We start from the raw sequence: 115,343 nt of genomic DNA on the forward strand, positions 1-115,343 counted from the left end.
TGTTCTTTTTGGCGCTAAAACTCCCTGTTAAATGTTGATGAAAAAACGGTTATTTTATTACTTCACTCACAAAAATGGTTGGAACGGCATTGGTGTAGTTTGCAAAATCAGCACGTATCGCCCCTATATTTGGAGCGATGGCCGCTTGATATTCACTTAAATTTTTTACATAAAAGGTGCCAACAGCCATAAAAGGTAAAGACTGGTCAGGAGCACCACCAGAAACCCCTTTTTCAATAGTATACTTAACCAGGTTTGACCCTAAATAACCTGCTACCATGGGCATGTGCTTGGTTTCATAATACTCCATATTGAATGTTTTACCCTCTGCATAAGGATACAGGATAGATATCTTAATTAAACCTTTTTCGGATTTTTCAGGTTGTTTTTTTTGACCAAATGCAATAAAACAAGTAGCTAAAAACAAAAACGATAAAAGTAGAATGGATTTCATAGTTAATGCGTTTTAGACTACAAAATATTGAAATTGTCGTTTACTTCCATTGGTAACTGTAAATTCAATATTATTTTTTATTGAAGGCAGGCGGATACAGTGATGAAACAGATGTTGACGCAGTCGGAGCCAGGTCTGTCAATGTATAATTGTGAAGTGCTTGTTTGCTTTGAGATTTTTCGAAGCCTGGAGTATCCTCTTTATTGATTATAAAACCAATGTTGATTTAATGCCCTTTATCAAGATTGTAGAACCTGAAAACTTCCTTCGTTACCAGCATGCAGTTTTCAGCCAGTTCGGGGAGTGTACAGTATATGCTTTTGTGAAGTACGGCAAGATCATCTTTTGTTTCCATCAGGTTCATTTTAAGAAATCGTTCAGGTAAAATTCTACCCGCTAGCATTTCAAAAAGAGAATGAGTGAACTCCTGGTCATATCCCAGGTTAATTTTAGCATAACTGATCCAACCGCTGGATACCTTGAAATGCACATCGATATAAAAACGCTCTTCCATTTATCACGGGTTTGTGCCAGTCGGAAAGGTGGATCTATATACGTAATCCACCTTCCGCTGGGCTTTACATAAGATTAGATGATCTTTATAGCACTATTAATGAATGGCTATCTGACGTGGCGCCTTTTTCTTTACCTCTTCTTTTTTGGGAATTTTCAGCGATAGTAGTCCATTCTCATATCGTGCCTGTATTTTTTCTTCATCCACAACATTGGAAGGAAGTGTGATGGTACGTTTAAAGGACTGGTAACTAAATTCCTTATAGGAATATTTGCCATCACTTTGTTCCTCTTCACTAACGTTTCTTTCAGAAGAAATGGATAGGTTGTTGCCGTCGAGGTGAATTTTGAAGTCTTCCTTCTTCATACCTGGTGCAGCGAGTTCAACAAGAAAATCCTCGTCTGTTTCTTTAATATTCATCGTCGGAATGGTAGTGCCGCTGATGGAATTATTAAAGTTATCCCGGCTGAAAAGACCATGATTAAACAAGTTTTCGAACAGGGTCGGCAAATTTGTAAGTGGTTCCCTGTTGCTTCTTACAAGTGACATAGTAACCTCCTTTTTTATTATTAACAAACATTTTTTTGTGGGTAACGCTACCGTTAAAAATGGCCATCAACCTATATGCCAGACCTAAAAAAGGCAATATTTAGCTGTCATTTTTGCATTGCGTGAATTAGTGAGGCAGGGAGTAAAAAGAACAAAATGACTATTTAATTATTTGTTCTGAAATATTGACAGCTATAATCTAACTGATTTGCTATTATGAACCTGTAGCGGATCTCCACTGGCATTGCCCTGGGCACAGTCGCGATGAATTTCCCGCCGGAAGGTCCCCAGTGTACCGATTCGAAATGTAGGGTTTATAGGCCGTAGTATTTGTTAATACGCAATGTTTCACAAATGGTTATAGTACATGGGAAGAGCATTCGGATATATTTGTGTCATATTGATATTTAATTTTTTGGAACATGCCAGAGCAACAAAATGTAGAGTATAAGCAATTATGGAGAGATGAACATCTCAAATGGATTTGTGGCTTTGCGAATGCGCAAGGTGGTCGAATTTTTATAGGTATTAATGATAGCGGTTCTGTAGTAGGTATAGATGATTATAAAAAATTAATGGAAGACATTCCTAATAAAGCAGTTAGTCACCTGGGATTAGTGATCGATGTAAATTTGCATAAAAAGGAGAATAAGCATTATATTGAAATTAAGGTGCCAATAAGTAGTGTGCCTATCGCTTATCATGGGGTTTATCACTATCGTAGTGGGAGTACTAAACAAGAGCTGAAAGGTATTTCATTACAAAATTTGTTACTGAAAAAAATAGGAAAGAAGTGGGAGGATTTGCCAATTGAGGGTGTTTCGATAAGTGATCTTAGTGAAGATACAATTCAGGCGTTCCTTGCGAAAGCAGTTGAAAGAGAAAGAATCCCTCAGAACGTCACACACGAAAGATTGGAAATTCTTTTAAGAAACCTGGGGCTTGTAACAGATTCAGGCTTTTTAACTAATGCTGCAGTATTCCTTTTTGGCAAGAACCCAACGAGGTTTAATGCGACAATAAGTTTTAAAATTGGTCGCTTTGGTAAATCCAATCATGACTTGTTGTTTCATGATGTCGTTGAGACGAATATTTTTGATATGCCAGACAAAGTAATTGAAGTATTAAAGGCCAAATATCTTATCCGACCAATATCTTATAGCGGACTTGAAAGGCATGAGCCTCTGGAATATCCTGAACCAGCATTAAGGGAGGCGATATTAAATGCAATTGTGCATAAAGATTATTCAAGCACCTATACTTTTTTACGCGTTTACGATGATCATTTGCATCTTTGGAATCCGGGCTCATTGCCGGATGAACTGAGCATTGAAGAGCTAAAGGTGAATCACTCTTCTTATCCTAGAAACAAGAATATTGCGACTGTTTTTTTTAAAGCGGGATATATTGAAGCATGGGGAAGGGGTACAAATAAAATCATCGATTCCTGCATTGAAGCAGGACTGCCCGAACCTTTAATAAAGGAAGAGCAAGGAGGATTTAGTATTACCTTCCTGAAGGAGAAATATACTTACCAATTTATAATTGAGCTCAACCTGGAAAAAAGGCAGGAAAAGGCAATGATGTTTATAAAAAAATATGGAAGTATCAGTAATGCGCAGTATCAGGAGATCGCTAATGTATCTAAAAGAACGGCGACGAGAGACTTGCAGGAAATGATAGAAAGTAGATTGTTACGAAAAACCGGAACCACAGGGAAGGGAACTTTATACATCTTTGAATCTTAAAATAAAGGGGCCATAAAGGGGCCAAAGGGGCCATAAAGGGGCCAAAGGGGCCATAAAAAGTAAATTAGGTGCAATTCTTCTTTTTATAACCTCCTCTTTTTTACATTCGTTAAAGATAGCATGTCACATTTGTAAGTCACTGATGTCTTGATGTTTGAACCCAAAAATCAAAAGGACATTCATTTCGTCCGCATTTACGCAATGGAGAACCCACAGCAGCTTACAAGGCTGGACACACCACTAGTATGACCAGGTATGCCGTACATACACTTATTATGGCCTGTTTCGCAATTCCTTTACCATAAATCCTATAAATTCTTTTTGCAAACGGCTTTGATCAGGAAGCGTCACCAGGCACCAGGATCTTTTCGAGAAATCATCCTTTAATGGCAGCATTTTCAAATCACCGTTTAACAGCGGTGCAGTGAGCCATTTGGCCAACACCGTAATGCCGAGGTTTAATCTCACCATTTCCAGGATTACTTCCGTTAAAGGCATTTTTATCACCTTCTCCGGTTCCGCTTTATGGGGTTTCAGCATATTTTCAATAAGATCGTTATCCTTGTCGTCTACGTCATAGCTGATTAATGTTTGTTCCCGGAAATCCTGCGGCCGTATTACCCGCTGCTTTGACAATGGATTTTGTTTACTCATAATAACTACCAGTTCATCCTGGAAAACGGGCGTATACTTAACGGCAGTATGATGGTGTAATGGTTGCTTTGCAGGCCGGTTTACCAGTGCTACATCCAGTGTCCCGTTTCGCAAACCGGACAACGGCTCGCGGGTGGCGCCATCCCTGATTTTTACATTGACAAGCGGAAAGCGTTGTTGATATTTTTGAATGAGCCGGGGTAACCAGTTATAGGTAGTATAGCATTCCGTGCTAATGTGGATAGTGCCACTATCGCCATTTTTTAACGACTGGATGTCCTGTTCCAGTTTTTGCAGTTCCGCCAGCACTACGCCGGCACTGTCAAGCATCTTCCTGCCGATAGGGGTGAGGTGTAATTTTTTGTTTCTCCTGTCGAAAACTTTCGCGCCGATTTTCTTTTCCAGTTCCTGTATATGGTGACTCAGGGCCGATTGGGAGATGAAAAGTTTCTCTGCTGCACGGGTCATAGAGCCTTCCTTTTCAATGGCGTTGACGACTGTCAGGTGATGCAGGTTGATATTTAACATGAGTTAAATAGATTGATATAGAAAAATTTATTCATTATTTTCATAGATAAAGGTATGATAATTTTAGGGCCGGAAATGATCACCATTATCAAAATTAATCATCAATTAAACGGATATGAAAGGATACATCATCGCCCTTACCGCATTACTTTTTTCCAGCTACACCTTTGCGCAGGATATACCTGCCCGCTGGGATGAACTGGTGGCCAGCGATTTTTCTGCTGCGCTCCAAAAGTCGTCTAAGACCTGTATTTTACCAATTGGCATCCTCGAAAAACACGGCCTGCATGCACCTATTGGCACGGACCTGGTTCATGTACGGGAATGGGCGGCGCAAGCGGTAAAGTCGGAATACGCGGTTGTTTTCCCGGACTACTTTTATGGGCAAATCAACGAAGCCCGGCACCAACCAGGTACTTTTTCCCTTCCCAATAAATTGATATTGGAACTACTGGAAGCTACCTGTGATGAAATTGCCCGCAACGGTTTTGATAAGATCATCATTCTTAACGGCCATGGTGGCAACCCGGAGTTTATAGAATTTTTTATGCAGGGCTTATTGAATAAGCGGCATAACTATGCTGTTTATTTCTATCGGCCTGATGTGGATACGGAATATGTCAAAGCATATCAAAAAAGACATCTTACTGACATGCGAGGTGATTTGCATGGTGGAGAAAGTGAGACGTCTATTTTACTGCATTATCGCCCTGATTTAATGCGCCTGCAACGCGCCACTGGTGAAAATGGGATGAATCAGCAACGGTCATCTTTACCCGGCTTGTACACCCCTATCTGGTGGTATTCCTCTTATCCCAATCACTACGCCGGCGAGGCCTCCAAATCTACGGAGGCGCTGGGAAAGTTTATCGCGGATCATGAAGTAGCGCAATTTGTGAAAGCGCTAAAAGAAGTGAAAGCAGATACAAAAACACTCGAATTGCAGAAGGAATTTTTCGACAGGGTGGATCAGTTGAAGTGATGTCAGATGGTGCTGCCTGGGCTTATCCCTGCTTCTATTAACATTAGCGAAACCCTATTTTAATATTCGCAATATACTCATCGGTCAACCAAAATTAAATGGGGCAGGTCCTTAGTCGGAAACCTTGCCCCATTCTCACGCTTGCCATAATAATTTTGATTGTCATCACCCGGTTCCCTTAAGTCCGGATCTCTCTTCTCATAAAAAAGTAGTAGCTCCCGGCAAAACATAGCGTGGTGACTGCCAGTAAACCCGTCACTTGTGGCCATACAATCATGAGGCTTTCTTTAAGTGGCAGGGGAGAAGGAATTGCTCCCGCCATTTGCTCCATGCTCAATGGCCCCAGGCTTCTGATTGAGGGCATCAACAACGTGGTGGCTGCATCTGTATATAGCTGGCTGGGCGCTATTCTTAGAAACGACATAAACAGGTTGTTATATGCAATGGCCTGTTCTTCGGCTAAGGAACCCGGATCCGGCAGTAGTGCACTTGCTGCCACATTAATAATAATCTGGTAAAAGATGGTAAAGAACAACCATATACCAATAGCGGTAATAGCCGATGTGGCGGCGTGCCTGAAAACAACAGAAAGACCGATAGAGAGACTAAGCCAGCAGCCAACGTAAATAACGCTTAGCAGCGTAAATGCCAGTATGCGGAAAAATTCGGATGCTTCCATGGGCACGCCGGTGAGAAGCAATCCCGCGCCAATCATCAGGAGTACCAGGCTGAGAAAAAGCGTTCCTACAAGAAGAAGTGCTGCATAAAATTTCGCCAGCAAAAGATTATCCCGGTAAACAGGTTGTGCGAGCAGCCGGACCAGGGTGCCATTGTTCTTTTCCGAGTTGATAGCGTCAAAACCAAGTGCTATTCCCAATAGTGGTCCCAGAAAGCTGAGAAAAATATGAAAGGTGGGAAGCGCGCCATCTGAAGTGGTCAGTAGTTTCAGATAGAGGTATACATGATCCGGGTCATTTAAATTTCCAACCGACTTGCCAAGATTCGTGAGCGAGGCATACAGCGTACCGGCAAAGGTAAAGAGGATCACCAGCAGCATCACAATAAAGCGCCAGCTACGGATATGATCACCTACCTCTTTTTGAACGATGAGCCCAAATGCTCCCGCAGGACGTTGTGGCGCAAAAAAGTTATGAATGTATAGTAGTGGACTTCTCATGGGAAATTCCCTTTTTAGTATTGTTTTCAAAAAAACGATGATAGATTTCATCGAGGCCATATTCCTTTTTGTGGACGCCTGTGACATTGTAGCCTTGCTGTACAAAGAAGCGTACTATTTCCGGCGTAATGTCTTCACTGCACGATAGCTCGATGATATTGGTATCTATTTTTACGTTGTTCAGGTGGCCTATTCTCCGTAACTGCTGTTCCAGCTCAGCGGGAGGCAACAAGGGCTCACGAACGGAAACGGCTACACTAAATGAATCGCTTCCGAATAATTGTCCCGAGAGAGATTCAATATTACCTTCTGCCAACATCTTCCCTTCTACGAAGATGCCTACCCGGTCACAAATTTGTTGCATCTGGTGCAGGTGATGGGAAGACAGCATCACGGTAATTGACTGTTGCCGGCTGAGTTGCCGGATCAACTGGAGAAATTCCCTGATACCACTGGGATCTATTCCCAACGTAGGCTCATCCAGGATCATTACTTCCGGTTCCCTGATTAGCAGGTCAGCCAGACCAAGACGCTGTTTCATCCCACGGGAATAAGTGCCTGTCTTTTTATGCATTTGTGCACCCAGTCCTACCATTTCCATGGTTTGCCTGGCACGTGCGTCAATTTCCTTTTCAGGAATATTGTTCAGGCGGCCAATATATTTCAGGTTGTCCAGTGCAGTCATGTTATCATAGAATCCTGCACTGTCTGGCAAATAGCCTACGCGGCGCCTGACGCCAATCGGGTTGCGCGTGGCATTGATACCGCAAACAACGGCCTTACCGGCAGATGGCTCAGACAAGCCAAGCATCATCAGGATGGTAGTAGTTTTGCCGGCTCCGTTGGGTCCCAGCAGCCCAAAAATTTCTCCCCTGGATACCTTTAAAGAAAGATTATCTACTGCTTTTACAGTTCCATAATATTTTGTCAGGCCATCCAGTTCTACAATAAGATCTTCCATAGCCTTTATCTTCTTCCATATTTACGAATCAGGAAATATACAATGCCCAACGAAAGCAAAATGACCAGGAAGCCTATCCATCCGGCCAGCATCGAGGTTTTTACTGTCATGCGAAAAGTGGCATTGCTGTTCGCATTATTATTCCTGACGGTGAAATTAGTGATGTAATCACCTGCAATTGTTTTGTTGGGAACATTCAGGGTAGCGGTAATATTTTGTTCCTTACCCGGTTCCAGCCGGTCTATTTTGGCAGGTGCAAAAGATGCATTCCACATGGCCGGCGCCTGTGCAGAAAGCTCCAGTCCTTCTAACGGTAACGACCCTGTGTTTTTTACGGTCAGTGTGATCTCTTTACTGCGGCCTTCGGTCACATCATCACTTAACCGGCCTGTTGGCGTGGTTAATTCGATACCATAGTTGCCGGTTACTACGGCTTCCAGGTTGAGGAGGAGGGTGTCTTTTTCTGTCACGGCCATCACGGGAATAACGTATTTACCAGGTTTTGCTACAGGCGTGGCCGCAATTTCTATAGCAATATCCTGGGTTCTGCCGGAGTCCATTCTCAGGCCGGCAATCTGGCTGCCTTCGGTGCGGAAAACGGCATTCCAACCTTCCGGCAAAGTGGCCATTAACCCGTATGCCTGGGAATAGCCGCTCCCGTTATGCAAACTTGCGTTATACCGGAATGGCTCTTTGTTGGTAGCGGCGATGTTGATCAGCCTGGCAGTAAACGTGGACTTATCTTTACCGGTTGGTTTCTGCACCGGTGATGCAACTGCAAATACAGCATGAAAAAAACAAAGAAGGGAAACAGGCAAAATGCTCCGATAAATAAAAGATAGTGACATACTTAAAAATTGATAGCTAAGATTTATGTGGAATAATGGAAATAAACAGGCGATTGGAACCCCTTATTAACAGGAGTACGCAATAGTATAACCGTCAGCTATAACATAGCTGACAACGTACGTTTAAGATAGCTGGTTCACCAGCTTAAGACGAAGTATTATTAATAATAAGTGTTGGTGTTCTGAGACGCATCAGGCCCAGGATACGGCTCTTTATGGCGTCAGGAATAACGGTCTGTTGAATAGTGGTTGCTGGTTGGCGGTAGGTGTTGCAGGTACCTTGAGTTGTTTCGCTTTTACTGTTTAAAATGTGCATCATGCTAAATGAAATTGAATTGATTAAAAACAAGATCAAGTAGAAATAATATTCTCCATGTAAAATTTGCTACAGGAGATGTTAGTTAAATGATTTTCTCGGATAAGAGATGCGGATGAAAATTAAATATTAAAATGTTATAAGAATGTTAAAAGGGGGCGCATGGCGGGTTGGCAGCATACCGGATGAACGATCACTCCAACCGGGCTACTCTTGATGCCACTCATTGCCCCGTATAAAATTATTTGGCAGAATAATCAATTTATATTTGCTTTGCTGTACTTTCTGGTCAATGCTGGATATCTACAAAAATATCATCAATCGTCCTTCTTAGCAGGAACTCCTTCTGCAGACAGCCTATGCTGTCGCCTTTCTACTTATTTGTATATCGTTTTTTGCGTAGCCGGGCATAATGCCATGTACGCTGTTTCCAACCATCAATATATTTATCAAAATGATTTTTGAAAACAATCAGGCTTTTGCGCAAAGCCTCGATCGGCAGGATCCATTACATCCTCTGAGAGATGAGTTCCTGTTTCCACGGCAGCATAATGCTCCCATCATTTACTTATGTGGCAATTCGCTGGGATTGCAGCCTAAATCATCCCGCTCGTATGTGGACCAACAACTGAACAACTGGGAAAACCTGGGTGTGGAAGGGTGGTTTGAAGGAGAAACGCCGTGGATGTATTATCACAAAGCGCTGAAGGGACTCATGGCTAACATCGTTGGCGCGGGCGCTCACGAAGTATGCCCGATGAATACCCTCACGGTGAATTTACACCTGTTGATGGTCAGCTTCTATCGCCCTGCAGCGGCAAGGTTTAAGATTATTATGGAAGCCGGCGCTTTTCCGTCCGACCAATACGCGGTGGAAAGCCAGGTACGGTTTCATGGCTATGACCCGAAAGACGCTATTATAGAAGTTGCGCCCAGGGAAGGAGAGCATACGCTGAGAACAGAAGATATTTTATCAGTTATTGCAGCACACAAAGAGGAGATAGCCCTGGTACTTTTTGGAGGCATCAACTATTTTACCGGCCAATGGTTCGATATGCCTGCCATTACAAAAGCGGGGCATACTGCCGGCGCTATTGTTGGATTTGATCTGGCGCATGCTGCAGGAAATGTGCCCTTACAACTGCATGATTGGAATATTGATTTCGCCTGCTGGTGCTCTTATAAGTACCAGAATGCCGGTCCCGGTGGTATCAGCGGAATTTTTGTACACGAAAAACATTTTTCCGATACGCAGCTCCATCGCTTCGCCGGCTGGTGGGGATACCAGGAGGAACAGCGCTTTAAAATGCAAAAAGGATTTCATCCCGAAGCCGGTGCCGATGGCTGGCAGGTGAGCTGCACACAGGTGATCCCCATGTCGCTGTATTATGCGTCACTCCGGATTTTTGAGAAGGCGGGTTTCATGGAACCCCTCAGGGAAAAGAGCCTGCAGTTGACTGCCTATTTGTGCTACCTGGTGCAGGAAGTGAATAAAAGCCTCGGGTTTGAACAGTATAAGATCATTACGCCATCCACCGCTGGGGACAGGGGCGCCCAGGTATCCATTGTGGCGCAATACAACGCCAAAGAAATATTTGAGGCAATGGTAGCCAATAATGTTCTTGGCGACTGGCGCGAGCCTAACGTTATCAGGTTAAGTCCTGTACCACTCTATAATAGTTTTGAAGATGTTTTCCTGGCTGCGGAACGAATGCTGACAATCAGTAAAACACTCGTTGCACACAAAAAATAATTGACTGATGGAAATAACACCTGAAATAAAAGACAGGCTATCCCGGCTGCACGATAAGTATGCTGTGATGGGCCAGGATATTACTGCATACCTGGATGGCCTGTTGTATGCAGATTATCTGACTTATTGGGACTATATTCACCTGGATACATTGCTAAGCCTGCAACACCCGAAAACACCTTTCCCGGATGAGGAAGTGTTTATCATGTATCACCAGATCACCGAGCTGTATTTTAAACTGGCGTTGCACGAATGCCGGCAAATCACGGCTAACGTATCACTGACACGTGATTTTTTTGCCGCCAGGCTGAAAAGGATCAACGCCTACTTTACGGCCCTGGTATCTTCTTTCGATATTATGGTGGATGGAATGGACAAAGAGCAATTCCTGAAATTCAGAATGTCGCTGCTGCCGGCAAGTGGCTTCCAATCCGGGCAATATCGCATGATTGAAATCTATTCCACAGATCTCATTCAACTCGTTACCCTCGATAAGCGGGAAGAATTGAAGCATGCATCCACCGCGGAACAATTTGAATATATCTACTGGAAATACGGGGCTTCGGAACTATCAACCGGGAAACAAACATTGACGCTGCAACAATTTATCGCGAAATATGCGGGGCAACTGTTGCAACTGGCACAAAATAATATTAGCAGCAATTTCTCTGCCCTCTACAAAACGTTGCAGCAAAGAGGAGAAGATATGACTGCAGTGGAAGAAGAACTCAGGAAATTAGACCTGTTTGTAAACGTAGAATGGCCACTCTCGCATTATAAATCTGCCGTTCGTTACCTGGAGCGTGACCCGGTAGACATCGCGGCTACAGGTGGTACCAACTGGCAGAAATACCTGCCGCCGAGATTCCAGAAAAGAATTTTTTATCCCTACCTGTGGACGAGTGAACAGGTGGAGCAATGGGGTAAAAGCTGGGTGATGAATGTACTGAAATCATATAAAATATAGCAATAACCTGCTTGTCGCAACAACGCCGCTTGCATGCAAGCGGCGTTGTTGTGTTATTAAAACCCGGTGGCCACCCTTGCATGTGGTGCAAATTATTTTTATATTCGCGTTATTCATTTACAAACCACGTTATGTTTTACTACCCGCCATTAGGCCCGTAATCTGACGTGCATCCATGTAAACTTTTACAGTGAACAATAATACCAGTGCGCATTACCAGCGGCTCATTTATTGTTAATTAAAACCGAAACGATGAACCGAATTGTAAGGCTAAAAAATCTGGGGATAGCATGCGTTTGCAGCCTGTTACCTATACAGTTGTTTTCTCAATCCATCTTTATTCCTCCCTATAAAAATACCTGGACAAAACCACCCCGGGAAATTCCATCGCGTACTTCCACCGATGCACCATTGATGGGTAATGGCGACCTGCTGGCTACATTGGGTTATCAAACCGGTAAGTTGAGATACTATATTTCAAAAACTGATTTTGGAAGATGGGTATCCAGGTATGGTCATGGTGAGCAGGAGTTTAATACAGCAGGCAGCAGGCTGGTGGCCCACCTTGATATTAACTTTCATAGTGCTGAGGAGAAAGAAAGTACGCCTTTTTCAGCCAGCCAGGAGATCTGGAATGGTCAAACCGTTGTTAAAATTGGCGATAATATATCCGTTACTTCCTGGGTTTGCGCTACTCAAAACCTGATTTTCATAAAAGTGAATGCCCTGGAACGAAATGCGAAAGTATCCGTTAGCCTGGGGGCACCGGAAAATAAAATGGCAAAACTTTCCGCCGGACAATTGAAAAATGTAACCTGGCAAACGCGTTTTTTCGAAGAGGAGGTTGATATACCGGCTGCTGCGGCTATCGCGGTGAAGACCATCAACTACGATACACCGGCCGAAATGCTTGTTGAAAAAGGACGGCCATTACTCCTGGCAATAGCGGTGGAAAGTAACTTCAGCCAGAAAAATACATTGGAGTATGTCTGCAACAGCCTATCAGGCATCAACGCCCACAATGTTCCCCGGTTTTTAGAGCTGCATAATGCCTGGTGGAAACAGTACTGGCAGAAATCCAGTGTATGGCTGAATGATAGCCTAATGATGAAAAGCTACTATCAGGGCTTATATACCATGGGTGCCTGCAGCAGGAATGTAAATTTCCCCCCGGGAATTTTTGGATGGATCTCTGATGATACCCCTGCGTGGAATAACGACTACCATCTGAATTATAATTTCGAAGCGCCATTTTATGCGCTATATACTGCCAACCGGCTGGAGCAGGCATTACCTTATGACGCTCCTATACTGGCATTTATGCCGAGAGGAAAATGGTATGCGGAGCAGGTAACACATACCAGGGGGATATTGTATCCTGTGGGAATCGGACCTATGGGCACAGAGGTAACCAGGCAGGTAGATACTTTTTATTCCCATCTTCATCCAACAGGTATTGAAAAAGGGGGGATGTTCTGGCAGCAACGGTCTAATGCGGCTTACGCGTTATTAAATATGGGACAATATTGGTATAGTACCTATGATACTGCATATGCCAAAAAGATATACCCGTATGCCAAAGCAGTGGCGGAATTCTGGGAAGATTACCTGAGATCGGAAGAAGGACGTTATGTGATTTATAATGACGCCATTCATGAAGGATCTGGCAACGACATCAATCCGATCCTCTCTTTAGGCCTGGTACGATATGTTTTCAATTTAATGATTGATTTGAGCAATGATATGCACATCCAGGAAACGGACGCAGGAAAATGGAAGAATATATTGAGCCATATCAGCCCGTTTCCCACCCAAACAAGGAATGGGCGTGTTGTTTTCCGCTATACGGAGAAGGGATTAGACTGGTATCCCGGTAATGGATTGGGCGCTCAACATATCTATCCGGCTAATGCTATAACACTGGATAGCGATACAGCCTTGTTGTCTGTGTCACGAAATACCATAGAAGAAATGAGCCGGTGGAAAGATTATAATACCAGCAGTAGCTTTTTCATGGCGGCGATCCGGGTGGGCTATAATGCTGACACTATCTATAACAAACTACATGCTTTCATCGCCAATACCCGTCCCAACGGGTTTATTAATAATAATGTACATGGTATAGAAAACGCATGCGTGGTTGCTAATGCTATTGATGAAATGCTATGTATGAGCGTGGGAAACGTGATCCGTTTATTTCCTGTTCTGCCAACGGGGATAGATGCATCTTTTAGCAAGCTAAGAGCCAACGGCGCATTTTTGGTTTCTGCTAAAATAAAGTCAGGTAATATTTCTGACGTAGAATTTATGAGTGAAAAAGGGCGATCTCTGACCTTCGATAATCCCTGGAAGAAAGGGAAGATACGGGTGATCAGAGCAGGTAAGCCTGCGGAACAGCTAACCGGAGCCAGGTTTACCGTATCAACAGAGAAGGGGGAAAGAATAAGAATAGTGCGGGAGTAAAAAAGAGAAGGAAATTCAAACGGGGCGGGAAGGCCCCGTTCAGCTGGATTGCCGCCTGTTGACATCAGGCAGGTGTTGCGCACCGGTTATATTTTACCAGCCAAGGAATACCATACCTACACCACAAAGCGTTACCACGGCTCCTCCTATAGCATGAACATAACGTTCCAGTTTATCTGTTTTGATGATAGCATAACCATAGCAGCCTATCAGTACCATCGCCAGCATCGTGATAACAGTGGTGATGGCGAATACCGTGATTAATACCACTACTTCCAGCCCGGAGCGATGGGTGCCGGAATAGAAAAGCAAGGGCACCAACGGCTCACTCGGCCCCATCACGAAGATGGCAAACAATATCCAGGGCGTTACTTTCACCCGGTTTTGCGGATACACGATTTCTCCGTGTTTATGTTCGTATACATAAATATCTCCATCGCCATACACATCGAAATGTTTATGTGGCTTGTTGAGCCAGGCCTGGCGCAGGCCCCAGAGTAAATAGATTACCCCGAATCCCAGCAGGCACCATCCGGAGAGGTTGCCTCTTACATCCTGGAACCAGGTGAGCTTCGACAGTTGCCAGCCCAGTAATACGCCCAACAGCCCGATTAATACGGAGCTGAAGATATGCCCGAAGCCACAGAGCACTGTCCACAATATGGTTTTAGACAGCTTCCATTTACGGGAGCGCGATAAAACGATGAACGGCAGATAGTGATCCGGACCGGTAGCGGTATGTAAACAGCTGATGGTAACTGCCGAAAATACTAATGTTGTTAACCCTACATTCATGATGTCAATATCTTTTTTTCAGTTGTCCGGAAATAAGCCGCGATGCGTTGCAGGCAGGAAAACAGCTGCTCTCCGCCATTGCCAAGGATACGCACACCCAGCACGCACGGTGAAGGATTGCTGATACCAATGGATACTGCTTTCTCATCTCCCAATAACTCATACAATATATTCACCAGCTCCTCGTTGATTCCCGTGCGGGTATTTACATGCAGTAAAGTAGCCTGGTGGGTGTATCCTTCCATTTGCCCTATGGCCGCCATATTCACCAGGGCAGGCTGTAACAGGAGATTATCTTTTACCAGGAGACGGCCGTTATGAAAGATCTCCGTGATGTTATGGAAAGAGCTGTAACGGAATATTTCACCGGAATGTTTCCTGCCACAGGTAAGGATTTCACCAAATGTCAGCAGGCAGTTATCTGCTACCTCAATATGGTTCTTCCCTTTAAAGATGGCATTTTCATGAGGTACCACGGGATGTTGCACATAGCTGAAAACAGCTCCGGGATGCAGTTGTATGCGTTGTTGCTGGGTAGCGCCGCGTTGCATGTTGAACAGTCGCTGGTACGACTGCGACTGAAGCTGGAGGCAACTTCCTTCTTCTACCACAATATCAATGTCGTATTCGTCTCCGTCCAGCATCCCCGGTGAAGAGCTCATCACCATCAGGTACAACGCAGGATCGCTGCGATGTTCGCTGATGTCGGCCACCCGGAAAGGCGGCGTAAAGAAAGTATCTTTCAGGTAGGAGCGCTGGTTTTTAAATCCGCTCGTGATAGTTAGCCTGTTCTTCATGCTGCCTGTTTATCTCACTAAAGCTGGTTCTTCTGTTTCCTCCAGCAGTGCATATTTCTGAATCCAGCCAATCACGGTATCCAGTCCTTGTAGCGACATCAGGTTGGTAAATACAAAAGGTTTACCGTTGCGCATTTTGCGGGCATCTCTTTCCATCACCCCCAAATCAGCATGTACGTATGGCGCGAGATCAATTTTATTGATCACCAGCAGGTCAGAGCGGGTAATGCCGGGCCCACCTTTGCGCGGGATTTTATCTCCCTCTGCCACGTCAATCACGAAGATGGTGACATCCGCCAGATCAGGGCTGAAAGTGGCACTCAGGTTATCACCACCGCTTTCAATCAGGATGATTTCTATATCCGGGAAACGCGCCGCCATTTCATCCACTGCTTCCAGGTTCATGCTGGCATCCTCGCGGATGGCGGTATGCGGGCATCCGCCGGTTTCCACACCGATGATGCGCTCTTTAGGAAGCAGGCTGTTCTTCGTAAGGAATTCCGCATCTTCTTTGGTGTAAATATCGTTGGTGATCACACCAATGCTGTAACGATTCATCAGGTGGCGCGACAGCCTTTCAATCAGGGCTGTTTTACCGGAACCTACGGGACCGGCTACACCAATTTTCACATATTTTCTATCACTCATGAGTGGATCATTTTTTTAAGATTAAGACATATACAACCGGGAGTACAGGCGTTCATGCTGCATACACCGGATATCAAAGCCGGTATTACATACACCTACCAGGTCCCTGTCGAGGTGAATGGTTTTTTCTATCAGCCCCGCAATCACAGGCTGCATGCGGAACAGGATATCCTGCCCGTCCAGTTGACTGAGCGGCACCAGCTTCACGGCGTTTGTCACCATGCCGGCGGTAGCATTGTAGTAAAATGCGTACAAAGCTTCCTGCAAAGGTATCTCTAACAGGGACGCATATACGCCAAAGGCAATGGCATAGTGTCCGTCAGTTTGTTTCGTAGTAATAGCATTTTCATAGGCAGATGCGAACGCAAAAGCCTGCTGCCGGCGGAAAATTTTGATCAGTCGCAGCCCCAGCTTCTGGCTGGCATTGCGTATTTCCATGGGCAGTTTCAACGCGCTTAGCTCTGCATCCAGCAGCAGGAGGGCGGGCAGGTTATTGTCTGCCGCTGCCCGGTAAGCGAGGCATACAAAAGCGGCATCATTGAAATGCAGGTTGGCCGTCAGCATTTGCTGTACAAAATGTTCCGCTGTAGTGGTATTATGTACGATGCCTTGTTGCACATAAGTTTCCAGGCCATTGGAATGCGTATAGCCACCAATGGGGAGTGTAGGGTCACTCAGGTGTAACAGGCTGCCGAGGAAGAAGTGGTTCGTCATCATGGTTTCGATGTTAAGCCCATAATTTTGGAGAACAGTGAACTACCGCTACTACCATGACTATGCGGCTGCACATTGGCATTCAGCAGGTTGGTCAAACGGGTATGCTGCTTTTCAGTAGCGTACCCGCTGGCCAGCAGCCAGCGGAATATCGGTTCTTCGAAAGGCAGTAATACCTGGTCATTTTGTATGAATACGGGGAGATGTTTGTTCCCGATTTCGTAGCATACACTTCCCATTTCCAGCAGGTTACGGGGCGTCACCACAATCGCATCACTGGGAATAATATCCACCACTACAGCATGTTGCTCATCCATTACCAGGATATCACCCTGGCGCAGTCGCTGGCCTTCCCGCCAAAACCGGATGGCGATCTCGCGGCCGGTTGCTGTTTTTTTACGCTGGATACGTTTGGTGGTTTCAAACCATTCCAGCTGCAGCAGGTCTGTTTCCAGGTGAGCAATTGATATGTCGGCCGTATTGCCCAGCACTGATTCTATGATCATACACACACTTTTTTCTTAGAACAGGAAATAACGTTGCGCCAAAGGCACTACATCTACGGGCTCGCAGGTAATTACCTGGCCATCTACGCGCACTTCGTAGGTTTCAGGATTCACGGTGATGTCCGGCGTTTTATCGTTGTGGACCAGGTCTTTCTTACCAATGTTGCGGCAGCCTTTCACGGGCAACACTACTTTCTCCAGGCCATATTCATTCACAATACCATTGTCAAGGGAAGCCTGGGAAACGAAGGTGATGCAGGAGCGGGACAATGCTTTGCCATAGGCGCCAAACATTTTACGGAAGATCACTGGCTGCGGTGTTGGAATGCTCGCATTCGGATCACCCATTTTAGCGGCGATGATCATTCCTCCCTTAATAATCATTTCCGGTTTGGCACCAAACAGCGCTGGTTTCCACAATACCACATCTGCGAATTTGCCGGGTTCAATGGAGCCTACATGTTCCGCAATACCGTGTGCAATGGCCGGGTTGATGGTATATTTAGCGACGTAGCGTTTTGCGCGGAAGTTATCGTTGTTACCAGAGGTATCTTCCGGGAGGAAGCCGCGTTGCACTTTCATTTTATCGGCTGTTTGCCAGGTGCGGGTAACTACCTCGCCTACACGTCCCATGGCTTGTGAGTCGGAGCTCATGATGCTGAATACGCCCAGGTCGTGCAGGATATCTTCTGCTGCAATGGTTTCCGGGCGAATGCGGGAATCAGCGAAGGCCACATCTTCCGGAATGCTTTTGCTCAGGTGATGGCACACCATCAGCATGTCGAGGTGTTCATCAATCGTATTTTTGGTAAACGGGCGGGTAGGGTTGGTGGAGGCAGGCAATACATTGGGATACATCGCTGCTTTGATGATATCCGGTGCATGACCACCACCAGCGCCTTCTGTATGGAACGTATGGATAACGCGGCCATTGATGGCGTTCATAGTATCTTCCAGGAAGCCAGCTTCATTGAGCGTATCGGTATGGATGGCTACCTGTACATCGTATTTATCCGCCACTTTAAGGGAAGCGTCTATAACGGCGGGAGTAGAGCCCCAGTCTTCGTGAATTTTCACTCCCAGTGCACCTGCTTCTACCTGTTCCGCAATGGGACCTTCGGTAGCACAGTTACCTTTACCGAAGAAGCCGAGGTTCATGGGGAATGCTTCGGCGGCTTGCAGCATACGGGCAATAAACCATTTACCGGGTGTTACCGTGGTGGCGTTGGTACCATCTGCGGGGCCGGTACCGCCACCAATCATGGTTGTAACGCCGCTGTAAAGCGCGGTTTCAATCTGTTGCGGGGTGATAAAGTGAATATGTGAGTCAATGCCGCCGGCGGTGGCAATGAGCCCCTGACCGCCATGTACTTCTGTAGAGGCGCCAATGATCATATTGGGGGATACACCGTCCATGGTGTCGGGATTCCCCGCTTTACCAAAACCAACGATGCGGCCGTCTTTGATACCGAGGTCACCTTTCAGGATGCCCCAGTGATCCAGCAATATTACGTTGGTGATAACAAAGTCCAGCACGCCTTCGTTACGTAATGCGGTGCTGGATTGGGCCATCCCATCCCGCACGGTTTTGCCGCCGCCGAACTTATTTTCTTCTCCATAGATATTGAAATCTTTTTCTATTTCTATGACCAGGTTGGTATCACCGAGGCGCACTTTATCCCCAACAGTAGGACCATATAGATTTGCGTATTTGGTTTTATTTATTTGCAGGCTCATGAGGGTTGGTTTTTAAAGTTCATCGGTTCGAGTTTAGCCATGGAGGCAGCTTTTGCGGCATCTGTGGTGGTGTCGCCATTCACCAGGTTATTATGGCCGAAAGCTTTGCGGTTGCCACCGATGGTCACCAGGGTTACCTCTTTTTCTTCGCCGGGTTCGAAGCGAACGGCGGTACCTGCAGCGATGTTGAGGCGCATACCGAATGCTTTTTCGCGGTCAAAGTCCATTTTGCGGTTCACTTCAAAGAAATGAAAATGAGAGCCGACTTGCACAGGGCGATCTGCTGTATTCACCACTTTGATGGTAACAGTGGCGCGACCTTCGTTACAGGTGATATCTCCTGCCGGGATAAAGTATTCTCCGGGAATCATGTGAGATGAGTTTAGAGGTTATCTGATTGGGTTATGAACAGTGACCAGCTTGGTGCCATCCGGGAAAGTGGCTTCGATTTGTACATCGTGAATCATTTCAGGAATACCTTCCATGACATCTTCACGGGTCAGCAGGGTAGCGCCGTATTGCATGAGTTCAGCCACTGAACGCCCGTCGCGTGCTGCTTCCAGCAGGATGCTGCTGATGTAGGCGATAGATTCGGGATAATTGAGTTTCAGGCCCCTTGCTTTGCGCTTGGCAGCCAGTTCTCCGGCCAGGTGGAGCAGCAGTTTCTCTGTTTCTCTGGGAGTCAGATGCATATGAGTAAAATTTTAAAAGACAGCAATGCTGGGTCCTTTGTAAGATATATGCCTACGAAGATAATATTCCAATTACAGAAAGTATAGACCTGGTACCACGGAAATTCCACTGCATTCAGGGAACCGGTACAGTAACACTACCTGAAGCGGCAACAGGTAGCCTGTTTTGCACGATTGTTCTGGCAGGTAGCAGGGGAATCGCCAACGAATTATAAGAGGAGAGCTGCTATTAATCCAGGGAAGTAGTTTTTGAAGTTTTCATCCATTTAAGGATAATTAGCACAAATTCCCGGATCATTACAAACGCAATGACTGATATAGCGAATAAGATAAGTAGCCAGCAAATTAACAGGAATATCAGTACTCTGATATCTGTAATTCCACAGTGCATTACCAGGAATATCATTTTTGAACAGTTTCTCCTAAGATAATCATAAAAATAATACCCGCTAATCCTTATTTTTACCCCCATAACACACCATATGTCCAAAACTGTGCTGGTACTCGGTGCCAACTCCGATGTAGCAAAAGAAGCAATCCTATTATATCTCGAAAAAGGCTATGAAGTGATAGCAGCATCCCGCAGCACTGTGGAGATAGCGGCATTCATGGAAACAAGGAATGCGCCATTGAACCAGCTCACGATCTGCCACTTTGATGCCACTGCTTTTGAAACACACCGGTCATTTTACAACGGTCTGCCCGCCAAACCGCACATCGTGGTATATGCCGCGGGGTTCCAGGTCACCAATGATGAAGCACTGGTCAACTGGGAAGGCAGCTATCGCATGATGCAGGTGCATTATGCCGGAGCAGTGTCTATCATCAATCTCATTATCACGGATCCTGATAATAATCACCTGGAGCGGATCATTGGATTATCTTCCCTTTCCGGTGTAAGAGGTCGTAAAAGCAACTTTGTATATGGCAGTACAAAAGCCGCTTTCACACAATACCTGGCGGGACTACGACAGTATCTCTTTGCCCGCAAAGTAATCGTGAACGTGATTGTAGCAGGATATATCCGGAGTAAGATGACGGCCGGGCTAAACCTTCCGGAATCTTTATTAATGGAACCCGCTTTCATTGCCCGTAAAATAGTGAATGCCGGTAATGCATTTACCATTGTACCCGGTATAAAATGGAAACTGATTCACCAGGTATTAAAGTATATGCCGGAGAAAATGGCGGCCCGACTGCCCTAGAGGTTAACAAATCATTATGCCACGCAACTCCTGTTGTGCCCTTTTAAGTTTAGTAGTATATTTACTTGCGTAAGAAAAGATCAATGTCGTGTATAGTTACCCGTTAGTACCCCGGAAACATTGATTGTAGATTGTTTTATAGAGATGACCATTGCTATCTTATCACCCGTAAATAAAAACCCGAACACATGAAAAAAATCGCAAAACATCTCTCCCTGTGCCTGGCTTTATTCGCCGCTGTTACTGTAAAAGCACAATCGAATGCCGGAACCCTGGAAACGTCCCATCCAGCTGTAGCAGAAAAAAACCAGGTAGTAAGTGGTTATTATTTTGTGGCTGCCAAAAAAGATGATCAGCCGAATGATCCTTACCGTAGCGTTACATTTGTATCTAATACCTATGGTGCTGTAACACTGAGATTGAATATCCCACTCTGGCACAGTGTGAAACAACCTTATGTAACCCTGGAGAACCTGACAAGAGGCGGTTACCAGCGCTTTACCACCTGGCCAGGTGAAGCCACTTACAGAACAGAAACCGTTACATTGCAATTAGGCGATCAATACCGGTTAACCGCCAGCATTCAGCCTAATCCCAGTGATCCTAATGACGACATCGACGAAGATGTACTGGCAACATTAAGCTGGTAAGCTGTTGTAAAGAAATTATATAAAGGCAACGTTTTCATAGAAAGCGTTGCCTTTTATTTTATAAGCGCCGCGAGGCATGCGGCTAATACTCCTGCACTCAGCGTCGCCAGGCCAATGGAGGTATAAGTAAACCTTTTATCATTCTTCACCGCTTTCAGGAATGCTTTTTTGGTATCATCATGCCCGGTTACATTTTCCATGCTGCTGCGCGCCTGTTTATTACTGACAGCACTAAAGAAAATTAAATCCTTATGTTGGGGGAAATCTTCTGCCAACTGTAGAAAATACACAGGTTTTGATACCAGCATGGTATTCAGCACCTTGCTATAATACTCACTTTCACCGGCATACACCGCGGGGAGCAGTGCGAAGCTGTCTTTTAACGCGGCGTAATCTATCTCCCGGATATTTTTAATCAGGTAATCGGTTACACGGGTATATTTATCTTGTACACCTGAAATGCTGTCTGATATTGCTTTTAAACGGCTATCGGCCCATGCGGGGAACTGCTCATGATCCATTACTTTGGTGGCTGCCGGCAATGCTTCCCAGGAGGAAAACCCCTCTCTGAATGAGTGATGATGTAGTGGAAATGTTTTATTCAACTGCGTGCTCATAGCAAAATAGCGCCCGAGGTACCAGGCATGATTCAGCTGTGTATGGGCCACCTCCGGCATTATAACACTATCCAGCTTAAGTTGCCTGTTTTTCCTTGTTGTATTAACCAGGTACCATTCATTTTCCTCCCTGGTAATCCGGGATTTACTACCGGTATAACTACCATCTGCCTGTTGCTGCAGGGTATCTATGCTGATAATGGAAGGCGCTGATCCTGCCTTATCTAAATAGCGCCCCATCGTATATACAAAGGCGTTGTTACTTTTTATATCCACATAACAGAAATACGTTTTGTTCCACCCATGTAAGAGTTGCTGGCCATGAGCAGGTAAGAACGTGGCGGATACAAACAGGAGGATAAGAAGATATTTCATACCAACAGGATTAAGCTACAGGGATCTGTTATTTTAAAAATACGGTAAAATGCCGGAAATGTTGAGGTGTTTTTATCTTGACAGGTTTATCCGGGTCGCATAGAAAAGTATATTCCTGGTCGGCAATGCCCAGGTCAACAATTGAATGGCCTGGGCATTGCATCAGCGTTAAACGCCCATCAGGCGAACCTGAAGATGGTTACTCCCAGCGATGCCAGCAGCAAAAATATATTGAACGCCACAGCAGCATATTCATGGCGTTTATAGTGAATAGGCGCCGCCATGATCATAATCACCGTAAAGCCCAGTGCCGACACCGCGGTCAGTTGTGGCATAATGCCTGTTGCCAGCGGTACCACCACACTAATAGCTCCCAATATTTCCAGGATACCAATGAAACGGATCACGGGATAAGATAAATTAGCTACGCCCGTTTGGCCTATCTGCACCAGTTTATCTCTTTTCTGGGTGGATTTCATGATGCCGGAATAACCAAAAACACCGGCTAGTAAGCCTTGAATAATCCATAAAAGCGTGTTCATAACCTTGTAGTTTTGTACTACAAAGGTGAATATCACCCGCATTTTTTCCTTTGACATTTATCAAATAGTAAAATCTGCCCGGATGCGGCTGAGCGTTTCCTGTGTAATGCCGAGGTAAGAAGCCACCATCCCCAGCGGTACGCGTTGCACAATGTCAGGATGTTGTGTGATCAGCTTCCGGTAACGCTCGCGGGCAGTAGCAAAGTGAAGGTCATCAAAACGTTGCTGCATTTGCACCAGCCCGTAACTGACCAGCAGCCGGCCAAAGCGCTCAATTTCGTGGCTTTCATTGTATAACTTTTGCAGGTCGTCATGACCAATAGCCCATAGCACCGTAGGTTCCAGCAATTCAATACTGCGAATATCCGGCATACCGGTAATAAAACTGACAATAGAAGTAGCCACCGTTTTTTCAGTACTGATCCAGTCGGTCACATCTTTGCCGTCTTTCACATAATAGGTGCGTGTCAATCCTTTTTCAATGAAATATACATGCCGGCATACTGCGCCCGCATGCACCAGGTGATGTCCCTTTGGTAGCTCCCTTTTTTCAAGGATGCCCGCCATCGCCAGTTTGCTTTCAGGAGAAAGGGTGATGAAGGTTTTGATCATATCAAAAAAATCATCGAGCGATGGATCATATAATGGTGCCTGCATGGCCGTGAAATTACACAAAGAAAATGGATGTTAACAGCGGGGGAGTTGATTTTCCGGAGATGACATACGCCATGGATATGCAGAATTATACGATCTTAGCACCATGTGGAAGGAATTTCAGATTGTTTATGGAGAACAGGTGCTGAACCAGCACCAGGTACAGCTAAAATTTTTTGAAAGCGAAGAAGCGTTCATGGACATCATCGGCACAGATGGTTATTTCTATGTGCATAAAGGCGATCTTCAATTTGAAGGCGACCTGCACCTCGACAAAATGGATAATATGCCCGATGGCCGGCCTCCTTTGGGTGTAGTGGTACTTGGCCACCTGGCGGTGGATGGCGGCGTACTCAACGAAACCGGCGACTATGGTCCGGCACTATACGTAGCCGGCCACCTTAGCTGCCGCAACCTGCTCATTGGCGGATCGCCGGTGCGCGTAGAAGGAGATATCCGTGTGGAAGAAGTCATCCTGCTACACTACAACCATGGCTGGATGCAATGCGATGGCACCATTACCGCCCAGGTGATGATAGCAGATGATTATCACCTGATGCCGTTCCGGAAAAATATCAGCCGGTTTTACTACAACGACCGCGATCCTGAAAGTCCCGCTGAAAACGAATGTGGAGAAGGAGAAGACGGAGATCCCATCATCTCCCAAAACCTACAGATGTTACTCAGCAATCCTTTAACCACCAATTTTGAAGACATCATTCGTGACCTGGATGCCTGCGAAAGCGTACTGGTACCCTTCGAACGAACACCGGAATACTGGCGTACCAAAGTACGGCGCAACTGGTGCGACCTGAAACGTGTGCCCATGGAAATGCGCACCAGTAATCTTTGCCACGAAGCCATGGCCTACTACATTGGTGCATTGCAATATTTTCCCCGTGAGGCCATCACAGCAGAAGTGGCGGCTGCCGCGGCAGCAAGAGACGGTAAAGCGCTGCGTTATCTGCCGCCTGAACTGATTACCCGCGAGCTGTGCTACATTGCTGCCAAACATGGTGCAATTCTGCAGGTAGATATACCGGAGCAGTTTTATGAACATGCTTTGTTATGCACCGTCATCGCCACCAATGATTGGCAGATGGAGCGTGTTCCTACGGTATTTATCACGGAAGATATGCTGGTATTATATGTGAAGCAGGGACGTGGTGCCTGGCTGGACAGGTATTGTCAGCAGTCGGGTATTTCCAAACAGAAAGTGCTGGAACGCGTGATGCTGGATGATATCAAATACCTCGAAAATGTTTTTAACTGGCATCTGTCAGCTGCTACCTATGCCTTTGCACAGCAGCATTACAACAAGCCCCCATACACGGAAGCGTGGAAAGGACTGGGTGAACGTTTTGCCCGGAAAATAGCACGACTGGCATAACGGGTATTAGGAATACCCCGGTGAATAACGTAAATTTAGTAAGCGTTAATTTTTATATGGAGCAATACGAGAGCATCTATTTATACCAGCGTATCGTGAAGGCAAAGCTGTTTATTGACAGTCATTTTGCCGAACGGATGGACCTGGATAATATCTCCGGGCAGGCACACTTTTCCAAATTCCATTTTATCCGGTTATTTAAAAACAGCTACGGCTACACTCCTAAAAATTACCTGGTCAAAGTAAGGATAGACCAGGCTAAAATCCTGCTGGCAAAAGGAGAGTCTGTGCTGGCTACCACCATCCTGGTGGGCTTTGATAGCCCCACCGCCTTTGCAGGCGTATTTAAAAAGATGACAGGTAAAACGCCGTCAGCTTTTCAAAAGGAGCAGGAGGAAAAGAACAGCGCGATGCAGTCCAATCCTTTGCGCTTTGTCCCTAATTGCTTTGCAGAAACCGTGGGCTGGACAAAATAGCAATTTTGAAGAGGTCATACTACCACAAAATACCCACCTTTGTAAAAAGTCAATCATGATCACCAAACTTACACATACCTGCATTTATGTGCTCAACCAGGATAGCGCCTATGATTTTTATGTGAATAAGCTGGGCTTTAAGGTCCATACAGACGCACCAATGGGAGCAGGTGGCCGCTGGCTCACCGTTACACCTCCGGAGCAGCCGGAGCTGGAAATCACGCTTTTCCTGGTCACCGAAAGCCCGATGTTTGATAAGGAAACGGTACAGTCAATGACCACTTTAATCCGGAAAGGCGCCTTTGGCGCTGCTGTATTTACCTGTAAGGATATCATGACCACTTATGAAGAATTAAAGGCAAAAGGAGTGGTGTTTAAAAAGCCACCCACCAAAGAATTCTATGGTTTTGAGGCCTTATTCCTCGATGATTCCGGCAATTGGTTTTCACTGGCGCAATTACAATCCTGATGCTGAAGTCTATATTTAACGAAGAGATCCGAAAGGATGTGTTGAACAGAATTAACTCCCTGCAGCCGGAAAGCAAAGCGCAGTGGGGTAAAATGACCGTAGCGCAAATGGTAAAGCATTGCCGGCTGTGTGATGAATATTACTTTGGAAATGTACCGGTATCCCGTTCTTTTTTAGGACGAATTGTAGGCAGGCATGCTATTGGCGCGATATTGAAAAATGAGGAATCCGTAATGGGACGAAATGCGCCAACAGGGCGGCAGTTTAAAGTCAGCGATACCAATTTAAACTTTCCCGCAGAGCGGGAAAACTGGAAACAGGTCGTTACCCGGTACAGCACCTACTCACAGGATAGCTTTGTTCACTGGTTTTTTGGAAAATTAAGCCAACAGCAATTAGGGGAACTGATTTATAAACATTGCGATCATCATTTGCGGCAGTTTGGCGTATAGACGTGGACGTTGGAAATATAATTTTACCAGCAGGTTATTGTGGAGTATCGGACGCCCAGCGATAACCTGCTGCTGTGTTTAATGCAAATTTGCTTCCCGTAGTTGGTTGGTGCAGGGTTTTCTCTTTTATCTCCCTGTTATCCTGAGCATGCTGTCACAGTGTTTGTTCTTTCTCGTTGTACAGCCCATGTAACCGGCGTTTATAATTTTTTAAGAAAGGAGCCGGCAGCTCTCTTTCATTTCTTTTCACCAGGTTGAAAATATTAGCAGGTGTATGTTCCAGGATTAATTTAATGAGCCAGTGAGGTCCCTGGGGAAATAATTTTAGAATTTTTTCTGCCGGTGCCGGTGAAATAGCAAAATTAGTAAGATGTTGTTGCTACTTGTGTCTTGAAAACTTTACGTTGGATATAAGGCCTGTTCACCTTTTTGATAGCGGAATAGTGTTGGATTTACGGAGAGGGCCGTCGCCATATCAGGTATTTAACAGCCTTTTGTATATCTTTATACTCCCGTGGAGCCAGTGGGTTCCCCGTCCCTAAACCTGATATAATGCTGTACTGCAAATCGCGATATGCTTCCCTGAGAAGATCCCTGTCTGTATTCATTTTTCTTTTTGTTGTGGGTATTAGTATTGTTCGTGGTCAAGTACGTGAAGTATACCGTACTGCTGCTTACGAGGAAATCCTCAGTTATAGTTTCGGTACGCCGGCGGAGGGATATGCTACTTTTAGAGACCATAATCCGTACAATGATCACAACATGTTGGCCTATACGGGTGATAGCGGTCGCACGTTTATGCCTATTGCCGTTTCCTGGACCAATACCAATCGGAATGGAATGCCTGTTGATACCACCGCTGAAATCCGGATCTTGACAGCCACTGCGCTCAGTGCAAAGGAGGTATTGTTGACAGCAGAAATAGGCAGAGGGGATGCATTGTTATTATCAATTGACAAAGGAAAAACTTTCAGGATAGTATTCGCCATTTCTTCTTCCGTCACATTCTATGATATCCGGGTAAATCCTTTACCAGGCACGAACACAGTAGTTATTCTGGATGGATGGTCTACCCATGTTAGCACCGATAGAGGACAAACATGGAAGAAGGTGACCGATTTTGCATATCAGTCTCGTATTGGTAAGCTCTTTGCTTTTAGCGCAGTTTATGTATTTGCCTGCAATGTAGCTGGAGACAATCCAGTACTCTATAAATCGATGGCGGATAGTACATTTAGGAAAATGCCTATTCCTGCGGACTGGTCCAATGCCCAGTTTTCTATGGTATCGCCGTCAAAGGGCTGGGCCTTTGTCTCAGAGCCAGTTAATGGGGTGAACTATAACCATCTCTATGTTACGCTTGACAGCGGATACACCTGGAATAAAACGCCACAAAACGGAAGTTACATCGATTCGTTGCTTGTAGTGAACATGATAAACGATACCCTCGGTTTTGGAGCGGCCCAAAATAACAAGTTATATAAAACCATCGACGGTGGTGTGACCTGGCTGCGGATTGCCAGAACATCCACTTTCTCGGAGCGCGATTGGTGGGGGGAGGACTGTCAGTTTAAAACGATGGGAAACGACTATATGTGGGTATCGCGGAAGAGAATACTGGAGATGAGTAACAATGGTGGTGGTCCTGCTATGATGGAATGTCTGGCGGCCAGTTTTTCTCCTTTAAAGGCAAGGGCAGGAGATCCTATCATCATAAAAGGCGATAACTTCACTATAATCGACTCTGTTACCCTGGGCGGCAGTAGGGCTGCTTCCTGGCAGGTGATCAATAAAAATACGTTACGTGTAGTGGCCGGTTCAGGAACTTCCGGCGACCTGGTGATTTATACCCCCGTGAATACTGTATCCCTCAAAGGTTATCGTGCCATCCCCACCTTTTCTGACGTTTTTCCTAAAATGGGGACTACCAACACACATGTAGTGCTGCAAGGAACCTCCCTTACCAGTGTAACCCAGGTGAAAGTGGGAAATATACCCGCCAAAGCATTTAAAATATTAGGCAATGATAGTATCCAGATTTCCGTTCCCTATACAACGAATGGGATTATTCAATTGATAGGGCCGGATACTGTGATCACTACTAACCTGTTCCATTACTATCGTGGCCCTGTGATATCCGGAATAAGTCCATTGGAAGGCCCTGTTGGTACAACTGTCACTATTACGGGCGCGAACTTTGGTAGCACTCCCGATAGCAACATCGTTTACTTCGGTGGTATAAGAGGGCAGGTAATATCCGCTACTTCTACCAGTATTAAGGTGAAAGTACCAACGGGTGCCCCCTATAAAAATATCAGTGTAACTAAAGGATCACTTACTGCTACCTCGCCCTATGCCTTCAATTTGACCTTCCCGAACGGAGGAAGTATCAATCCTTTATCTTTTGGTTCCGCGCAAAGCTTTGATGCGGGCGGCCTCCTGCAGCATCCTGGAAGAACAGCCATAGCTGATTTAGACGGAGATGGAAAACCTGACCTGATCACACCGGATACCAAAACGAATCAGGTAGTTATCTCTAGAAATAATAGTAATGGCGGTATAATCAGCTTTACAGATCATGAAGTTATTACCGCAGGTCTTTCTGCACCCAATGCGCTGTTTAAGGTAGTTACCGCAGATGTCAATAATGACGGGAAAATTGACCTTTCCATTGGAAATAATGCAGACGGCAATACATACATTTACATCAACACTTCTACTCCGGGAGATATCTCCTATAAACCTATCCCAGCCATTCCAGGGATATTGTTGGAAGTAGCAGACATTAACCAGGACGGTAGACCTGATCTTGTACAAAGAATCGAAAATGACGCAGTAGTAAGAACTAATTATAGCGAATCCGGTACCACTTCATTTGAAAATTCTACCGTCACTGCTTTTACCTATTACGAGTCTTCCATATGGGATGCTTCTGCGATAACACTCTTTGGACGTCCTCAGCCAACCCTGTTGTTCTCTTTCCCTATGGTTGGAGGAGGCACTGGTATTTACAATTATAGTCTTCCTGATAGTCTTGTATTGGAGCGCGCCGGTGTGGAGGCCGACAATGACCCGGTGGCCGGAGATTACAACAAAGATGGACTATTTGATTATGGGACCGTCAATTACGGTCGTAGCGTTGCCATCGCCTCTTCCACCCCTGGCGATAATGAGAAGGTGGGAGAATTGAATATGATCGAGCTCAAAGATTTTTCTTCGGCTCCCCTGTCACAGGTACCTACCCGGGCACTCTTGCAGGATATGGATGGCGACGGAAGAGCAGATGTATTGCACGGAATAAAAGATGCTAAAAAAATGTACCTCTATCATAATATCTATGGAGAAGGTGCCGGCTATTTTGCGACCGGCACTGTGCTGAAGCTGAATAATCCGGTCGCTTACTTTACGGTTGCAGACCTGGATGGAGATAATAAAAGAGATATTCTCCTGCTGGATACTGTTGTGAATAAATTATTGCTGTATCAAAATAACTGTACGCCCAAACCTTATATCGACAACTGTTTGCCAGCGAATGGTAACAAAGGAGACACCATTACCCTAAAAGGACTGAACTTTTCGCAGGTATCTGGCCTCATGTTGGGAGATCAACCCGCACCGTATTTTAAGGTGGTAGATGCATCAACCATTGTCTTTGTGGTGGGCAATCGTTTTACCGGAAATATTCAAGTGACCAATTCCGCGGGAACAGGTACCTGGAATGGATTTAGTTTTGGTCGAGCTCCGGTCATCCAGCGGATATCGCCTCTGATGGGACCCGTAGGGACAGAAGTTACTATTACAGGTGAAAATTTTAGCGCTGTTGCCAGTGAAAATACCGTTAATTTCAGTGGTGTAACAGCGGAGGTCATCAGTGCTACAACTACTGCTCTGAAAGTAAAGGTGCCTGCTCATACCAGTACAGGGCCTATTTCCGTGACTTCCGGACAGCATGTGGGCGAGTACACCGAATTCTTTAGAGTAACCTTCCCCGGCCCTAAAAAAGGCTTTTCTACTTCTACCTTTGATCTGAATCTAAGATTACATGGCCGTGCCGGAGGGGTGTTAATGGATATGGATAATGATGGTAAGCAGGATATTATTACTCATGATTATGACAACCTCATTATTTACCGTAATACCAGTACACCGGGTAAAATGCAATTTGATGAACCATTTTTTATTCCTATCAAAGGAAAAGGTTTTTTGAATCCATTGAAGGATACCGCCGAATGGGTCATCATTATAGGGACGCCTACGCCGTTGTCTAACCCGGCGGTCATGGACTTAAATACTGATGGTAAGCCAGATATCGCTATCTATAATCCGGAAAATAGTCAGCTCTATATTTATCTCAATAACAGCACTACCGGAAGTATTCAACTCCAGTCTCCTTATACCGTAACCTCACCCAATGCGTCCTGTATCTCTATTCATGATTTCGATGGGGATGGAAAGCCGGATATCATCCATGCGTCGCCAGATGGAGTGAGGATGTTCAGAAATACCGGGGCAGGTAATACTTTCTCATTAGATGATCCTGTGGCATTCAGAGAGTTTTATTCCCACGGCCCTGACAAGATTAAGACACTGGCCTTTGCAGATATCAATAAAGATGGCAAGATAGATGTTTATGACGGTCGAACGGTTTATTATAATAATAGTATTCCTGGAAGAATAAATGTGAGTTGGAATAAGTTCGAAATAGGAGCGCGTGATGTAGTGGTGGCATTGAATGACTGGAATAATAATGATAAAGTAGACGTGGCATTGGTGGCAGCAGATAGAACCGGAAATTTTGATCTGATATTAGATTTTTGTAAAAATAACGTAGACCCCGATGGTTCAGTTTATGGACGCCCCTTTGAATACGATTCCTATGGGTTTGTACCTCTCTGGGCGAATCAGATAGCGCCGGGAGATTTTGATGGAGATGGATTACCAGACCTTTTGATGAACCACAGTGCGCTTGGCGGCAAAGGAAGTCTGATGAAGAATGTGAGCACCAGCGACTCTATCAGGTTTCTACCTTTTGTGCCTGTACGCAATGGCGTCGATGGCAGTGGTTGGGCTGCAGTGGGTGATCTGGATGGCGATTCCAAACCGGACCTGGTCCTTTTTGGAAATCGGGAATGTGGTACCTGGGTATCCAGAAACAGGTATGATGAAGTGGCCAACCTCTCACTTTGTAACGGCGTGGATACCAGTATTACCAGTAATATCAGCGGGAATAAATACCAGTGGCAGGTATTGAAAACAGGCGGCGATTTCACGGATATTTTCAACGATACGTTATATGCCAATACCACCGGTAAAACATTACAACTGAAACACGTAGGTGCTTCTATTAATGGGTTTACATATCGTTGCCTCGTGGACAACAACCCCGGTGAATATACCGGCATCCAGGTAACACCTAACACATTCCCCTTTTTAGACCTGGATTTGGCAGACATGACAGGCACCTATTGTCCTGGAACACGGGTTGTTCTTAGAACGACTGCTTATGCTGTTGGTGATGCATCAGAATACCAATGGTGGATGGATGATAGTGTACGTCTCAATAACAAGGCACCTAATTATGTAGTTGATACCTTGACAGAAAATCACCGTTTCCAGGCGAAGATCATCAGCAAAGGAGTTTGTCCGGATAAAGCGATAGCAGAGAGTCGTAAACTGGAAGTTAATGTGCTGCATCCAGAGCTGCCTCAGGTATTACTTACATCCAACGCTACTCTCACCTGCTCCGGCAACGACGCCACCCGCTATACTTTTACTGCAGTTACGCAGCACGTCGAAGCGTATAACAAACCATCTTACAAGTGGTACTACAATGGCTCCCTGGTGCCCAATGAAACCGGATTGGTGCTGACGAAGACTGGTCTGCATACAGGTGATAGCATATACACAACAATGTCTGTTGAGGAGGGTTTTTGTATTACCGGCAGGGATTACAAGAGCAATACCATCACCATGACAAAAGGCAACACTACCGCAGCCAGTGGAAAACTGGTAGATCGTTCCTCTTCAGACTGTGCAGATGAGCCCAAACAACTCGTCTTTACTTCGGCTACTATTGATGCAGGTAGTAAAATAGAATTTTATGAGACGGACGAGAAGGGAGACTCCAGGCTCCTGGAAACTATTTTATTTGTTCGTGACAGTGTGGTATATAAACCCAATGCAATATTCGACAATGCGACGCATCATTATTTTTGCAAGGTAGTACCCGCCGTTGGCAGTTGCCAGCAGACATTTATATCAAACACCATTTTACTGCGTTGGTATCAATGGATAAAACCAGTATTGCAAATTGATGGAACCGAACTGGTAGTGATAAACAGCACACCGGGTACCGTTTTCAAATGGAAGAACGTAGAACAGGATACCGCCAGTTATCCTGCTGTAAGTACAGGAACGAATAATCGTTACACGCCGGTCTTTCCTGGCAGATATAAAGTAGAAGCTATATTGGGCACCTGCTATAGCCTTTCCGATCCGGTTTATTACGGAGAAAACAGTACGATCGTATCCCAGCACCCAATCATCAGGCCCAATCCAGTAAGTGATGTATTGATTATGGATCAGATTAAACTCACAGACAACTGGACCACCCTGGAAATACTGGATAGTTATGGTACGCCTCAGTTACCACTCATCAACGTTACAGGAAAATCGAGTGTTACTGTGAATACAGCCAAACTTGGAGGTGGTATTTATTTCGCTGTATTGAAACGAAATGATAATAAAAATATCACCGTCAAGTTCGTAAAAGTGAATTAACGGCATCATTTATCAGATCTTTACGGACTACTATATAACAGTGTACTGTTGGGTGCCAAATCGCGTATCTGGTGCCTGACAGTTAATAATAGTAACAAACCCATTTACATTCCTATCTCACCAAATCACTCCTGCTACATTATTGATGGCTATATTCATTTACCTTTGAGCCAAACATTGAATCGTTTATAACATGGAACCAAAGAAGCCTTCCATATTACTATCTATCTTCAAAAGAAAAGGCGAAGAAGGCATAAAAACACGTATCATCCACGAAGGAAATAAATCCATTTATCCTCTTCAATTGAGCTTTCTCTTGGCTGCAGAGCAGCCATTGGTCTGCTTCCGGGAAGATGATGCCAATTGGGTGCTGGTAACAGGCGACCGGGTAATCGCATCAGGGAAAGGGGAGATAGTGTCACTACCTTATGGAGAATTGGTGACGGTGAATATGGCACTAGCTGAAGAGTATAAGGACCGCGTTATGATGAAAACAGATTTCACCCGTCTTGTGTTGAAAGCGCGCAACGGTGAAAGTCATCTTATCACCCTGGAGAAAGGAAAACCTTACTGGGGGATTTTTCAGTTGTTACATTTTGCTGTTGGCGCATAGCAGGAGAAGGAGTTATTTCCTTTATCTCCACAATGTGCGCTGGGAGTAGATGATGATTCGTTTTGGGCGGGCGGCGAAGATAACGGGCTTATCTCCTTTAGCAATAGCTGATGTTTTGTGTGATTAGGTTATTTATCATTTTTCCTACACCCCGTCGAAAAAAAATATAACCCAAAGAAACCAATCAGGAATAATACCAAAGAAGCGAGTACAGCAGGTAACGCATGTACATTATTAACGCTGGTATAAGCGTAGACCAGGTAAAATCAAACCATGCGCAACATGCATGGTTTACCTTTTTATATTTTCCCTATCTTCATCAACCAATAGCATCACCACCTGTAGCACTATTCCTGATTAAAACCGTTTTCACCGATGGGTCATTCCAAAGCAATCATCCCGTTCTACGACGATATCAATGAATTCTTTGCCAGCACACCATTTCCTGACAGAACCACCAACCCGGATCTCTTCTGTTTCCGGGTAAGCAAGGGAGAAGATGTGAAAAAATTCTATAAACCTCCTTTCAGAAGGTCATTTTATTTTATGGCGCTCTTGAGCGGGGTGGGGCAATCCCGCATTGTGTACGACAATATGAAGGAAATGCGCATGAATAGTTCGCTCGTTTTCCAGGCGCCTGGACTGCTTTCCAGCTTTTATCGTACGGAATATGCTTACGGCTATCTCATTTATTTTAAGAAAGCCTGCTTCTCCTTCTTTAAACCTGATTTTGAAAGGCAGTTCCCGTTTTTCGACGTGCAACAAACACATTTTTACGAATTGTCAGATGAACAATTCCGGGAGTTTTCAATATCCTTCGAAGATTTTTATGAAGCTTACGAAAAGGCAGATGATAAACATCATACGGTAGCCAGCCTGAAAATGTTAGCGACCTTATATCAGTTGAAGGGATTTATACAGCTTAGTCAGCAACAGGAGCGGATTATCCGGCCAGAGTCCGTTTTGTTTAAACAGTATATGCAACTGGTAAACGACAACTATATAGAGAAAAGGACCGTAAATGAATATGCCGCTATGCTTTCCATTACGCCTAAGTATCTCTCTGAGTATATAAAAAATACCACCGGGCAAAATGCCCTCTTCTTCATTCATCAACGTATTATAACGGAGGCGAAGTCTTTAATTCTTTATACCAGCCTGGATATCTCCGAAATCTGTTACCAATTGAATTTTTCTGACCCGGCAAATTTTAATAAGTTCTTTAAGAAAAATGTGGGCGCTACGCCACTGGAGTTCAGAAATCAGCCCAACAGGTAAATATACCATTCAAAGCGGATTATGAACAAAGTGGCGGGAAATGGACCATCTACCTTTGTATTGTATTACATCGGAAACATTTTAAAAACAGATCATGATGAAAACAACACTTAGTAAAGATGGAACAACACTGGCCTACAATGTAACAGGCAATGGCCCTGCTTTAATTTTTATTACCGGTGCCACCTGTTACCGGGAATTTAATCCCGTGCTGTACGATGTGTCCGTTTTTTCAACGGAATTCACAGTATACAATTACGATCGCCGCGGACGCGGTGATAGCGGTAATACGTTACCATACGCCGTGGAACGTGAAATAGAAGACATCGAAGCCATGATTGACGCGGCAGGAGGTCAGGCATTTTTGTATGGTCATTCTTCCGGTGCTATACTGGCGTTGAAAGCGGCGCTCACACTGGGTAATAAGGTAAGTAAGCTGGCCATGTATGATGCTGCATATTGCCCGGATGCCGCCTCCCTGGAGGAATTTAAAGCACTTAGCAGCGACTTGTACCAATTGTTGCAAGCCGGAAAAAACCAGGAAGCGATCACCGGGTTCCTGGAAGGTATCGGGATTCCGCAAGAGGCTTTCGAAAGCTTGTACCCCGACTGGCAAATAATGGTGGACCTGGCCCCTACATTAGCTTATGATACTACACTGGCCAGTGCGCTGCCACCAGTAAAGGAAGTAGCCGGCCTGACTACACCTGCCCAGATTATTGTGGGAGAAAAAAGCCCGGAATCTCTGCAGGCGGTGGCCCAACAACTACGGGAAGCTATTCCCAACGCTGTTTATACAGTGGCAAAAGGACAGGATCATTTGCCGGCGGCAGAAGTAGTACTGTCAGTGTTAACCGCTTTCTTCAAATCTTAACAAATCTACTATGGCACAGCAAGTAAATGTCAGGCTGCATACCACCCTGCAAACGGAGCCTGGTAAAGGGTCCTGGACCTATATTGTCTGGGACGGCGTAGCGGATACCTTTGGTACCCGGCGACCTGTAAAAGTACGGGGCAATATTGATGGCTATGAATTTGAAAATTCATTCTTACCCCTTAAAGATGGTACCCATCTGTTGGGCGTTAATCAGAAAGTCCGCAAAGTGATTGGTAAAAAAGCGGGAGATAAGGTAATGGTAGAAATTTATGGAAAGGTATAATACACCAAATCAGTAAGCTCCACGCCACATGTGGAGCTTACTGATGCTAATCTTTTTGTTGGATGCGTGGACCCCCCGTAGGTGGATTTAACGGCGAAATATGTATATCCTGTTGGGGGAAAGGAATGCTGATACCATGTTCCCGGAATGCGCTGGTAATGGCTGCAATCAAATCACTTTTTATATCCACCGCTTCTGCCAGGTGTCGCACCCAAAAGAATAGCTGAATGTCTATAGAGCTTTGATTAAATTCTTTAAAGATCACTTTTGGCGCCGGGTAACCAAGGATGCGTTTGTCCCCGGTGAAGAGCTCCAGCAATAACGCTTTGGCTTTTTCAAGATCTGTATCATAAGATACGCCTACGGTGATGGCCATCCGGCGTTTGTGGCCATTAGAGCTCCAGTTCAGCAGGTGCGCGGTGAGCAGGTCGCCATTGGGCATGATCAGATCGGCACCGTCAGTTGTGGCAATGGTACTGCTGCGGAAGCCGATGGATTTTACCTTTCCTGACTGGTCTTTGATGTCAATGACATCCCCTACATTAATAGGTTTTTCAAAGGCGATGATCAGGCCACTCACCAGGTTATTAACGAGCGATTGTAATCCAAAACCGATACCAACACCAATGGCGCCCATAAAGAGGGCCAGCCTGCTCATCGGAATGCCAGCTGCGGCAAATGCCAGCAATACGCCAAGCGTAATAATGCCAATACGTACCAGTAAGATCCAGCTACCAATGCCTGTTCTTTGCTTCCCTGCAGCGGTGGTGGCATATCGGTTGTTGTCGCCCGCAAAGAAAGATACGATCCGGGAGATAATCACCGATAACATCACAATTGCTATAAATATCGTGATGTTGTCAATGCTGAAGGTAAAGTCTCCGATCTGCCGTTCCGCAGAGAGGAAGGCCCTGAAAGGATCTGTCATTAATTTGAAAGCATAAAAATTACGGCCAAATAACAGGAACCATCCTACTATCAGCAATAAATAAAACAGGGGATGGGCGCGGTTGCCTATCTTCTGGAAGTTGATGTTTAAAGGTCCGGGGTCGGCTGTTGTATACACAATAGCACCCACTTCCATCGCCTCATTGATAATCCGGACGGTCCACAGAAAGAGGATGGCAATAACGGCATTGAAATAGCCGCTTGTGAGCAACGTTTTGGAAAGATTGTAACAACCCACCAGGTTAGTCACAATGGAGGCCACTTCTAATATCACCATTAAGCCAATGGCATATATGATCCATTTTTCTTTCAGTTGCGCACGGTTGGCAGGCGACCAGGCAGAAGTCCCGAGTACGATACCACACAACGCCAACACCACCATCGCCCAGCGCTCCGGCCGGGAAGCCTGCAGCACCATGTTGTCCAGGCAAGCCAGGAAAAATAGAACCAGTAACAGGACCCAGAAACGTAGCCAATACCGGCTGATATAACCCCGGAAAACAAACGTTAGCGAAATGGCCGGAAATGCCCAGCATATGGCCGTAAACAAGAAAGGCTGCGCTAAAAACAGGAATTGGAATAAGCTGAATACCACAATGATGGCTGACAATACAGGGAATTTAAATAATAACCTTTTCTCGGTTTGCGTATATTCAGATTGACTACTTACCTTCTTCAGGGATTGAATATAAAAGATGGCGCCCAGCAACACCACTAATGTCAGGAACACTTTTCCTTTGTTATTGGCCAAATAAAACCGGAGGGTGAGCAACGATTTTTCCCATGAATAATAAAGAATAGTTTTTAGTGGCCTGGCCTTTTGAAAGGGTTGCCATAATGCCGGAAAGTCACGGTCAAACGTCCTTGCATAGATAGTGAGTTGGTATTGCTCTATTTCCTCCATCTGGGAGTTGATGTCGTATAGCAGGGTATTGGTAGGGGCCAGCAACTCATCTATTTTAGCGGTAGCTTGTTTGAGTTGGTTATCCATAGGACTCAATCCACGGGCAATGTTTTTCATTTTTTGAATGTACCTGATCAGTTGCACAGAGTCGTCAGGAAACGTAAAGATAGCGGGGTCCGTAGACAGCGAGTCCAGTTGATAGGCAAAAGAATTTAGCGCTGCATGATGTTTATCCAATTGGTTTTTTATGTCCTCCACCCGTTTCTGTAGCACCAGTAGCAGGTTGTACGAATTCGTTAGATTTCTGTATGACTGGGCGCTGCCTTTATTCACAAATATGCCATCACCGGCAAGTGCCGACCACTCCTTTATTTTATCTAAAGAGTTTTTGATGTGATTGGTGTCGATACCTGTACGGAGATAATTTTTAGCGCGTTGCAGGATGATGTTGGTTTGTTCAAAAAGGATTTCCTGGCGCATCGCTATTTTCCGGGCTGCAAACTCGTCGATAGATTTTTTTGACGCCTTCTTCCCGTATTGCTGCATACTTGTTACAAAGCCGGGGCTGGTACTATCAGCTCTTTGCGGCAGACGACTACTGTCGCGCTGCTGCCCCTGGCCGCATATACCGGCCAGCAAGAGATAAAGGATAATGCCAAAAGGCCGCCAGTCAGTGAACAGAGGTAGATGTTTGCGCATATGGGATATGGTGCTCGTTGTTTGTTGATTAGGACAATACTTTAAGATAATAAAAAAATGGTAAGATGCACGTTCCCCTGTTCCCGGAAGCACCACGCGCCCAAAGGTTAAACAGGAAGTTTAACCTTTGGACGCGTAATATATGAGGAGACTTTGTTGTTATTAAAAGCCATCCGGGATCTCTGGTTCCACCAGCTTTGCCAGTTTTTCCAAAGATTCCTGCCAGCCGAGGTAGCACATTTCTGCCGGTATCATGGACGGAATATTTTCCTGTGTTATTTTTATTTCGGTTCCCGCCAGGTTCTTTTTTAATACAACAGTAGTCACCATTTCTCCCGGCATATTGGGATCATCAAAAGTATCAGAGTATTTTAATCCTTCATTGGGCTTCAGTTCCAGGTAACTGCCACCGAAGGAGTGGCTATGACCCGTACCAAAATTCTGGAATGACATCTTAAACGTGCCACCCACTTTCACATTCATTTCATGAACAGTACATAGAAAGCCATAAGGAGGCAACCAGGAAGCAATCGCTGTAGCTTCTGTAAATGCACGGTATAATTTTTCCGGAGTGGTTTTAAGAACCCTGTGTAAAGAAACGCTATTGTTTGACATAAAATACTTTTTTGGTTCCTACTCTTCTGGCTTTTCGGTTCCGCCCGTTTTTAAATGGTTGCTGCTCCATTGCCATTGATCTGACACCACAAAGATGTATCGAAATTCTGGTGGACAGGGTGGCGCGTTACGACAATTTAAAGGGTTATTTGCGACGCCTGCTACAGTTCCTGCATTAATGCTTTAGCAGCCACATGCCCTGGGTTTATTTTAAGGGCTTTTTCCAGGTAGATGCGTGCATTCACTTTATCGTTTAAAAGCAGGTAACACTTGCCTATATAGTAATCGGTTTTGCGGTAAGCAAGCCAGTGGCCATCTTCACTGACATCTTTTGCCAGGGTTACAAACTGTTTTAAACAGCTAAGGCCTTCTTTTACATTATAATCGTTGTCTGCGGCAAATACCCCCATGTCATAATATATATCTATATTTTTGTGACCATTTGTAGTACGGAGCACGCTTAACTCCCTGCTTTTTTTCAGGTATTCCCAGGCCTCCTTCTTATCACCTTGCAGCAGGTTATTAGCCAGGAAACTATAGCAGGCGGCCAGGTTGGGAGGCCCTAGCTCCGTATCCATTTCCTGTTCCCGGATTTTCGTGATGGCCTGCATGATATAGTTTTTTGATTGATCCTTCAGGCCAAGCCGGTAGCAATACATACCCAGTTGCATGATATTCCATCCTTTCATTTTATCATTCAGAAAGAAGTTAGTCACCTTTAGCAGCCCTGTTGTATCATTATTTGAAATCGCTAACTGGATAAAATGATTGTAATAAGGGAATGTTTTACCAGGTGGAATTTGATAAGCCGCTATGGTACGCTGGCAAAAGGACTGTAATTCCTCCGTCACATCCTGTGTATGGCCGGCATCTGTATTGGGATTATAAAGCTGGTAGAGATGTTCAAATGCAAAGGGTAGGCCCAGCATCACGATGTTGCTGTGATCCGCCATAGGGATACTGTCCCGTTGAAAGAAAAAACGGGAACTATCGAGCGCTTTTACTTTAAGCGCTATTTCCCTGGCATAATCCTGCCGGCGGGTCATATCACCTGCACCTACGGCAACATAATAAAATGTAGTATTATGGTTGTAAAAGTCTTTGGCCTTGTCTGGTATAGAGAAAAACGAGGGGGCTTCGTCTACTTTCTCCGGTGCCAACAATATATAACCGTTAAAAATTCCCCATTCATGCAGGAACAAATAGTTGGCATAACTGGCCGCATAGGAATGCCCAACGTAACTACGAAAGCCAGTATTATACTTCTTTTCAACAGCAGGTAGTATTTCATTTTTGAGACAGTTCACAAATTGTTTACCTGTTGCGGTGAGCTGCGCCGTGCGATAGGTAAACCCGATACGATCCATCTCAGCCTGTATATTGACTACAATCGTAGCCGGATAAGTATAATTCGCCCGGGAGAAATAATCTGCCTGTGCAGCGATCAGCTCACCGGTAACCATGCCATAGTTAAACGAATACATGACAGCTGATTTCTGCTCACCATCCCATCCTGCAGGTGTATAAACGGTGTAATAAATAGTGTCCGAAAGATACGCAGAATAGATTTTTTCGTTGATCTTTTGCTGCGTATATCCTGTAAGGGCACAGGCAATGAAGAAAAATACTAAGAGAACTGTTCTCGTGGACATAAGGGCCATTTTTGGATGTTGTGCCAATAAATTACAAATTTAGCGTGTAATATTCGCCGTATGTTGGGATAGGTGGAGACGTTTTGCCCACAGTAGCGGATACCTGGAAACAGGTATATTTGACTCCTTGTTTCCAAGTATATGTCATATATATGGAATCGACTATTTTTGGATCGTCAGAAAAACCGTCAAAACTATGCTTTCTTATTTTCGTCCATTAGCACTCATAGCTGCCGCTGTAGCCGTCTTTGCAGGTAATAGCCAGGCGCAGACGCAGTTCGACAGCAAACTGCTGAAGAATGGTAAATATACCCTTGCCTGTTATATGGTGGATGGTAGCAACGAATCACCTATAGGTACTTTTACGATCGGTATCAATACCACCAACGATAAACTGGCACTCACCACTGTTATGGCCCTCGCCGGACTGGAAGAGTGGAAAGATACTGCCGTATCTAACCTGAGTAATTTTAAACCGGTGTACCGGGCCTCCCACAGCACCCTTAAAGACATGGTGCTGCATTTCGACAATGGAGTGACCGGCTATTACGTGGATAAGAAAACAAAACAGAAAACCCAGGTGAAAGAAGCAGGGAATCAGTATTTCATCGATAGCTATACTTACCCGTTCTTATTGTCGCTGCTGCCGCTTACTTCCGGCTATAGCACCGACTTACCGGTTTATGAATATAAACCGGAGAATAAAGAAAATGTAAAGAAGGCAATTGTGGAAGAAGTGACCAACAGCACCTGGGTGAGCAAATACACCGGTAAGCACGATGTATGGGCGGTTACTGTAGTAGAGCCTTCCACCGGCGAAAAATCCATTTCTTACATCGATAAGAAAACACGTCGCCTCTGGCAGATTGATAGCTGGGCCAATGGTACACAAATCAGGATGGTAGATGCTGAAACAGATTTCAATTCCATCAAGGCTCCTTTTGATAAAGACCTGACCATGAAAATGGTGAAAGGCGGCAACTCCATCATCTATGGCCAGGTGTTTGCCCGCGACTTCAACGACAATGGTACCGTGTTTGCCAAAATGCAGGTAATGAATATCCAGGCCAAACAAGTGGCACCCAAAGGTACCCAGGTAATCCTCATCCCTTACAACGATTATTTTAAAGAATGGGTAAAAGTAAACGATGCTCAACGTAAAAAAGGCCGCGAAGGCATCGCTTTACTGGATGACGCCGCTGCCTGTATTAAAAGTACCCAGGTATACGATGATGAAGGACATTATGAGTTTGTAAACCTCATGCCCGGTGAGTACCTGTTGTATACCGAATTCGGCTATTCCCACTCTTACAGCCAAACGGAGGTAACCGGTTATACCGATCATTATATTAATGGAATGTTCCAGGGAACAACGGCTAATACGGTAAACCGGAACTATAGTACGGGCAACAGTGCAGTGGTGAAAAAAGTAGTCACCATCAGCAAACCCGGTGAAAAGGTAGAAGCTAAATTGAAGAAAACACGCGCCTGAGAAAACCTGATAAAATTGAATGAAGGGGAGCCGCCACGCCTGAGCGTGGCGGTTTTTTTTATGCCCATCCTCCGCTACGCCTGTCCTCCCAAAGGCGATATTGCGGCAAATACCACCCGCAGTGGTGGCATTACAACTGTAAGTAGCGCTATTACAACTAACAGTGGTGGCTTTTTTGATCGCCATAGACAAGAACCACGATACCTTTGAGCTATCGAAAAATTACAAAAGATAGCAGCTATGGAACCAGGTATAATTGGCGGCAAAATTGCCAAAGCACGAAAAGAGTGCAATATGTCTCAGGCGCAACTTGCCCAACGTTTATTTATCAGTCCACAGGCTGTTGGAAAATGGGAGCGTGGGGAATCCATCCCGGACATCCTTACTTTTAACCGGCTCGCGGAAATCCTGGGTGTCGACCTCAACTATTTCTCAGACAGTTTTCCTTCCGTGGTTCCTGCAGAAGTATTGCCAGCAGAAAAAGCGCCGGATAAGCCCGGCTGGAACATGTCGCGGGGCAATTGGGTAAAGGCCGACTTTTCCGGCTTGAAAGATCTGCATGAAAAGTTCAGTGGTTCCAATATGCAGTCCAGCAAGTTCGTGGGCTCGGATATGTCGGGCCTGCTCATGAAAGGGAACAGCATCGACAGCTGCGATTTCACCGGTGCCGATTTGAGCCGTAGCCGCCTGGAGGGCTCCAGTTTGCAGACAAACATCTTCACAGATTGCCTGTTGAAAGGGACGGAATTTTCCCGCTGCCACATCAGGAACTGCAACTTCATGGGGGCTAACTTTAGCGGGGCAGTCTTCCGGTCGTGCTCCCTGGAAAAAAATACGTTCACCAATGCGTTGTTACATCGCACTTCCTTTAATGCCACATATATAGCAGATGTGGTGTTTGAAGGCATCGTGGAGGATTGCAGCTTTGAAGACAGCTCCTTCGCCAACGTCATCTTTCGAAACACAAAACTCACCAATACTTTCTTTAAAGGCAGGAATCTGAAGAAAATCCGGTTTGTGGATTGTGAAGCAGACCGGCTTACCTACGAATTCCTGAAAAATGGGAAAGCAAATTTGACAGGTATCATATTGTTAACAGCATAAGGAAATAAGACATGTCGCAACATGAAATCGCTATTTCAGTACATGGATTGAGAAAATCCTATAAAGATCTCCCTGTGTTGGCAGGCGTAGATTTCCAGGTGGAGAAGGGCAGTATTTTCGCCCTGCTTGGCCCCAACGGTTCCGGTAAAACCACTATTGTTAAAATCCTCACTACGCTGTTGAAGCCAGACAGCGGGCAGGTGTGGGTGAATGGATTTGATGTGACAGCATCACCCGACCACGTACGGCAGTCCATTAGTCTCACCGGGCAATTTGCAGCCGTAGATGAAATCCTCACCGGGCGGGAAAACCTGGTCCTGATCGCACGGCTGCGTCACCTTCAGGGGCCGCAGCAGATCGCGGACGACCTGCTGCATCGCTTCGGTTTAACGGAGGCCGCCAACCGCAAGGTGTCCACTTATTCCGGCGGAATGCGCCGTCGCCTTGATATTGCCATGAGCCTGGTGGGCGACTCGCAACTGATTTTCCTGGATGAACCCACTACCGGCCTCGATCCTGAAGCCCGTATTGAAGTATGGAAAATCGTGAAAGAACTGGCTGATAGCGGTAAAACCGTATTCCTCACCACACAATACCTCGATGAAGCCGAGCAGCTGGCCAATAGAATTGCCATTCTCCAGGAAGGTAAAATTATCGTCAGCGGTACACTGGAAGAACTGAAGAAGTTATTCCCACCTGCTAAAGTAGAATACATTGAAAAACAACTGACGTTGGAAGAAATATTCCTGTCCCTCGTTGGAAAAAAAGCAAACAATTAAAATGGAAACGATACCTTCTTATTTTTTTACAGACCTGCGCGTGATGTTAGGTCGTTCTATGCGCCATGTGTTTCGCAGCATGGATACCATTATCACCGTTACTATTATGCCCATTGCGCTGATGCTGTTGTTCGTGTATGTACTGGGCGGCGCTATCCAGAGCGGGGCCGATAACTATGTCAATTACCTGTTGCCCGGCATCATGCTGATGGCCATTGCTAACAGTATGGGATATACGTCGTACCGGTTATTCCTGGATATGCAACGAGGCATATTTGAGCGGTTTCACTCCATGCCTATTGCCCGTTCCGCGGCACTTTGGGGACATGTACTCACCTCGCTGGTATCTAACTCCCTGTCTGTGATCGTGATCATTCTCATTGCGTTGTTGATGGGCTTCCGGTCATCCGCAGGCATATTCTCCTGGTTAGCCGTAGCGGGCATACTGGCCTTGTTTACGCTGACATTAACCTGGATCGCTGCCATCGCCGGGCTATCGGCTAAAACCGTGGATGGTGCTGCCGCTATCGCTTATCCGATTCACTTTTTGCCGCTGATCAGCTCTGCATTTGTGCCCACTAAAACGATGCCCCGCGGTGTACGGATATTCGCTGAAAATCAACCCGTCACTTCTATTGTGGATACTATCCGTTCCCTGCTTTCCAATCAACCGGTAGGCAATGATATCTGGATTGCAATGGCCTGGTGTGTGGGCATTATGGCAGTAGGATATTTCTTTGCGATGCGGGTGTATAAGCGGAGGGCGTAAAAATATGTTTGTTTTGTGTGCTTGACCTTGTAGACGAGTGCTACAAGGTTTTTGCATGAGGGGAAACTCAATGAATGGTGTTTATATCACGGCTTCTTTTAAGCTGCCATTTTCCTGTTAATTCCTGTGGCATATCTTTATAATCAGACCAGTAAATTTCGCCGGAGGGAATATCAATAATTTTAAGATGGTCCTGGAAATCACTTTTCTGTAATCCCAAATCATCGCATTGTTGCTTATCTGCATACAGATAAGTTCCCCAATCTTTAGGAGCCGCTTGTTTGAATTTTTCCGGAATTGCAGGATCTATATAATTGACTGGATTAGCGTAAATGCTCAGCCTATCTATACTTGCCGGTAAGTTTTCTACCCGGCGAATGTGGTTGTCGCCGATGTTGAGATTTTTTAAATGCGGAATGTTTTTAAGTGCTGCGGGTATGTATTCCAGTTCATTTGAAAAGACTTCCAGGGAAGTAATGTTACTGCAAAGGCCAATGCTTTGCGGTAAATATTTAATCTTATTCATCCCAAGCTGCAGATAGCCCATTTTTTTTAACTGGCCAAGAGATGTGGGCATATAGGTCAGCTCATTGTGAAACAGGTTGAGCGTATCCAGTTGTTGTAATCGCCCCAGCTGATCTGAGATAGTGGTTAGTTTATTGTACGCCAGCAACAGCGTATTAAGTGATGATAACTCACACAGTGCCGGCGGCAGGGTTCGGATAAGGTTGCCATTTGCATATAAGCGTCTTAAATGTATAAGGCGATCTATATCGTCTGGTATGGAAGTAATCTTGTTATTACTGATATGTAATATTTCCAGTGAAGGCAAGGCGGATAGTATATCGATATTATCCAATTGGTTATTGCCCAGATATAATACTTTCAGGTGGCGCATTTCCACAAACCACTCCGGGATTTCCGCAAGCTGATTATTTTCCAGGTTTAAGTTGGTTATATGTTTGTTGTCCAGCAGACTCGCCGGAAAGGTAGTTAGTTGCTGACCTTTGTAACTCAGTAAGGATGATTGCATAGGGATTCAAAAGTAGTAAAATAGTGGTCGTATTGTTTCCTGTCTTGCTAAAATATTTGCATTGAAAATACTATATTCGGTAGGTATAGTGATAACCCGCTGGCCTCGATCAACCAATAATACATTGTATTATGACTATTAAAGAAATCATTATTTTTTCTTTTTGCTGTATCCTGACAACTACCTGTTGGGGGCAGCAGTCGCTTTCACCTGCTATAGAGCGACTGTTCAATAAAATTGAGAAAGATATTTTGACAACCGCAGAAGCCATGCCGGAAAGCAGGTATAATTTTACACCTGAAAAACTAGATATAAAAGATAGTGATTTTAAAGGGGCGCGAACATTCGCCGGGCAAATCATGCATCTTGCCACGGATAATATCCTCATATGGAGCGCCATTACAGGCGATTCCGTACGGGCAGATATCGAAGATGTAAATGGTCCCAAAAGCATTAAAACGAAGAAAGACATCATTGAATATCTTAAGTTTTCGTTTATGACCGGCCGTAAAGCGATTTCAACATTGACGAGCCAGAATGCCATGGATATGGTTGATTTCAGGTGGAGAAAACTGCCAAAGCTTGACCTGGCGTTTTATGCACTTACCCACGCCAATGAACACTATGGACAGATGGCTATTTATCTTAGAATGTGTGGAATTATTCCACCCCCAACCATTAACGATAAGTAACGAAGCGTAATGTGATATCGCGCAGGCTCAGGCAGAACATAAGAAGGATAACTAACGGCAGTGGCTGTATGAAATGGGCACGGTTTTGTCGCAATATTAAGCGGACTAAAACTGAATGCCATGTCTGACGAAAGAAAAACGGATAAAGAAAAACTGGACGAAAAAGCCGCAGCAGAACAGCAAAAACATCATGCCGGGGTGAAGCCGGACCCGGAAACCATGGGGCCTGAGCCGCAGGAGAAAATGACGGGGCCTGTTTCTTCAGTTATCAGGAAAATAGCGGAGGCAGGAGATGAGGAAGATATTCCATCTGGCGAGCAGGAAAAGGATGCCATTGACCGGGAAGACGAAGAACGGGAAAAGAAGAAAGAGTGAGATATTTCCACGGGTTGGCCTGATTATTCCTCAGCAATCACTATTAAATGTTAAGTGAAGATGAAAGCAACAGATATTACTGTTTACATAGATAATAAGCCTTACCGGTTTCATGTGGATGTAAATTATGAGAATGAAACTACCACTTACCAGGTATCTTCCGCGAATGAGAAACAGGAGGTGCCGGGGTATGGAACGATGCACCTGCAGTTTAACGAAGATGGACATGTGTCGGTGGAGCAAAATATCGAAACCGTAGAACAGGAGCAGTTAGCGCGCCTGATATGGCAGGAGATACTTAACAATATGAAACCCTGAATAAACGGGCGATTAAAAAAATAAGGGCGTGATACTGGTATCATGCCCTTGTTTTTAGAAAGCTGGCTGTTTTATTTGTCAGCACAACGCTCCAGTACAAAATTTCTCACGGCTTCTCCAATGGCGGCAGGAGAGTCTTCCTGTACGTAGTGGATGCCCGCTACGGTTACTTCCTGCTGATTTCGCCAGGTACGGCAAAATTCCAATGCCCTGCCCACCAGCAATGCGCCTGGTTCTGCGGAGATTAATAACTTAGGTAAGTCGTTTTTCGCCATCCATTGTCCATAGGCTTCTACGATAGCAGCAATGTCTGCCGGTTTACCGTCGATGGGAAGGGATCTGGGGAAGATGAGCGTAGGCAGGCGGTCTTCTTCGTGGCGGAAGGGAGCGCGGTAAGCTTCCATTTCGGTATCATCCAGTTTCCGGATAATACTTTTCGGTAATACCGTTTCTATAAAGAAGTTATCTTTCATAATCATTTCTTCTCCTTTGTCCGACAGTAATGCGCGGAATATGGCATCTCTGCCGGGAGGAAAATCTTCCCATCTCCTGGGTTGTACAATGGCTTCCATGTAAGCAATGCCCTGTATTTGCTCCGGGTAACGAAAGGCGCGGTGAAAGCCTAATGCAGAGCCCCAGTCATGCAATACCAACACGATATTTTTTTTCAGTCCTACTGCCTCGAACCAGGCATCGAGATAGGCCACGTGATCGGTAAACTGGTAGCGCTGATCGGGTGATTTACCGGATTGTCCCATGCCTGCCAGGTCAGGAGCCAGGCAGCGGCGGTGTTTACTGAGCCAGGGAATAATGTTACGCCATAAAAAAGAAGAGGTAGGATTGCCATGCAAAAAAACTACCGGATCTCCGGCGCCGGTATCAATGTAACTGATCTCTGTGTCCAGCGCCCTCACGCGTTTGCGTGGTAATGTATCGGTATTGCTGATAGTTGGCTTAGTTATGATGTCGGAAGTAGTTGTTTTCATCTTTACTTGATTTGTGAAACAAAACTACATTCCGCAATGATAGGTGATTAAGTCCATTTACATCATTCGGATAAGACCACTTTCGGATTAGCGGGCAGCCAACTGGAAACAGCCGGATAATTTTTCGATACCTGTTTTTAACTTATAGGAAGAGTAAGCCGTGAAGCCCAGTAAAATGGCGGGTGGCAGCTGATGCGTAGTAGTGAACCAATCCAGGAATACGGCGGATAACTGCGCGGCTTTAATGGCCTGTTTTAAAGTATCAATATCAACTTCCGGTTTTACCCAGCATAATAAATGCATACCAGCCGGCACTTCATGCACGGTAACATAGGCATTTAACCGGGTTTTAAGGAGCGTTATCAGCGTTTGCTGACGTTCGGCATATAGCAGCCTCATTTTACGGATATGCCGCTGGAAATGGCCTCCTTCAATGAATTGATATAACAGGTATTGTTCCATAGCAGGCGATTGCCGGTCCATGTTATCCTTCATCACTTTAAAGCGTTCTATCAGCGCAGAAGAAGGAAGTACCAGGTAGGCCAGCCGCAGCCCCGGAAAAAGTACTTTGCTGAAAGTACCTGCATAAATTACCCGGCCATGGGTATCCTCGCTTTGCAAACAGGGCAGGGGCATGCCTTCGTAGCGGTACTCACTATCATAATCATCTTCCAGTATCCAGCTGTTGCTGGCCGCAGCCCAATCCAGCAGTTGTTTTCTTTTGGCAGCAGAAAGCGTATAGCCCGTAGGAAATTGGTGGGAGGGAGTTACATAAGCTAGTTTGGCGTTGGGATAATGGGTCATTGCATAGGATACATCCAAACCATCCGGTTGTATTGGCACCGGGCATTCCTTGATGCCGGCATGCAAAAATGCGCGGCGTGCACCATGGTAGCCCGGATCTTCCATCCATACCTCGTCTCCCGGCTGCAGCAGGCCCTGGGCCACAAGATTGAGGCTTTGCTGTGAACCTGTTACTACCATCACCCGTGTGGCATCACAGGTAACGCCCCTGGCTAACCGAAGGTATGTGGCAATAGCGGTGCGGAGCTCCCATAAACCCAGCGTATCTTCATAACCCAAATGGTATCGCTTCAAATCCCGCAACACATTGTTGCCTATTTTCTGCCAGATATGATAAGGGAAGCGGTCCAGCGATGGCATGCCCATCTGGAAAGGCAGTGCTGTAATACGATCGCCTGGTTTTTTTTCAACGGAAGGAGGTAATACTTTTTTAGGAAGAGGAGATCTTTTTTCTGCAGAAGGATGCACCTGTAATAACTGTTCCGGCTGTACGGCGGCAACGAAAGTACCGGCGCCGGTTTTACCTTCCAGGTAGCCTTCTAAAATGAGGTATTCGAAACACTGACTCACAATCACCCTGGATACACCCAGTTCTGCAGCAAGTTCCCTGCTGGACGGTATGCGGTTGCCCGGCTGGAGTTGCCCGGCGTTAATTAAAGCTTTGATCTGTTGGTATAACTGCATGTATAAGGGAACGTTGGAATCCCTTGAAAGCCGTATGCCTGCCGGCATGATCACAGACGATGCTTTGGCCATAAGCTGCCTTTATTTATCACAAGATACCCCGAATTTTTGCTTCCGCGTTATTTGTAAAAACAACTTTTAACGATCCCATTGCTCCAGTATACCTTGCCGCAATATCCGGATACTGTTTTGCGCCTCCGCCAGCGTGAAGTGCCCGAAACCCAGCCGCATAGCGGTAAGCGCCTTGTGCTGGTACAACAACGTTTTAGGAATGAACAGGTTGTTTTTTGCACAGGCTTTACTCAATTGCATCAGGTTAATGGGTTGTTTCCAGCGGGTCCACACAGCCAGCCCGCCGGCAGGTTTTTTAAAGTCGATGAATTCAGGTAGTTGCTCTTCCAGTATGGTTACAATATGATCGCGTCGTTCCTGGTATATTTTCAGCGATTTTTTCAGGTAGCGGTGTATTTCTCCTGCTTCAATCATCTCACCTAAAACCTGCTCCATCAATACATCTCCCTGCCTGTCAATGATGCCGAGATGCTTGCGCATTTCCGTCATCAGGTTTTCCGGCGCTACAATGAAACCTGTTCTAAAGCCCGGTGCGAGCGACTTTCCAAAGGCGCCGATATATACTACCATACCGTGACTGTCGGCGCTGGCCAGTGGGAGTACGGGACTATTGTCGTAATGGAAATCATAATCATAATCATCTTCCAAAATAATAAAACCAAATTCACTGGCTAAATGCAGGAGTTCAATGCGCCGGGAAGCGCTGAGGGTAACGGTAGTGGGGTAGTGGTGGTGTGGGGTGATGTATAGCATCCTGATTTTATACCGCCGGCAAATGTCCCGCACGGCGTCTACATCAATTCCTTCTTCATCAATCGGTACCGGCATAATGCTGGCGCCGGATTTCTGAAAAATCATGTTCACGGAAAAGTAGCTGAGCGCGCCCACCAGTACAATGTCTCCGGGCGATAATAATATTTCAGACGTGATGAACACACTCATTTCCGTGCTGCGGGTGATAAGGATGTTGTCTTTCGAAATATGCAGTCCGCGGGATTGATTCAGGTAGTTCGATAAATGTTGTTTAAAAAACTCGCTGCCGTCGTGGTTGTAGTAGCCTAGCTTTTTGTGATTGCTTTTTCTTTTCAGGTTAGCGCTGTACAGGCTGGATAAGTGGCTGATCTGTGTCAGCCGTATATCAGGGGTGCCGTCGTTGAACACATACTCACAGGAGGAATGTTCAAATGGGTTGTCCAGCAAATTGGATTTGGTAAAAGAGAAGCCGGTTTTTTTAGGATAATGCGCCAGTTGGTGTTCGGCAGTATTCCTTATTTTTTGCGGGCGGGGATCTATTTTACCGATGATAAAGGTGCCTTTGTTGGGGCGTGTTTCTACCCATCCCTGGGCATCCAGTTCTTCATATACGGCTACCATGGTGTTCCGGTTTACGTCCAGCAGCTCGCAGAAATAGCGGGTGCCTGGCAGCCGTGTACCGGTCACGAGGTAGCCACGCTGTATGGCATTGATCAGCTGGTGGGCAATTTGCAAATAGATGGCCGTACCCGATTGCCGGTCTATCTGCACAAAACTTTTATAAGGAACCTGGCCCGGACTACTCATATTGTTATCAGAATGATAGTAAAATAGTCCGGCAAGGTATTTTATTTAGGGCATACCTCATCTGTATAAATTTTTTTATTATATATAAAGCCGGTAGTTTTTATAATATCGGGAGATAAGAACCGCCGTCATGGCCCATATTTGGCGGTTAATGGCCGGGTGAAAATTGACCGGACCAGCTATAATGTGAAAACTGGCCTAGGTAGATCATCCGGTAACTGGCTACTTTTGGCCGGAAATCGTTGAATATGCAAGACTTACTGCAACAGATTGTTGGTCGCGATACCCTTCATGCGCGTTGGTTAAATACTCTTTCCTTTATGGAAAATGCCGGTGCCCGGAAAATATCTGCCTGCGAAGATCCGGTGCGGGTAGATTTTATTCAGCTCAAACATGCGGCAGAAGAGCATCGCCACGCCTATTACCTGAAAAAACAGATCGCTAAAATAGATACCGACAGTTGTAAAACCTATCAGCTACACGAGTTGCTGGCGCCGCATCAAACCCGGCAATACCTGCACCAGCTGGATGTCCAAACCTGTCGATACCTGAAAAATGCCTTTGGTTTATCGGGGCAAGCGCTGAAATACGCTGCTTATCTTTTTGTGACTTACGCCATAGAAGTGCGTGCCGACCTCCTTTACCCGGTATACCAGGCCGCGCTGGATCAGGCGCAGAGCAAAGTGATGGTACGTTCTATCATTGTAGAAGAAGAAGGCCACCTGGAAGAAATGATCAACCAGCTCAACCAGTTTGATGCCAACTGGGAAGTACATGCACGGCAGGTGCAGGCACTGGAAGAGCAGTTGTTTAACGAATGGCTCGCCGCCATCAGCCAGGAAATACACCAATACGCCTGATTAACGCATTCAATATTATCATCCACTCAATCACACATCATGACATCTGCCATCAGAAATAACTGGACCCTGGAAGAAATCCAGGCCATTTACGACCAGCCTTTGATGGAACTGGTTTACCAGGCGGCCACCGTTCACCGTCAATGGCATTCCGCCAAAGAAATACAGGTATGCACCCTGTTATCTATTAAAACCGGCGGATGCCCGGAAGACTGCTCCTACTGCGGACAAGCAGCCAGGTATCATACGGATATCAAAGTGCAGGCTTTACTGCCTACCGAAACCGTACTGGCACATGCGCAAAAAGCAAAAGAAACCGGATCTACCCGTTTCTGCATGGCCGCCGCCTGGCGCGAAGTAAGGGATAACAAAGACTTCGACCGCGTGATCGACATGGTAAAAGGCGTGAATGATCTCGGCCTGGAAGTATGCTGTACACTTGGTATGCTCACCGAAGAACAAGCGGTACGCCTGCAGGAAGCCGGACTACATGCTTATAATCACAACCTCGACACTTCAGAAGATTACTATAAAGAAATTATTTCCACGCGGAAATTTGATAACCGTATCAATACCATCAACAACGTGCGCAAAGCCGGTATCACAGTATGCTCCGGCGGTATTATCGGATTAGGGGAAACACATCGCGACCGCATGTCTATGCTCCTCACCCTGGCCACCATGCCTAAGCACCCGGAATCAGTGCCCATCAACGCGCTGGCGAGAGTAAAAGGTACGCCACTGGAAGATAATCCTAAAGTAGATGCATGGGATATGGTACGCATGATTGCTACCGCCAGAATTGTGATGCCTGCTTCTACAGTGCGTCTCACCGCGGGCCGTATTGAAATGACAGAATCCGAACAGGCCTGGTGCTTTATGGCTGGTGCTAATTCTATCTTCACAGGTGAACGTCAAACATTACTCGTAACGCCTAACCCAGGTGTGTCAGAAGATATGAAGATGCTGCAAAACCTCGGACTGGAACCGAAAGCAGCTATTAGCCATTAGCTTTTAGCTTTTAGCAAATGCAGCGAAGATAAACATAACATGATCTTCGCTGCATTTGCTAAAAGCTAACTGCTAAAAGCTAAAAGCTGTTTCGCCATCCTGCCCAGCTGCTTTAATTTTGATTTTACTTCTTCCGACCAGGGCATCCCGAAATTGAGGCGCATGCAGTGGGTATATTGATCCTGTAAAGTAAACATTCGCCCCGGTGCAATACTGATGCGGTGTTTAATAGCGAGGTCATATAATTCTGCGGTATTAATCCTTTCATCAAATGCTACCCAAATGGCCAGTCCTCCTTGTGGCCTGCTGGTTTTAGTGCCTTCCGGAAAATATTGCGCAATGGTTTGTACATAGTGGTGATAGTTCTCCTGCAATGTCCGGCGGAGTTGTCGTAAGTGCTGTTCATACTTGCCGGTTTTGAGAAAATTGCCCACGGCTTCCTGCATCAGGGTCGTTGCCGTAATGGTATGCACCAGTTTTAGCTGCAGTAGTTTTTCCTTGTATTTTCCCGGCGCTACCCAGCCTACACGATAACCTGGTGCCAGTGTTTTAGATACAGAACTGCACCACAGCACGTTCCCGGTTTTATCATATGCTTTACAGCATTTGGGACGTTGGGTATCAAAATATAAATCTCCATAAATATCATCTTCAATGAGAGGAATACCATGTTCCTCCAGCAAGGCTACCACGGCCCGCTTTTGTTCATCCGGCATACAGCTTCCCAGTGGCGTGTTGAAATTAGGTACCAGCAGGCAGATATTCATGCGGGGAATAGCGGCTTTTAAGGCAGATAACTGAACGCCGGTAGTAGGATGGGTGGGTAGCTCCAGTACCTTCAATCCCAGGCTCCTGATGAGTTGCAGCGTGCCGGGAAAGCCCGGGCTTTCTACCGCTACTGTATCGCCGGGTTTGCCGAGTGCCATCAGGCAGAAGGATATTGCGCTCATGCCGCCGGCGGTGGTGATCAGGTCATCTTCGTGTAGATGCCCACCCCAGGTCAGCGCGCGGGTGGCAATGGCATTGCGTAATTTCAGGTTGCCTTGCAATGGTTCGTATACTGTGCCCCCGTTGTGTGTCAGCGTGGCCTGCATCACTTCTTTTTTCAGCCGGGCCAGTGGCAGCAGTGCGGCGGCGGGCGCTCCCTGTGAAAAGAGCGTGAGGCGGTCGTTGCCCATGTTGGCATACACGGCGCTGACCAGTTCATCTGGCTCATTCATGCTGGCCATAGCCGACGGACGGCTCATGGCCGGCAGCGGCAGTTTTGAATAAGGGAGCTGGCTCACGAAATAACCGGACTGTGGCTTCGCATAGATGAGCGACTGTGCCTCCAGTTCCAGGAAAACACGTTTCGCCGTATTCATGCTGATGCGGTGCTTTTCGCATAGTTCTCTCACTGAAGAGAGCCGGTCGCCCGGTTTTAATATGCCACTTTTAATTTGTCCGGCAATGCCATTGGCAATCTCATCGTATATAAAATCCCTGCTCATAGAACAAATTTAACTGTGTCCATTGTAATTGGCAAAACTGGGACTGTGTTTATTGCTGCTTTTTCTGTCATTTTGTATAAATTAAAGTAAGCACAACATCATGGAAGGTCAGTTATTAGTTCAAAAAAGGGTGATTAACAGCGGCTGGATCAACGGATTCATAGGCGTACTTATATTCAGTGGATCTTTACCAGCTACCAGGGCGGCAGTACATGATTTTGACCCGGTGTTTGTGACGGTAACCCGGGCTACTATCGCCGGGTTAATTGCCGCAGTGATGCTATGGATAGGCAAGGAAAAGCGACCTGCCAGGTCGCAGCTTTTCCCATTGGCCATTGTGGCGTTGGGCGTGGTGGTGGGTTTTCCCTTGCTTACTGCATTGGCATTGAAGTATGTCACTTCTGCGCATTCTATTGTATTCGTAGGGCTGTTACCGTTAGCTACCGCTATATTCGGTGTATGGCGGGGTGGAGAGCGCCCTAAGCCGGCATTCTGGCTGTTTTCTGTTGCCGGCAGTTTGCTGGTGGTGGGATATGCGGTGTCGCAGGGACTTTCCGCTTCACCCCTGGGAGATATGCTGATGTTACTCGCCATTATCGTATGCGGACTTGGCTATGCGGAGGGAGCGAAATTGTCAAGAACATTGGGTGGATCGCAGGTGATTTGCTGGGCATTGGTATTGTCGTTGCCAGTGATGTTACCGGCTACGCTGTTGTTGTTACCGGCTACATTTAGCGGCATCAGTGCCGGGGCGTGGTTTGGACTGGGTTATGTGTCGCTCTTCAGTATGCTGATTGGTTTTGTATTCTGGTATCGCGGACTGGTGCAGGGAGGTATTGCGGCGGTGGGGCAACTGCAATTATTACAACCATTTTTTGGATTGGCGCTCGCGGCTACCTTACTGCATGAGCAGGTGAGCATGGGAATGCTGGGCGTCACAGTGGGCGTGATTTTATGCGTAGCAGGTTCCCGGAAGTTTGGGAAGTAGTGATGGATGTTCAGGGAGATGGATACCTCAGCACTTAGCTTATCTGCAAATTATTCAATGATACCTTTGGCTTTTAAGGACTGAACAAATTTTTCGCAATCGGCTTCCCGTTTGCCGTACATATGAATAAACGCAGTTGGCGCCTGGAACCATGTTCCCTGATAGATCACGATGTCATTTGCTGTATACCACTGATTATATTGGTCATTTGCAGGAGTATATTCCGGGGAAGTACTGACCAGTTCCTGTAACGCAGTGCTATTTTTTAATTTATAGTATGGAGGATGTTCATATAGCTTGTTTTGGCGCTGACGATGTTGTTGTGCGTATGTTTCAATAAATTTCTGAAAGGAAGAAAAGAGAGGATTGATGGATTCATCCTGGTTATTGTAAGTGCATATCTCTCCTGTTTCGCTTAACACAAACCAAAACTGGGCGGTTTCGTGATCTCCACAGAAAAAATAAGACCGTCCGTTGATTTTCACGTGATCAATTTCCGCATCAGATTTTATGTCGTTTTGAGAGAATAGGTGTGCATAAAAAGTAGTACCGGGTTTGCCGGGAAGCGTAAGTTCTATCCCGGAGTATTTCACTTGAAAATCAATCACGTGCTTAAAGGGCTCAATATTTTGTCGTTTCAGGTAATCAATAACCTCCTGGCGATCTTTTACTACAAAACGCGAATCCCACTTTAGCCGATCCTGGTATTTAGCAGCGGTATTAGAAAAGTTCATGATAGCAGGGGCGTTTATTTCTTTAATGGTACTGCCGGAGGAAGCGTATGTCTATGTTTGTTCCCCCATTCGCTGAGTTGTTTGAAGATAGGGCCGAAGGCCATGGCCATTTCGGTGAGTTCATATTCTACACGGGGTGGCACTTCGGCGTATACGGTACGTTTTACGAGGCCATCCTGTTCCAGTGCCCGCAATTGCAGGGTGAGCATACGTTCTGTAATAAGCGGAAATTCTTTCTTCAATTCATTAAACCGGTATTTCTTTGTTTCCAATTTACTGATGATCAATATTTTCCACCTGCCACCGATCTTATTTACAGCGTAAGTAAGATCGCATTCCACCATAAATGCTTCGTTACGGGTATAAGTAGAGTTTTGCTTCCTGGTAGCCATTAGTTACATATTTGTAAGTACCCCACAATTGGTTGTACAGCATATAAAATTAGTAGCTACCCTGTACTTTTACAAAAGAAATTTTTAATCGCTTTTTTGCGCGCAAAGCATTTATTAAAAATAACGTTCACTCATTAAGACAAAAAGTATGGACTTGTATTTAAAAGGAAAAACAGCAGTAGTTACTGGAGCCAGCCAGGGTATTGGTCGCGCTGTGGCAAAGGAATTGGCGTTGGAAGGAGTAAAAGTATTTGTGACAGGCAGAAACGAAGCGTTACTACAGGAAGTCAAAGAAGAGATAATAGCAGCGGGTGGTGCGGAGCCGGTTACTTTCGCGCAGGATTTTGTAGCACCGGATGCTGCGCAGAAAATTGCGGCAGCAGCTTTCGCTGCACTGGGGTCTGTAGATATCCTGGTCAACAACGCAGGCCGCAGTAATCCATTGGATATTGTTGCTTCAGATGAAGGATGGGGTGCTTCTATGATCCTGGACTTTGAGCGTCACCGGCAACTGACCCAACAATTTTTGCCGCATTTTATAGAGCGGAAGCAGGGAGCTATCCTGAATACCATCAGCACCTTCGAATTGCGTGTTATGAACGGATCGGCAGTGTATAAGGCGGCGCTGGTAGCATGGTCCAAGCAGTTGGCCGGCGAAGTGGGTAAGTATGGTATCCGGGTCAACAATTTGCAGCCTGGATTAATTGACACAGAAAATGTCCGTCGTTTCTTTAATGAAGAAGAACGCAAGGCCTTTGCGGCGCAGCAGATTCCATTGGGAGATTTCGGAGAAGCACAGGACATGGCAAACATGGCTACCTTCCTGGTGTCGCCACGCGCCAAATACGTAACTGGTTCTATCGTTGCGGTAGATGGGGGCATGCGTCACAGTGCATTTTAATAGGAATTGGTTATAATAGGAAGTCCTTGTCACCAGGAAGGTGACAGGACTTTTTTATTGGGGTTAGTACAGGGAGATGAAAAGTACTTCATCTTATATCCACTTCATTTCTAATAGATGTCATCAGAATTGCAGGCTCGTATATCCCTGCCAGTTATACCCAACTTACCAGGATCATTTGTATTTATGTGGTAAAAAAACATCTAGGATGATGACAGGATGGTTTGTTTAAAGTAACTTAGAAATATTGTTCTAACCTCGTAAATAGCATATCATTGTACAGTTGCTGGAAATTATTGTTTACGTTGTTTTTGCTGTTTTTAAAATCCGTGATAAACGTAAAAAGCGTACGAATGCATTAAGCAGGGATACGATTTCCTAAAAATAGTGATCTTTGCGACCTTTCTTTAGCCTATATCATTTTGTAATTATGGATAGTAAGATAGCAGCACAGTTAGAAGCCATATTTGGCGAAGACTTCTTTTCCTTTTTTTATGTACCCTATGTGAATGAAAGGATACACACCTTGCAGGAAGTAATGGGGGTTAATTGGTATCTGCCCATTTTTGATGGGGACTATTGGCCGGAGAAACATCCCCTCAATTTCCCTGGGCCGCTTTATACAGGGGAGACAGATAACTGCGGTACTGGTCGCCCGGAGGCGCCGTTTAATGTATTATATGACAACGACGGTCGGGAATATGTGTACAGACAGCCCGCCAACTATACGGAACTACTAGGTGTACTGACTGCTGCCGGCATAGATCCATTTGATGGTTACGCCGGCAATGGCAATGATCACTGGACATATGATGCCTGTAAGACCTGGTGGCGTAACCGCGGGGATGTAATTGTTGCACTTCAGGACGGGGAATTACGCGCGTTGAACGAGGGCCATGAGCAGGCCTATATCGATTATCTCCGATCCGGTGCCGCAGAAACAGACCTCAGACGATATTGCTATTTCCTCGAACACTACCAATATCCTACCAATGAACAGGTAGCCTTACCCGACCTGTAACATCATTAGTCAATACGGTGTTGAAAAAAGTCAAGGGAGCCCGCATAACATCGTGGACTACCCACTAACTTAGCAGGCATACACTACCTGAAAAGTTCGTTATGAAAGCAGCCTTATATACACTACTGCTGGTGGGCCTTTTTTCCTGCCACAAACAACCCCGCCCGGTGAGTCGTTATGCTTCCGTTGTTGGCTTGCGCCCGGAAAAAATAGCGGAGTATAAGCAGCTCCACGCCTCCGTATGGCCGGATGTACTGAAAATGATCAGCGCCTGCCATATCAGTAACTATTCCATCTACCTGAAAAAAATAAATGAAAACTGGTTCCTGTTCAGCTATTTTGAATACACCGGAACAGATTTCAATGCAGATATGCAGCGTATGAAAAATGATACCACCACTCAACGCTGGTGGAAGGCAACCGCACCTTGTCAACTGCCACTACCGGATGCTGCAGCAAAGGGCGAAACCTGGTCAGGAATGGAAGAAGTATTTCATTACCAGTAATCAGGACCTGGGGAGAGCAGAAAGCATAAAGCAGAAAGCAAAAAGCTATTGTAGCGGATGATCGTAGCGGATTTTGTCTGTAAACAGGATTATACTGATTATGCTTATATTTTGGAGATTAAAAAAAAGAAGGGAGGATTAAAGCAGATATCTGTTTTAATTCCCCCTTCTTTTATAATCAAAAATAAAAATCAGCATAATCAGTATAATCCTGTTTACAGACAAAATCCGCTACGATCATCCGCTACAATAGCTTTTTGCTTTCTGCTTTATGCTTTCTGCTCCTACATCTGTATCATCTTCAGCGCTTCCTGCAATGCTTCTGCCGAAGCTGTCACTTTATCCGGTTGAACACCTTTGCCCTCCCAGTTTTGCTGTGTGCCCGGCAGTACCGGGGCTGCTTCAGATATAGAGATAAATACTTCATTATTTACCGGGTGATATTCATTGTGATTGGCACCGCCGGCAGATGCTTCGCCCACAATGGTAGCCCGGTGCTGTGCCTGCATCACATAGGCAAGTGCTTCGGCGGCCGACGCGGTTTTTTTGTTGACCAGTATATATAATTTCCCCGGGTACATCATTCCCGGCGCCAGGGCCACGCTGCTATCTGTTTCTGTTTCGCCGGTCCTGGAGTGGAAGGTGAGCAGCGGGCGTCCGCCGGGGATGAAATAGCTTTCCAGCATAGGTTTTATTTCACTGCCGCCGCCGCCATTATCGCGCAGGTCGATGATCAGGGAGGAGGTGCGTGCTACAAATGCCATGGCAGCCTGTAGTACAGGCAAGCTTTCGTCGGAGATATTAATTTCTGATAACCGGATATAGCCGGTGTTGCCATCGAGTACCTGTACTTCCCGGAACCCGTAATTTTGTTCCCGCGATTTTTTGCTGTGAAAGAAGTCATCTACACCGTTATGTTCCTGCTGGGTGCGGAGCTTGGCTACTTTCTCCGGGTTGTACCGGAGGTAGAGGTGTCCGTCCTGGCTGAAGTTACGCAGGATGGCGGTACCCACGGAATCGAAGGACTTCCAGTTGCTTACCTGCCGGAAACTGCCTGCCCGGTATTGTTCCTGCAGGTGATGCGCTATTTGTTCTCCTTTGTCGGCAAACACATAATGCCGCCGTATCAGCGCTGCGGCGCTGTCGACCGCCCGTGACACTTCTCTGGCAGGCAAAACCTCCTGGGCTGCGGCTGCCAAAGGAATACAGCAGCCAATCATGCAAATAAATCTTCTGATAAACATACTTCCAATTTAAGTAGTAAAGGTCGGAAGGGGGGGCGCTATTAAATAGTATAAAATTAGCGTGTTATAATTGGCGGAACTGCCGGGGTAAAAAGCCGGTTACCTGTTTGAAGGCACGGATAAAATGACTCTGGTCAAAGAATCCACAGGCATAGGCAATGTCGGTGAGGGAATGATCCGTTGTTTGTATCAGCTGCATGGCGTGGTCGATTTTTATCTTCCGTATATATTCCCCCAGTGAACAATGAAAGTATACCGGGAAGTACCGCGAAATACTAACCGGATGTACACCCAGTACAGCAGCCATTTCGGTGAGGGAAAGGTTGTCGCTCCAACGGTCATGCAGCAACATTTTTAACTGTGCCAGCCAGGATGGCATCGTTTGTTTTCGTACAGGCGGTACCGTGAATACCGGCAGCAGGAGGGCGGGAACGGTGGTAGCCAGCAGGGGATCTGCCTGCATACATTCCCGGTATATCTGCAGCATGGCGTATTTCATTTGTGCCTGTTGGGCAGGAAACTTTTCCAGCGTACTGAATTGCAATCCATGTTGCGCCAGGAAAGTTTCCGGTATTTCGATGTTGATATTTTTGGAAGGATATTGTGTGTGACTGTTCTTATGCCGTTCGCCGCTGTAGTAGTAAAGCACGTGGCCGGTGCTGACTTCCTGCTCTTTACGGGATCGTTGTTCCCGGTTGCCGCCGGCCAGCAACAACGTGAGATGGTGATGTTCATGGCAATGCCAGCCCTGGAATACCGGGGTCTGATAGCGGGTCTGACTCACAATAATGCCGTCCAGGTGAAACGTCTGGCTGGCAATACCAAGAAACTGTCCTTCCTTCAATTTGCGCATGTACTACGTTTATATGTTGATAGCGCCCTGACCGGTGGCGACCAGGTATGCATCCTTTAATGCCTCCGAATAGGTAGGATGTGCATAGCAAAGATGCGCTAATTCTCCGGCAGTAATTTCATATTCCATACTCACCACGCATTGTGCAATCACATCGGCTGCCCTTGGCCCAATAATGTGTACACCCAGCACTTCGCCATATTGCGGCGATACCAGTACTTTCACAAAACCATCCGTGTCCATGGAAGCCCTTGCACGGGCGCTGGCCAGGTAAGGGAATTTACCCACTTTATACGTCACGCCCTGCGCTTTCAACTGTTCTTCTGTAGCGCCTGCGGCAGCTACTTCCGGCCAGGTGTATACCACAGAAGGAATGAAATCATATTTGATATGTGGTTTTAGTCCATGGATTACTTCCGCTACAAAGGTACCTTCTTCTTCGGCTTTATGTGCCAGCATGGGGCCGTCAATTACATCGCCGATGGCGTAAATGTTAGGCACGCTGGTCTGCAGTTGTGCATCGACTTTTATCTTGCCGTTTTTTTCCGGGGTGATACCCACGGCAGATAAGTTCAAACCCTCGGTGTAGGCCTTTCTGCCTACGGCTACCATGCAGTAATCGGCGGTAAGCTGTTGTGTTTGTCCGGCGGCATCGAGGAACTGTACTGATGCTGAAGTGCCGGTGTTGGCAGCAGATTGTACTTTACTATTTAGCAGTACCCGGATATGAAGTTTGGATAGTGTTTTCTGTAGGGCTTTTCCCAACTCTTTGTCCATGGTAGGTATCAGCGAGTCGGTGTATTCAATAATGGTGACTTCCGTGCCGATGCGGGCGTATACCGACGCCATTTCCACGCCAATCACGCCTCCGCCGATAATTACCATGGAAGCGGGGCGGGCGGCCAGCGACAAACCCTCGGTAGACGTAATAATTCTTTGTTTATCGATAGTCACCCCGGGAATAGACGATGGCTTGGAGCCTGTGGCAATCACGAAGTAACGGCTGGTTAATACTGTCGTTTTATCTGTGCCGGTTACTTTCAGATGGGTCTTATCAACAAAGCTGCCAACACCGGTGTGTACATCGATTTTATTTTTCTTCATCAGGTAAACCAGCCCGGATGTATTCTGTTGTACTACTTCGCTTTTGCGCCGGATAAATTGTGTGAAATCGAGGGCAATATTGTCTACCTGAATGCCATGTGCGTGGAATTGATCCTTCGCCTGGTGATAGTGCTCCGAGCTGTCCAGCAGGGCTTTTGCGGGTATGCATCCCACGTTGGTACAGGTGCCGCCCAGGGTATTGTACTTCTCTACAATGGCTACCCGGTAACCCAGTTGTGCTGCACGGATGGCAGATACATATCCTCCGGGGCCGGAGCCGATGACTACAATGTCGTATTGGTTCTCCATAAAATGCTTTTTAATATGAGCCGTACAAAACTAATTAAAAATATACCAATCGGTATTATTTATATTTTATTTTGTTTCCGGAGATAGATACCGCCACGTAACCGCTTTTATCTGCAGGCAGTTTCACGGGGTCCCGGTCTCTTGCAGTTGACGCCGGTACTGCATGAAAGACCAGGCCAGCGGTGTAAAAAAAGAAAGCAGCATCACCAGCAGCAGGCCAACTTCTCCTCCGTCATAAATGTAATATCCCAGCACACCTGCCACCAGGGCTGGCAGCCCGAAAAAAGATAACCCGGATAATACCCGATGGTGGCTCACCGCAGGCAGGTAGTTAAAGAAAATAGTCAGCGTAGATGCAGCCATGCAACAACAACAGAATACTACCATCACATGCGCCAGGCCGTAAAAGTCGTTTCGCTGATCGGGAACTACTACAAACTGTAGCCACAACAGGGATATAACGGTACTACAGATCAGCGTTGACAGTACCGTTTTTAGTACAATGCCTTTTAACATAGGTGGAGAAAGATTAACACAAACAAATATAACGGCTTCAGCTGGTAGATTATTATTATTTTCAAGGCAACTATCACATGGCAGCAAGCCATTCAAATCAGCAAAAATCATATGAAAAACCAGCAAAAAAAAGTATGGTTCATTACCGGTGCATCCGGCGGCTTTGGAAAATCATTTGCGGAATATGCCATCCGACAGGGTTACCAGGTAGTGGTAACGGCCAGGCGCCTCGACAAACTGGAAGACATTAAAGCATTAGCCCCGGACCAGGTGGAAGCCATCCGGATGGATGTTAACAACAATGATGAAATTGCTACTGCCATACAGGCGGTGAAAGCCCGCTTCGGCCGGGTAGATGTACTCATTAACAACGCCGGATACGGTATCGTAGGCGGGGTGGAAGAAACCCCGGAAACAGAACTGCGCGCATTGATGGATACCAATTTCTTTGGTGCAGTGAATGTTACCCGTGCACTGCTGCCACTGTTCAGAGAACAGCAGTCCGGTGCCATCGTCAACATCAGCAGCATGGGCGGACAATTATCCTTTCCCGGCTTCGGCGCCTACTCCGCTTCCAAATTTGCACTGGAAGGTATTTCAGAAGCCCTGGCCGCTGAAATGGCACCTTTCGGCGTGAAAGTAGTGATTGTAGAACCGGGACAATTCAAAACAGAATTGGCAGGTGCAGCAATGAAACATATGCCGGAAATTCCTGGCTATGAAAGTACGGTTGGCCCCATCAGGGATTTCGCCAAAAATATGCACGGCACACAGGAAGGCGATCCTGCTAAAGCAGCAGCAGCGATTGACCTCGCCTTATCCTCGCCCAATACGCCACTACGACTGCAGTTAGGCGAAGACGCCGTTGCAGCTATTAAACAGCACAGCGAAAACCTGTTGAAAGACCTGGCCACCTGGGAATCCGTAGCAGCCAATACAAAGATCTGACGCGCATAAGAAAGGCTGACCTCACAGGAAGTTAGCCTTTCTTAATGTTTGAAAAATTAATGACGTTGCACGGCAATTTTGCTTAGCAATTTTGGACTGCTCATGTTTTGGTAATCGTATTGATAAATACCATCTTTGGCGCTGACCAGCAAGCGGTGTTGGTTTTCAAACGGAATCACATCGTAGGTATCCACACCTTCCAGTAGTTTCGTAGTAGTAATGTGATTTATATCACTGGCATCCAGGAACCGCAGGCCATAAGTGCCTTCACAGATAAATAATTTGCCTTTATCAATTCCCAGCCCGGAAGGATTCTTCATCTCTACGGTGCTCAGCTTCACGGGATTGTCTACATTACTGACATCAAATACCTGCAACTGGTTGATGTTGCCCCCACAGTTAGTACCACTACGGATGGTAACATAAGCTTTATTGTCGGCCACCACTACCGGGTCACATGCCCGAAAATGCGTTACAGTAGAACGTTGCACAGGTACGTCCGGATGCGTGAGATCATAGATATGCATGGCGCTGGGACTGCCTATAAACAGGTAAGGACCGTAAGGAAAAAGCGTTTCTATTGTTGTACTGATATTTTGTACGTTTTTGAAAACAGGGTTGGCAGGATCTGTGATATCATATGATTTTAACCGGATCCAGTTTGCGGTATACAGGTAATTGTTGACAATAGCAAAACGTGCCATAGATCCACCTTTGCCCGTAGAGGAAATATTATTATAAGCAAGAGAAAAAGATGCATTATCAAAACATACCGGAAGCAGATCAGACTTCGGACAATCAATGGTGTAAGAAGTATCCCGGCTGGTATAGCCTACCACAATGCTGTCATGTTTGGCGTCAGGGCTCCACCCGAGTACCATCCCGTTCACATCAACGGAATACGGTATTGCATCGGAGATTTGCCTTACAGCGCTTATCTGTCGGGGATTACGGATATCGAACACCATGAGGTTGGAGTAGCTGTCTGCATATAGTATATTGCCTTTGATAGCCATATCTACGTTGCCCATCACTTTTAGAAATGCAATATTTTCCGGCGCGGCAGGGTGGTTGTTATCAATGATATGAATACCTTCATTGGGATCACTCACAAAAATGTAATTGTCTTTTACATAGATTTTCCCGGTAGTCTGAATCGTCCGCGGGGCCTCAGATTTGAGGGTGGCCAGGTAATCCTTCATCGCCATTATTTTAGGCGTATATACTTTGGTAAAAACCGTTTTGCGGCATTTGTCTTTGGCACAACCGCACAACACAAATACCAGGAGCGCTATCAGCGGAAATTTGACGATAGTAGAAATTTGCATAAGGGTCGGGGATTTTTCCGTTAAACGGACCCGCCGGGTAAAAGTTACAGTCTCCCTGGCCCGTTCACGAACAGGATAATTTCAGCCGGCCCGCTACCAGTAAGCAGCCATTTTTCGTTGCAGTAATGCTTCAATCAACTGCACTGATTTTTCAAATCGCTCCTCCCAGTTCCCTGTAATTTCTTCATATGGGATGCGCCGGCTATCCAGTATACGACGGTGCGATAAGTCCAGCAAATTTCTTTCTGCTTCACTCAGCCGGGTACCATCCTGGAAATAAGGAACATCGTTATTGAGGTACAGGTACAAATCGGCCTGGTTGGCCTGGTAAATAACGGGATCAATATCCAGCGTTTTACCAAACGCATACTCACCATACGACAACGTAATATGGATATCTGTATCAATGATGATCAACGGACTGCTGCCTGTTTCCATTTGCCGTATGCGCGCCGCATGCGTGGCCGCAATCAGGTATAGGTCGGAGATGCCAAAGTCATTGGAGTCGGCTACAATATCACGGCCGGCTTCCATTACGGCGCTGGCGTTAAAATGACGCGACAGTTTTTCTGTGAGCGTTGTTTTTCCTGTCGATTCCGTACCCAATAACACCACTTTCGTTGCCAGCGACGACTTCACCGCATCCGGCAGAAAAGCCCAGGCGGCGGGCAAATCCGTACGCACCTGGGTGGCAGATACGGGGAATAAATTTCTTTCCGGGTTAAATGGTATATGGGTGATGCCCATGAACCCCGCCACCAGCTCGCCGTACGGCTCGGAGGTCACCACCAGCTGATGATCAGGTACCAGCTGTTTAAACGCCGCGGCCCATACTTCGGATACCGCTGCAGATGTTTCGGAAGTATTGGGCAATAACGTTTCATCGTATACGTAAGTATGGATAGTTATCCGCGGGTTATCATGAAAAGTACTATCCAGCCAGCTTTTACGCAGACCGGCAGATAACCGTTCCTGTGTGCTGCAGCAAATGAGTACCGTTAACACATCACAATGCGATAAGGCAAAATGAATCATCGCCTCATGGCCTTTGTGAAAAGGCATAAACTTTCCAAACACAAATGCTTTCGTCATACACGAGTTTACTAAAAACTGTATTTAAAAGCCACATAAATATTCCGTGGCGCCTGTACAAAATATTTCCGGGTGCCATCTGCCCCTACGCTGCCATTGTTATAATAACGGGCATTGGTCAGGTTATTGACAAACAGGGAAATGGTATAACGGGAAAGGCTATACTGTAACCGGGCGTTCGTCAATACATATCCTTTAATAGTAGCGGTATTGGCAAAGTCGATGTAAGAAGCGCCCTGGTACCTGCCTGTTACACCCAGCAACCAGCGGGCGTGCGCGTAAGCCACCTCCTGGTTCACCATCAGCGCCGGCGTCAACACCGGGTGAAAAGTAGTGGATGCTTCTTTGATGCGGCTGTAGTTAAATGATGAATTGTTGGTGAAACGGAAGGCATGTAGCTGGCAGCTGGCACTGAGTTCCAGCCCGGTTCTGAAGCTTTTGTTCACTTTGTTGGTGAGCAATAGCCCATTAGGCCCCAATTGCCCGTTGAGCACAATTTCATTTTGAAAGTCCATGTAGTACGCATTCAGTTGTACGTTTAGCCGTTCACGTTGCCAGCGTATACCCAGCTCATGATCAAGCACAGATTCAGGATCGTGGTTAACGATAACAGGTTTGCCGGTGCTATCTGCCGGCAGGTCATCATTACCACCGAAGATATCATTCCGCGTAGGTTCCCGGCCGGTCCGGCCAAGACTATAATAGATATTTGTCCGGGAATTGACCGCGAAATTGACCCCGGCTTTCGGATTAATAAACTGCCAGTGTATTGGTGTAAATGCCACGCTGCTCTTATAGTTAAAGATAGCATACCGGTATTGCAGGTCGGCATAGAAAGAGAAGCGGTGCAGGTAGTATTCTATTTTGCTGAACGCGCTCACTTCATTTTTAAAACCCTTGTTTTGGTACAGTACTACTGATTGTTCCGTACCGGTGTGTTGCCGGTTATACACGTTGCCATGCACGCCGCTAGTCCATTTGAAACGATTGTATTGCAGTGTATAGTTGCTGAAGAAGCCTGTGAAGTGAGAGCGGAAGCCGTAGTTAAACAAAGGGGCAGGGGTTGTTTCGTTGATGAAATTATTGACATCAAAATCGTAGCCGCCTTTAAGATACGTGTAATAAACGCTGGAGGTAAGGGTGCTATGAATACCGGGTTGCCAGTTGTGCTGGAGTTGTACCAGCCCCTGGAAGAATTCGTCTTTTTCAGCTTTGGTATTGGCGTTGCTGCGGCGATCTTTCGCGATCAGTGAATCAGCTACGGGGAGCCATGCCATCCCGTTTTGCTGATGTCCCGCCATGACATTGAGTTTCCAGGTACTTTTGTTATAAAATAATCCGCTGCTGATAAAAACAGATTGGGAGTTATTAAACGCATGGCGCTTGTAGCCATCGGTGTATACTTCAGAGGCCCGCACATATAAAGCTTTCCTGTTTTTGATGCCGCTGTTGTATTCGCCGAATACCCGGAGGCTGTTATAGGAACCATAGCCAACGCCCAGCGTACGGGAAGCTGTGTCGCTAAGGTTGGGAGAAAACAGTTGTACGCTGCCGGCATAGCTCGCAGCGCCATTTTTAGAAGTGCCTACGCCACGTTGTAACTGTATCCGGCTAACAGAATTCAGGATGTCGGGATAGTTGGAAAAATAGGCGCCCTGGTCTTCCGGTTCATTCAATGGCATTCCATCCAGGGTGGTGTTGATCCGGGTTTGATCCATGCCGCGTAAGCGGTAATAAGAATAGCCCTGTTGGTTGCCGGCATCGGAATATACAGTAATAGCCGGGGTTTCGGACAACAGGAACGAGGGCTCCTGCCCGATATTCTTTTCCTGTAACGTTTTCTTGTCGATGTTTAGAAACGTTACCGGCGTGGTGGGAGTAGCCCGGTAATTAATAACGATCTCCTCTAAATGACGGGTGCTGTCTGCGTGCTGTGTTAACGTGTCCTGTGCCTGGGTTAACAAACTAAACAACAAGGATACAGCAGTAGCTGTAAGATTTTTTTTCATAGTTGGTGAATGAGCTTTTAGGCATTAGCTTTTAGCTTTTAGTAAATGCAGCGAAGACCAATAATTGTTTATCATTCGCTGCATTTACTAAAAGCTAAAAGCTAAAAGCTAATGGCTAAAAGCTGCTTTTGACAAGAAATTATAATTATTGTATTTTGTACACAAATATACCGCCTTCTACCATAATGCAGCTAACACTTTTGTGTTAAGGGTAAATAATCTGCTTCCCGGAAATAAACGGGGCAAAGCATTTTAAAACCTGCATCAAATATTTATCTTTATAGCTTTCTTCATCAAACACGAACATGGACATGAATAAGAAATGTATGATCGCTGGTCTGGTATGCTGCATGGGCCTGGGGTTGGTAGCCACTTCGCCTGTAATGGCACAGGTATCTGCTATCAAAACGGAAACTGTAAAAGGAGGCTCATTGGTAGGACGTTGGGATATCACCGTGAATGAAAATGGCGCTGAAAAACCATCCTGGCTGGAAGTGGAGCTGTCTGGCTTCCGTACGCTGGTAGGACGCTTTGTAAGCACCGGCGGAAGTGCCAGGCCTATCTCCAGGGTAAACTTCGATAACGGCAAGTTCAGCTTTGCCATTCCTCCACAATGGGAATCTGAAGACCGCGACCTGACACTGGAAGGTAATGTTACCGCCAACGGCATCAGCGGTACCATCAACACCTCCGATGGACACACTTATTCATTTACTGGTGTGAAAGCGCCTGAGATGAAACGTACCGGCACACCGGTATGGGGCAAACCGATCAAATTATTCAATGGTAAAGACCTTACCGGCTGGAAAGCATTGGGTGCTAACCAATGGGTGGTAAAAGATGGCATTCTCAGCAGCCCGCATTCAGGCTCCAACCTGATTTCTGAACAAACCTTCAAAGATTTCAAACTGCACGTTGAATTCCGTTATCAGAAGGGTAGCAATAGCGGCGTATACCTGAGAGGCCGTTATGAAACACAGATCATCGATAATCCTAAAACCGATGCACCTAACAGCCACCTGTTTGGTGGTATATATGGCTTCCTGGTGCCTAATCAAATGGCAGTAGGCAATCCCGGCGAATGGCAAACATTCGATATTACCCTCGTAGGACGCCTGGTTACCGTAGTAGCCAATGGTAAAACCATCATCTGCGCACAGGAAATTCCAGGTATCACCGGCGGTGCCCTGGATAGCAAAGAAGACGAACCAGGACCTATCTATTTCCAGGGTGACCACGGACCAATTGAGTTCCGTAGTATTACAATTACGCCAGCGAAATAGCTGAAAGCAGAAAGCAGAAAGCAAAAAGCTATTGTAGCGAGTGATAAAAGCGTAGGATTAAATATCCGCTCTGGTCAATCGCTACAATAGCTTTTTGCTTTCTGCTTTCAGCTTTCTGCCATTTTAACCATATTTCCCGCCATCCACGTTGCGATTACCACCATCTGCTAATTGACGTTTTATAAGGGCTCCTATTTGTGCTACCTTAATTGTTGTTAAGATAACCCCATTACCCCAATCGTAATTTTTTGTAGCTATGCAAACCATTCCGCAAACCCCTGCGCTGAAATCGAATACGGTTTCAGGAAAAATTCTGCATAAAGAAACCGGCATAGGCCTGGCAGATTTATTAGTTGTATTGGTGGACCTGGATAAATGGGCTGACCCGGAAAATGCCGGCACGCCTGTCATTGCCAGAAGCAGCACTACCAATGGCAACGGCGGCGCTAATATCAGCGAACTTTTTAATGCCGGCGACCGCATCGGATCTGTACTCACCAACGCAGCCGGTGAATTTTATCTCGAAATAACGCCAAAGGATTTTAACCTGCCCAATACACCGAGGGAAACCAAGCCAGACCTGTTGCTGGCAGTATTGGTGGCAGAGGAACCGGGACTAACACTTGAGAAAAGGCTCTTGTACTTTTCCCTCGATATCCGTTTGAATGCCGGCACATATGAAGCTTACATCATCAAACTGGATAGCAGGCTGCTGGACGAGAAAGGCGTGAAAGTGCCCACTGCTGGCGCACTTCCCGGCGATACTACCAGCATGCTGAGCGCCCTGGAAAAAAACATGAAGGGCAACAAAGATTTTTTAACCGGCAAACAAGCACTGCTCAAAACAAATGTGATCCAGGTGCAGGATAGCAATAATGCCATCCGGACCAACACTTTTACGCAACCTTTTTTAAATAGTATTTCCAAAGTACCGGAAAGCATCCGCAATAGCCCACTGTTTGTAAAGCCCGGCGTGAGCGTGAAAGACACTGTATTTACTAATATCAATACTACCGTGTTGGGTACTTTCGGCACGGCCATCCCTCCGGGGAGCAGGCAGGTACAAGGCTTTATTTATCTTTCGGAAGAAGAAAAAAATAAATACCAGCCTTACCTCGATCCCGTGAGCGGATGGTTTATTTTACCGGATGCGGTGGTGGAATCAGATATCCTGCCGAAAATTTTCAGGAAAACGGCCGAAGGTTCCGGGAAGGATTTCTTTCTCGACCACCCCGCTACACGCCTCGCCAGAACGACGCCAGCTACTGGTGCGAACACTTCCGGTGGTACAGGCACCGGTGGCGGACCCAACACGATTCCACCGGCTACTGAAAATGATATACCTCAATATGTAGCACACCAGATGATCACGGCTACTTCTCCGGAAGAACAGGTAGCGGTAGGGCTACCCATTATTTCGCTGGAAAAAAGACCCTCTAACGAAGACATTGATAATAACATCAACAACACCATCTTTCAAAAAGGCCCTGCAGACGTACCGGCATTTTATGATTTTCATTCGCTGAAAATGGCATTTGAAAATGTATGGCAGGAAGCCATCGACCTGGGCTTGATCAATAAAGCAGAACAGTCCTATAACCAGGTAGTGGACAACGGCGGCGATCCGTTACCCCTTATCATGGGCACTTTCAACCTGTCGGGCTACATGCCGGATAAAACACCTATTGAAGATCCTTCCCAGGACGTAATCATCGAATTCCCGGAAGCACTGGCTATCTGGAACCGGATGCTGCCCATGGAAAGGAGAGTGCTGAATATGCTGGCACTCACCCTCACACATAACTACAATAAAGATTTATCCGATTTCCTGGCAGAAGGATTTGGCCCGCATAACAAACCCATTCCGGACCTCGACACCAACATCATTAAAGATGGTGGCAAGGAACAGGTGATTGCGCTGTTCAAACAAAAAGGCAGTAACCTCGTCCGCACCGCCATGGAGCGGCTGGCCGACAAGGATGAAGTGGCCAACGAACTATCGTCCCTGCAGGATGCCAATAGTCTCATTAATGATTTAAGGGCACATTTAAATACCAATTACTCCTTTAAATACTACGCGGCCAACAATACCGAACGAAGCGTTAATTTCGGCGTATTACTCACCTATCAGCAAAAGTGGGAACCGCAGAATTACCAGGCAGGTGAGCTGGTGAAAACCATTCCATTGTCGCCCCGTGAAACCCGGAAATATTCCAGGAAAACTACCGTTAAAAAACACCGCAGTAAAAAAGAACAGGAAGAAAACCTGAAAATAACCAGGTCAGATTCTTCAGATACTTCCAGGGCCGAAACAGATATCATGGATAAGGCCAGCAATAAAAGTACGGTCGATGCTTCGCATGAAGCCAAGGCGGGTGGCACCATCGGGCCTATTGAAAGCACTACTACATCTACCGTTAAGCTGGGCAGCGATGCCGCCAAAGACTCCCAGCAAACGAAGAAAGACTTCCGCGAGTCGGTCATGAAAGCCGCGCAGGAATACCGTAATGAAAGGAAAGTGGAAATCCTCACAGAGGAAACCTATGAATCCGAAATATCAGAATCCGGTGAAATTACCAACCCGAATGATGAACTCACCGTTACCTATTTATTTTATGAACTGCAACGATTATTTAAAATCAGTGAGCGCCTCTATCGCCTGCGGCCAGTGATCATGGTGGCGCAGGAGATGCCTGCACCACACGATATCAACAATGAGTGGGTGGTGTCGCACGACTGGATCCTGAAAAGATCCCTGCTGGACGACAGCTTTAAAACGGGCATGGATAACATTTACCTGATCAATGGTGAAAAACTGCTGTTGGATGAATTGGAAAGAACTGTGAGAGAACAACGGGACATCATCAAAGAGCTGCGTCAGAATGTAAAATTTTATAACGACCAGGTAGGGATTTTGAGTCGCGCGATGCAGGCCGCCATCACCGCACAGGCTAACGCCCTGGGCGGTGGCAGCAATAGTTTATTCGGCAGTATCCCTATCATTGGTGGTATCATGGACAACAGCATTGTAAAAGGGGTGGGCAGTTTATTCGGCATCGGTGAAAGTGATGACAGTTCCCAGAACCGTTCCGAAGCTGCACGCATACGCAGGGAAGCCGCTACCGACGCCTATCAGCGGGCAGAAGCAGATCGCCGCGACCTGATGGCCCGCCTCGAAAATGAAAATAATACCCTTAATAGTTTAAGTAAGGAACTGGCAGAAAAACGAAAAGACCTGATCGAAAAAGAAACACATATCGCCCGCCTGCTGGAACATTTTAAAGACAATATTCTTTACTATATGCAAGCCATCTGGAGTGCCGAATATGCGGACCAACGTTTTTTCCGCTTACTCGATACCAAGGTACCCATCTTCCAGGGAAATTATAAAGTAAGCATCAATGCTACCCCCGAACCCAAAGGACTCAATGATTACGCTGTACCCAATAAAACCCGCCACGCCTATACGTTGCAGGTGGATATGCAGGTACAGGAAGCTACGCTGAAAGAAGTGGCCGACCTGGATAACCCGCTGGGCTTTAAAGGGAACTACATGATCTTCCCGCTCAATGAATCCAACATCCTGACCGACTTCATGATGGCGCCTTACATTGATACCGAATTTGGACTCACCGATCCTGATAACCTCGGCAACTGGAGCCTGGATGATTTCGACAATTATGTAACCAGTTTACGGGAACAAATGGGAGATGCTTTTTCTACCATCGAAAACGAATTGAAACAGCTCTACACCCAGTTGCTGATGGATCCATTGCGTAGTGGCGATATCCTCACAGTGCCTACAGGTTCCCTGTTTATTGAAGCCCTGCCGGGCTCACATACCATCCTGGAATACTTCAAACTGGCGCATCGCTTCGAAGATGTGAAGAAAGTGCAGGCCGAAGTACGCAGTATGGAGCTGGATAACATCCGCCGTGCCGCCCGTCTTGTTACCAAAAAATATGATGACCCTAAAACAGATAAGAAGATTGTGGTGGAAGGCTCGGGGCTCAATTCCAATATTGATATAAACGATATTTAATAACATCGGTCATGGCAGAAAACAGCAGCGTGGCGAGCTTCCGGCAGCTCATAGAAAAAGTGTTTTCTCAGAAAACAGAACGGATCGCTGATCAAACCGATTTCAACGATAAGTACCAGCACCTGTTTACCAGGGAGTACGAGGCGGCGGTTAAAATTGTGGTGTCTACCAAAGATGCCCAGGTGCTGGTACAACTGATGAATGCCTACCTGGAACTGTACGGCCGGTACAGCTATAATACCAACTGCATTCATTATTACAGGTCGGATACCACTTTCCAGTGGCTTATCTTTCAAAGTGCCAAAGTAGATCGTAACCACGGCGATCTGTTTGAGATATGGGATAAGCTGCTCACGGGAGATCCGGTATCGGACAGCTATAACAGCTACAAAAAAAGATTTTTGGATCTCAATCCCAACACCCGTTCTGCCATTAATGCATTCCGTGAAGAGCAGCGTAAGAAGAGAATGCAAAGTAAATCGATACTGGATATATTGAGAGATGAATACGCCCGTCAGTATGGCTATACTGTAAAATCGGACAGCGACTTATACGACTTTGATCCTAAAACCAGCGTCACCGTAAAATCACGACTGGAGGAGCAAACGAAGAAAATAAACGCCATATGGAACAGCGCAAAAGGGAAAAGGGAATGGAAAGAAGCAGATGTAAAGGTGATGGAAAAAGCGCTGGATGATTTTTCTGGCTATGTAAAGACAGAAGCTGGTGGCGGCGTATTGATCATTTTTCAAATGATCAAATATTTACGGGATGAATTTGTTACCGTAAAAACCACAGAAAAAGATCCCAAAGCACGTTGGAGTATCACCTATGTTACTGATCCGGAGAGTGAGAAGGCGGCTTTGTATTATGTACTGTATGTAACGGTCTGTATTCGTTTAATGGCAATGGGACAAAGCGTACAATTATATACAGCGAACCGTTATGGTTTTACCCCGGCGGAAGTAACCTGGTTCCTGCAACCGATTAAAGAAAGTTATACCTACTATTCCAACATGGAGCACATCATCAAGTCTTCCCTGGATAGTAAAGTGACGGTGCAGGTATTGGTAGATGAACTGAAGTTGTTTTTAAACATGCGGCAGTTGAACAAATGTCAATTGTCAAATGTGGAGTGGGTGAACTTAAAAGAGACGTTGCAAATACAGGGTATCTGGACAGCAGTAAGCAACTTAACCAATGCAGTGGAAACCGCCACGAAGAAGGGAAATGCGAATCAGCTGGAAGCGTTGCTAATGGGAACAACAGGCCAGGCAGCGCTCACGCTGTTGCATATGCTGGTGACCACCACCATTGCGGTAAATACCACGGGCGCCGAACTGGCGAAGGGTGTAGTGAGCGCGGGTAGTAATGTTGGCAGTAGCGGAGCCTATGGTGGCATCACCATTGTGTATATAGATCCGAAGAACCATAATAATATTTACATTGAATTTGAAACCCTGAAGCCCAACCTGTTCAAGGTACAGGAAATATTTATTGCAGAACATTTTTATGGCGCCATGATTATGCAGATTTATAAAAGCACCCAGGGCATGGTGATTGTTACACAGCTACTATTTATGGCGCTGGGCTTTTTGCCGGTTCTGGTAGAATCGGGATTTGCGGCAATGATTTATGAGATAGCCTTGTTTTATGGGAGTAGTAAAATAGAAGAGCAGATTGCCAGATTAAGTCCAACGGCGGCCAAAATATTTGGTTTGGTATTTATGGCCGTTGCTCCCCGGAAAGACTTCAGGCCGGAGGTTCGTGGGGTACCCGAAAATCCACGGATGACCGGGCCGGACAACACGGGCTTGTCTGACGTATTGAATGTTTCTTCCAAAGGGAACACGATGGCGGAAGATACGTTAGGTACCGTTACTACCCTGGAACAGCCGACAGAAGCTGAAGCGATGAAAGCGCTGGAGCAACAGCGGCAGGTGGATATAGCCAACCGTGAATTGAGAGGTACCTGGCGCAGGGCAGTAGATAAGGTCAGGGATATGGCTGGTCGCGCTCCGGCTTTAAATGCCGAAAATGTGCAGGCCGTGAAAGCAAAAGCAGGCGAGTTGCTCACCGTGGAAGCGCCCTTGCAGCCAGCGATGGCGGAAGGGCCCATGATGCGCACAGGTGGTAAATCGGGGATGAACAGCAGGGGAACAGGCAGCACTTCCGGCAGTGGTGGAGGCGGAAAAATGATGAGTCGCGCTGAAGCCAGCATCCGAAAGTCGGATAACTTCAAAACACTGATGGAATACCAGGATAAATTATCAGGATATATGGCGGCATTGCAGAAGAAGGAGATGGCGAAAATTTTTGAGAAACTTGCCAATAAGACTATGGGCGTAACAGCGGCCGAAACGGAAATCAGGAACCTGCTCAATCAGGCCAGGGAAGCCTCCGGGGAAATTGTGGCAGATGGACTGATTTATTCCAACTATAAGATATTGGCGGAGATATTTGTACCAGCGCGTAGCAGCAGAGTACCCATATTGGACAAAGTATACAAAATACAGGATTGGCAAACCGGTGAAATAAAATTTGTACTCTCAGAAGTAAAGGGAGGGGAACGAACCGCGTTGGGATATGTAAATCGCTATCGGATTACATTTAAGAACGGGGAATCTTCCTGGACGGAAATCAGCAAAGGGACTGTAGAGCAGGCCAGCCCGGAATGGTATTGGCAAAGGGTGGTAGAAATTTATGATAGCCCCGGTGGCAAAAAACTGGCCTATGAATTATTGGACGCCATCAGGCAGGGCCGCATTGAACCCCTTGTGGTTAAATCGGGTAAGGCTATGACACCCCGGTTTAAAATATATGATGTGAGCGAGTTTAAGAGCTATTTTAGGAATAAAGAGTTGCCGTAGAGCAGAAAGCAAAAAGCAGAAAGCAAAAAGCTATTGTCGCGAGTGATTGGAGCGGATATTTGATCCTACGCTTTCATCACTCGCGACAATAGCTTTTTGCTTTCTGCTTTTTGCTTTCCGCTCCTTACGCTGCTTTTGCGTTTCTGCTCTGCGCTGCCGTCAGCAGGGCTGGTTTCAGCCGGATGATATGCAGGAAGTGCAGCAACTTCATCACCTGGTAACTGGGATCCAGTTCATACCATTTCTTGGCGAAGTTGGGACTGTCTTTGAATTTGTGGTGGTTGTTCTGAAACAGTTCGCCCAGGAGGATAATACCCCAGGGAGAAGTATTCCTGGAATGGTCGCCATTTTTAAAGTTCTGGTAACCGTATTTATGACCGCACCAGTTTACTACAGCGCCCTGTACGGGACCCATCAGGAAATGAATGGGCAATAACGGGTAGAGGTACCACATGCCGGCAGGCACAAATACTACGTAGAAGGTAACATACGCTGCCATCCAAAGGAAGCGGGTGATGTTACTGTCGCCGAATTTATCGAGTGCATCCCATTCCGGTAAGGGCTCTTCCAGGAACTTAGCATCTATGGTGCTGGTACGGGTTACGAAGCCATTATAAATCTTCCGGGTATGTATCATCATGCCCCAAACATCTTTGAAGAAATGAGGGGAGTGTGGGTCCTGTTCGGTATCACTGTATTCGTGGTGCATGCGGTGCATCACACCGTAAGCTCTTGGAATCAGGTAAGACGATCCCTGGAAAAACCAGGTGCTGAAATAAAAGAAGCGCTCCCAGAACTTGTTGGTAGTATACATCTGGTGCGATGCATACCGGTGCAGGTAGAACGTATGAAAGAAGAGGGAGAAAAACCAGTGCACTCCAAAAAATATCAGAATAGCTGTCATTTTTAAACGTTGATAAATGATGAAAAGTTAGTACGCGGAAATTCAATTTCCGTATCACGGATACGAAATTAGCCTTTCGCTGGTTCCTTTTCATTCACATTTGTGAAGAAATTAGCTGCCGCTCATAATTTCTCTTCTCAGGCGACTTAAGCTCTGTGGGGCGATGCCCAGGTAGGAGGCAATATGGTAGTGGGAAAATTTGTTCAACAGGTAGGGAGCGTCTTTCAATAGTTGGAGGTACCGGTCTTTTGCGGAGCGGGTAAATAAATTGAACGCCCGCTGGTACGTATAGCTGAAGCCGTTATCCGTGAAAACTTTTACGATGTCATGCATTTTGGCTGATGCGGCCATCATGATTTCAAAGTCTTTGTACCGTAATTCCACCGCATCCAGGTCTTTGATTACTTCCACGGTGAGTGCAGAAGGGGTTTGATTGATGAAGCTGTGATGATCGATGATAATGGAATTTTCGAAGGTAGCGTCGGCATCGTTGAAGTTAAAGGTCCAGGTATATTCCTGCCCCTGGTCGTTCACAAAATACGACCTGGCGGTACCGGCAATCACGAAATACATGGCTTCGCATACGTTACCACCCCGGAAGATAATATCGTTTGCTTTAAACTTTTTCTCCCGTAAAAAACCGGATAGGAATTCGGCATCTTCTTCACTTACTTCGGTAAACCTGGAAATAAAATCAACAATCGCTTTCATATTCCAAAGATAGAAAAATAAGTTGTCGCCACGCTGTAGCGGGGCTGTGATGTGGTATCACGCACATTTACAGAATGTCGCAAAAAACCTTTTTATTGTCTTATTCACCCCTTTCTTTTTTGATTGAAATGAATACCTTTGTAGCATGAAATAACATCTATTCGTGTGATAACACTTATCGCCCTGCTATAATTTTCACCGGCAAAAGCGCTCCTTTTACCGGTAAATCGGTGAGCCTGACCGGAAAACATTTTTACCCGAAATCCGTCAAGAATATCTTTACCGTATGAATGCCACATGCCCGCTATAGCAGGGGCTGAAATCTATCGTCTATTAGAATTTGCAAACCTTGTTTCTAAACCACTATTATGTATACATCCAAAAAGGCCGCTATTAGTTTTATTTTCATTACACTACTCATTGACATTATGGGATGGGGATTGATTATCCCGGTAATGGCCGACCTGATTGCGTATTTAAAGCACATTCCGGTTAACCAGGCCAGCCCATACGGCGCCATGCTTTTATCTGTTTTTGCGATCACCCAGTTTACGTTTGCACCTGTTATCGGTAACCTGAGTGATAGATTCGGACGTCGTCCGGTATTGTTGTTATCCTTGCTGGGTTTCGGGATAGATTATATTATCCTGGCGCTTGCACCAGCATATGGCTGGCTGTTCCTGGGCCGTGTTATTGCCGGCGTCACAGGTGCCAGCTTTACTACTGCCACCGCTTATATTGCTGATGTAAGTACAGATGAAACCTCCCGCGCCAAAAACTTCGGACTCATCGGAGCTGCCTTTGGAATTGGCTTTGTGCTGGGACCTGCACTGGGTGGCTTCCTCGCACACTGGGGAATGCGCGCACCTTTCTATGCCGCTTCCGCACTTTGTTTACTGAACTGCCTCTATGGTTATTTCTTCCTGCCGGAATCTCTGGCTCCGGAAAACAGGAGACCTTTTGAATGGAAAAGAGCCAACCCGTTTGGTTCCCTGAAATTCTTAACCCAACATAAAGAAATAGGTGGACTTGCACTGAGCTTTTTCCTTATTTACCTGGGAGCACAGGCCGTACAGGGTAACTGGAATTTCTTCACGATTTATCGCTTTAACTGGAGCGAGAAAATGGTAGGTATTTCCCTCGCCGTAGTGGGCGTCCTGGTGGGTGCAGTACAGGCAGGATTAACGCGGGTTGTCAATCCTAAAATTGGCAACGAAAAAAGTATTTACCTCGGGTTATCATTTTATACACTGGGATTAGTACTGTTTGCCTTTGCCACACAGGGCTGGATGATGTTCGCTTTCCTGGTACCGTATTGCCTCGGAGGTATCTGCGGTCCTTCCCTGCAATCCGTGATTTCCGGTCATGTGCCACCTAATCAACAGGGGGAATTACAAGGATCATTGACCAGTTTGATGAGCCTCACAGCCATTATAGGTCCATTGATGATGAACAGCACTTTCGCCTATTTCACCACCGACAAAGCACCTTTCTATTTCCCGGGCATACACTTCCTCATTGGAGCAGTATGTATGCTGATCAGTATTTTCCTTACTTACAGGATATTGAGCAGGGAGAAAGTAACGAACCCTGAATTGGCGGGTGTGATTGAAGGAAGTGAAGAAGTAAAAAGTACGCCAATGCACTAAGCAGAAAGCGAAAAGCAGAAAGCAAAAAGCTATTGAGGCGATTGATCAGAGCAGATAAGTAATTTAATACTCGTTCTGGTCAATCGCCTCAATAGCTTTTTGCTTTCTGCTTTTCGCTTTCTGCTTATTTCGCTCCTCTCTCTACACTTTTAATATCTTCCTGCCGGTCTTTTTTGAAGTCGAAATGATTAAACGCAGGTGTGTTTGGCACCGCAATGGTGTAGCTGTTCATCTGCGATATTTCAATGGTGATGGTACCGCTGGTAACATCTACAATATGTCCGCCGGCATCTTTCTGATCCGATAAATAGTGGAAGTGATACCCGGATATGTTGGTATTATCCATGTATGCCGGCAGGCGATAGCCAATGAGGTCACCCTTGCAGTGGTTGAACTGGAAGAAGTGTTGCCGGTCGAGCATTCCTGCGAGTTGAGGATAGGGTTGTTCCTGTACCGGTGGGAAGGCGCGGGTTTTCAGGGATTCGAACTGTCCCCGTATGTGAATGGCATACATACCATTCACGTTGGGCAGGAGGCTATCGAGGCAGGCGTACAATTGTGTTTTGTTCATAGGCGTCGGTATGGAAATAACCCGGTCCGGCTTAAAATAGTTGACCATGCAAAAAGGAACGAGATCCTGGGAATGCGGCATTTCGAAGGTTTTACCGGACGATTGTGTCTGATAGAACTTTCCATTGAGCACCATTATCTCCCCGTCCAGCTTATCCGGTGCGCCGAGGCCGAAATCGCCTTTGGTTTTTAGTGAATCGATGGCATAGAAGCCGTCATATAGCCCACCCATCAGGCCACTGGCTACGCCGGCCGTGAAAAGATGGTGAGTGTCAGGATGCGAAGTGGTATCGGGCTGCTGGGTAGCTGCCATGGTGCATAAGGGGAATAGCAGTCCAAGCGCTATTAAAGGACTAAAAAATCTTTTTTTGTGTTGCATATATCTTGTTGGAAGAGGTGCAAGAAAAGGCCATAGTGGCTTATTTGAAGGTGTAAGTTATAAGAATATAAATGATAATTAAAATTAACCTTCGGTAATGCTACCGGAATTTCGTTAATTAAAGCCGGAATTCACCAATATCTATCGCACCTATGCTCGAAAATATTTCAACGGTTACCACTACTGCGCCACGAAAATGGCATATCCGCATTGTTACCAATCTCACCTTCTGGGTGCTGATCGCCATTATTGCCGCCGTGATACTGGGCAGTGTGGCGCCGGCTATAGCAGTGAAAATGGAAATTATCGGCAAAACGTTTATCGATATCATCAAGTTATTTATTGCCCCCATTATTTTTCTAACCATCGTTTTAGGGATTAGTGGAATGGACGATCTGAAAAAAGTGGGAAGGATAGGGGTGAAGTCGCTCGTTTATTTTGAAGTAGTGTCCACGGTGTCACTGGCCGCAGGTGTGCTGATGGCATTGCTGATGCAGCCGGGAAAAATAGATAAGTCGCGACTGCAAATCCAGAATGCGTCGAAGTATACGTCCGGGGCTTCTGAAAGCTTCGATTGGTGGAGCTTCTTTCTGAATAACCTTACCCTGCAGGTATTACTGGCGGCGGTAGTAGTGGGGATCCTGCTGAATTATTCCCGGTACCGGCAGCCTGCAATTAAGGGATTAAGCATGTTATCCAAATGGGTGTTTACAGCGTTGAAGTATGTAATGTACCTGGCGCCGCTGGGGGCGTTTGGTGGTATGGCCTATACCATAGGCAAATTTGGCTTGCATACGTTGGTACCGCTGGCCAAGCTGATGGGCACTGTATACCTGACGATGGCCATCTTTATTTTGGGGGTACTGGGAGGTATTTTGAGATATTACAAAATGAGTATCCTGCAGTTTCTCCGTTATATCCGCGAAGAATTGTTGCTGGTATTGGGTACTTCTTCTTCGGAGTCCGCGTTGCCCTCCATTATGCAGAAGCTGGAGAAAATGGGTTGCAGTAAATCAGTGGTGGGGCTGGTAGTGCCCACCGGGTATTCTTTCAACCTGGACGGAACGTCTATCTACCTGTCGATGGCTGTTATTTTTATTGCGCAGTTATATGATGTACACCTGGGTGTGGGCGAGCTAATCAGCATCATCGGGATCCTGATGATTACATCGAAAGGGGCAGCGGGTGTGACTGGCAGTGGGTTTATTGTGCTGGCATCTACCTTAACGGCTATTCATAAAATACCGGTAGAAGGATTGGCCTTTCTGCTGGGGGTGGATAAATTTATGAGTGAGGCCAGGGCATTGACCAATATTATTGGCAATGGTGTGGCGACGATTGTGATTGCAAAAAGTGAGAAGGAGTTTCATCCGCCTGTAGCGGAATCGGCCACTGTTTAGCTAAACATTCGCAGTAAATGTTCGGTGGCAGAGGGCGAGTGTAATACTGTTGTTTGCTCCATCGTCATAACAGCCGCTGCTCCTGCACGGATTCTCATCTGTTGTTCATAGGCAGCAATGGCGCTGTGTACATCCTGGTAATTCCCTTGTGTTAAACACTGGCTTAGTTCCAATGCATCCAGCATAGCCATGTTCACGCCTTCCCCGGCAAATGGGGGCATCAGGTGAGCGGCATCACCCAGCAGCGTAATGTTGGGCAATGCTTCCCAGTGTTGATCTGGTGGCATGCAATATTGTGGCCGTGGAATCAACGGCAGGGATGCTTTGTCTATTAGTTCCATCCATAGCGGATTCCAGCCGGCAAAGGAAGTTTGAAACCAGGCTGTCATCGCTTGGCGGTCGTAGAAGTTGATACCGCTGCTGTGTACCCAGTCTTCATCGGTTTTACAACCAGTATAAAACACCAGGCTGCCATCTCCTTTACTGCTGAGGATGAGTGATTTTTCATCGCCCAACACAAATACTTTTCCACCGTCTACTAGTTGGTCTAATGCCGGAGCGGTGCTGGCGCTATTGTATATACTGCCTTCTACCATAGTTACACCGGAATAAAGCGGTCGGATAGGTGTTACTATTGAACGTACAATGGAGTTGGCGCCATCAGCCGCCAGCACAATATCGGCATAGGCGGTGCTGCCATTTTGAAAGGTGAGCTGCCAGCCGTTGCCCATCGGGTGCAGTGATGTCAGGTAGCTATTCCACACAATCGTGTCAGGCTGTAGCGAATCTATCAGGATATTTCTAAGGGGGCCACGATCTATTTCAGGCCGGAACATTTCTTCGGATGCAAAGATGGGTTCATCCATCAGGAGTTGTGCGTTTTTATCTGCAATACGCAATTTATCGGCTCCGGGGCGGTAGTTGGCTTTGAATGCGTTCATAAGGCCTGCGGCTTCCAGGGCCATCAGGCCGGAGTCGGCGTGGAGGTCGAGCGTAGCGCCCTGTACGCGCACGGACCTGTTGACATCCCTTTCATATACATGGAGCTGTGCACCCGCCATTTGCAGGAGGCGGGCCAGTGTAAGACCGCCGGGGCCGCCGCCGATGATGGCGGTCTTTTTGTTTTGAAGTAATGACATGTGTTAGTATTTAGTTAGATGAGTATGCCCTGGATCACTGCATCGCAGCATTCGCGGATCATTTTTTCGGTGATAATTTGTTTGGGTCTTTCCTGGTAGTCGAAGTATTCACTTAGCAAATCAAGCACAGGTGAAAACAACAACGCCCGGTATACATCGTGCGGGAATTTTTTAATCAAGCCTGCCCGCTGATGGTGTTGTAAAAAGCGTTGTACCGGCGCAAAATACTCGCCTTGCCGGATGTTATTGTTCTGGTATGCTTTATTCAGCAGGGGAGAAGATTTGCCGTATTGCATCAATACAAATGCCGGGCGATTATTTTTGAAGTAATGAAAGATGTTTCGCCAGATTTGCTGCATGCCCGCGGTAAAATCCATGGTAGCGGTGAAATCTTCCAGCACTGCCGCTTCATAGGCTCCCAAAACTTCTTCTAAATATAATTTTATGAGCAGGTCTTCCTTGTTTTCATACTTTAAATAGATAGTACGGGGAGATATATTGGCCGCTTTTGCGAGCCGTTGCATGCTCAGATTCTCCAACCCTTCTTCAGCAATTATTTTCAGGGAGATGCTGCGAATAGCTTCTTCTTTTGCAGTATTTCTGGTACGCATAAGTTATTGAATGATGATACAAAAGTAAATGAATGTTTACTTATGAGCAAAATTAATTTTTGAAACAAGCGGAGAGAGAGGTGGAATGTTGTCAGGGAAAGGGCATAAAAAAAGTCCCCCGGCATCAGGAAGTGCACCTCAAGGGTTTGACATTTGAGAGGCACTTCGTAGCCGCAAGGACTTTAATATATTGCCGATAACTTACTCGTATCCATTTTTCAGCAACAACACAGCCCCTGGTTTTGCAGTAAGATCCAGGAATCCGTCGCCTGTATTTTTTATTACGAAGCCTTTGTTGCTGGCTGCGAAATACGTTTTAAACGGCAGTTTCAGGCGGGTGTGGCCGCCTTTCTCCGCTACAATTTTCACTTCGGCTACCTGTCCGCCATCCTTTTGGGCACTCAGCAGGAAAGCGCCTTCTGCACGGAGATTTTCAAAAGCAACGTTGTTCCAGCTGGCCGGGATGGCCGGCATCACAGCAATGAATCCGGCATAGCTTTGCAGCAGCATTTCCTGTAATCCGGCGGCAAATGCAAAATTGCCTTCCAGTGTAAATGGCCGGTACTGGAATTTCGATAAGCCGGATTTGGTCTGATCGCCGTTGAGGTGGAAGCTGTTGATGGAACAAAACGCTCTGGCAAAAGTTTGCAGATCTTTTGCGGCGCCTTCTCCATCTTTCGCACGGGCTTTGAGGTTGGCCATCCAGGAATAGGAGTAGCCGCACCAGTAGTCGGGGCCGATACTATCGGTGAGGTGAATAGAATGATTGATAATAGCCTGTGCTTTGGGGCCGTCTTCCCATTGGATGAGACCCAGCGGATGAATGGCCATCATGTGTGAAAAGTGGCGGTGCGACTGGTTATATGCCATCGTTGGTGCAAACATCAGCTCCTGGTTTTCGGTAACAGCGAAGTCGCCGAATTCAGCGAGTATTTTCTTCCAGTGTGCAGCTTCATTGTGCAGCTTCAACACCGTTGCCAGTTCTGCGGCCTTGCTGAAGGTGAATTTCATCAGGGCAAGGTCGTAGTTGGTATTTTGCGGGAACCAGGCTTGCAGGCTGTTATCATTGATTTCCGGGCTGGAACTGATTTTTAGTTGCCGTTGTCCGCCGGCGTTGATAATAGTAATATTTTCCAGGAAGGTGGCTACGCTTTTCAGCCATGGATAAGCTTTTTCTTTGAGGAATGCTGCATCCATGCTGTAGCGCCATTGCAGGTAGTAATGCTGCGCCAGCCACGACGATACGGTAGGGGACAGGGAATACTGTATCCAGCCACCCATTTCAGTGCCATCGAGGGTGGTTACGCCAGGCACTGCCAACCCTTTGGCATTAAAATACATTTTCGTATAACGTTCATAGTTAGTCCTGTTTTGGTCGAGGTGATTAAGATAACCCATGGCTTCTTCCAGGTGGTTGGCGCTATAGGAAGGCCAGTAGCTCAACTGGGTATTGAGGTCGTGGTGATAGTCGCCTTTCCACGGTGCAATACGGCCGTTGTCGGCTGTCCATACGGCTTGCAGCGAAATAGGCGGCGCATCTTTGCGGGCAGCAGCACCAAATTTATATTGTTCCAGGTACCACTGTTTTTCCAGCAGCGTATCCGGCACATGTATGGCGGATTTGCTCCAGAACCTGCTCCACCACTGACTATGGCTGAGCAGTTGTTGTTGAAAGCTGGTGTTGGCAGTGGTTGCGGTAACTTTATCCGCTTTCACTTTCACCGGTTCTTTGGGATATTGGGAAGAAATACTCCATACGCCCTCAATAGTGGTGGCATTGACTTTCTTCCACCGTACATTGATATCATAGGTAAATCCGTTCCAGCCGGCCTGGTGATAAGTAATGCTGTTGCCGGTTTGCACAATAGTGCCTTGTTGGTATCCTAATCTGGATAAGTCGTCGCCGCCTACCGGATCGCCGGCATTGGTAACAGCGCCCTGGTATTTGGGGGCTACCAGCCTGGGTGCCAGCGAGGTATCTACGTTTTCGAAGCGAAACCATCCCAGGGGTTTGTTGGCGTCTACAAAAGTTTTTAATCGCACGCCATTGGCCCATACTACTTCGCATAACGCATTGGCCAACGTTAAGTGTACGGATTGTACGGCGCCCCATTGTTTAGTATTGAATTCGAGGGCGCCACCAGGAATTTTGGAGGGCGCTGCTTCTTTATCGTATGGTTCATCTAAATATTGCTGTACCGGGGCATAATCTTTTTTATGCACCTGGTCAATCACCCATTGATAACTGAACTCTTTACGGTGTAGCCCTTTCATGGGGCGCATATCCCAGAGGTCGGCCCGGTCCAGTGAAAAGCGGAGGTGATCCTCTTTTTGCCAGATTAATGCTCCCAGCAGGCCATTACCCAATGGTATTGCTTCATCCCATCGGGTAGCCAGTTTATCAAAATGCAGATCATGTGAAGAGGATTGACCGAATGACGACATCGCCGCCAGGCAGCAAGCCAGGGATGCTATAATTTTGTTCATCTGTTCTGTTTAATGAAGAATGGTAATAATAATAAAAAATTACGAATTACGAATTACGAATTACGGATTTGGGGGGAGATATAAGCGAATATAAGCACTCGCGTTTACCATCTACCCACAAATCCGTAATTCGTAATTCGTAATTCGTAATTCGTAATTTTTCTCAGTCCAGCACAAACCGGTATCCTATTCCCTTAATCGTGAGGATCTGGAGATTTTCATCTTCCTTTAAACAAATACGCAGGCGGGTTATATATACGTCCAGGTTACGGCTGTTGAAAAACGAATCATGTCCCCAGAGCAGGTCCAGGATGGTTTTGCGGTCAATGATCCCATCGCGTTTTTCATATAACAACCGTAGTAGTTCACTTTCCCGGTAAGAGAGTTTCTTTTCTTCGCGGCCACTGGTGAGCACCTGGCGCCGGGTGTCAAACATAAATTTGCCAATTTTTACCTGGTCTTGCACAGGAGGTGTGCTCACGGGTGTTTTGCGCAGCACATTCTCAATACGGACAATCAGTTCTTCCATGCTGAATGGCTTGCGGATATAATCGTTCCCGCCCAGTGAAAATCCTTTCACCAGGTCGGCGGTTTGTGTTTTCGCCGTCAGAAACAGGATGGGTACTTCCGGGTGAATGGCACGTATTTCCGTAGCCACTTCAAATCCATCTTTGTTGGGCAACATCACATCCAGCACGCATACCGCAGGATTTACCTGTTTGAAAAGCGCCAGCACATTGGCGCCATCACTTTCCATAACTACTTCAAATCCTCTGCGCTGCAGGCTTTCCTTGACAATTTTGCCCAGCGATAACTCATCTTCTACATATAAAATTCTGATGCTCATCTATATTTTTTTATATCGGACAATCCGGCGGTTCTTATCGTAATAGATCACCGGTGCTTCAGCAAAAGGAATTTTCACAGAAAAAGTACTGCCTTTCCCCAGTTCACTTTCAACTTCTATGAAACCCATATGACGCTGTACTATATGGGATACATAGCTTAGGCCAAGTCCATAACCTTTGGTATTGTGCCGGTTGCCATTGGGTATCCGGAAGAACTTTTCAAATATTTTCGTTTTATATTCAGGAGCAATACCTATACCGTTGTCGGCTATACGTATTTCAAGAAATTGCTTGTGATCAATGATGTGTACCAGGATATCGGGTTTCGCGCGACTATATTTCAACGCATTATCCAGTAAGTTGTAGAGTACACTGGTGAGATGTAATTTGTCGGCAGTAATAATGAAGTTATTGCCGGTAGTTTGTAACGTGGTAGTGGTCTGTTGTTTTTCGAATTGCAGCTTCATAGACGCCATCACTCCTCTGGCCAGCGCACGGATATCAAACTGCTCTTTATTCAGTGCAATTTCCCTGTTTTCAAACATAGAGAGTTTCAGTACTTTATCTACCAATAGTCCAAGTCGCTGTATTTCTTTCGCGGAGATATCCAGGTATTCATTGGTGGTTTCCCGGTCTTCCAGCGCATCAAAGCTGCGGAGTGCTTCAATGGCTACGCTCACCGTGGCAATAGGCGTTTTCAGCTCATGTGTCATGTTGCTGATAAAATCATTTTTTAGTTGCGCCAGTTTTTGTTGTTGCTTCAGGTTGCGGTATAATAGTAAAAAGGAGAAAATGGTAATGCCTAATAAAAGTACGGATACGCCGATCGGCTGACTGATACGCTTCAACAAATACCAGGTATTGTTCTCAAATAGCACCTGGTAACTCAGGGGCTGCGTAAAACCGATGGTGACGATGTTTCCTTCCAGGTCGTCCGGGAAAGGGATTGCGTTGGCGCCGGCGGTATCCACGGCTTTCATTTCCTGGATGGTAAAATCTGCATCGATTTTCTCTTTTGCCAATGCAGTGCGATAACGCTCTGCAATTTCTTTGATACTGATAGAATCACGCAGGGAATCTACGCCGGTGAGGAAGTCGTAAACCCTGACCGCAGAAGCGCTTTTCGCAACACCGTAAGAAGCGTTTTTCGCAACGCCGTATTGTACATGGAAAGTGTCCCTGGGAGCATCTTTCAAAGCTATCATCATGGTGGTACGATGTGGAGGATAAACATCAATGGAATCGCGGTAACGTTCCGTGAGTCCTTTGGAAATATGCACCAGTCCCTGCCGGTCGGTAGCCCGGAAGCTGACGTTGGAATCCAGCTTCAGTTTTGCTGCCTGTAGTCTGAAAATAGTTTCCCGGAAAAGCAGGTTGGTACGGCTCGTAAAGAGCTTATCCTCTTCCCGGTAGTTCTTCGTCAGCCAATAGGCCTGGAATGCGGTGATCAGCAAAATCGTCAGCGCAATCAGGAAGGCAGTGGCCCGTATAGATAGTTTGTAACGCATGTGTTGATAGTGATAACAATAGTAATACAAATGTATCGTTTACGGATATCTATACAGGAAAACATTAACCTAAATTAACCTTAAGTAAACCCTCGTTAACCTGCGTTGCTATTGGAAGGAGATAGCTTTATTCCTCATAAATGTAATGACCATGAAAAAAGTAATTTTAACGTTTTCTTTAATGGCTGCCTTAGGGGTTACGCGGGCGCAACAACAGCAGGGACGCGTAATTTATGAGCGTACCTTACAAATGCAAATGCAACTGGCCAGCGCAGATGGCGCCGCCCCGGCCGCACCCATGTTGCCACGCACACATACCGACAAATTCGAAGTATTGTTTGCCAACAATCAATCACTACGCCGCACGAAAGAAGAGGATGTGACGGAAACATTAGCCCAGGCAGACGACGGCAGGGAAGTACATTTCATGATAGCAGATGTCAACGATGTCCGATATTGTAATTTTACTACCGCTACGGTCATTGATCAACGGGAGCTGGGTGCCAAAAACTATATCGTAACCGATAGTATCTATCCGCTCAACTGGAAACTCACCGGTAATACTTCCACGATACTGAATTATCCCTGCCAGGAAGCTGTGGCGCAACGTATCGGCAAACGGCCTGCTACCCGCATGGAAAATGGGGAACTAAAAACAGAAGAAGTAGCCGATACCGCAAATGTGGTGGTATGGTTTACCCCCGCGATCCCCGTATCCGCCGGCCCTGAATACCAGGGACAACTACCAGGACTTATCCTCAGCATCGATATCAACAACGGCCGCACAAAATATAAAGCAGTGGAAGTAAGTGAACAAGTGGATGTGTCCCTGATCAAACCACCGGCTAAAGGAAAGAAAGTAACCGCCGCCGCATTTAACAAAGAAAGAGACCAGATCATGGGATCCTGGCAACGGGCCTCGGATACGAGGGGAATGATACATATAAGACAATAAGCAGAAAGCAGAAAGCAAAAAGCTATTGAAGCGTATGATTAGAGCGTATTTTATTTCCGCTTTGATCATACGCTTCAATAGCTTTTTGCTTTCAGCTTTCAGCTTTCTGCTTTTTTTAGTGTATCATCTTAAGTCCCCGCACGCTTCCTGCAGCCGCGGTGAGCCCTGTTTTACTAAGGCTATATGTAAAGCTTAACTGGAAGAACCGTTGCAAATTCCTGATACGGCTATCCTCAATATAATTTTGATTGGTACTGCGACTAATCCCCACATTCCTGTTCAATAGATCAACGGCACTTAATTTCAGCTCTCCCCGGTTGAAGTGCAGGAATTGCTTACTCAAAGAAGCGTTCCAGAGGGGTACCTGCGAATTAAACCCATCGGCGCGGCGGCTGTTTACCATGTACGTAAAACTGCTGGAGAAATAATATTTCGCTGGTAATTGCCAGTTGACCTCTCCTTCGTATTGTTGGGAAAAATAGCCGGTGTTCAAAGCTGTTTGCAAAGAATATGCTGTACGGTAATAGTTGCCACCAGCGCTAAAAGATACATCCAGGCTATTAGTTGGGTGAAGGTCGAAACGTACGCCAGGTCCGCAACTGAAGGTGTTAATCTGGTTGGAGATGGTATTGATAAATTGCTTCATCTTGCTGTAACCCATATTGCTGCTTATTTCAATATTGCCGGGTACTATACGCAGCGGTAAACTCAGGCTCACAGTGCCGGTGATGTTATACACGCCGTTCACATTTACAGGCCTGGTATGCCGGATACCGGAGGAGTCAACGATGTCGTAGTCCACGATCTTATGCTGCGTTTCCTGCACATTGAAGAAGGCAAACAGGTGTTTGTTGCGGAAGGGATCTATCGACATAAAACTTACCTGTGCCATATGTGACAGCTCCTGTTTCAGGTAAGGATTCCCTTCCCGGATATTGAGCGGATCAGTGATGTCCGGAACGGGCTGTAGCTGTGATATACCAGGCTGATTGGTTATAGCCGTATAGTTAATGCTCAAATTGCGGTAACGGGTGAAATCATATTTAAATCGCAGGGAGGGCAGGAGGTTGTTAAACGTTTTCCGGATCACAGAATCTTTTTTACCGGCAATAATTTTCCCTTCCAGGCTGGCCTGCTGCCATTGCAGCCCAATCGCCATACCGAATTTTTTGCGTTTGGTACGCAGGCGCAGTCCTGCATTCGTATAGCCGTAGGAGTTTTCAAAGTTGTTCGTTAAGGCCGCATTTAACTGGTCGAACCGGCCGGTTAACGGATCATAGTCGTACGTGGTTTTATCTGCCTTGTTGTATGTATAACTTTTACCTACACTGAATTCCATCAGGGAGCGTTTAAATAACGGTTCCGTATATACGGCGCGTGCCGTATAATTTTTCATACTACCGTGACTGTTATTTTGCTGGTAGATGGAATCCTCATCTGGCTTACGCTGATAGAAATGATTCACGGAGAGCAGGGTGCCGCTACTGCTGCTGTTATTGAAGCTGGTTTGCAGTCCCAGTGAAAAGGTACGGCCATTGCGGGCAAACTTTTTCCGGTACAGGATATCACTGCTCATATTGCTGCCGGTTCCGGACGATGTGCTATTACTGAAGCCTTCATTTGCTAAGGTTTGGTTGCCACCCCATGTTTTATAGGCGCTTTCATTGCGACTGTTGTTTTCCTGGTAGCCGCCGGCGGCGGAGATTTTGAGCGATTGTGAAGAATCGATCATGATGTTGGCGTTGGCATTGGCGCGATGGGTATTATTGCGTTGACGGCTATTGTTATGTTGCTGGTATAAGTAAGAAGAATCAGGCAGGAAGTATTGCCGTTGTATATCGCTTTCCTGTTCGGGCTGGTAGTGATTGAAGAAATAATTACCCGTGAAATCCGTTTTTTTGCCGATCAGGTTGTTGTAGTTAATACCACCGCCCATAATGGTTTTGAAGCCGTTATTGTTGCCACCATTCATGAACATGCCGGCTGCGTCATCTGAGCCGACGGTGAAGCTGGCGGCACCGCTTTGTTGCAGGCGGCTCAGTTCTCCGTTGAAGTTCATGAGGTCCATAAATGAAAAGCCTTCTGCATTGGTGTTGTTGGCCAGCCCGATAGCCGACAGTTGGCGGTTGCCTTTGAAGTCGTTCAGGTTAAATCTTCCTTCATAGCGTTCATGGCTGCCGCCGCCGACAGTAGCTTTGCCAAACCTGCCTTTCTTTTTATTTTCTTTTAGTTTCAGGTTGATGGTTTTTTCGCTGTTGCCATCGTCAAAGCCGGTCAATTGCGCCGCATCACTCATTTTGTCGTACACCTGCACTTTGTCGACCGCATCAGCGGGGAGATTTTTGGTGGCGATTTTCGGATCATTGCCGAAGAATTCTTTTCCATCTACGAGGATGCGTTTTACTTTTTGTCCCTGTGCTTTTACGGTACCGTCTTTACCGACCTGGATACCGGGCATTTTTTTCAGCAACTGTTCTACGCTGGCATTGGGAATAGTTTTAAAAGAGCCGGCATTGTATTGTACAGTATCGCCCAGCAGGGTTACCGGTGGCGCTTCAGCGTTGACCACTACTTCTTTCAGGGTTTTGTTGATGTCATATAGCTGGATAGGCGGGAGATGGACATCTGCCCGGTCTGCCGTTATGCGTAGCTCCCGGGCCGACGAGTGATACTTTACATGTGTTACCAGCAGGCGGTAGGCGCCGGGTGCAACGCCGGTGAATTCAAAATGGCCTTTGGGATCACTCATGGTAAAGGATACCAGTGAGGAATCTTTTTGTTTTAAAAGTGTAATGGTAGCGGCAGCTATGGGTTGCTGCGCTACACTATCCAGCAGGGTGCCGGTAATTTTTTGTGCGCGTGCGGCCAGCATTAAACAGCAGCACAGCAGCAGTAGGTAGTATTTTTTCATGTGTAATATTTAAGGGCAATGAGCCCGAAAGTTAGGCGCACGGCGGAGGAAAACAGGTTAACGAGGGTTGCTGTAATGTTAAGCAAGGTTAAAAGATGGAGCTGGCGTGTGGGCAGCCGGCACAGAATTATTTAAATCTTAACTTGGAGAAATACATGGAAACTGGTATTTTCATTTTTAGAAAGGCATAATGCCGGTAAACCTATATAGGCTGTTATCATTGACTAATTGAGTGTTTAAACCCTGACAACATGGCCATACCATTTGTTGAGATTATTGAATCGGTACCCCCTGATCAGGATTTGTTGATGTGGAAGTTTCCGGATGAGGACAAGGAAATTAAAGACGGGGCGGTGTTAACGGTTAGGGAAAGCCAATCGGTGCTTTTCCTGAATGAGGGCCGTGTGGCGGATATCTTTACAGCGGGAAGGTATACACTGGATACACAGAATATCCCGGTGCTCACCCGCCTGAAGAACTGGAAACATGGCTTTCAGAGTCCATTTAAAGCGGATATATTTTTTTTCAATACGCATCAGTTTGTAAACCTGAAGTGGGGAACGCCTGCGCCGGTATTGATGCGGGACGCCAGCTTCGGCCAGGTAAGGGTCCGGGCATTTGGATCTTATAATATCCGTATTACGGACGTAGCAAAATTTTTCAGGGAGTATGCCGGCACTTTTCCGCAATTGGGTATCCGCGAGCTGGAGTGGCAGCTGCGGGATTTTATAGCATCCAGGTTTGCGGAAGCATTGGCCACTGCACACATTTCGGTGGTAGATGTAGCCGGAAATCTTTCTGCCCTGAATGAAAAGATCCAGCCATTGATTACGCCTTATTTCACCGGCTTTGGATTAGCTGTTACCAGCTTTACGATCACCAATGCTACGTTGCCGGAAGAGGTGTTGAAATATTATGATAAAGCAACCGGTATGAATATGATAACGGACATGAATAAATATACGCAGTTCAGTATGGCTAATGCAATGTCGCAGGAAAATACAGCGATGGCCAATGCCGCGCAACAAGCCATGGCGATGGGAATTATCCTGAACCAGGCCAAAACATCCGCTGTAGAGCCGGGACCTCCGCCGGAAGATGTGACCAGCCGGCTGCAGAAATTGAAGCATCTCTTTGAAGCTGGCCTGATTAACGACAACGAATATACGGTGAAGAAAGAAGCATTACTGAAACTACTATAACCTTTGAGCGACGAAGAGAAAAAACGGGCACAATCCTATCTCGAAAAACTAAAACAAACGGCCCTGCAGCAGCAACATTATGGCGGTGAAATAAAACAAACACCCGCCAGCATGGATGCCCGAGACTGCCCAAATTGCGGCGCCGGCAGGGCATTCCGGCATGGACTAACGTCCTGCGCTTATTGTGGATTTGTATTTATGGACACCACGCTGACAGATGGCATTTATATCAAAAAGGAAAATAATTCAAAGTAGATGTTCGGATTCGGAAGGAAATACGATAACCCAGCACTGATAGCAGAAATAAATGAAACACAGCAAAGATGGTTTGCATTTTTAGATAAACTGGAAGCCCGGGTAGGAGAAATGTGTGCGGCGGCAATTCCCGAACTAAAAACGGTTTTTGCACAGGATAAAGACCCTTATAAGCGTGCCCATGGCCATTTGCTATCGGGTTTGCAAGGGCAGCTTTCATTGATTCGTACCAAGGCTAATGACGCCAGGGAAGAAAAGATCAACGGCCTGATATATGCAGCGGAAGGAGTTATTCCGCCTATTACATCTGCCGAAGGCAGTAAATATCACCAGTTGTTACATACCTTCAGGATGGCCTGCTTTAACCGGCATCATATTTTTGAAGAGAAACTGCATGTGGCTATGGAGAAGTTGCAGGCTGCCGCCGGGGAGCGGGACCTGGAAACGGCCTACCGGGAACAACTGGAAGCTTTTGAAGCGATCAAAGACAAATTCAATTGCCAGCAATGTGGAGGAAATATCACCATCCCAAAAATGTTTTTCATTGCCACGTATGTGAGCTGCCCGTTTTGCCAGACCCAAAATACTTTCCTGCCATCTACCGGCGCACAAATGGTATTGCATGATGCCCGTGCACTGGCAGAACAACGTACCGCTCACCTGCGCCAACTGGCAGAACGCACGCAACCACGGAATCCCGATTTACACCGGCAGTATTACCGTGCCATGATTAATGAGTGGAATAAAATTGTACCGGATATGGCCGGGGAGAATGAAAAATTTTATGAAAGATTATTAAAAGATATTGGTCATTATTAAACATCAATTATATGTCAGAAAATCCATTATTAGCACCCATTCACGGCATTAGTTTAGAAGACTACAGCGCTGCCTGCGCCAAAATGGGCAGTGGTTTGAGTGAAGAACAGGTAGCCAGTGCATTGGGTGTGGAGTTACCCGTATGGCAGGAAGTAAACCTGCTTTGGCCTGAACGCATGAAACAGGACGAAACCTATCACATTATCACCCTGTTTGGTCAGTATTTTGGTCAGGCCGATCAACATCCGAAGTTCAGTAACCTGCAGCCTACCTTATCTGCCGAAGGCGCAGATAATACCGCCAGGATAAAAACAGATAAAGCATTTTATGCAGAACTGGAAGTAGCACGACAGGTGGCATACGACTATGGACAGGATGGCGCACAGTGGATCCTGGATAACTACGGTATTCCATTGGGCGATTTCCAGGTAGCAGCCAGCAACTGGAATGAACAGATTCATCGCGATATTGAGGCCGACTTTGAAGGCTATAATGCACAACAGGCGGCTTACAGGGCGAAGTATGAAAAGTTTTTTGCTGCAGCGCAAGGCGGTAATGTAGCAGATGATATTGAATTTTAAAACGTTCTTTTTCGGAAATATGCTTAACGGCGGTGTCAATAGATGCCGTCGTTTTTTTTTGCCAGGAACAAAAAGGGCTTATGGATTTTTTATGGCGGTGCATCTGTAAAGAAAATATCATAAATATTTCGCTGCACATTAGCATAGTATTATGCTGACAGGGAATACGTATGCTATATCATCCAAAAATAATAAAGCTATGCCCAGGATTAAAATGGCCCGTAAAAGCACACTGGTGGATATGACCGCCATGACAGATGTTGCTTTTTTATTACTGACTTTTTTTATGCTCGCCACTAAGTTTAAGCCCAGCGAGCCGGTATCCGTGATTACGCCAACATCCATTACCACTACTGTACTGCCGGAATCGAATGTAATATTGCTGACGGTAGATAAGAAAGGCCGCGTGTTCTTCGACTTGCCCGGGCAAGGATACCGGCAACAACTAATCACGGACATCGACAAGAATTTTCACCTGGGGCTGTCGGCGCAGGAGAAGCGCAACTTTGTACTGGGCGTGAATGTGGGCACCGATATGAAGCACCTGAAAGATTACCTGGCCATGACGCCGGAAGCGCGGAAAAACGCGGCGATAGAAACAGGGGTATCAACAGATTCTACTAACAATGAACTGGCCATATGGCTGGATTATGCCATGGCTACCCAACAAGGTAAGCTAAAAGATTTAAAGTATTGTATCAAGGCAGATAATGAAACGCCTTATCCCAAAGTAAAAGTGGTACTGGATGTTTTTAAGAAAAAGAATATTCAGCATTTGAACCTGGTCACCGACCTGGAAGCCACACCAGAAGGATAGTTATACCGGCGCCTGTGCTTTCATCAGCCAGGCGCCGCTGTTGAGTGCCATTAAAGAAATAAGTAGTAACAGCCATTGCCCGGGCGTTTCTCCACGCTTTTTTGTTTCCCTTATTTTCTTCTCTTCCTTATTTTTTTGTGTTATCTTACTACAAGAGGTGAATGTTGGGTGCTGATCATACCTGAATTATAATTACCTTGTATGGATCACGAAAGGAATTTATATGTCAACTTCATCAGCCAAAATGGAGCCAGCAGCACTTTTCAGGACATACTATACCCGGCTTTGCTATTTTGCTTTCCAGCTTATTGGAAACCAGGATCAGGCAAGAGATATTGCGCAGGAAGCCTTTGTGAGCTACCTGGCGCAGCGTGATCAGGTATCAGATCATCCTGTAGCCGTCAAAAATTTTCTCTATAGCAGCGTGCGTAATGCCTGTCTCAATGCCCTGCGCCATGAAAAGGTAGTGGAGAAATTTGCCGCCGCCCAGGAGAATATGCCAACAGAAGATAGCACGGTGATGCTGTCTATCATCAAATCTGAAGTAGCCGGCGAAATACACCGGGTGCTGGAAACCCTGCCTGAAGCTTGTCAGCTGATTATCCGTATGGGATATATAGATGGCCTGAAAAACCAGGAAATAGCCGCCCAGCTCAACATCAGTATCAACACCGTAAAAACCCAGAAGAAAAGAGGGCTGTATTTATTAAGACAACGGCTTAACCCGGAAATTTATTCCCTCTTCTTTTTATAATTGCGCTTCCCCAAAAAATAGTTCAATTCTCTTTCACCCCATTTTTTAGTGAGCGTTTCTTTATACAGTAAGCAACTTGTATGGAGGATTCGTTTAAATACGCTGACCTTATCGTTAAATACCTGCGGGAGCAGGCTACACCGGCAGAACAGCAGGAGCTGCAAACCTGGCTGGAGGCGGATGTACGCCACCAGGAGCTGATGGCCTCCATGAAAGATCCGGGTACCTTACGGGCGGCCATGGCTTTCCAGGATCAGCTGGATGTGGAGGGCGACTGGCAGGCAATACTTGCCCGCACTACACCGCTGACGGTACACCGCAACAGGGTATGGCGCAAGGTTGCCGCGTGGACTGCAGCAGCGGCCCTGCTGGGTGGCATCATCGCCGTGTATACCTGGCCGCGCTCCCCGGCGTCCGATCCACGCGTAATTGCCGACAACACCCATACCTTCAAAAATGATGTACTTCCCGGCGGTAACAATGCCACCCTGCAGTTAGGCAACGGCAAAAAGGTGACGTTAGGCAACCGGGTCACCGACAGCCTCAAAGAAGCCGATGGCACCACTATCGGACAGCAAACCGGGGAACTGGTTTATCACAAAGCTGCCAGTAGCGATAACGAATCAGCGTTGTTTAATACGTTGTCGACCGCCCGCGCAGGGCAATACCAGCTTACACTGGAAGATGGCACCAAAGTATGGCTCAACGCCGCTTCCTCCCTTAAGTTTCCCGTACATTTTGGCAGTGGAGAGCGTCGCGTGGAATTAACAGGCGAAGGCTACTTTGAAGTAAACGCCAGCAGCGCCCGCCCCTTTAAAGTAATGGTACAGGGCATGGAAGTATTGGTGCTCGGTACTCATTTTAATATTGGCGCCTATGGTGATGCGGTAAAAACCACGTTGGTCAGCGGCGCAGTGAAAATACAATTGCCCGGCAAAAGAAGCTGGCAACTGCAACCGGGACAACAGGCCCAGGTGCAACAGCAACAGGTAAGCATCACTACCGCCGATATGGAAAAAGCCATCGCATGGAAGGAAGGCATCTTTTTCTTTAAAGATGACGACTTCAAAGAAATTATGGAACAGGTGGCGCGCTGGTACGACCTGGAGGTACAATATAATGGACCCATGCCGGCGAAGCGTATCAGCGGCAACATCAACCGGCAGGCCCGCTTATCGCAGGTGTTGGAAATGCTCAACTTCGTTAGTGGCGCTAACTTCAGTATTAATGGGAAAAAAGTAACTGTCAGCACGAAAAAATAATTACCGTAATAACGGGAACGCATATATTAAAATAAGAGGGACGCGGAACGCAGCCCGGCAACCAAATTGTAGAAATCAATCGCTATTAATTAAAAAATTAAACCGATGATGAAAAGATCTATTTCCGCTTACGGGCGGAACCTGTTATTCCTTGTGCCAATAAAAGCAAAAGCGGTAACGTTATTGCTCTTGCTGGTAGCACTCAGCACCACTGCTACTGCCTTTGCACAGAAAATCACACTGTCTGTAAAGCAGGCATCACTGGACCAGGTGTTCACCGCCATCAAACAACAAACCGGCTATTTTTTCCTGTACAATAATGACGTACTGAAAAATACCACACCTGTGAATATCCAGGTGAAAGATGCGGATATCACCACCGTAATGAATCAATGTATTGCCGGACAGCCGCTGGAATACAAAATTATTGACCGCACGATTACCCTGAAAGAAGCACCGCTGAAAAAGCCGGTTGCCCATCTGCTGGCAGATACTACCATCACCGGCCAGGTAACGGATGAAAAAGGCGCACCGCTGCCGGGTGTAACGGTAAGCGTGGAAGGCTCTTCAAAAGGCGCTGTAACAGATGCTTCCGGTAAATATTCTATTCAGTTGCCCGCAGGTGCCAAAGCATTGCTGTTTTCTTTTATTGGTTACAGCAAACAACGCGTGGAAACCGCAGGCAACAGCATCATCAACGTGAAATTGGCAGAAGGCGCCAAAGGGTTGTCGGAAGTGGTGGTAACGGCGCTAGGTATTAAACGGGAATCCAAATCCCTTGGCTATACCGTAGCAGAACTGAAAGGGGCCGACCTCTCAGAAGGAAAAGAAGTAAACGTTGCCAATGCCTTATCCGGTAAGGTAGCCGGCGTACAGGTAAGTCAGCCGGCGTCCGGCGCAGGTGGCTCTTCCAAAGTACTGATACGTGGCAACAACTCCCTGCAGGGCAACAGCCAGCCACTGTACGTGGTAGACGGTGTGCCCCTCGACAATCAAAACATCGGCGCAGCCGGCAGTACCGGCGGTGTGGACTATGGCGATGGCATCTCTAATATCAACCAGGAAGATATTGAAAGTATCTCCATCCTGAAAGGCCCGAATGCCGCCGCTTTATACGGACAAAGAGGTAGTAACGGTGTAGTGCTCATCACCACTAAATCAGGATCTTCCCGTAAAGGTATCGGCCTGAAATTCAGCAGCGACTATTCCATTGGCAACGCCCTCGTAACACCCGATTTCCAGGATGAATACGGGCAAGGTCTCAATGGCGATTTTACCCACTTCCGCGCCAGCGATGGTAAAGTATATACCATGGCGCAGGCCAAAGCACAAGGTCTGCAGGGCATGCCTAAAATGAGCGCTGGCCGCGACAGGATCGCCCGCAGCAGCTGGGGCCCTAAAATGGAAGGACAACAATATGAAGACCAGTGGGGAAATATCTTATCACTCACGCCACAACCTAATACCTACAAACATTTCTTTAATACAGAAAAACAATTCGTAAACAACGTGGCCGCAGATGGTGGCAACGATAAAATAAATTATCGCTTTTCCTATTCCAATACACATGTCAACGGGTACGTACCAACGAATACATTAGATAGAAACACTTTCAATCTCCGTACACAGGCGTATATCACGCCCAAATTCCAGTTGGACGCCAAGATCAACTACATCTCCCAGAAAGGTAAAAACAGGCCTACACTTTCCGATGCCTCTGATAACCCGGCTTACCTGTTCATCAGCCAGCCACGCAGCATGCCGTTGAATATACTGGAAGATTATACCTGGACGGCAGCAGATGTAGCCAAACAGTTCGGCTATAGCGGCGTTACACCCGGCCTTGAGAAAACCTACGCTACCAACAGTTCTACCGCCAACCCTTACTGGACCATTCATAAAACACAGAACACGGATCAGCGTGATCGCTTGCTGGGCATGTTACGCTTATCATATGAGTTCAATAAATGGTTGAAATTAACTGCCCGCGGAGGTACTGATTTTTATACGGAAGAAAGATTGCGCTGGAGAGCAAAAGGAACTTATCAAAGTCAAAACAGGAATGGTGATATAGAAGACCGCGTGATCCGCGTCAGGGAAGATAACTATGATGTGCTGTTGAACAGTAACCTGGAACTGAACAAGGACTTCACGTTGGGTCTGAATGCCGGCGCCAGTCATCAGAAAAAATTCATGCGAATGACCGGTAATACTGGTAAAGAGTTTATTGTACCGGATCTGCATGTGATCAATAATACCTTAACCAATTCTTATCTTTTTGACCTGCAGCAATCTGAAATAAATTCCGTGTACGGCTTCGGCCAGCTGGCTTTCCGTAACTACTGGTTTGTTGATTTCTCTGCCAGGAACGACTGGTCTTCTACCTTATCTGCCGCCAACAATTCTTTCTTTTATCCTTCTGTAAGTACCAGTCTCATTATGACGGATATCTTGTCACTCAACAAAAATATCATCAACTTCTGGAAACTGCGTGGCTCACTGGCACAGGCAGGTAGCTCCGGGAACCCGTATCAGCTTACCGGCGCTTACAGCCTGGATCAGTTCACCCATGGCGGACAACCACTGGCGGCATACACTTCTATTATTCCTGATCCGAACCTGAAGAATGAGCTGACTACTTCCGTGGAATTTGGTACCGACCTCCGCTTACTGAATAATCGTTTAGGCATTAGCTTTACTTACTATAATGCTGCTACGAAAAACCAGATCCTCGATGTACCATTGCCTCCTTCCAGCAAGTTTGAAGCACGCCGTATCAACGCCGGCGAAATCCGTAACAAAGGCATCGAATTATCCCTCAGCGGCACACCAGTGAAACTGGCCAATGGCTTCACCTGGGAAAGCTCTTTTAACTTTTCACGCAACAGGAATGAAGTGGTATCACTCACTACCGGCGTAGAAACCTTTTTGCTGGGAAGCGACAGAGGTATTAACGTGATTGCCGCACCGGGTAAGCCTTTTGGCACCATGATCGGTACCGGCTTTGCCTGGCTGAAAGATGAGGCAGGCAATCGCCTCATAGATCCAACTACCGGCTTACCATTGCGTACACAGGGCCGTCAGCTTACCGAACTAGGTAACGCCATGCCCGACTGGACCGGCGGCTTTTCCAATAATTTCCGCTATAAAGGTTTTGCGTTAGCCGCACTGGTAGATATCCGCCAGGGTGGTTTGGTATACTCGCAGAGTAACCGCGAAGAGCTGATCTATGGTACTACGAAGAGAACCCTCACAGGCCGCGATGGCAGCTATGTAGCCACCGGTATGGTAGCGGAAAAAGATAATAACGGGAAATGGGTCAGCACCGGTAAACCCAACACCATGAAGGTGATGGCGCAGGACTATTGGAACGTAGTAGCCAGCGATAAGGAAAACGTGGTATCTGAAGAAATGATGAACGATGCCAGCTATATCGCCATGCGTGAAATCAGCCTGAGCTATGCTTTGCCGGCCAAATGGCTATCCGGTAAAGTGATCCGCAGAATGAGCATAGGCATTTATGGCAGGAACCTTTTCTACTTCCAGCGGAAAACAGATGGCTTCTCTCCGGAAGCATCTTCCTTTAACGTCAACAATTCCTCACTGGGACTGGAGTCTACCGCATTGCCTATGATGAGAAATTTTGGTGTGAACCTGAGCCTGGACCTGTAAACATTGCTGACTATCTAAAAACGAAAACACATGAAGCACAAATCACTGCTATATACAAGTATACTGGTAACGGGATTGCTGATGGGAGGCTGTACCAAAAACTTTAGTGATCTGAATACGCCACCTACCACCGTAACCAATATTGATCCGGCATTATTGCTGTCTAAAGTACAGAAAGACGCCGCATTTTCTGAAGGCACAGAAACCGCAAATATACAGGTAGGATCCTGGGTGCAATATTGGGCAGGTGGCCTCGTAGCGCCAACATCCCGCTATATCCAGCAGCCAGACAACAACATGTGGGCTGCTCATTATACCTTGTTGCGCAACCTCGGACAAATCCGCAACCAGGCGTTGAAAGGTAAAGAGGGAACGCCGGCTGGCAGAACAAAACTGGCCATTGCCCGCATCCTCGAAATATTTGTATGGCAACGACTTACTGATCTGTTTGGCGCTGTGCCCTTTTCCAAAACAACAGAAGATGCTGCGGAAGTAAACAACAAGCCGGTATACGATAGCCAGGAAGCCATTTACAAACAAATGATCACCGACCTGGATGCCGCTATCGCCAACATCAATGCTACAGACGAATCTTACGGCAACGCCGATTTTTACTACAAAGGCAATACCGACAACTGGAAGAAATTCGGCAACTCACTGAAACTTCGTTTAGGCATGCGCATTAAATACGCCAATCCGCAGTTGGCAGAGAAGACCGTGCGGGAAGCAATGAGTCAGCCGTTGTTTGCAGACAACAAGGATAACGCTGCCGTACCTACCTTTAATGACGCGCAAACCTCGAATGCCAATCCTATCCTGCAGCAGTTCATCAGCGGTAGCCCGGATCTCCGCTACCTGGCATCCGCTTTTGTGGCTACCCTGAATGATAAGAAAGACCCTCGCCTGACCTTTATCGCCGCGCCTACCGTGAATTCGAAAGGCACCGGTACACCGGTGTATAAAGGTATTGGAGTAGCGCTTACGGATGCGTTGCTGTCTGGTATCATCAAGGATGATTATTCTACTGCTGCTATGACTACGTATTTTAATCGCACTTTAGCCACGCCTATCCCGGCATATGTACTAACGTATGCGGATGTATGTTTTTTCAAAGCAGAAGCCGCATTAATGGGCTGGGGCGCCGCACCGGCGGAAGCAGAAAAGTTTTACCAGGACGGTATCCGCGCCGCCATGGCCATGCAGCCGTATAATATCACTACTATTCCGCAGGCTTATATAGATGCAGAGTTTTCACTGGCTGGATTAACGACCGAAAAACAGTTGGAGAAAATCATGACGCAGAAATGGATACACCTGTTTGGCCGCGATTATGAAGCGTTTGCAGAGTGGCGCCGTACGGGTTATCCCGTGTTGACGCCGGGTCCTAATGCCGGTTCTACCAATGGTACCATTCCACGCAGGGCAGTATATTCTTCGCAGGAAGCCCTGTTGAATACAGATAATTATAAAGCAGCAGTATCCGGACTGGCAAATGGCGATAGCTATTTGTCGAAAGTGTGGTGGGACCAAAAGAAGTGATCGTTAGCATGGCAACCTTGTGAAATGAAATGGCTCCTGTACGGGAGCCATTTTACTTTCATAAATAAGTGATTGCCCGGGGAACATTTTGCATAAATGAATGTTAACTTGTTATTCTTATCTCCCCGGCATATGACAACCGTATCTCTTCGCAGCCCTGCAGGAACCTGGATTATGGTCACCACTATATTGGCCTCTGCCATGGCATTTATTGACGGTACCGCCCTGAATGTGGTATTACCCGCTTTACAACGGAGTTTAAATGCTTCGGGTGCAGATCTCTTCTGGGTATTAAATGCCTATCTGCTGATGCTCGCCTCGCTGATACTGATAGGGGGCACGTTGGGCGACAGGCTGGGGCGCAAGAAGATATTCATGATAGGCATTTTTGTTTTTATCCTGGGGTCAGCAATCTGCGGATTGGCAGGCAGTGCCACTATGTTGATTATTTTCCGGATGATACAGGGTATTGGCGGGGCGTTGATGATACCGGGCAGCTTATCGCTGATATCTTCCGGAATCAATGAAAATGAGCGGGGTAAGGCTATTGGTACGTGGTCGGCGGCTACTACGCTGGTCACTATGGGCGGACCTGTATTGGGCGGCGCATTGGCCGACGCAGGCTTATGGCGTTATATCTTTTTTATTAATGTGCCACTCGGCGTAGTGGCGCTGGTGTTACTGGCGTGGAAAGTAGAAGAGAGCAGGGAAGGCGATATGCAAAAGGGACTTGATTTTCCGGGGGCGGTGCTCATTGCCCTGGGGTTGGCTTTGCTGACGTTTGGTTTTCTGCGGATGCCGTCAGCAGGTTGGGAAGATGTGAAAGTATACAGTACGGTTATTGCCGGGATCGTATTACTCGTGGCCTTTGTAATAGTAGAGTATAAAAGTAAGGATCCAATGTTGCCACTGAACCTGTTTACCAACTTAACTTTCACGGGGGCTAACCTGCTGACTTTTTTCCTGTATGCGGGATTGGGGGCAGGTATGTTATTCCTGTCGCTGAATATGGTACAGGTACAGGGATACAGCCAGTTGGAGTCGGGGCTTACCTTTCTGCCGTTTACCATATTGATGATTACTATAGCGCGGTTTGCGGGTAGTTTGGCAGATAAACATGGTCCGCGTTTATTCCTTATCATGGGTCCGGCGTTGGCGGGTGTGGGGTTGTTGTTATTGTCGTTTGTAAAGCAAACGCGTGGAGCAGTGGATTACTGGACTACTTTTTTTCCGGGTATTCTCGTTTTTGGGCTGGGCATGTCGTTTACTGTGGCGCCGCTCACAGCTACAGTGATGGGAGCGGTGAGCAGTCATTTATCCGGTACTGCCTCCGGCGTGAACAATGCTATTACGCGTATTGCCGGGGTATTTGCCAACGCTGTTTTTGGCGCATTGGCAGCATTGTTTTTTGCGACGGCTATACAAAAAGATATAACTGGTTTACCCTGGCGCCCGGAACAGAAAACAGCTGTAGTGGCACAGGCGGTGGACCTGGGAAACGCCATGCCGCCTGCAGCATTGGATACTACACAACATGGCGCTGCAATGAAAATATACCACGAAGGATTTATTACTGCCTATGGAAAAATTATGCGTTTATCCGCCGGCCTGGGCTTCCTGGGTGGATTGATGGCGTTGTTGTTTATAAAGCCTGTTAAAACCGGCAAAACTTAAAATGAAAAAACGTTTTTAAAAAATTTTAATTACCAGAATTTATAATTATCTTTAGGTCGTAACCCGCTATTTATATTTCATACACCGCTGTATCTACGCAGCTTCCAGCCTTTATCCATTCCATAGTGTTTATGATGGTTGTTTTTTTATTGTTCAACATATAATTCATCAACATCGAATTGCTATGAAAAAAAAGGGATTTCTTATCGACATGGATGGTGTAATCTACAAGGGAAGTGAACCAATTCCGGGCGCAGTAGAATTTATTAATGGTTTAAAGGAGAAAGGGATTCCCTTCCTTTTTCTGACCAATAATAGCCAGAGAACCAGCAGAGATGTTTGCTACAAGCTGAACAAAATGGGCTTTAAGGTAAATGATGAAGATATCTTTACCTGTGCGATGGCTACCGCGAGGTACCTGGCTTCCAGGAAAGAAAACGGTACTGCGTATGTTATTGGTGAAGGAGGCTTGCTGACGGAATTACATAATGCTGGTTATTCTATTGTAGATGATCAGCCGGATTATGTAATTATCGGGGAGGGCAGAACCATTATGCTGGAATCTGTAGACAAAGCCATTAATATGATTATGAAGGGAGCAAAATTAATTGCGACCAATCTTGATCCTAATTGCCCCATGGGTGATGGTAAATATCGCGCAGGATGCGGCGCATTGGTGGCGATGCTGGAATCGGCCAGTGGTATTCAGGCATTCAGCGTGGGTAAGCCTAGCCCCGTGATGATGCGTATGGCCCGAAAAACACTTGGACTCACCACCGATGAAACGGTGATGATTGGTGATACCATGGGAACAGATATTTTAGGTGCAGGTTCTATGGGATTCACTACCATACTCACTTTAACAGGGGTGACACATGAATCGGATCTCGCGCATTTTGGTTATTCCCCTGATTTTATTGTAAAGTCTATTAAAGATTTGCTGAATGAACAATTGTTTATGAAGGTAATGGGGGAGCCGGCGTTGATGGAAGTAGATTATTAAGATAAAGTGTAGTTCCAAACAGAGACTTCGCGTTTAGCGCGGGGTTTCTGTTTGCCCTTGGGCCTATCGTATACCAGGGAATGTTAAATAGTCCCTCGTTAACATAAACAGTTACACTATCATTAACGGATGTTGTCTCGTAGGTTTTCTTAAGTACTTTATTCGTAATGTTTTCTCTACAGGCCCTCCAGGAGCTATATACAGTACATAAAATGTATCGCCTTTGTGCGTTGGTAAAGAGCTATAGTATTATTCTGATATTTCTACATCTTTCAATGCCCAGTCTTTAAATACTGCTATAAACCAATATCCCACGGCAAGATGTGATTCAAACGTCAGTTCACAAACAACCAATTCGTCTTTAACTGCGGGTATATATATACCGGTTAAACGAAAATCTTTGGAGAAATCATCGAAAGTGAAATTTTCTTCTCCATCATCAACGGGGATACCACGTATGCGGGCTGCGATCTCCGGTAGTAGCGTAATGTAACGATCTTCCAATGCTTCAATAGCATCTTCCTGCAGGTGGTCTGGCCCACGCCGGTCAGTGATGATGCTAAGCGTTACCGTATTTTTTACCGGTTCAAAAAAGTACTCGCACCAACAACTACCTGTTGACATGGCCCATCTGGAATGCCGGAAAGTCATTTCCCCGAATTTGGGATGCTGGATAGTAATTGCGGGAGACGACCGGAAAAGAAAACTAAATAGTCCCATAGGTATAATTTCCGGTAATAAATATATCTGTTTTGAGGGGATTATTCCGGGAAGATGATAACTGCAGTAAATCGTTCGGAAAAGCGGGATATGTACGAGATGCAGGAAGGATAAGCGTTTCGGTAGAGGAGGGGGTTATAGGAATCAGCCGGGAAACTTATCTTGGTGAGAAATATGCTGGGAAAACCTTTGCTGACAAAAGAAAAGTAAGGGCGTTTACATTTAATTTACAGTTCATAAATAAAATATGAATATCTTTCAGATATATTCCGGGAAGATAAAATAGTAGTACCCAAAGCAAGCAGATATTCAGGAAGAAAAGAACGATATTGAAGTTGTATACCTGACCCAAACAGAGCGGAAGTTTTGCTACCGGAAGATTGGATATAAACTCAAAATAACGTTAAGGCCCGCGCCTTAAGCAGAAAACCTACACGACATGCAGTATTGGAAACTCACATCTGGCAACCACGGCTTCAAAGAGCAGTTTCACAGTTTTATTTCCGCTATTTTGAATATTGGTACTTCAGATGTCTCGGATTCTGAGAGTATTAAAAGGATCCGGTTCACTAATGCCATTGGTGCCTCTGTATCCTTGATGGTATGTGTTATTGCCCCTATTTATTTTGCCTTTACTCATAATAAGGTAATGCTGGCTGCTGCTGCTGTAGATGCTTTGGTGGCCTTATCTGTTCTGCCTTTAAATCATTATAAACAGCATTTAACTGCCAGCCTGGTGATCTATTTCCTGCAATGCTTTGCAGTACTGGCATTCGGAGTTATTTTGGGTGGTGTATTACAGTTGCAGTTTATGATTGTATTTCTGATTACCATTCTTTACCTGATGTTTAAAAATAAAGCGTTGCGGATTTTTTGCCTGGTATCTGCTATACTAACACTCGCTGTCTTGCAAACTATCTATTATTTAAATTCAGTAGAACTCCAACCTATAGGGCTGGGAACTGGTTATATTATTCAGTCGCTTGCCCTGGCGGGCGTTCTGTTTTTGATCCTGGTAGTGAGCAAGCCCTATGTACATAGCAATGACTATTATCCTGAGCTGGAAAGAGCCAACCGCTTCAAGAAGATTTTTATATATCAAATTTCACACGAACTGAGAAATTCGCTGAACCAGGTATACCTGGCGGCTAACTTGTTGAAACAGGAAGCCCTGTTGGACGAAAATCTAAAAAAGAATGAATACCTGATTGATATGCTTCGCTATTCGTCTATAGAGGCAAAGAATATCGTGAATAATGTATTGAGCATGTCCCGGATTGAATCTGGAATGGTAGAACCTACGGTGCCCACTACTTTTTATACCAAAGCCTTTTTTGAAAAAAGCGTAGCTGTATATCGTCTGATGGCCAGGTCAAGAACGCTCACGGTGAAACTGATGATCGATAACAGTATGCCTGAAATCATGGTAGGAGATCCGTTAAAATTGAATGAGGTGATCAATAACCTAATGGGCAATGCGATAAAGTATGCCCATAAAAACAGCACTATTTATTTGCGTATCACAGGTAGTGGAAAAACCTATCACCTCGAAGTGACCAATAAAGGAGAAAGCATTCCTATGGAGAAGCTCACTGCTATTTTTGATCCGTTTGTGACCAACAAAAGCAATCGTAACATCGAAGGCACAGGCGTGGGTCTATCGCTCGTAAAACGCGTAGTAACTTCGATGGGTGGCAAAGTAGCGGCGTCATCTCCCATGCCGGAACATACGATGTTTACCGTTGTATTGCCACTGCAGGCAGGAAAAGCAGAAGATATCATAGAAGAGGAGGATGAAATGGATATCTTCGATTGCTCCCTGAAAATCGTGTTGGCGGAAGACAATGAAATGAACAGCCTACTCCTCTCGAAATTATTACAGAAATTAGGCTGCAAAGTAATCACTACTCCCAACGGACAGGAAGCGCTGGAAGCTATTGAAAAACATAGTCCGGACTTAATTATCCTCGATAGCGAAATGCCGGTAATGAATGGAGAGCAAACCCTACTGAAGCTAAAAGCGGATAATAATGCTATACCTGTAATAATCGCCACAGCAGACGCCTTTGCGGAAAACCAGGGACGTTTTACAACAGCCGGCGCTGCCGCGATTCTTTCTAAACCTATTGAACCGAAAGAATTGGCTAAAGTATTAAACCAACATGTGAAACGCCGCTGTGACGATCTATTACAATCTCAGTAAAAAATACATCCCGTTATACTGCTTTAGCAGTGGCATTAGGTAACTGTGTTTCTACCCAAATAGAAGCAGGACGTTTGTAACGCTTTGTGTATACCTGCCATAGCCAACTGGCCTGTACACATTTGTCGATACCTTTCAAATGCTGGTGTAGCCTGGCTATTTTGTCTGCATCTGCGGCAGGTGCCAACGACAATTGCACGTTGATTTTGTCCATTAAATCCAGCAGCTCTACCAGTACATCTTGTACAATTTTGGCCGCACTATTGATCACTTCCGGGAAACTATAGTCTGGATGATTCAGTGCAATAGCCATCAAAAGATTGGCATCTGTACTGTTGTCAATGACTTCTTTTTCAAATGAAAATAGGTCATTCGATAAGCAACCAAATGCTGCCGTTAAGAAGTTAACCCGTTGCAGATACACATCAATACCCGCTGCTGCACACCATTCTTTATTGAGAAAGTTACCATCTGCATATTCAATCAGCAATACAATGTGATGCATGCCGGAAGTATGACAACGCAGACCAATATACTCCTCCACAGTAGGAATATGCCCCAGGGCATCGGAATTGCCGTCTTTATGGGTTACATCGATGTGATAGCAATACAATTGCAGAAACTCTTCAAACCAGGCTGCCGGTGAAGTTTCCTTCATGAATTTAAGGATGTAGATATTGGCTTTTTCTACAGGAGTGGCATTTTCAGGCAGCGATAAATGATGATCTACACTGGCCATGCGTTTCATCAGGTTGCGTGCATCTTGTTGTTCAGTAGCTTTCAGATGGCCGAAAAGATCCCTTCCTGCCACATCATTCAGGTAGTAATCAATGGCGTTGTTTTCTACCATTGCCAACATACGGTCGAACTGTGCATCAGGATATAGGTATAGTTCGCAGGTAATGTAGTGCCGGGCATTTTCGCACCAGATATTGTGCTCCTCGCAAAATGCCTGTGCAATGCGGATAATTTCATCGCTTTGCGGGTGAGGATATAGTTTTTTACAATAATCCTGTAAGGTAAAACTGCCGAAATTTAGCAGGTCAGCAATGGAGAAAGTGGTACCCTCCATTAGTTGTTGCAAATACTGGCGCTGGATCTGCGCCATTCTACGGGCAGTCAGGGACATAGTTCTCTTCATAAATGTGATTTTTTAAATGTGTATGAAAAATAGAAATCCATTCTATTTGCTTATAGCCAAACAGTTAACCGTAGCCTTGATAAGAAGTCATTTGAGCAGGCAATAGGCGGCAGAAGAAATAGGAAATAGACCGAAATAGACATAGGAACCATATCGGTGTTTTTACTATCCTTTAATAGTACAATAGTGTTGCTGTATTAATTATATGCGGTACAATATAGCTAAAATGGACAAATCGGTAAATGGGGAAAATAACCGGAAATGCGCATGCGCATTGACATACAGCAGATTATGGAAAAATGACTGCGGAAATAAAGCGTGGGATTGGACCAATAACTAAATACTATTTCTAAAAATTATCTGCAAATCTTACCTTAATAATCACCGGGTTACCTCTTTTATTTTTACTATTCTCCAGGTATTTTGTCAGCACCGGCGGATACACCGGATGCTTATCTGCATTGGCTTCTTTTTGCTGGAACAAGGTCAGCGAAGAATAAGAGGTATACAGCGTATCCCCATCCTGAGCCATAAAACCGTAATTGGAAAACTCAGAGCCGCCGATGTTGTTATCTGTTAAAAAAAGGAAGGAGGTACTTGCATCCGGCGTAATTTTATCAATGCCGGTTAAGCGGCCGGACTTTAGATTATAGATATACCCTCCTTGCCTGTTGCCATAAGCATCCGGGCGGAAAAAGAGGTGGGAGCCAATTTGAGCAACATTGCCCAGGATGTAATAAAATGCTCTGTTGTTTTCCAGGTAATTAACACGCTTGCCATTGATAGTAGTGTCAGTAAGAAAATCGCCCGGGAGCGTGTTGGCGAAAGGGAATACTAACTGGTACACCGGACGAAAGGAGTGGGCACTCAGTTGGTAGATATTAAAGTCGAATGGACGCACAAAAAAAAACGCTGCTGTCGTTATGGGGATAGAAAACACTATGGTTGCTATGTAACATATCCCTGGCAGGGACATTGGCAGTCCGGAAGTTATAGGGCAGGTATTGCTGTACAATTCCCTTATCGTCCATTACCACCACCTGGTAGGCAATAGAATCCTTATTTCTTTTATCCGCACCATATGCCGAGCCTGCCGTTTTTCCATTGCCTATGTATTTTTTATCGTAGTAGGCATCAGTTTTTGTTCTTCTGATGAATTGCCCATCCAGGTTAAAATAAACCTGCTCATTACGACAGGGGATACATATTTCCTGTTTGTCTTTATGATACCAGAAAGAATATATGGTATAGTTGACGTCGTTACTGACGGCCTTTGCTTTAATCTTTGCATGAAACTTTCCTGCTTTGTCAAAGATGAGAATAGCTTTGGTAGCCCAATCCAAAATAATATAATACTGCCGCGTCACTTCCAGCCGGTTGATGCTACCGAAAGTACTTTCGGGACCGGATTCCAGTGGTGTAAACGAAATTTCCGCTATCAGGGAAGACGCCTGCCCGCCCATAGCTGTGGCTGGGTCAATACGTAGTTTAGTCACTTCCTGTGCATGGATAGCAGTAGCAAAGAAAAGTACGCCGGCGTATAAGAGATGTTTCAGGTGCATAATGGATGTAAGCATTGATAGCTTTAAGATAGATAATTAAACGTTCCCATTACCCTTGATAAGCTAAATCGCTAATGGTTGGCTACTCAGGCCGATATAATTTTATTTTTTACCGATATTTTTTTCGCAACCACGCGTTTTCCCGCCGGGAATGCGGAGTTTATCTTTATATTTCCAACAGGGAGCGAATCATACCCCTGCTCAACAAATCAAGAGAAGGTTCGGTAATGCCACGTTTTTTTCAAGAATAATATTAGCTGTATGTCAAGGGGAGTGCATCCACTCAGTGATGAGGAACTGCTATTGCTGATGGCGGAAGATAATGAAGCGGCATTTACTGCTTTATACGATCGCTATTGGGAAATGTTGCTGGGACTGGCTTTTAATCGATTAAAAGACCTGCCTGCAGCGGAAGATATTGTGCATGATGTATTTGCCGGCATCTGGCGCAACCGGAAAAAACTGGCAGCAGATTCCCTGCGGCATTACCTGGCCGCTGCCGTGAAATATATGACCATCGCACATTTCAGGAAGAAGGCATACGGAAATAAATACCAGGAAACCCTGGAACACCCTGATCTTTGTGAAGGCAATATGGAAGAACAACTCCACTACCGGCATATCTTACAATTAGTACATGATGAAGTAAATAATCTGCCTGAAAAATGCCGCGTGGTATTCCGCTACAGCCGGCAAAACGGCATGAGCTCCCGCGAAATAGCCGAAGTGATGGGTATCAGTCACAAAACCGTGGATAATCAACTGAATAAAGCCATTACGCATCTTCGCCATAAGATGAAGCACCTGATACATTCCTGCTTTACCTTTCTTTTTTAAATTTTTTTTTCAGCGCATAGGTATTTTTTCCCGCCCGACTCACTTATATAGTATAACGGGCATTTATGCAGGATCTACAACAAGCCATCGACAACTACCTGGCAGGCAAAGCAAGTGAGGAAGAACAACAGTTGGTCAACAACTGGTACTATGCTTTTGATGATGAAAACATAGAAATCCCCGCGGAAGAACAGGCTTTGCGCGAAAAAATCCGCGACCGTATTCATAGCCGGCTGCAACAGACGTTGCGTGGGGAAATGGCTGTTAAGGGCCGCACTGTTACTTTCTATACCAAACGGATAGCCGCAGGCATCGGGCTGCTCATTGGGTTGGCAGGTGCTGCCTGGCTGTTGCACTTCTTCCGAAAAGCAACACCCGCCAAACAAGTCACTATGATAGCTAACAGCCACACCGATCACATTATTCCCGGTGGCAGCAGGGCCGTTCTTTTACTCGCCAACGGCGACAGCATCCTGCTGGATAACGCCGGCAACGGCGTGCTCAGTCAACAGGGAGGTGCCAAAGTGATTAAGCTAAACAACGGCGCGCTGGCCTACAAAGCCAGCAACGATGTGGCTACTATCGCCTATAATACCATTCGTACGCCCCGTGGCGGCCAATACCAGGTAACCCTGCCCGATGGCACGGAAGTGTGGCTCAACGCAGCTTCGGCCCTAAGATTTCCCACCGTTTTTGCCGGTAACAGCCGCGAAGTAACGCTGAATGGAGAGGGATACTTTGAAGTAAAACCATTCTTCGATCACCAGGGAAAAAAGGTGCCTTTCATCGTAAAAGTAATGTCCGGCAAAGAAACGATGAATGTAAAAGTATTAGGTACCAGGTTTAACATCATGGCGTATGAAGATGAAAATGCCGTGAATACTTCGCTGCTGGAAGGTTCCGTTGCCGCCAGTAACGGACGCGATAGCGTTATGATCCGGCCCGGACAACGCGCCAGCCTGTTGCGTGGCCAACCCGTCTTTAAAATGGGGCCGGCAGATTTCAAAGAAATATTAGCCTGGAAAAATGGAGAGTTCAGGTTCCGCGAAGCCGGTATCAAAGATATTATGCGGCAACTATGCCGGTGGTATGATGTGGACGTGGCCTATAGCGAAGGCATTGACCAGGTGAAGCTCTCCGGCATCATTCCTAAAACAGAAGATATCGCCGTACTGCTGGATGCGCTGCAGGCTACAGGCAAAATACATTTCGAAGTAGTCAACCGAAAGATAATCGTGCATCCTTGACCATTTAAAATATCAGCCACATATGAAAACGTAAACATCTGTATGGGCGCCGCATAAAAAAACCGGAAGCGCTTGCAACACTCCCGGTCAGATTATTCGGATGGCCCCTTTCGCAGCCACGCATTGACTAACTGAAATTTAGCACATCCAAACACTACAAAAGTATGGAACCACACTCCATTATCAAAATTCCGCTGTCCGCCATCAGGCGACCCAGACAAATATTCCTGGTTATGAAATTGACTGCCAGTCTTCTTTTATTAACGTTGTTACAGGTAAGTGCCAAAACATTTTCCCAGTCAGTAACCCTGAAAGGAAATGCACTACCGGTAGAACAAGTGTTTGACCGCATTAAGGATCAAACAGGATACGCTTTCGTATATGACGCAGCGTTGCTTAAAAAGGCACATCCCATCATGCTGGATATTAAAAATATGCCATTGGCAGATGCCCTCCGTGTCATTGTCAAAGACCAGCCATTTACCTGCGAAATCAGGCACAAAATTATTGTGGTGAAAGAAAGTAATAGCCC

Annotated in this window: 99 protein-coding genes and 1 pseudogene (1 of these 100 running past the window's edge); 51 read left to right on the top strand and 49 right to left on the bottom strand. The window is 46.1% G+C overall.

Features of this window, described 5'->3' with window-relative positions:
* Window positions 1–49: 49 nt before the first annotated feature.
* The 3 genes from J7623_RS08310 to J7623_RS08320 form a co-directional block, all read right to left on the bottom strand.
* Window positions 50–454 (bottom strand): EthD family reductase, encoded by a 405-nt coding sequence (locus J7623_RS08310; protein ID WP_291919352.1) that lies wholly within the window; start codon window positions 452–454, stop codon window positions 50–52.
* A gap of 226 nt (window positions 455–680) precedes the next feature.
* Complete coding sequence (locus tag J7623_RS08315) at window positions 681–968, bottom strand: hypothetical protein (protein ID WP_291919353.1); 288 nt, start codon at window positions 966–968, stop codon at window positions 681–683.
* 96 nt (window positions 969–1,064) lie between these two features.
* The gene (locus tag J7623_RS08320; RefSeq protein ID WP_291919354.1) at window positions 1,065–1,517 is read right to left on the bottom strand and encodes an Hsp20/alpha crystallin family protein; all 453 of its coding nucleotides are present in this window, start codon (window positions 1,515–1,517) and stop codon (window positions 1,065–1,067) included.
* Between the two features lie 422 nt (window positions 1,518–1,939).
* On the opposite strand from J7623_RS08320, the gene J7623_RS08325 reads away from it, so the two are divergent.
* Complete coding sequence (locus tag J7623_RS08325) at window positions 1,940–3,265, top strand: ATP-binding protein (RefSeq protein WP_291919355.1); 1,326 nt, start codon at window positions 1,940–1,942, stop codon at window positions 3,263–3,265.
* Window positions 3,266–3,538: 273 nt separating this feature from the next.
* On the opposite strand, the gene J7623_RS08330 is transcribed toward J7623_RS08325, so the two are convergent.
* Entirely contained in the window at window positions 3,539–4,447 is a 909-nt protein-coding gene (locus tag J7623_RS08330; protein WP_291919356.1) for a LysR family transcriptional regulator, read from the bottom strand.
* 115 nt (window positions 4,448–4,562) lie between these two features.
* Between J7623_RS08330 and J7623_RS08335 the strand changes: the two genes are divergently transcribed.
* Window positions 4,563–5,429, top strand: a complete 867-nt coding sequence (locus tag J7623_RS08335) for a creatininase family protein (protein ID WP_291919357.1) — start codon at window positions 4,563–4,565, stop codon at window positions 5,427–5,429.
* A 178-nt stretch (window positions 5,430–5,607) separates the two neighbouring features.
* Here the strand turns inward: J7623_RS08335 and J7623_RS08340 are convergent, their stop codons facing one another.
* The 4 genes from J7623_RS08340 to J7623_RS08355 form a co-directional block, all read right to left on the bottom strand.
* A complete protein-coding gene (locus tag J7623_RS08340; protein WP_291919358.1) occupies window positions 5,608–6,606 on the bottom strand; it encodes an ABC transporter permease subunit in 999 nt (332 codons plus the stop codon).
* Entirely contained in the window at window positions 6,578–7,567 is a 990-nt protein-coding gene (locus tag J7623_RS08345) for an ABC transporter ATP-binding protein (protein ID WP_291919359.1), read from the bottom strand. Before J7623_RS08345 ends, J7623_RS08340 begins: the two co-directional genes overlap by 29 nt.
* A 5-nt stretch (window positions 7,568–7,572) precedes the next feature.
* A complete protein-coding gene (locus J7623_RS08350) occupies window positions 7,573–8,415 on the bottom strand; it encodes an NEW3 domain-containing protein (protein ID WP_291919360.1) in 843 nt (280 codons plus the stop codon).
* A gap of 145 nt (window positions 8,416–8,560) precedes the next feature.
* Window positions 8,561–8,734 carry a hypothetical protein gene (locus tag J7623_RS08355; RefSeq protein WP_291919361.1) on the bottom strand — a complete coding sequence of 58 codons (174 nt, stop codon included), beginning with the start codon at window positions 8,732–8,734 and terminating at the stop codon, window positions 8,561–8,563.
* A 451-nt stretch (window positions 8,735–9,185) separates the two neighbouring features.
* On the opposite strand from J7623_RS08355, the gene kynU reads away from it, so the two are divergent.
* The 3 genes from kynU to J7623_RS08370 all read left to right on the top strand — a co-directional run bounded on the left by kynU (window position 9,186) and on the right by J7623_RS08370 (window position 13,914).
* Window positions 9,186–10,484: a kynureninase gene (kynU, locus tag J7623_RS08360; RefSeq protein WP_291919362.1), complete on the top strand. Its 1,299-nt coding sequence runs from the start codon at window positions 9,186–9,188 to the stop codon at window positions 10,482–10,484.
* A gap of 7 nt (window positions 10,485–10,491) precedes the next feature.
* Window positions 10,492–11,451 (top strand): tryptophan 2,3-dioxygenase family protein, encoded by a 960-nt coding sequence (locus J7623_RS08365; protein WP_291919363.1) that lies wholly within the window; start codon window positions 10,492–10,494, stop codon window positions 11,449–11,451.
* Window positions 11,452–11,703: 252 nt separating this feature from the next.
* Window positions 11,704–13,914 (top strand): hypothetical protein, encoded by a 2,211-nt coding sequence (locus tag J7623_RS08370; RefSeq protein WP_291919364.1) that lies wholly within the window; start codon window positions 11,704–11,706, stop codon window positions 13,912–13,914.
* Between the two features lie 93 nt (window positions 13,915–14,007).
* Here J7623_RS08370 and J7623_RS08375 read toward each other — a convergent pair whose 3' ends face one another.
* The 8 genes and pseudogenes from J7623_RS08375 to ureA all read right to left on the bottom strand — a co-directional run bounded on the left by J7623_RS08375 (window position 14,008) and on the right by ureA (window position 19,803).
* On the bottom strand, window positions 14,008–14,709 hold the full coding sequence (locus J7623_RS08375) for a hypothetical protein (RefSeq protein ID WP_291919365.1): 702 nt from the start codon (window positions 14,707–14,709) through the stop codon (window positions 14,008–14,010).
* Complete coding sequence (locus tag J7623_RS08380) at window positions 14,706–15,506, bottom strand: urease accessory protein UreD (protein ID WP_291919366.1); 801 nt, start codon at window positions 15,504–15,506, stop codon at window positions 14,706–14,708. The genes J7623_RS08375 and J7623_RS08380 overlap by 4 nt, the downstream gene beginning before the upstream one ends.
* Window positions 15,507–15,515: 9 nt before the next feature.
* A complete protein-coding gene (gene ureG / locus J7623_RS08385; protein ID WP_291919367.1) occupies window positions 15,516–16,154 on the bottom strand; it encodes an urease accessory protein UreG in 639 nt (212 codons plus the stop codon).
* Between the two features lie 21 nt (window positions 16,155–16,175).
* Complete coding sequence (locus J7623_RS08390; protein ID WP_291919368.1) at window positions 16,176–16,871, bottom strand: urease accessory protein UreF; 696 nt, start codon at window positions 16,869–16,871, stop codon at window positions 16,176–16,178.
* Window positions 16,868–17,374, bottom strand: coding sequence for an urease accessory protein UreE (gene ureE / locus J7623_RS08395; RefSeq protein WP_291919369.1), 507 nt, complete (start codon window positions 17,372–17,374; stop codon window positions 16,868–16,870). Before ureE ends, J7623_RS08390 begins: the two co-directional genes overlap by 4 nt.
* A gap of 15 nt (window positions 17,375–17,389) precedes the next feature.
* A complete protein-coding gene (gene ureC, locus J7623_RS08400; RefSeq protein WP_291919370.1) occupies window positions 17,390–19,111 on the bottom strand; it encodes an urease subunit alpha in 1,722 nt (573 codons plus the stop codon).
* 71 nt (window positions 19,112–19,182) lie between these two features.
* Window positions 19,183–19,482, bottom strand: a pseudogene (gene ureB / locus J7623_RS08405) (urease subunit beta); the annotation flags it as partial.
* A gap of 18 nt (window positions 19,483–19,500) precedes the next feature.
* Window positions 19,501–19,803, bottom strand: a complete 303-nt coding sequence (ureA, locus tag J7623_RS08410) for an urease subunit gamma (RefSeq protein ID WP_291919372.1) — start codon at window positions 19,801–19,803, stop codon at window positions 19,501–19,503.
* A gap of 482 nt (window positions 19,804–20,285) precedes the next feature.
* Between ureA and J7623_RS08415 the strand changes: the two genes are divergently transcribed.
* Both J7623_RS08415 and J7623_RS08420 read left to right on the top strand, forming a co-directional pair.
* Entirely contained in the window at window positions 20,286–21,008 is a 723-nt protein-coding gene (locus tag J7623_RS08415) for an SDR family NAD(P)-dependent oxidoreductase (protein ID WP_291919373.1), read from the top strand.
* Between the two features lie 188 nt (window positions 21,009–21,196).
* On the top strand, window positions 21,197–21,658 hold the full coding sequence (locus tag J7623_RS08420; protein WP_291919374.1) for a hypothetical protein: 462 nt from the start codon (window positions 21,197–21,199) through the stop codon (window positions 21,656–21,658).
* 53 nt (window positions 21,659–21,711) lie between these two features.
* On the opposite strand, the gene J7623_RS08425 is transcribed toward J7623_RS08420, so the two are convergent.
* The 3 genes from J7623_RS08425 to J7623_RS08435 form a co-directional block, all read right to left on the bottom strand.
* Window positions 21,712–22,650 (bottom strand): hypothetical protein, encoded by a 939-nt coding sequence (locus J7623_RS08425; RefSeq protein WP_291919375.1) that lies wholly within the window; start codon window positions 22,648–22,650, stop codon window positions 21,712–21,714.
* A gap of 179 nt (window positions 22,651–22,829) precedes the next feature.
* Window positions 22,830–23,192 (bottom strand): DoxX family protein, encoded by a 363-nt coding sequence (locus tag J7623_RS08430; protein ID WP_291919376.1) that lies wholly within the window; start codon window positions 23,190–23,192, stop codon window positions 22,830–22,832.
* 60 nt (window positions 23,193–23,252) lie between these two features.
* Window positions 23,253–23,849, bottom strand: coding sequence for a Crp/Fnr family transcriptional regulator (locus tag J7623_RS08435; RefSeq protein ID WP_291919377.1), 597 nt, complete (start codon window positions 23,847–23,849; stop codon window positions 23,253–23,255).
* A 103-nt stretch (window positions 23,850–23,952) separates the two neighbouring features.
* Here J7623_RS08435 and J7623_RS08440 point away from each other — a divergent pair, with 103 nt between their 5' ends.
* From J7623_RS08440 to J7623_RS08480, 9 genes are all read left to right on the top strand, one after another.
* Window positions 23,953–25,236: a polymer-forming cytoskeletal protein gene (locus tag J7623_RS08440; RefSeq protein ID WP_291919378.1), complete on the top strand. Its 1,284-nt coding sequence runs from the start codon at window positions 23,953–23,955 to the stop codon at window positions 25,234–25,236.
* Between the two features lie 56 nt (window positions 25,237–25,292).
* Window positions 25,293–25,712 carry an AraC family transcriptional regulator gene (locus J7623_RS08445; RefSeq protein ID WP_291919379.1) on the top strand — a complete coding sequence of 140 codons (420 nt, stop codon included), beginning with the start codon at window positions 25,293–25,295 and terminating at the stop codon, window positions 25,710–25,712.
* A gap of 55 nt (window positions 25,713–25,767) precedes the next feature.
* A complete protein-coding gene (locus tag J7623_RS08450; protein WP_291919380.1) occupies window positions 25,768–26,181 on the top strand; it encodes a VOC family protein in 414 nt (137 codons plus the stop codon).
* The gene (locus tag J7623_RS08455) at window positions 26,181–26,633 is read left to right on the top strand and encodes a DUF1569 domain-containing protein (RefSeq protein ID WP_291919381.1); all 453 of its coding nucleotides are present in this window, start codon (window positions 26,181–26,183) and stop codon (window positions 26,631–26,633) included. Before J7623_RS08450 ends, J7623_RS08455 begins: the two co-directional genes overlap by 1 nt.
* Before the next feature lie 552 nt (window positions 26,634–27,185).
* Window positions 27,186–33,413 (top strand): FG-GAP-like repeat-containing protein, encoded by a 6,228-nt coding sequence (locus J7623_RS08460; protein ID WP_291919382.1) that lies wholly within the window; start codon window positions 27,186–27,188, stop codon window positions 33,411–33,413.
* 193 nt (window positions 33,414–33,606) lie between these two features.
* On the top strand, window positions 33,607–34,026 hold the full coding sequence (locus J7623_RS08465; protein ID WP_291919383.1) for a hypothetical protein: 420 nt from the start codon (window positions 33,607–33,609) through the stop codon (window positions 34,024–34,026).
* 375 nt (window positions 34,027–34,401) lie between these two features.
* Window positions 34,402–35,304, top strand: a complete 903-nt coding sequence (locus tag J7623_RS08470) for a helix-turn-helix domain-containing protein (protein WP_291919384.1) — start codon at window positions 34,402–34,404, stop codon at window positions 35,302–35,304.
* Window positions 35,305–35,398: 94 nt separating this feature from the next.
* Window positions 35,399–36,178: an alpha/beta hydrolase gene (locus J7623_RS08475; RefSeq protein ID WP_291919385.1), complete on the top strand. Its 780-nt coding sequence runs from the start codon at window positions 35,399–35,401 to the stop codon at window positions 36,176–36,178.
* Between the two features lie 10 nt (window positions 36,179–36,188).
* Window positions 36,189–36,464, top strand: a complete 276-nt coding sequence (locus J7623_RS08480) for a DUF1905 domain-containing protein (protein ID WP_291919386.1) — start codon at window positions 36,189–36,191, stop codon at window positions 36,462–36,464.
* 46 nt (window positions 36,465–36,510) lie between these two features.
* Here the strand turns inward: J7623_RS08480 and J7623_RS08485 are convergent, their stop codons facing one another.
* The 3 genes from J7623_RS08485 to J7623_RS08495 all read right to left on the bottom strand — a co-directional run bounded on the left by J7623_RS08485 (window position 36,511) and on the right by J7623_RS08495 (window position 41,282).
* A complete protein-coding gene (locus J7623_RS08485) occupies window positions 36,511–39,015 on the bottom strand; it encodes a mechanosensitive ion channel domain-containing protein (protein WP_291919387.1) in 2,505 nt (834 codons plus the stop codon).
* A gap of 162 nt (window positions 39,016–39,177) precedes the next feature.
* Window positions 39,178–39,630: an SRPBCC family protein gene (locus tag J7623_RS08490; RefSeq protein ID WP_291919388.1), complete on the bottom strand. Its 453-nt coding sequence runs from the start codon at window positions 39,628–39,630 to the stop codon at window positions 39,178–39,180.
* 161 nt (window positions 39,631–39,791) lie between these two features.
* A complete protein-coding gene (locus J7623_RS08495; RefSeq protein ID WP_291919389.1) occupies window positions 39,792–41,282 on the bottom strand; it encodes a hypothetical protein in 1,491 nt (496 codons plus the stop codon).
* 196 nt (window positions 41,283–41,478) lie between these two features.
* Between J7623_RS08495 and J7623_RS08500 the strand changes: the two genes are divergently transcribed.
* The 4 genes from J7623_RS08500 (at window position 41,479) to J7623_RS08515 (ending at window position 45,426) form a co-directional block, all read left to right on the top strand.
* A complete protein-coding gene (locus J7623_RS08500; protein ID WP_291919390.1) occupies window positions 41,479–42,774 on the top strand; it encodes a hypothetical protein in 1,296 nt (431 codons plus the stop codon).
* A 240-nt stretch (window positions 42,775–43,014) separates the two neighbouring features.
* The gene (locus J7623_RS08505) at window positions 43,015–43,878 is read left to right on the top strand and encodes a pentapeptide repeat-containing protein (protein WP_291919391.1); all 864 of its coding nucleotides are present in this window, start codon (window positions 43,015–43,017) and stop codon (window positions 43,876–43,878) included.
* An 11-nt stretch (window positions 43,879–43,889) separates the two neighbouring features.
* Window positions 43,890–44,657, top strand: a complete 768-nt coding sequence (locus tag J7623_RS08510; RefSeq protein WP_291919392.1) for an ATP-binding cassette domain-containing protein — start codon at window positions 43,890–43,892, stop codon at window positions 44,655–44,657.
* 1 nt (window position 44,658) lies between these two features.
* Window positions 44,659–45,426: an ABC transporter permease gene (locus J7623_RS08515; protein WP_291919393.1), complete on the top strand. Its 768-nt coding sequence runs from the start codon at window positions 44,659–44,661 to the stop codon at window positions 45,424–45,426.
* 67 nt (window positions 45,427–45,493) lie between these two features.
* Here J7623_RS08515 and J7623_RS08520 read toward each other — a convergent pair whose 3' ends face one another.
* Window positions 45,494–46,459: a leucine-rich repeat domain-containing protein gene (locus J7623_RS08520; protein WP_291919394.1), complete on the bottom strand. Its 966-nt coding sequence runs from the start codon at window positions 46,457–46,459 to the stop codon at window positions 45,494–45,496.
* Window positions 46,460–46,590: 131 nt separating this feature from the next.
* Here J7623_RS08520 and J7623_RS08525 point away from each other — a divergent pair, with 131 nt between their 5' ends.
* The 3 genes from J7623_RS08525 to J7623_RS08535 all read left to right on the top strand — a co-directional run bounded on the left by J7623_RS08525 (window position 46,591) and on the right by J7623_RS08535 (window position 47,844).
* Window positions 46,591–47,151 carry a DinB family protein gene (locus J7623_RS08525; protein ID WP_291919395.1) on the top strand — a complete coding sequence of 187 codons (561 nt, stop codon included), beginning with the start codon at window positions 46,591–46,593 and terminating at the stop codon, window positions 47,149–47,151.
* A gap of 120 nt (window positions 47,152–47,271) precedes the next feature.
* Window positions 47,272–47,526: a hypothetical protein gene (locus tag J7623_RS08530; RefSeq protein ID WP_291919396.1), complete on the top strand. Its 255-nt coding sequence runs from the start codon at window positions 47,272–47,274 to the stop codon at window positions 47,524–47,526.
* 60 nt (window positions 47,527–47,586) lie between these two features.
* Entirely contained in the window at window positions 47,587–47,844 is a 258-nt protein-coding gene (locus tag J7623_RS08535) for a hypothetical protein (RefSeq protein ID WP_291919397.1), read from the top strand.
* A gap of 71 nt (window positions 47,845–47,915) precedes the next feature.
* Here the strand turns inward: J7623_RS08535 and J7623_RS08540 are convergent, their stop codons facing one another.
* The 3 genes from J7623_RS08540 to J7623_RS08550 form a co-directional block, all read right to left on the bottom strand.
* Window positions 47,916–48,830, bottom strand: a complete 915-nt coding sequence (locus tag J7623_RS08540; RefSeq protein WP_291919398.1) for a haloalkane dehalogenase — start codon at window positions 48,828–48,830, stop codon at window positions 47,916–47,918.
* Window positions 48,831–48,917: 87 nt separating this feature from the next.
* On the bottom strand, window positions 48,918–50,390 hold the full coding sequence (locus J7623_RS08545; protein WP_291919399.1) for a PLP-dependent aminotransferase family protein: 1,473 nt from the start codon (window positions 50,388–50,390) through the stop codon (window positions 48,918–48,920).
* A 66-nt stretch (window positions 50,391–50,456) separates the two neighbouring features.
* Entirely contained in the window at window positions 50,457–51,950 is a 1,494-nt protein-coding gene (locus J7623_RS08550) for a PLP-dependent aminotransferase family protein (RefSeq protein WP_291919400.1), read from the bottom strand.
* A 248-nt stretch (window positions 51,951–52,198) separates the two neighbouring features.
* On the opposite strand from J7623_RS08550, the gene J7623_RS08555 reads away from it, so the two are divergent.
* Complete coding sequence (locus J7623_RS08555) at window positions 52,199–52,810, top strand: hypothetical protein (protein WP_291919401.1); 612 nt, start codon at window positions 52,199–52,201, stop codon at window positions 52,808–52,810.
* Between the two features lie 39 nt (window positions 52,811–52,849).
* Complete coding sequence (gene bioB, locus J7623_RS08560; RefSeq protein WP_291919402.1) at window positions 52,850–53,821, top strand: biotin synthase BioB; 972 nt, start codon at window positions 52,850–52,852, stop codon at window positions 53,819–53,821.
* Window positions 53,822–53,886: 65 nt separating this feature from the next.
* Here the strand turns inward: bioB and J7623_RS08565 are convergent, their stop codons facing one another.
* Complete coding sequence (locus J7623_RS08565) at window positions 53,887–55,311, bottom strand: PLP-dependent aminotransferase family protein (RefSeq protein ID WP_291919403.1); 1,425 nt, start codon at window positions 55,309–55,311, stop codon at window positions 53,887–53,889.
* 100 nt (window positions 55,312–55,411) lie between these two features.
* Here J7623_RS08565 and J7623_RS08570 point away from each other — a divergent pair, with 100 nt between their 5' ends.
* Window positions 55,412–56,299, top strand: coding sequence for a DMT family transporter (locus tag J7623_RS08570; RefSeq protein ID WP_291919404.1), 888 nt, complete (start codon window positions 55,412–55,414; stop codon window positions 56,297–56,299).
* A gap of 50 nt (window positions 56,300–56,349) precedes the next feature.
* Here J7623_RS08570 and J7623_RS08575 read toward each other — a convergent pair whose 3' ends face one another.
* Complete coding sequence (locus J7623_RS08575; RefSeq protein ID WP_291919405.1) at window positions 56,350–57,033, bottom strand: hypothetical protein; 684 nt, start codon at window positions 57,031–57,033, stop codon at window positions 56,350–56,352.
* Between the two features lie 14 nt (window positions 57,034–57,047).
* On the bottom strand, window positions 57,048–57,425 hold the full coding sequence (locus J7623_RS08580; protein WP_291919406.1) for a helix-turn-helix domain-containing protein: 378 nt from the start codon (window positions 57,423–57,425) through the stop codon (window positions 57,048–57,050).
* Between the two features lie 148 nt (window positions 57,426–57,573).
* On the opposite strand from J7623_RS08580, the gene J7623_RS08585 reads away from it, so the two are divergent.
* The 3 genes from J7623_RS08585 to J7623_RS08595 all read left to right on the top strand — a co-directional run bounded on the left by J7623_RS08585 (window position 57,574) and on the right by J7623_RS08595 (window position 59,853).
* Window positions 57,574–58,326: an SDR family oxidoreductase gene (locus tag J7623_RS08585; RefSeq protein WP_291919407.1), complete on the top strand. Its 753-nt coding sequence runs from the start codon at window positions 57,574–57,576 to the stop codon at window positions 58,324–58,326.
* 430 nt (window positions 58,327–58,756) lie between these two features.
* Window positions 58,757–59,347: a hypothetical protein gene (locus J7623_RS08590; protein WP_291919408.1), complete on the top strand. Its 591-nt coding sequence runs from the start codon at window positions 58,757–58,759 to the stop codon at window positions 59,345–59,347.
* Between the two features lie 101 nt (window positions 59,348–59,448).
* Window positions 59,449–59,853, top strand: coding sequence for an L-rhamnose mutarotase (locus J7623_RS08595; RefSeq protein WP_291919409.1), 405 nt, complete (start codon window positions 59,449–59,451; stop codon window positions 59,851–59,853).
* A gap of 284 nt (window positions 59,854–60,137) precedes the next feature.
* Here J7623_RS08595 and J7623_RS08600 read toward each other — a convergent pair whose 3' ends face one another.
* From J7623_RS08600 to J7623_RS08615, 4 genes are all read right to left on the bottom strand, one after another.
* Window positions 60,138–61,097, bottom strand: coding sequence for a S41 family peptidase (locus tag J7623_RS08600; protein WP_291919410.1), 960 nt, complete (start codon window positions 61,095–61,097; stop codon window positions 60,138–60,140).
* Window positions 61,098–61,161: 64 nt separating this feature from the next.
* Window positions 61,162–61,950: a helix-turn-helix transcriptional regulator gene (locus J7623_RS08605; RefSeq protein ID WP_291919411.1), complete on the bottom strand. Its 789-nt coding sequence runs from the start codon at window positions 61,948–61,950 to the stop codon at window positions 61,162–61,164.
* Window positions 61,951–61,959: 9 nt separating this feature from the next.
* Complete coding sequence (gene lpdA / locus J7623_RS08610) at window positions 61,960–63,363, bottom strand: dihydrolipoyl dehydrogenase (RefSeq protein WP_291919412.1); 1,404 nt, start codon at window positions 63,361–63,363, stop codon at window positions 61,960–61,962.
* 123 nt (window positions 63,364–63,486) lie between these two features.
* Window positions 63,487–63,879: a hypothetical protein gene (locus tag J7623_RS08615; RefSeq protein ID WP_291919413.1), complete on the bottom strand. Its 393-nt coding sequence runs from the start codon at window positions 63,877–63,879 to the stop codon at window positions 63,487–63,489.
* A gap of 111 nt (window positions 63,880–63,990) precedes the next feature.
* Between J7623_RS08615 and J7623_RS08620 the strand changes: the two genes are divergently transcribed.
* The gene (locus tag J7623_RS08620) at window positions 63,991–64,827 is read left to right on the top strand and encodes an oxidoreductase (protein ID WP_291919414.1); all 837 of its coding nucleotides are present in this window, start codon (window positions 63,991–63,993) and stop codon (window positions 64,825–64,827) included.
* Between the two features lie 56 nt (window positions 64,828–64,883).
* On the opposite strand, the gene J7623_RS08625 is transcribed toward J7623_RS08620, so the two are convergent.
* The 3 genes from J7623_RS08625 to J7623_RS08635 all read right to left on the bottom strand — a co-directional run bounded on the left by J7623_RS08625 (window position 64,884) and on the right by J7623_RS08635 (window position 69,256).
* Complete coding sequence (locus J7623_RS08625; protein ID WP_291919415.1) at window positions 64,884–66,155, bottom strand: hypothetical protein; 1,272 nt, start codon at window positions 66,153–66,155, stop codon at window positions 64,884–64,886.
* 93 nt (window positions 66,156–66,248) lie between these two features.
* Window positions 66,249–67,247, bottom strand: a complete 999-nt coding sequence (locus J7623_RS08630) for an AAA family ATPase (RefSeq protein WP_291919416.1) — start codon at window positions 67,245–67,247, stop codon at window positions 66,249–66,251.
* Between the two features lie 11 nt (window positions 67,248–67,258).
* Entirely contained in the window at window positions 67,259–69,256 is a 1,998-nt protein-coding gene (locus J7623_RS08635; RefSeq protein WP_291919417.1) for a TonB-dependent receptor, read from the bottom strand.
* A gap of 311 nt (window positions 69,257–69,567) precedes the next feature.
* On the opposite strand from J7623_RS08635, the gene J7623_RS08640 reads away from it, so the two are divergent.
* The 3 genes from J7623_RS08640 (at window position 69,568) to J7623_RS08650 (ending at window position 77,451) form a co-directional block, all read left to right on the top strand.
* A complete protein-coding gene (locus J7623_RS08640; protein ID WP_291919418.1) occupies window positions 69,568–70,539 on the top strand; it encodes a DUF1080 domain-containing protein in 972 nt (323 codons plus the stop codon).
* Window positions 70,540–70,795: 256 nt separating this feature from the next.
* Window positions 70,796–74,581: a hypothetical protein gene (locus tag J7623_RS08645; RefSeq protein ID WP_291919419.1), complete on the top strand. Its 3,786-nt coding sequence runs from the start codon at window positions 70,796–70,798 to the stop codon at window positions 74,579–74,581.
* 11 nt (window positions 74,582–74,592) lie between these two features.
* Entirely contained in the window at window positions 74,593–77,451 is a 2,859-nt protein-coding gene (locus tag J7623_RS08650) for a hypothetical protein (RefSeq protein ID WP_291919420.1), read from the top strand.
* A gap of 124 nt (window positions 77,452–77,575) precedes the next feature.
* Here the strand turns inward: J7623_RS08650 and J7623_RS08655 are convergent, their stop codons facing one another.
* Complete coding sequence (locus tag J7623_RS08655; RefSeq protein WP_291919421.1) at window positions 77,576–78,355, bottom strand: acyl-CoA desaturase; 780 nt, start codon at window positions 78,353–78,355, stop codon at window positions 77,576–77,578.
* A 111-nt stretch (window positions 78,356–78,466) separates the two neighbouring features.
* Complete coding sequence (locus J7623_RS08660; RefSeq protein WP_291919422.1) at window positions 78,467–79,066, bottom strand: Crp/Fnr family transcriptional regulator; 600 nt, start codon at window positions 79,064–79,066, stop codon at window positions 78,467–78,469.
* 368 nt (window positions 79,067–79,434) lie between these two features.
* Here J7623_RS08660 and J7623_RS08665 point away from each other — a divergent pair, with 368 nt between their 5' ends.
* Entirely contained in the window at window positions 79,435–80,715 is a 1,281-nt protein-coding gene (locus J7623_RS08665) for a TCR/Tet family MFS transporter (protein ID WP_291919423.1), read from the top strand.
* A gap of 124 nt (window positions 80,716–80,839) precedes the next feature.
* On the opposite strand, the gene budA is transcribed toward J7623_RS08665, so the two are convergent.
* Window positions 80,840–81,664 (bottom strand): acetolactate decarboxylase, encoded by an 825-nt coding sequence (gene budA, locus J7623_RS08670; protein WP_291919424.1) that lies wholly within the window; start codon window positions 81,662–81,664, stop codon window positions 80,840–80,842.
* Window positions 81,665–81,816: 152 nt separating this feature from the next.
* Here budA and J7623_RS08675 point away from each other — a divergent pair, with 152 nt between their 5' ends.
* Window positions 81,817–83,064 (top strand): cation:dicarboxylase symporter family transporter, encoded by a 1,248-nt coding sequence (locus J7623_RS08675; RefSeq protein ID WP_291919425.1) that lies wholly within the window; start codon window positions 81,817–81,819, stop codon window positions 83,062–83,064.
* On the opposite strand, the gene J7623_RS08680 is transcribed toward J7623_RS08675, so the two are convergent.
* The 5 genes from J7623_RS08680 to J7623_RS08700 all read right to left on the bottom strand — a co-directional run bounded on the left by J7623_RS08680 (window position 83,061) and on the right by J7623_RS08700 (window position 89,657).
* A complete protein-coding gene (locus J7623_RS08680; RefSeq protein ID WP_291919426.1) occupies window positions 83,061–84,203 on the bottom strand; it encodes an NAD(P)/FAD-dependent oxidoreductase in 1,143 nt (380 codons plus the stop codon). The genes J7623_RS08675 and J7623_RS08680 overlap by 4 nt on opposite strands.
* Before the next feature lie 14 nt (window positions 84,204–84,217).
* A complete protein-coding gene (locus J7623_RS08685; protein WP_291919427.1) occupies window positions 84,218–84,814 on the bottom strand; it encodes a TetR/AcrR family transcriptional regulator in 597 nt (198 codons plus the stop codon).
* Window positions 84,815–85,015: 201 nt separating this feature from the next.
* Window positions 85,016–87,301 (bottom strand): glycoside hydrolase family 95-like protein, encoded by a 2,286-nt coding sequence (locus tag J7623_RS08690; protein ID WP_291919428.1) that lies wholly within the window; start codon window positions 87,299–87,301, stop codon window positions 85,016–85,018.
* Window positions 87,302–87,464: 163 nt separating this feature from the next.
* The gene (locus J7623_RS08695) at window positions 87,465–88,148 is read right to left on the bottom strand and encodes a response regulator transcription factor (RefSeq protein ID WP_291919429.1); all 684 of its coding nucleotides are present in this window, start codon (window positions 88,146–88,148) and stop codon (window positions 87,465–87,467) included.
* Entirely contained in the window at window positions 88,149–89,657 is a 1,509-nt protein-coding gene (locus J7623_RS08700) for a HAMP domain-containing sensor histidine kinase (RefSeq protein ID WP_291919430.1), read from the bottom strand.
* Window positions 89,658–89,808: 151 nt separating this feature from the next.
* Between J7623_RS08700 and J7623_RS08705 the strand changes: the two genes are divergently transcribed.
* Complete coding sequence (locus J7623_RS08705; protein WP_291919431.1) at window positions 89,809–90,612, top strand: GLPGLI family protein; 804 nt, start codon at window positions 89,809–89,811, stop codon at window positions 90,610–90,612.
* A 115-nt stretch (window positions 90,613–90,727) separates the two neighbouring features.
* Here J7623_RS08705 and J7623_RS08710 read toward each other — a convergent pair whose 3' ends face one another.
* Window positions 90,728–93,523 (bottom strand): outer membrane beta-barrel family protein, encoded by a 2,796-nt coding sequence (locus tag J7623_RS08710; protein ID WP_291919432.1) that lies wholly within the window; start codon window positions 93,521–93,523, stop codon window positions 90,728–90,730.
* Window positions 93,524–93,774: 251 nt separating this feature from the next.
* Here J7623_RS08710 and J7623_RS08715 point away from each other — a divergent pair, with 251 nt between their 5' ends.
* From J7623_RS08715 to J7623_RS08765, 11 genes are all read left to right on the top strand, one after another.
* Window positions 93,775–94,725, top strand: a complete 951-nt coding sequence (locus J7623_RS08715; protein WP_291919433.1) for an SPFH domain-containing protein — start codon at window positions 93,775–93,777, stop codon at window positions 94,723–94,725.
* Between the two features lie 3 nt (window positions 94,726–94,728).
* Window positions 94,729–94,980: a hypothetical protein gene (locus J7623_RS08720; RefSeq protein WP_291919434.1), complete on the top strand. Its 252-nt coding sequence runs from the start codon at window positions 94,729–94,731 to the stop codon at window positions 94,978–94,980.
* A complete protein-coding gene (locus J7623_RS08725; RefSeq protein WP_291919435.1) occupies window positions 94,981–95,799 on the top strand; it encodes a hypothetical protein in 819 nt (272 codons plus the stop codon). It abuts the gene before it with no gap.
* Window positions 95,800–95,810: 11 nt separating this feature from the next.
* Window positions 95,811–96,380, top strand: a complete 570-nt coding sequence (locus tag J7623_RS08730; protein ID WP_291919436.1) for a DUF6620 family protein — start codon at window positions 95,811–95,813, stop codon at window positions 96,378–96,380.
* A 199-nt stretch (window positions 96,381–96,579) separates the two neighbouring features.
* A complete protein-coding gene (locus J7623_RS08735; protein WP_291919437.1) occupies window positions 96,580–97,197 on the top strand; it encodes a biopolymer transporter ExbD in 618 nt (205 codons plus the stop codon).
* Window positions 97,198–97,420: 223 nt separating this feature from the next.
* Complete coding sequence (locus tag J7623_RS08740; protein WP_291919438.1) at window positions 97,421–97,951, top strand: RNA polymerase sigma-70 factor; 531 nt, start codon at window positions 97,421–97,423, stop codon at window positions 97,949–97,951.
* Between the two features lie 80 nt (window positions 97,952–98,031).
* A complete protein-coding gene (locus tag J7623_RS08745) occupies window positions 98,032–99,213 on the top strand; it encodes a FecR family protein (RefSeq protein ID WP_291919439.1) in 1,182 nt (393 codons plus the stop codon).
* A 105-nt stretch (window positions 99,214–99,318) separates the two neighbouring features.
* Complete coding sequence (locus J7623_RS08750) at window positions 99,319–102,885, top strand: SusC/RagA family TonB-linked outer membrane protein (protein ID WP_291919440.1); 3,567 nt, start codon at window positions 99,319–99,321, stop codon at window positions 102,883–102,885.
* 30 nt (window positions 102,886–102,915) lie between these two features.
* Window positions 102,916–104,424 (top strand): SusD/RagB family nutrient-binding outer membrane lipoprotein, encoded by a 1,509-nt coding sequence (locus tag J7623_RS08755; protein ID WP_291919441.1) that lies wholly within the window; start codon window positions 102,916–102,918, stop codon window positions 104,422–104,424.
* Window positions 104,425–104,556: 132 nt separating this feature from the next.
* Window positions 104,557–106,098, top strand: a complete 1,542-nt coding sequence (locus J7623_RS08760; protein ID WP_291919442.1) for a DHA2 family efflux MFS transporter permease subunit — start codon at window positions 104,557–104,559, stop codon at window positions 106,096–106,098.
* Window positions 106,099–106,282: 184 nt separating this feature from the next.
* Complete coding sequence (locus tag J7623_RS08765) at window positions 106,283–107,101, top strand: HAD-IIA family hydrolase (RefSeq protein WP_291919443.1); 819 nt, start codon at window positions 106,283–106,285, stop codon at window positions 107,099–107,101.
* A gap of 249 nt (window positions 107,102–107,350) precedes the next feature.
* Here J7623_RS08765 and J7623_RS08770 read toward each other — a convergent pair whose 3' ends face one another.
* The gene (locus J7623_RS08770) at window positions 107,351–107,821 is read right to left on the bottom strand and encodes a hypothetical protein (RefSeq protein ID WP_291919444.1); all 471 of its coding nucleotides are present in this window, start codon (window positions 107,819–107,821) and stop codon (window positions 107,351–107,353) included.
* Window positions 107,822–108,260: 439 nt separating this feature from the next.
* Here J7623_RS08770 and J7623_RS08775 point away from each other — a divergent pair, with 439 nt between their 5' ends.
* Entirely contained in the window at window positions 108,261–110,024 is a 1,764-nt protein-coding gene (locus J7623_RS08775) for a hybrid sensor histidine kinase/response regulator (RefSeq protein ID WP_291919445.1), read from the top strand.
* 13 nt (window positions 110,025–110,037) lie between these two features.
* Here the strand turns inward: J7623_RS08775 and J7623_RS08780 are convergent, their stop codons facing one another.
* The 3 genes from J7623_RS08780 to J7623_RS08790 all read right to left on the bottom strand — a co-directional run bounded on the left by J7623_RS08780 (window position 110,038) and on the right by J7623_RS08790 (window position 112,742).
* A complete protein-coding gene (locus J7623_RS08780) occupies window positions 110,038–111,165 on the bottom strand; it encodes a hypothetical protein (protein WP_291919446.1) in 1,128 nt (375 codons plus the stop codon).
* Window positions 111,166–111,514: 349 nt separating this feature from the next.
* Window positions 111,515–112,066, bottom strand: coding sequence for a hypothetical protein (locus J7623_RS08785; RefSeq protein WP_291919447.1), 552 nt, complete (start codon window positions 112,064–112,066; stop codon window positions 111,515–111,517).
* A complete protein-coding gene (locus J7623_RS08790) occupies window positions 112,047–112,742 on the bottom strand; it encodes a 6-bladed beta-propeller (RefSeq protein ID WP_291919448.1) in 696 nt (231 codons plus the stop codon). The genes J7623_RS08785 and J7623_RS08790 overlap by 20 nt, the downstream gene beginning before the upstream one ends.
* Before the next feature lie 246 nt (window positions 112,743–112,988).
* Between J7623_RS08790 and J7623_RS08795 the strand changes: the two genes are divergently transcribed.
* The 3 genes from J7623_RS08795 to J7623_RS08805 form a co-directional block, all read left to right on the top strand.
* Window positions 112,989–113,564, top strand: a complete 576-nt coding sequence (locus J7623_RS08795) for an RNA polymerase sigma factor (RefSeq protein ID WP_291919449.1) — start codon at window positions 112,989–112,991, stop codon at window positions 113,562–113,564.
* A 65-nt stretch (window positions 113,565–113,629) separates the two neighbouring features.
* Window positions 113,630–114,811: a FecR family protein gene (locus J7623_RS08800; protein WP_291919450.1), complete on the top strand. Its 1,182-nt coding sequence runs from the start codon at window positions 113,630–113,632 to the stop codon at window positions 114,809–114,811.
* 233 nt (window positions 114,812–115,044) lie between these two features.
* A protein-coding gene (locus J7623_RS08805; RefSeq protein WP_291919451.1) for a TonB-dependent receptor crosses the window boundary here: on the top strand, window positions 115,045–115,343 show its 5' portion. The gene runs 3,025 nt beyond the window's last position; the window shows 299 of its 3,324 coding nt (coding positions 1–299); the start codon lies at window positions 115,045–115,047; its stop codon lies beyond the right edge, outside the window.

Source organism: Chitinophaga sp. (assembly GCF_017745275.1).
In the GTDB taxonomy this organism is placed as follows: Bacteria; Bacteroidota; Bacteroidia; order Chitinophagales; family Chitinophagaceae; genus Chitinophaga.

Coding starts and splice junctions, on each gene's coding strand:
- J7623_RS08310 (WP_291919352.1), bottom strand. CDS start 454: ATGAAATCCATTCTACTTTTATCGTTTTTGTTTTTAGCTACTTGTTTT.
- J7623_RS08315 (WP_291919353.1), bottom strand. CDS start 968: ATGGAAGAGCGTTTTTATATCGATGTGCATTTCAAGGTATCCAGCGGT.
- J7623_RS08320 (WP_291919354.1), bottom strand. CDS start 1,517: ATGTCACTTGTAAGAAGCAACAGGGAACCACTTACAAATTTGCCGACC.
- J7623_RS08325 (WP_291919355.1), top strand. CDS start 1,940: ATGCCAGAGCAACAAAATGTAGAGTATAAGCAATTATGGAGAGATGAA.
- J7623_RS08330 (WP_291919356.1), bottom strand. CDS start 4,447: ATGTTAAATATCAACCTGCATCACCTGACAGTCGTCAACGCCATTGAA.
- J7623_RS08335 (WP_291919357.1), top strand. CDS start 4,563: ATGAAAGGATACATCATCGCCCTTACCGCATTACTTTTTTCCAGCTAC.
- J7623_RS08340 (WP_291919358.1), bottom strand. CDS start 6,606: ATGAGAAGTCCACTACTATACATTCATAACTTTTTTGCGCCACAACGT.
- J7623_RS08345 (WP_291919359.1), bottom strand. CDS start 7,567: ATGGAAGATCTTATTGTAGAACTGGATGGCCTGACAAAATATTATGGA.
- J7623_RS08350 (WP_291919360.1), bottom strand. CDS start 8,415: ATGTCACTATCTTTTATTTATCGGAGCATTTTGCCTGTTTCCCTTCTT.
- J7623_RS08355 (WP_291919361.1), bottom strand. CDS start 8,734: ATGATGCACATTTTAAACAGTAAAAGCGAAACAACTCAAGGTACCTGC.
- kynU (WP_291919362.1), top strand. CDS start 9,186: ATGATTTTTGAAAACAATCAGGCTTTTGCGCAAAGCCTCGATCGGCAG.
- J7623_RS08365 (WP_291919363.1), top strand. CDS start 10,492: ATGGAAATAACACCTGAAATAAAAGACAGGCTATCCCGGCTGCACGAT.
- J7623_RS08370 (WP_291919364.1), top strand. CDS start 11,704: ATGAACCGAATTGTAAGGCTAAAAAATCTGGGGATAGCATGCGTTTGC.
- J7623_RS08375 (WP_291919365.1), bottom strand. CDS start 14,709: ATGAATGTAGGGTTAACAACATTAGTATTTTCGGCAGTTACCATCAGC.
- J7623_RS08380 (WP_291919366.1), bottom strand. CDS start 15,506: ATGAAGAACAGGCTAACTATCACGAGCGGATTTAAAAACCAGCGCTCC.
- ureG (WP_291919367.1), bottom strand. CDS start 16,154: ATGAGTGATAGAAAATATGTGAAAATTGGTGTAGCCGGTCCCGTAGGT.
- J7623_RS08390 (WP_291919368.1), bottom strand. CDS start 16,871: ATGATGACGAACCACTTCTTCCTCGGCAGCCTGTTACACCTGAGTGAC.
- ureE (WP_291919369.1), bottom strand. CDS start 17,374: ATGATCATAGAATCAGTGCTGGGCAATACGGCCGACATATCAATTGCT.
- ureC (WP_291919370.1), bottom strand. CDS start 19,111: ATGAGCCTGCAAATAAATAAAACCAAATACGCAAATCTATATGGTCCT.
- ureA (WP_291919372.1), bottom strand. CDS start 19,803: ATGCATCTGACTCCCAGAGAAACAGAGAAACTGCTGCTCCACCTGGCC.
- J7623_RS08415 (WP_291919373.1), top strand. CDS start 20,286: ATGTCCAAAACTGTGCTGGTACTCGGTGCCAACTCCGATGTAGCAAAA.
- J7623_RS08420 (WP_291919374.1), top strand. CDS start 21,197: ATGAAAAAAATCGCAAAACATCTCTCCCTGTGCCTGGCTTTATTCGCC.
- J7623_RS08425 (WP_291919375.1), bottom strand. CDS start 22,650: ATGAAATATCTTCTTATCCTCCTGTTTGTATCCGCCACGTTCTTACCT.
- J7623_RS08430 (WP_291919376.1), bottom strand. CDS start 23,192: ATGAACACGCTTTTATGGATTATTCAAGGCTTACTAGCCGGTGTTTTT.
- J7623_RS08435 (WP_291919377.1), bottom strand. CDS start 23,849: ATGCAGGCACCATTATATGATCCATCGCTCGATGATTTTTTTGATATG.
- J7623_RS08440 (WP_291919378.1), top strand. CDS start 23,953: ATGTGGAAGGAATTTCAGATTGTTTATGGAGAACAGGTGCTGAACCAG.
- J7623_RS08445 (WP_291919379.1), top strand. CDS start 25,293: ATGGAGCAATACGAGAGCATCTATTTATACCAGCGTATCGTGAAGGCA.
- J7623_RS08450 (WP_291919380.1), top strand. CDS start 25,768: ATGATCACCAAACTTACACATACCTGCATTTATGTGCTCAACCAGGAT.
- J7623_RS08455 (WP_291919381.1), top strand. CDS start 26,181: ATGCTGAAGTCTATATTTAACGAAGAGATCCGAAAGGATGTGTTGAAC.
- J7623_RS08460 (WP_291919382.1), top strand. CDS start 27,186: ATGCTGTACTGCAAATCGCGATATGCTTCCCTGAGAAGATCCCTGTCT.
- J7623_RS08465 (WP_291919383.1), top strand. CDS start 33,607: ATGGAACCAAAGAAGCCTTCCATATTACTATCTATCTTCAAAAGAAAA.
- J7623_RS08470 (WP_291919384.1), top strand. CDS start 34,402: ATGGGTCATTCCAAAGCAATCATCCCGTTCTACGACGATATCAATGAA.
- J7623_RS08475 (WP_291919385.1), top strand. CDS start 35,399: ATGATGAAAACAACACTTAGTAAAGATGGAACAACACTGGCCTACAAT.
- J7623_RS08480 (WP_291919386.1), top strand. CDS start 36,189: ATGGCACAGCAAGTAAATGTCAGGCTGCATACCACCCTGCAAACGGAG.
- J7623_RS08485 (WP_291919387.1), bottom strand. CDS start 39,015: ATGCGCAAACATCTACCTCTGTTCACTGACTGGCGGCCTTTTGGCATT.
- J7623_RS08490 (WP_291919388.1), bottom strand. CDS start 39,630: ATGTCAAACAATAGCGTTTCTTTACACAGGGTTCTTAAAACCACTCCG.
- J7623_RS08495 (WP_291919389.1), bottom strand. CDS start 41,282: ATGTCCACGAGAACAGTTCTCTTAGTATTTTTCTTCATTGCCTGTGCC.
- J7623_RS08500 (WP_291919390.1), top strand. CDS start 41,479: ATGCTTTCTTATTTTCGTCCATTAGCACTCATAGCTGCCGCTGTAGCC.
- J7623_RS08505 (WP_291919391.1), top strand. CDS start 43,015: ATGGAACCAGGTATAATTGGCGGCAAAATTGCCAAAGCACGAAAAGAG.
- J7623_RS08510 (WP_291919392.1), top strand. CDS start 43,890: ATGTCGCAACATGAAATCGCTATTTCAGTACATGGATTGAGAAAATCC.
- J7623_RS08515 (WP_291919393.1), top strand. CDS start 44,659: ATGGAAACGATACCTTCTTATTTTTTTACAGACCTGCGCGTGATGTTA.
- J7623_RS08520 (WP_291919394.1), bottom strand. CDS start 46,459: ATGCAATCATCCTTACTGAGTTACAAAGGTCAGCAACTAACTACCTTT.
- J7623_RS08525 (WP_291919395.1), top strand. CDS start 46,591: ATGACTATTAAAGAAATCATTATTTTTTCTTTTTGCTGTATCCTGACA.
- J7623_RS08530 (WP_291919396.1), top strand. CDS start 47,272: ATGTCTGACGAAAGAAAAACGGATAAAGAAAAACTGGACGAAAAAGCC.
- J7623_RS08535 (WP_291919397.1), top strand. CDS start 47,587: ATGAAAGCAACAGATATTACTGTTTACATAGATAATAAGCCTTACCGG.
- J7623_RS08540 (WP_291919398.1), bottom strand. CDS start 48,830: ATGAAAACAACTACTTCCGACATCATAACTAAGCCAACTATCAGCAAT.
- J7623_RS08545 (WP_291919399.1), bottom strand. CDS start 50,390: ATGGCCAAAGCATCGTCTGTGATCATGCCGGCAGGCATACGGCTTTCA.
- J7623_RS08550 (WP_291919400.1), bottom strand. CDS start 51,950: ATGAGTAGTCCGGGCCAGGTTCCTTATAAAAGTTTTGTGCAGATAGAC.
- J7623_RS08555 (WP_291919401.1), top strand. CDS start 52,199: ATGCAAGACTTACTGCAACAGATTGTTGGTCGCGATACCCTTCATGCG.
- bioB (WP_291919402.1), top strand. CDS start 52,850: ATGACATCTGCCATCAGAAATAACTGGACCCTGGAAGAAATCCAGGCC.
- J7623_RS08565 (WP_291919403.1), bottom strand. CDS start 55,311: ATGAGCAGGGATTTTATATACGATGAGATTGCCAATGGCATTGCCGGA.
- J7623_RS08570 (WP_291919404.1), top strand. CDS start 55,412: ATGGAAGGTCAGTTATTAGTTCAAAAAAGGGTGATTAACAGCGGCTGG.
- J7623_RS08575 (WP_291919405.1), bottom strand. CDS start 57,033: ATGAACTTTTCTAATACCGCTGCTAAATACCAGGATCGGCTAAAGTGG.
- J7623_RS08580 (WP_291919406.1), bottom strand. CDS start 57,425: ATGGCTACCAGGAAGCAAAACTCTACTTATACCCGTAACGAAGCATTT.
- J7623_RS08585 (WP_291919407.1), top strand. CDS start 57,574: ATGGACTTGTATTTAAAAGGAAAAACAGCAGTAGTTACTGGAGCCAGC.
- J7623_RS08590 (WP_291919408.1), top strand. CDS start 58,757: ATGGATAGTAAGATAGCAGCACAGTTAGAAGCCATATTTGGCGAAGAC.
- J7623_RS08595 (WP_291919409.1), top strand. CDS start 59,449: ATGAAAGCAGCCTTATATACACTACTGCTGGTGGGCCTTTTTTCCTGC.
- J7623_RS08600 (WP_291919410.1), bottom strand. CDS start 61,097: ATGTTTATCAGAAGATTTATTTGCATGATTGGCTGCTGTATTCCTTTG.
- J7623_RS08605 (WP_291919411.1), bottom strand. CDS start 61,950: ATGCGCAAATTGAAGGAAGGACAGTTTCTTGGTATTGCCAGCCAGACG.
- lpdA (WP_291919412.1), bottom strand. CDS start 63,363: ATGGAGAACCAATACGACATTGTAGTCATCGGCTCCGGCCCCGGAGGA.
- J7623_RS08615 (WP_291919413.1), bottom strand. CDS start 63,879: ATGTTAAAAGGCATTGTACTAAAAACGGTACTGTCAACGCTGATCTGT.
- J7623_RS08620 (WP_291919414.1), top strand. CDS start 63,991: ATGAAAAACCAGCAAAAAAAAGTATGGTTCATTACCGGTGCATCCGGC.
- J7623_RS08625 (WP_291919415.1), bottom strand. CDS start 66,155: ATGCAAATTTCTACTATCGTCAAATTTCCGCTGATAGCGCTCCTGGTA.
- J7623_RS08630 (WP_291919416.1), bottom strand. CDS start 67,247: ATGACGAAAGCATTTGTGTTTGGAAAGTTTATGCCTTTTCACAAAGGC.
- J7623_RS08635 (WP_291919417.1), bottom strand. CDS start 69,256: ATGAAAAAAAATCTTACAGCTACTGCTGTATCCTTGTTGTTTAGTTTG.
- J7623_RS08640 (WP_291919418.1), top strand. CDS start 69,568: ATGAATAAGAAATGTATGATCGCTGGTCTGGTATGCTGCATGGGCCTG.
- J7623_RS08645 (WP_291919419.1), top strand. CDS start 70,796: ATGCAAACCATTCCGCAAACCCCTGCGCTGAAATCGAATACGGTTTCA.
- J7623_RS08650 (WP_291919420.1), top strand. CDS start 74,593: ATGGCAGAAAACAGCAGCGTGGCGAGCTTCCGGCAGCTCATAGAAAAA.
- J7623_RS08655 (WP_291919421.1), bottom strand. CDS start 78,355: ATGACAGCTATTCTGATATTTTTTGGAGTGCACTGGTTTTTCTCCCTC.
- J7623_RS08660 (WP_291919422.1), bottom strand. CDS start 79,066: ATGAAAGCGATTGTTGATTTTATTTCCAGGTTTACCGAAGTAAGTGAA.
- J7623_RS08665 (WP_291919423.1), top strand. CDS start 79,435: ATGTATACATCCAAAAAGGCCGCTATTAGTTTTATTTTCATTACACTA.
- budA (WP_291919424.1), bottom strand. CDS start 81,664: ATGCAACACAAAAAAAGATTTTTTAGTCCTTTAATAGCGCTTGGACTG.
- J7623_RS08675 (WP_291919425.1), top strand. CDS start 81,817: ATGCTCGAAAATATTTCAACGGTTACCACTACTGCGCCACGAAAATGG.
- J7623_RS08680 (WP_291919426.1), bottom strand. CDS start 84,203: ATGTCATTACTTCAAAACAAAAAGACCGCCATCATCGGCGGCGGCCCC.
- J7623_RS08685 (WP_291919427.1), bottom strand. CDS start 84,814: ATGCGTACCAGAAATACTGCAAAAGAAGAAGCTATTCGCAGCATCTCC.
- J7623_RS08690 (WP_291919428.1), bottom strand. CDS start 87,301: ATGAACAAAATTATAGCATCCCTGGCTTGCTGCCTGGCGGCGATGTCG.
- J7623_RS08695 (WP_291919429.1), bottom strand. CDS start 88,148: ATGAGCATCAGAATTTTATATGTAGAAGATGAGTTATCGCTGGGCAAA.
- J7623_RS08700 (WP_291919430.1), bottom strand. CDS start 89,657: ATGCGTTACAAACTATCTATACGGGCCACTGCCTTCCTGATTGCGCTG.
- J7623_RS08705 (WP_291919431.1), top strand. CDS start 89,809: ATGAAAAAAGTAATTTTAACGTTTTCTTTAATGGCTGCCTTAGGGGTT.
- J7623_RS08710 (WP_291919432.1), bottom strand. CDS start 93,523: ATGAAAAAATACTACCTACTGCTGCTGTGCTGCTGTTTAATGCTGGCC.
- J7623_RS08715 (WP_291919433.1), top strand. CDS start 93,775: ATGGCCATACCATTTGTTGAGATTATTGAATCGGTACCCCCTGATCAG.
- J7623_RS08725 (WP_291919435.1), top strand. CDS start 94,981: ATGTTCGGATTCGGAAGGAAATACGATAACCCAGCACTGATAGCAGAA.
- J7623_RS08730 (WP_291919436.1), top strand. CDS start 95,811: ATGTCAGAAAATCCATTATTAGCACCCATTCACGGCATTAGTTTAGAA.
- J7623_RS08735 (WP_291919437.1), top strand. CDS start 96,580: ATGCCCAGGATTAAAATGGCCCGTAAAAGCACACTGGTGGATATGACC.
- J7623_RS08740 (WP_291919438.1), top strand. CDS start 97,421: ATGTCAACTTCATCAGCCAAAATGGAGCCAGCAGCACTTTTCAGGACA.
- J7623_RS08745 (WP_291919439.1), top strand. CDS start 98,032: ATGGAGGATTCGTTTAAATACGCTGACCTTATCGTTAAATACCTGCGG.
- J7623_RS08750 (WP_291919440.1), top strand. CDS start 99,319: ATGATGAAAAGATCTATTTCCGCTTACGGGCGGAACCTGTTATTCCTT.
- J7623_RS08755 (WP_291919441.1), top strand. CDS start 102,916: ATGAAGCACAAATCACTGCTATATACAAGTATACTGGTAACGGGATTG.
- J7623_RS08760 (WP_291919442.1), top strand. CDS start 104,557: ATGACAACCGTATCTCTTCGCAGCCCTGCAGGAACCTGGATTATGGTC.
- J7623_RS08765 (WP_291919443.1), top strand. CDS start 106,283: ATGAAAAAAAAGGGATTTCTTATCGACATGGATGGTGTAATCTACAAG.
- J7623_RS08770 (WP_291919444.1), bottom strand. CDS start 107,821: ATGGGACTATTTAGTTTTCTTTTCCGGTCGTCTCCCGCAATTACTATC.
- J7623_RS08775 (WP_291919445.1), top strand. CDS start 108,261: ATGCAGTATTGGAAACTCACATCTGGCAACCACGGCTTCAAAGAGCAG.
- J7623_RS08780 (WP_291919446.1), bottom strand. CDS start 111,165: ATGAAGAGAACTATGTCCCTGACTGCCCGTAGAATGGCGCAGATCCAG.
- J7623_RS08790 (WP_291919448.1), bottom strand. CDS start 112,742: ATGCTTACATCCATTATGCACCTGAAACATCTCTTATACGCCGGCGTA.
- J7623_RS08795 (WP_291919449.1), top strand. CDS start 112,989: ATGTCAAGGGGAGTGCATCCACTCAGTGATGAGGAACTGCTATTGCTG.
- J7623_RS08800 (WP_291919450.1), top strand. CDS start 113,630: ATGCAGGATCTACAACAAGCCATCGACAACTACCTGGCAGGCAAAGCA.